Here is a 112825-nt window from a genome sequence, read left to right on the forward strand (position 1 = left end):
GGAATAGCTCAGTTGGTAGAGCACGACCTTGCCAAGGTCGGGGTCGCGAGTTCGAGTCTCGTTTCCCGCTCCAATCTCTCTTCGAAGTTCTCATCATCCCTTTGAATTGCCCATCATATCGCGCCGCGATGATTTGCCGTGTCCGGCGTTCAGCCAGATCAGGCCCATGTCTTCTGTAGCCGCTTCGTGCGCAGGTGCTGGGGAGGGCTGTGGTTATAGGCAAGCTTATGATTGTCGTGGGGAGGGTTGCTGTTGCTGCGGGCAGGCTTGTGAGCGTGGCGGGGAAGGGGAAACGGTGGGCAAAAAAATAGGAGGGCCGATGGCTCCTCCTACAGGCTCACTGGCGTGGCTTAGAGCAGGGTAACGTTCTCAGCCTGAGGGCCTTTTTTGCCCTGGGTCACAGTGAACTGGACTTTTTGACCTTCAGCCAGGGTCTTGAAACCGGCGCTCTGGATGGAGGAGAAGTGAACGAAAACGTCCGGTCCCTGGGATTGCTCGATGAAGCCAAAACCCTTGGTCTCATTGAACCATTTTACTTGGCCGGTGCGAATGTCAGACATGTGGTAAGTCCTATCTATAACAAAATGAAACTAAGCCTTGTTGGGCAGCATTTGCCTAGAAATCAGGGGTTGAAGCATGACTGACCACGTCAATTTGTCCCAGTAGCATGTAGAACAATCCCTGTCTAAAGCACAAACGATTGTACGTGAGCGCGATCCCTTGTCAATTTGGCACTTTTCATTTTTTGAGCAAGCTAAAAATATTGTGAACTCAGCGGCTTATTTCATGGATTCAGGTCAAAAAAACGGGAGGCACCAGGCCTCCCGTTGTTTCATTCCTTGAGGGCGAATCCTTCGCCCTGTCGGTCGTAGCGGTAGATGGCCTGACCGTAGGAGCGGATCTCGACCCGCTGGATGCGGCGGGTATCATCGATCAGGATGAACACGGCCCGGCCCGATTGCAGGCGGGTCAGCGGCCGATCAGGCCCTTCGATGGCGATCAGGCGGCTGAGCTCGGCGCCCGGCAGCTCGAACTTGCGGAAGATGGAGTAGAGAGTCTCGCCGGCTTGCACGTCGTGCTGCAGCCAGGTGCCATCCACCTTCTCTTCCACCGGTTTGGCAGCAGCCGGCGCACTGCCTGCGGCGCCATTGCCGACGGTGAGGGCCTGCGCCGGTACGGCGATGGGGACCGCCAGCGAACCGGACGGCGCGGCTTTGGGCGCGGGGGCGGCCGGCTCCCAGGCCAGCACCAGCAACCAGAGCGGGATCAGGATCAGCAGCCCTATGGTGTGCTTGCGCGGCAGCGGGCTGGCCAGCTTGAACTTGCCTGTTTTGGCTTCCTGGCCGCGTTGGCCAAGTCCGCTCATGCCCTGGCCGATGCGTTGACGCAGGGGCAGGGTGGCGGCATTGATACGATGGAGCAGGGATCCTTGTGATTCGTCTTGGCGACGCTGCTGGGCTCGTCTGTTGTGGCCACGGGGGCGACGGTCCGGGGTGGGCACGGCATTTACCTCTCACTACATTGCCTGCCATCAGGCAAATTCGTGCCTATGGTAAACGGACTCGCCCCCGAGGGGGAGAGTCCTGAGGTGGAAAATTATCAGCTGAGACGAAATTGTCCCAGTAATTGCTGTAAACGCTCGGCCGCCTGGCGCAACGCCTGGCTGGCTTTGGCCGTTTCGGTCGCATCCAGTGCGATGTCGTTGGCCAGTGCGTTGGTTTTTGACAGGTTGCCGGAGACGGTCTCGGAAACCGAGCTCTGCTCTTCGGCAGCGGAGGCGATCTGGTAGGTCATGTCGTTGATGGTGGAGATGGCCTGATAGATGCTGCCGAGCGCCTCTTCCGCCAGATCCGCCTCGCCCACCGCCTGATGGGTCAGCTGCTGGCTCTGGTTGATGGCGTTGACCGCGTTGGCCGAGCTGTGGCGGATCTTCTCGATCAGCTCCTGGGTATTCTGCACCGCCTGCTGGGTGTTGCCCGCCAGCTTGCGTACCTCGTCGGCCACCACCGCAAAGCCGCGGCCCTGCTCGCCGGCCCGGGCCGCCTCGATGGCGGCGTTCAGCGCCAGCAGGTTGGTCTGATCGGCGATCCCCTGAATGACAGTGAGGATGCTGGTGATCTGCTCGCTGTCGTGGGCCAGCCCCTCGACTACCTCGGCCCCCTTGCCGGCCTCGGCGGCCACCTTGTGCATCGACTGGATCACCTGCTGGAAGCGTACCTTGCCCTGATCCGCCGCCCCCTGGGCCTGCTTGGCCGAGTCGGCGGTGTTGTTGGCGTGGGTCGCTACCTCCTGGCTGACGTAGGACATCTCCTGCACCGCGGTCAGCATCTGCTCCATCTCTGCCTGGTGGTGCTGCAGGTTGGTGTCGGTCTGGCCGGCGATGCGATCCGTGTCGCCGGCGTGACGGTTGACCTCGCTGGCGGTCTTGAGCACATCCCCCAGCAGCACCTGCAGCTTGTCGATAAAGCGGTTGATGCCCTTGGCCAGATCCCCCAATTCATCGCGGGACTGGGTACTGAGCCGCTTGGTGAGATCCCCTTCGCCATCGGCGATGTCATCCACCAGGCTGACCATCTGGCGGATGGGGCCGGTGATGCTGCGGGCAATCACCAGCATGGTGGCCAGCGCCAGCACCAGCACGACGACGGCGCCCACCAGTTGCTGGGTCATGGCGGCCCGGTTCATGTCGCTCAGCTGGGCTTCCAGCTGGTCGGCCCCGGCCAGCACCACCTTGTAGGGCAGGGTGACGATGATGGCCCAGTTGCGGCTCATGCCAGGCACCGCGATGGGCACCGAGATACGAAACGCATCGTCGAGCTCCTGGCGCTGTACCTCGGGTTTGAGGTACTGCTGCCAGCCGTTGCCAAGCAGTTTGTCGGCGCGGCTGCCGAGCAGGCTGGCATCACCGCTGGTGCCGGTGATGACGCCGGCAGCGCTGACGATCAGGGTCTCGCCCTTGCCGTCATAGATGTTGCTGTTGAGGGACTGGGCCTGACGGCTGATGGAGTCCACCGCCAGATCGAGCGCGGCGATCCCCTTGAACTGGCCGCCCACCATGATGGGGGTGGTGATGGTGCTCACCAGCACCTGCTGGCCGTTGATGTCCACCTTGAAGGGGTCGATGAGGCAGGAGCGTCCCTCCCGTTTCGGGCAGGCGTAGTAGTCGTTGGCCGGATTGCCGAACTCGTCCGGATCGCTCTTCTCGATGGAGAGCAGCAGGTCGGTGCCGATGCTCTCCTTGTCGCGATAGAAGTAGGGCACGAAGCGTCCCTTGCTGTCACTGCCCAGCGCCGTCTGGCCGGCGAAGCTGGCATCCTGGCCGTCGAAGCCGTTGGGTTCGAAGCCGGCGAAGGCGCCGTAGAGCTGGGGTTCGAGGGCGAGCTGGGCCTTGAGTAGGTCGGTGGCCTGCTGGCGATCCAGCGGCAGTTTGCCCTCCTGCTGCAGGGCGAGGGTGCTGGCCATCTGCTGGGTATAGGAGAGCCCCTTTTGCAGCAACTGGGTGATGGTGGCGGCCTCGGCACGGGCGTTGGCGCTGACCTTCTGCCATGCCTCCTGCTGCAGGGCGGCGCGGCTGGAGCTGATGGTCAGCTTCTGGGTCTGTTGACCCGAGTACTGGTTGAGCAGGATCAGGATGACCAGGGCGGCGGTCATGGCGATCCCGGCCATCACCAGAATGCGATTCTGGATAGAACGGAACTGCATCGTCTCTTCCTTGTTGGTGAGCGTTATTTGGATATCGGCCGGAGGAGGCAGCTCTCCAACACTTGTCATAGCAAAACGGAAACCGGGATTTTGTTTTGCGATCCCCTTCAAATATCAGGTGGCAAGCGGCCGGGACGCCTGTGTAACCCCCTACTTTTGCCCGCTGCGGCTGCATGGTTTTCCCATCCGTCATTGTCGGTGCTAAAATGCGACGGTTTTTTTAACGAATTGGCCCAAGGCCCTCTACACAAGGCTTAAAGATGAAAGTCAAAACCCGTTTTGCTCCCAGCCCGACCGGCTTTTTGCATGTCGGCGGTGCCCGTACCGCACTCTATTCCTGGTTGTTTGCAAAGAACCAGGGCGGTGAGTTCGTGCTGCGTATCGAGGATACCGACCTGGAACGTTCCACTCAGGAGGCGATCGACGCCATCATTGAGGGCATGGAATGGCTGGAGCTGAACTGGGATGAGGGCCCCTACTACCAGACCAAGCGCTTCGATCGCTACAACGGCCTGATCGACGAGATGCTGGCTGACGGCCGTGCCTACAAGTGCTACTGCTCCAAGGAGCGGCTGGAAGCGCTGCGCGAAGGCCAGATGGCCAACGGCGAGAAGCCCCGCTATGACGGCAAGTGCCGCGATCACGCCCACGATCACCCGGCCGATGCGCCGCACGTTATTCGCTTCCGCAACCCGACCGAAGGCTCCGTGGTGTTCGATGACCACGTCCGTGGCCGCATCGAGTTCGCCAACACCGAGCTGGACGATCTGATCATCCGCCGTACCGACGGCGCGCCGACCTACAACTTCTGTGTGGTGGTCGATGACTGGGACATGGAGATCACCCACGTGGTGCGTGGCGAAGACCACATCAACAACACCCCGCGCCAGATCAACATCTACAAGGCGCTGAACGCGCCGGTACCGGAGTTTGCCCACGTCTCCATGATCCTGGGTGACGACGGCGCCAAGCTCTCCAAGCGCCACGGTGCGGTCTCCGTGATGCAGTACCGCGACGACGGTTACCTGCCGGAAGCGCTGCTGAACTATCTGGTGCGTCTGGGCTGGTCCCACGGCGATCAGGAGATCTTCAGCCTGGACGAGATGATCAAGCTGTTCAGCCTGGATGCCATCTCCAAGTCTGCCTCCGCCTTCAACACCGACAAGCTGCTGTGGCTGAACAACCACTACATGCGCAGCCTGGATCCGGTCTATGTGGCCAAGCATCTGGCCTGGCACATGGCCGACCAGAAGATCGATACCAGCAAGGGCCCGTCACTGCCAGAGGTGGTGACTCTGCTGGCCGAGCGCTGCAACACCCTGGTCGAGATGGCCGCCCAGAGCCGCTACCTGTTCGAAGATTTTGAGGCCATCGACGAAGCGGCTGCCAAGAAGCATCTGCGCGGCGTGGCTGCCGAGCCGCTGACCCTGGCCAAGGCCAAGCTGGCTGCCCTGGATAGCTGGACTACCGAAGCGCTGCACGAGCTGATTGAAGCGACCGCCGCCGAGCTGGGTCAGGGCATGGGCAAGGTCGGCATGCCGCTGCGTGTGGCGGTCACCGGTCTCGGTCAGTCCCCTGCCATCGACGCCGTGATGGCGCTGGTGGGTAAGGAGCGGGTTCTTGCCCGCATCGACCGCGCTTTGGCGTATATCGAAGCGCGCATGGCCGCCGAATAAGCGCCAGCCAGTGCTTGAGAAAGGGCTCCCGTACGGGGGCCCTTTGTTTTTGGCCAAAGGCCGGTTTTGTGACATAAAACAGCGAGATAGCTGTGTCATTGCCGGTTAAATCGGCTAACTGCTTGAATTTTGACTAAACGCGCGAATCGGCGTTATTTTTGGGTTGACAGCAAAGCGGTCGGTGCCTATCATGCGCCTCCGTTGCCGGAGATAACTTTGGTAGCGCCGAGGTGAGTTGGGGTTATAGCTCAGCTGGGAGAGCGCTTGCATGGCATGCAAGAGGTCCGCGGTTCGATCCCGCGTAGCTCCACCAAATTCTCCTCGAACAATCTGGAATCCAAGGGGTTATAGCTCAGCTGGGAGAGCGCTTGCATGGCATGCAAGAGGTCCGCGGTTCGATCCCGCGTAGCTCCACCATCTTTCGTAACGAAAGTAGAAAAGGCCACCGCACTGCGGTGGCCTTTTTGTTTTGTGCTCGGCACACCGGTTGTGCCGGCCGGCCGATAAAAAGCCCGCATCGCTGCGGGCTTTTGGTTTGATGGCGATGAGTCATCAGCCGTGGCGACGACGCCAGGCCAGCGGCAGCAGTGCCAGCAGCAGGGCGCCCATGGCACCGCCACCGCCGTTGCTCTCCTCTTTCAGCTTGAGGTCGACGATGATGGGGTCGTGGTCGGAGGCGCTGAACGGGTTGTCAGACTTGATCATGTCGCCGGTGAAGTCCCGGCCGTACTCGAACAGGTTGCTCTCGAACGAGTTGATGTGCCAGTCGGCCACGGCGATCACCTTGCCGGCCAGCGCCGGGTTGGCGAGGGCATAGTCCAGAGTGCCGAGCTCGGCCTCGTAGCTGTAGGAGATGGCCTTCTCCTTGTTGAACTTGACGTTCATGTCCACCAGGCCGTAGCTCTTGGCCACTTCGCTGCCGGTCTGCTCAAAGACCTGGTCACCGAGGAAGGTCTGGGAGGCGGAGACTATCTTGCGCTGACCGTCGGTCGGCACATAGTCGGTCAGCACCCGGATCGCATCTTCCCGGGCGTAGGAGTTGAAGTCGCCCACCAGCAGCACCTGACCGGGCAGCTTGTTCACCGCCTCGCCCAGCACCTTGGCGGCGCTGACCCGAAACTCGGTGCACTTGCCCTGCAGATCGGCCGGCTCCTTGCCATCCAGGTTCTCGAGACAGCCTGAACCCTTGGACTTCAGGTGGTTGACCACCAGGGTCAGCGGATCCTTGCTGCCTTCAACGGTGAAGGTCTGCACCAGGGAGTCACGCTGGGAGGCCTGTTTCTCGACCCCTTTGGCATCCAGGTACTTCTGCACCGGCAGGGTGATGACGTTGGCGTCCCCTTGCGGTGCCAGCTTGGCCGGCCGGTAGATCATGGCCACCATGATGGCGTCGCCACCGAAGTAGTGCTCGCCCTGCAGCAGCGCCTTGGGCAGGGTGACGAAGGCGTACTGCTTGCCCGCCTCTTTCTGCTGGGCGTTGAGGGCCTGTACCAGGTCGCTGATGGCGGAGTGGCTGTCAAAGCCGTTGTTCTCCATCTCCATCAGGCCAAGCAGGTCGGCATCCATCTCGGTGATGGCATTGACGATCTTGGCGCGCTGTTTCTGGAAATCTTCCAGGTTCTTGGCGCCGCGGTTGCAGCCCTTGGCGCTGTCCGCATCCGCCTGATCCTTGCACAGCACGTTGAGGGCACCGCCCACGCTGGAGTGGCTGGTGAAGTAGTTGAGCACGTTGAAGCTGCCGACGCGCAGATCGGTACCGTCGGCACGGGCCGGGGCGCTCTGGCGGTCGTTGTCGCTGGTGCGCAGCAGATCGCCGGCAGTGATCACCTGATCCTGCGGCACGATCAGCCGGTACTCGTTGTAGCTGTAACCCACCATGGCGTCCAGATTGACCGGGGCATCGCCGATGCGCAGGTAACCCTGCTCCGGCTCCCAGGCCGGCAGCCAGGGCAGTTTGCCGTCGGCGGCCTTGAAGTCCGATTCGAGGAACACCCGGTTGCCGGCGTTGGCCTTGGCCAGCGCCTTGGCGGCCTTGCTGTCGGCATCGTGCAGCTGGGTCGGTTTCATCAGCGGTGCCTGGTGGGAGAGCACCAGGTTGTTGCGTCGGGCGGCGTAGTCGTAGCTGAAGTTGCGGCTGATTTTGAGCGCGCTGTCGGCGTCGAGCCGTACCCGCATCCCTTCGTGGCGCTCCAGCGCCCGGGCCAGGGTCTCGTTTTCCAGCACCCGCAGCGGGATGGCGGCCGGGACCGAGCCCTGGGCGACGACCTGCAGGCGTGGGGTACCGCTGTCAAACACCGGCTTGAGCTGGGTGTGGTTGTAATACTCCTCGACCTTGGCCTCCAGGCAGACTTCGGCACCCGGCTTGATGTCCGGATGCTTGCTGGCGAAGTTCTTGTCGTTCAGGAAGACGAAGATGCCGTCCGAGGTCTGGGGGTTGCCGTCGCCCTGCACATCCAGCAGGTAGAAACCCTTGTTGAGGCTCTCGCCAAGGCCAGAGACCACTGCCTTGACCGTGACGCTCTGGGGGCTTTCGAACTTGTCGGCGGGAATGAGCGGGCTCTTGTCGCCGCTGCCCTGAATGACCGGGATCGGGGTGAGGGCACTGTCGGCCGGGCAGCTGAAGCCGGCGGCATAGACGGACGGGGAGGCGAGCGCAAGCCCCACGGCCAGCGACAGCAGGGTACGTGTTCCTTTCATAACTGTTCCTTTTTTATTTTTTGCCAGTGTTTCCATAGCCTTGGCGCATTGGCCAAGGGCGCGCATTGTCACATTTCTGGCATGTCATACCAGTGAGCCAACGCACATTACGGGGATACAAATGAGGGCAATGCCGGTTTTTTTGACTTGGCTAACAGTATGAAATTAATGACAAAAGAGTTATTTCGTCACATCAGTGAAAATGTGATCTGGCTGGCATCCACATATTTTTCCTCGAGAATGAAGATTGAGACTCGGCTGGTTGATTCCTATACTCGGCTTGTTCCTCACGGAACCCAGGTAAAGGGCAAACCGGTCGAGATGCCGGGACGCAATGCCTCCGGTCTTCAGATCGTGCGATCCAGATAGCGGGGCTTCCCAGGGTGAGGGTGATGTTTGTGGCAGGTCCATTGCCAGTTGTCTGCGCCCATCACGCAGGTTGCGCTTGTTCTTTGCCTTGGTGACCAATGCCAAGACAAAACAAGGAAGATAACAATATGCAACAGACCCTAAGGCCCAGCAGGCTTGCCATGCTGGTGGCTTTGGCTGCCATGCCCGCCTGGGCACAGGCCGCCTATCCCGCCTATCAGGCCGGTACCGCCTACAAGGCCGGCGACATCGTCAGCAACGTCGGCAATCTCTATGAGTGCAAAGAATTTCCCTACTCCGGCTGGTGCGGGGCCTCGCCCTATCACTACGCCCCCGGGGTGGGTGTGGTCTGGGCCGATGCCTGGAAACTCTATGGCGGGGACGTGCCGCCCCCGGCGCTCGGCGTAGCCGTCAGCTCGCCGGCTGCCGGCGCCAGTTTCAACGAGGGGGCCAGCGTCGCGCTGGCGGTGACTCTGAGCGGCCCGGTGACGGCGCTGGTTCGGGTGGAATACCTCATCGACGGCAAGCTGGTGGCCACGGCGAGCGCCTCGCCCTGGAACGGCAGCTGGAGTGCCGCCGGTGTCGGCGCCCATGCCCTCAAGGTACGGGCACTGGATAAAGATGGCAAGGTGCTGAGCGAGGCGGATTCGAGCTTCAACGTCGCCGCCGTGGTGGCGCCAGAGGCGCCCAAGGTGAGCATCAGCAGTCCGGCCAGCGGCGCCAAGGTGACCCTGGGTCGCAGCGTGGCGGTGAGCGGCAACGTCACCGATGCCAACAACGACGTCGCCAAGGTCGAGCTGTTCGTCGATGGCAAGAAGGTGGGTGAAGACACCAGTGCCCCCTGGCAGGTGAACTGGACGCCCCAGAGCAAGGGGCTGGCCGGCCTCAAGCTGGTGGCGACCGACAAGGAGAACCTGAGCGGCGAATCGAGCCAGGTTGACGTACAGGTGGAAGAGGCAGCCCTGCCGCCTACCGGTGGCAACCTCTCCTGCGACATTCGCCAGATCTACCGCCCGGACGGTTACGAGTGCATGGGGGATGATCACGCCCGTCGGGTCATCGGTTATTTCACCTCCTGGCGTACCGGCAAGAACGGCTTGCCCTCCTATCTGGTGAGCGATATCCCCTGGGACAAGATCACCCACATCAACTACGCCTTCGCGGCGGTGGACGAGCAGAGCCACACCATCAAGGTGGACGACTCGGCGACCAAGATGACCTGGGACGGCGTGCCGGGTGCCGAGATGGATCCGGAGTTTGCCTACAAGGGCCACTTCAACCTGCTGTCGAAGTACAAGAAGCAGTATCCGGACGTGAAGACCCTGATCTCGGTGGGGGGCTGGGCCGATACCCGCGGCTTCTATACCGCTACCACCAAGGGTGACTGCTCGGTCAACAATGACGGCATCAACGCCTTTGCCAACTCGGCGGTGAGCTTCATCCGTCAGTACGGCTTTGACGGGGTCGACGTCGACTACGAATACCCCACCTCCATGAAGGATGCGGGCAACCCCAATGACTTCCCGCTCTCCAACCAGTGCCGCGGCAAGCTGTTTGCCAACTACAAGGTGCTGATGCAGACCCTGCGCAGCAAACTCGACAGCGCCGGCAGCGAGGATGGTCGCAAGTACATGCTGACCATTGCCTCGCCGGCCTCGGCCTACCTGCTGCGCGGCATGGAGAACTTCCAGGTCACCCAGTACCTCGACTACGTCAACCTGATGACCTACGACTTCCACGGCGCCTGGAACAACTTCGTCGGTCACAACGCGGCCCTGTTTGACAACAAGGCTGATGCCGAACTTGCCCACTGGGGCGTCTATACCCAGAGCCAGTTTGGCGGTATCGGCTACCTCAACGCGGCCTGGTCTGCCCACTACTTCCGTGGCGCCCTGGCGGCCGGCAAGATCAACGTGGGTGTGCCTTACTACACCCGCGGCTGGCAAGGGGTCAGCGGTGGCACTCACGGCCTGGCCGGCAAGGCAGCCCTGCCGAGCCAGAGCGATTGTCAGCCGGGCACCGGTGGCAGCACCATTCCGTGCGGCAACGGGGCGGTCGGCATCGACAACATCTGGCATGATCTCGACAAGAACGGCAAGGAGATCGGTGGTGGCGCCGTGCCCATGTGGCATGCCAAGAACCTGGAGAACGCCGCCAGCCTGGGTATCACCACCATGCCGAGCTACGGCCAGGCCTGGGGTCTGGATCCCAACAACCCGGCTCACGTGATACAGGGCAAGTACGTGCGTTACTACGATGACAAGGCGCAGGCACCTTGGCTGTGGAACGAAGAGAAGAAGGTGTTCCTCTCCACCGAAGATGAAGAGTCCATGGGCCACAAGCTCGACTACATCGTCAAGCGGGGCCTGGGCGGGGTCATGTTCTGGGAGATGGCGGGTGACTACGCCTTCGATCCGGCCAAGAACGAGTACGGTATGGGCAGCACGCTGACCACGCTCGCCTACGAGAAGTTCGCCAAGGCAGCCAAGTACAACACCAAGCAGAACGATCTGGCGGCGCCAACCACCCAGCTCGACATCGCGGTGAGCCTCTCCGGCTTCAAGGAGGGGGATTCCAACTACCCGATCAACCCGACCCTGAAGCTCACCAACAACTCGACCCAGACCATTCCTGGCGGTACTCGCATCGAGTTCCTGGTGCCCACCTCCACCTCCGACACCATCACCGACCAGAGCGGGATGGGGCTGAAAGTGGTGGAGAGCGGTGGCAACCAGAACTCCGACGGCATCGCCAACGAGAAGGACTTCCACAAGGCGGCCTTTACGCTGCCGACCTGGAAGGCGTGGGCGCCGGGCAGCGACGTGGAAGTGGCGATGACCTACTATCTGCCGGCCGCCGGTGTGCCGAGCGGTATCCGCATCATCAGCGGCACCCAGACCGCGGGCCTCAAGGCCGAGTTCCCGGCCCTACCGGAGGCCGTATTGGGCAGCAGTGGTGGCGGTGAGAACCCGGGCGGCGCCACCTGCAGCAGCCAGAACGTCAACCCGGCCGCCTACAAGGCCTATCCGACCTGGCCGCAGGGGGATCACGCCAACGGCGGTGATCGGATGACCAACAACAAGGCGGTGTGGCAGGCCAACTGGTGGACCAGCAGCGAGCCCAAGGCGGGTGACGGCAGCTGGAAGCTGGTTTGCAGCTACTGATGACCGCTTGAGGGGCTGGTCGGTACTCAGCCAGTCCTCTCGCAAGGCAATGACCCAATCCGGAGCCCAAGCTCCGGATTTTTTTATGGCGGGATAATAAATGCAGGGACATAAAAAAGACCGCTCCGGGGAGCGGCCAATTGCCACCAAGGCAATCTGCGGGGTGACCCCCTTGTTGTTGACCGGCAGGGCGGGGAGGGTGCCCGTCCTGCCGGGTGTCATTGCGTGTCATGCCGGGAACAGATGCCCCGGGCCGGCACGCCTGGGTTGCTTATTGGGTGACGGCGCCGCCCTGCTGCTCCTTCAAGAAGCTGATCCAGGGCGACGCGCGGCCACTGACGTTGCCGTTCTGGGCAGCCTGCGTGAAGGCGGAGAGCGCCTCCTTCGGTTTTTGCTGCTCAAAATAGGCGACCCCGGTCAGGAACTTCAGATCCGCCCGCTGCTCGCCGCTGGCATTGGCGGCGGGCTTGGCGGCGAAGGCCACCAGATCCTGGTAGCGCTTGCTCTGGATCATCATGCGCGCCATCTTGAGCTGCAGCTCGGCGTTGGGGGCCAGCTTGTAGGACTTGGCCAGGGTATCGATGGCCGGGTCCAGCTCCTTGGCCTGGTGCCAGTAGTTGGCCAGCGCCTTGTAGTTGGCCGCGTTGCTCTCGATGGTCCCCTCCTTCATCGCCTTCTCCATCACGCGGGCGGCGCGGTGGGGAATGCCGGCGAAGGCCAGGTAGTTGGCCAGACGCTGCAATTCGGCCGCCTCGGTCAGCATGCCGAGGTTGTAGGCCCCCTCCAGCGCCGCCAGCGCCTTGCCATCGTTGCCAGCCTGCATGTGCATGGCCGACAGCTGGGTCCAGTACTTCTTCTTCTCCGGATAGCGGTCGACCAGCGCGGTCAGCACCTCGGTGGCCGGCTTGTACTGTTTCAGCTCGTAGTGGGCCGCCATCTTCAGCAGATACCAGGACTCCGGCGCCTTGCCCGCGGAGAGCTTGATCGCGTTGTCCACCGCCGGAATGGCTTCCCGATACTGCTTGAGCTGCACATGGGCGTTGGCCAGCGTGATGTAGGCGTGCGGGGTCGGCTTCTCGTCCTTGCCCAGGCTCGCAAACCACTGGTTCATGGTACTGATGGAGGCCTTGAAGTTGCCCTCCGCCATGTAGAGCTGGGCCAGGTTGTAGCGCACCTGCTGGGCCACCGGCTGGGGCAACCCGCCGGTGGCGATGGCGTCGGCGAAGTACTTGGTCGCCTGACCGTACTTCTCCTGCTGCGCCGCTACGAAGCCCAGGGTCTGCAAAATGACCCCCTTGTCGTAGACCCGCTCGCCGGCGCCGGACAGCGCCTCCTGCAGCTTGGCATTGGCCTCGCCGTATTTTTTCTCGGTGATCAGTGCCTGCGCCTTGTTGACCGCGCGGTAGGCGCGATCAGAGAGAGCAGGCTGCTCGGCGGCCCAGCCGGCGGTGCTGAGCAGCACCGCCATGGCGACCGGGGCGAGGATCAGGGTATGTAACTTTTTCATCGCCACCTTCCTTAGTTGACCGCAAACTCGATTTCTTGCTGCATGCGGGTGGCCTGCGGTTTGCCATCGACCATGGCCGGCTTGAACGTCCATTTGGCGATGGTCTTGCGGGCCTCCTTGCCGAGGTCGTAGCTGCGAGGATCCTCCTTGACGATCCGCACGTTGCTGACGGTGCCGCGCTCGGTGACGGTGAACTCCACCAGTACCTTGCCGGAGGCGAGGCCGGCCAGCGCCGCCTTGCGGGGCATCATGGGCTCGAAGGTCGCCAGCGGAATGGCGCCGTTGTTGCCACCCATGCCGCCACCACCGCCGCCGGTGCTGTAGGCACCGAGGGCGTTGCCACCACCGATGTTGACCGGGATGTCGAGTTTGGGCATGTCCATCGGCGAGCTCTCCATCTGCGGCCGATCCGTGCTGGCCACTTCCATCTCGGGAGGGGGAGGGGGCCGGTTCGGGGGCGGCGGCTTGGGCAGCTCGCGTTGTCTCTCTTGCAGGGTCTCCTGAGGCTTGATGCGGATGAAGTCGGTCATGCTGACGTCCTCCTTCTCCACCAACTCCCGGTGATCCGGTGTGATGAGCTTGTTCATTCCCAGAAACAGGAAGAACACCACCACACAGGAGACCGCCAACGATATCAGGTATCTCATGGTGCTCGCTCCGGCATCAGCTGCTCTTGCTCGCCGCGATGGAGATGTTCTGGACACCGGCCATGCGGATCTGATCCATGACCTGGACCACCAGACCTGAACGGGATTCGGTATCGGCCTGGATCACCACGGCGCTCTCCGGGTTTTCGGCTCGCAGCCGCTCGATGTTGGCGCGCACGGCACCTACTTCGACGATGCGCTTGTCGACCCAGACCTGGCCGTTTTCACGGACCGCGACCATGATGTTCCCCTTCTTCACCGTCTCGGCCGTGCTGGCGCTCGGGCGGTTGATCTCCACGCCGGACTCCTTGACGAACGAGGTGGTGACGATGAAGAAGATCAGCATGATGAACACTATGTCCAGCATGGGGGTCAAATCGATGGCCGCCTCATCAGCACTGCTGTCGCTGTGACGTTTTCTCATGGCAAAAACTCCTTGCTTGTTCTGTGCCCCCGCCAGAGCCGGGCCCGGCGGGGGAGTGCATCCTGCATCAACCGTGTTTCAGGTTGTCTTCCAGCTTCTCGACCGCCAGCTTGGCCTTGTGATCGAGCTGGTTGACAAAAAACAGGCCGGAAAGGGCGGCAATCATGCCTGCCATGGTCGGTACCGTAGCCTTGGAGATCCCCGAGGCCATCGCCCGCGGTGAGCCGGTGCCGGTGATGGCCAGGGTGTCGAACACCTGCACCATGCCGACCACAGTCCCGAGCAGCCCCATCAGCGGGCAGAGGGCGATCAACACCTTGATGACCGGCATCCCCTTGTCCACCGCCATGGCCACCCGGGAGACCAGCTCGCGCCGGATCTGCTTGGCGGACCAGGAGAGGTGATCGGTGCGGGCCAGCCAGGCGGCCTTGGTCTGCTTCACCTGTTTGGGGTAGACCGCCATGAAGTAGAACCAGCGCTCCAGCAGCAGGGCCCACATCATCAGGGTCAGGAAGAACAGGGCGACCAGTACGTCGCCCCCCAATCCCAGAAACCGGCGGACCGACTCGACTTCTTCAATCAACCAGAACCACATGGGTGACTCCTTACGCTGCGGCTTTGGAGGCGTGCAGACGTTCCTGGTAGCGGGCGACGAAACCGGCGCTCTGCTCTTCCAGCACCTGGATCAGACGACGGCTCTGGGTCTGTACGATGGTGTAGAGGAACAGCATGGGCACGGCGACCACCAGACCCTGCATGGTGGTGACCAGGGCTTCGGAGATACCGCCCGCCATCAGCTTGGGATCGCCGGTGCCGAACAGGGTGATGGCCTGGAAGGTGGCGATCATGCCGACCACGGTACCCAGCAGACCCAGCAACGGCGCGACCGAGGCGATCAGCTTGATGATGCTGATGCCCTTCTCGAACTTGGGCACGTTGCGCAGGATGATCTCGTCGAGCTTGGACTCCAGATCCTCGATGTTGTCGCCACGATGGCTCTGGTAGGCCCCCAGCATCTCGCCGATGGGGTTGCCCTTGATGATCTGATCGGATTTGAGCTGCTTGCGCATGGATCCGCCGATGAGGGAGAGGCGAGCGCCGCAGAACAGCGCCAGCAGGGTGCCGAGTACGCCGAGCACCATGATGACGTAGCCCACTTCACCACCCTGGTCGATCCGCTCCTTCAAGGTCGGCGACTGCACCAGCAGGGAGAGGATCACGCCGCGGGACGGGTCGACGAAGATCGGCTTGACGCCGCCGCCACCCTGTTCAAAGTCGGCGATGGGCTCCAGCACCCCTTTGTCGGGTTGGCGGGGCAGCTGTTCGAACTTGCCGGTCTCCGGCACGAAGGTCAGGTACTTGCCTTCGGAGACGGTGTTGAACTCACCGATCTGGGTGACGGTCTTCTCGGCCTGGTTGCCTTCGCCATAGACCACGGTGGCCGGGATCTGGCTCACCTTGCCACCGTCGACCATGCGGCTGAGGGTGGTGGTCCAGAAGGCGGTCAGGTCATCGCTGGAGGGCAGCTCCTTGCTTTCGGCCAGGCGGGTCAGCAGGGCGGTCTGCTCCGGATGCTCGACCCGGCGGGCAGAGGCGTTGAAGATCCCCTTGAACTCGCCGGCGAACTGGCGCAGTACCCCGAACATCTCGCCCATGTTGCCGGCACGCTGGCGCAGGGTCTCGGTCAGCTCGGTCAGCTGCTTGTCGTTGGCATCGAAGGTGGCCTTGAGCCGCTCACCCTTGGCCGTTTCGGCGGCCAGTTCGGCCTTGGCCTTGGCCAGCAGGGCGGTCTGCTCGTTCTTGTCGGCCAGGAAGCGGGCTTCCCGCTCCTTGTTGAGCTGAGATTCGGTGGTGCTGGCGGCCTTGACCTGATTGAGCAGGGCGTTCAGATCCACCGGTTTCTCGGCGGCGGTCACCGGCAGGGTGATCAGGGTAGCGCCCGCGATCAGCGAGGCGATGGCAAGTTTGATTCCTTTCATGATGCTTTCTCCGCAGTTTGAACCGGCAGCTTGATGAGGGCGGGGGGCGCCTGCTTCTTGGCGATGCGAAGGCCCTGTTCCACTGCACTGCGATACTCCTGGGGCAACTCTTCCCACTGACGGGTCTTCTTGTTCCACATGCCGGTCTCATTGCCGTCCGGGGACTGGTAGAGCAGGGCGATGCGGCCGACGCGCAGGAACTCGTAGGTCTTCTCGCCGCCATCCTTGGCCAGACTGGCCTTGTAGGATTCGATGGTGCGGCTGAAGCCCTCCTCGATCTGGTAGGCCTCCAGGATCTTGCGGTACTTCTCGGAGATGGTGACATCGGCCCGGTTCATCAGGTCGGTCAGAGCCGCGACGCGATCCTCCCGCTCGACCTTCTGGAACGGCAGATCCAGCGCCACGAACTGCTCGAGGGAGTCGATCATCTTGAGCATCAGCGGCACCACTTCGGTGCTGGTCTGATCGATCTGGGCGATCTGGCGCTGCATCGAGGCCAGTTCGCTGCTCTGGGAGTCGACCATTTTGCCTACCTGTTCGTTGTAGGTACGCAGGCTGTCGACCTGACGCAGGGCGGCCTTGTACTGGGCGAGGGCGGATTCGGCAGAGTCGGCGTAGTTGTCGATCTTCTGCTGGGATACTTTGGATGCATTGTCGGTGGCGGCTTGAGCGTCCACTGCCTGGCTGGCAGAGGCGGCACTCAGATTGAAGCTGGTCAGCAAGGCAGCAGAAACCAGGCTGCCGAGGAGCGCTTTCTTCATTGTAATTGTCCTTGTTTTCATAGGATTACCCTATCTCCGTAACTTCCTTGGACGTTGGGCAAAGCCGGCCCGACCGGGCCGGCTTGGGTTTATATCTCAACGGGAGTTGATTAAAACTTCTGGGTGTAGTCGAGGTAGTAGATACGACCATCGATGCTGTACACATCTTCGTCGTAGGTGAAACCATCGCTCTCAAGAGATGGACCTACGTTGAACATGTTCTTCACACCGACCTGGATCTTGCCGTCCCAGGGGGCATCCACACCGACGTTCAGGTTCCAGGTGGTCTGGGAGGCGATATGACCCACTTCCTCACCGGTATCGGCAATGTAGTCCTGGCTCTGGGAGTCGATGTAGCTGGCGCTCAGGTAGGTGTCCATGTTCCACCACTGCGGCACATTGACCCCGACACCGGAGTTGAAGCGCAGCTGCGGCTTGCCGTTCTGGCCAATTTTGTCTACAACCGGCCCACCGGCATAAAGACCTTCCTTGTATTCCAGGATGTAGGTACCACCGAAGTCATAACGAATGGTTGCCACGTTCAGGTCGTACTTGTAGTCAGCCTTGAAATCCAGGCCGCTGGTGTTCAGTTCACCCAGGTTGACCATGGGAGCGATAGCGCCCTTGATCTTGCCTTGGCTGTTACGAGTGATGTTGCTGGAGCTGCCGTTGTTCAGTTCGTCATAGATGATGGACTGCAGAGAGTTCAACTGGATGACGTCGGTGATTTTGACCGTGTAGTAGTCCAGTGACAGGTTCAGGTCATCCAGCGGGCTGTAAGCCACGCCGAAGTTCCAGGTGTCTGCGGTCTCTTCCTTCAGGTTTTCGTTTGAAGTCCGCGTGGTATCGTACTGTTTGTTGGGGCAAGCAGCAGCCGAGATACCGTTTGCTTCGCAGTAGACATAGTCCTTGGCCCAGTCGGCCGAGAAAGAGTCTGCAGAGTAAAGGTCACTCAGACTGGGAGCCCGGAACGAACGGGACCAAGAAGTGCGTAGCATCAGGTTGTCCAGTGGCTGGTAGCGCAGACTGGTCTTGGGTGAGAAGGCACTGCCGAAGTCGCTGTATTTGTCGAAGCGACCGGCGACGTTGAGCTCAATCTGATCTGTGATGGGTACCAGGGACTCGATGTAGGCAGCAGTCACGTCACGAACACCACCAGAGGAGTTACCGGCGGAGCCTATGATGTTGCCAGCTTCCGATTGGGCATCGTATTTGTCGGCATAGACCCAGTCGTTGTATTCGGCGCCTGCGTACCAGCTGACCGGCCCTGCCGGCAGCTCTCCCATGTCCCACTGGACACCGGCATACCACTGGTAGAAGTCCATAGTGGAACGACGGCTGGTGTCGGCGGCCATGGAGGCCGTGGTGGAGGAATCAAATTCACCACCGACAAACTTGCCATCCTCGATAGCCTTTTGGGCGGCAGATTTCAGCACATAGCCAGTGCCGTTTTCCTTGTTGTCGGTCTTGGAGTACATGTAGCCGGCGTTCCACTGCATGTCACCAACGCTTTCAGTGGCGATGGTGCCCTCAAAGCCGAGGTTCATACTGCCAGTCGTGTCTGTGACCAAGTTGTCACGGGTACCGACGTTGTTGAAACGGTAGTAGGCATAGGCAGCTTCACCCAGGCCTTGGGTAGCTGCTGCATCCAGACCGTTATCAGTGAAAAACTGCGCATTTTTTGGGTTGGCAGGATCTATGGTAAAGGCGCCTGCAGCAGGAGCAAAGCGGCTAAAGCTCTCGACCCGGGAACCAATGATCTGGGGAACGAAGTCGACGTTGTCATTGATGTGATATCGGCCATTCACATAGAGGGTGTCACGGCTGCGAGAGGCCGTCTTGGCGGCAACCTGGCCGTAATTGAAGTTACAGCCACCATCAGCGTTTACAAAGGGGTCTTTACAGGTGCCATCAGGATTGGTGGAACCTGCCAGCGGGCCATATGTCCAGATAGGATCGCCATTGCCGTCCAGGCCTGTGATGCCTTCCACGTTGCGACCGTAAACGCTGGGTGATTCGTTGCCTTGTTTGGCGAGGTAGTCACGGTCACGGCTGTAGATGATGTCCTTCTTGTCGTGCTCATAGACAGTCATCAGGGAGCCTTTTTCACCGGTAATACCGGCTACGATGGAACCGCTCTTTTCGTCACCGCCGTCTTCGCTTGGGCTACCAATTCGCCCTTGGAAGGTCAGACCTTCGTAACCCTCTTTCAGCACCACGTTGATGACGCCACCGATCGCGTCAGAACCATAGATGGCTGAGCCACCATCCAAGTTCACTTCCACCCGCTCAACAGCCGCCATGGGTATGGTGTTGAGGTTGATGGAGGTACCACCCATGGTAGGAGAACCGGCGACGCGCTTACCGTTGAGCAATACCAGAGTGCGCTCTGAGCCGAGACCGCGCAGACCAACAGTAGACTGGGACTGGAAGGAGCTACCGGAGGAGGGAGATACGCCGCCGAAGGAGTTGTAGGAGGCCTGTTTCAGGTAATCTGCCACGGTCTGCTGACCGGACTGTTCGATCTTGGCTTTGGTGACAGAGACAACCGGGGTGGCACCTTCCACGTCGACGCGCGAGATACGGGAGCCGGTGACCTTGATCTTCTGGAGTTTTTCGACGTTTTGACCCTCTTCGGCCAAAACAGGGGTGGCTACTACTGCCGCGCTCGCCAAGGCAAACGCTACGGCAGCAGAGAGTCTGCTTTTCCTAAGCATCGCTTATATCCTTCCTGGTTGTTTTTTTGTTTGCTTCCATACCGCCCTCGTTGGAGCGATGCGTAAGGCTTATCAAGCTTTGACGGCTGACGTCAATTGAGGCGGTGCGAATGGGGAAGGAGAGCGCAATAAGCTGACTATGTTTTAATACTTCTGGTTTTGCAGCGATTTATTCTGACTTGATGATATTTTACGATGTGAAATCGATGTTAAAATGAGAGCTTTCCATTTTATTGATTAATTTTGAACTTATCGATAAGGGGGATGTCTCGCTAGTTTTTATATTGTTAACCAAGACTTTTTTAGCATTATTTTCTGTTTTGGTAGCGTGTTCGGCTGAGGTTCAGATTGCATAGTCGAAGCGGATTTCAGCTTGTCCATATAGAGAAGGATAGTTTAATTCTTTTTTATCATATCTTGTTGTTTTATATAAAAAAGATGTTTTTGTTTGGCTGTTTTTGTAAATTTGATTGAAAATTTAAACGTTATTTAAATTGTTCATGTCGCAGTTTTTTATCTTGAAGTTGGCTTTTTCATAAAAAACTCACAGTAAATTCCACGGTTTGCCAAAGGGGCATGTCATTCCCTTCGTTCTACTTGATTTTTGTTGCAGAGCTTTTACAGTGACCGAGCGGATAGTCTGTCAATAACCGGCTATCCAGTGAGTAATGCCAGGAAGGACAGGCCCGTCACCGGATGTGACTGGCCATAAAAGAACAACAAGGACGAGGTTCCACCATGCTGTCGTATTTCTTACGTCGGATGCTTTTGATCATCCCGACGTTTCTCGGTATCACCCTGCTCGTCTTCACCATCACCCGCTTCGTGCCGGGCGGCCCGGTCGAACGCATGCTGTTGCAAGCCCAGGTTTCTCAGAACGAATCGGGCCGCTCCAGCGGCAGCAAGGGGGCGCAGGCGCTCTCCGACGAGCAGATCGAGGAGCTCAAGGCCTTTTACGGGCTCGACAAGCCCATGCTGGTCGCCTATTGGGAGTGGCTGCAGAAGCTGGCGGTGCTGGATCTTGGCGAATCGACCCGCTATTACGAGCCGGTGTGGGGCCTCATCAAGGACAGGTTGCCGGTGACCGCCTTCTTCGGGCTGGCGACCTTTCTGCTCAGTTATGCCGTTTCCATTCCGCTCGGGGTGGCCAAGGCGCTCAGGCACAACAGCCGCTTCGATTCGCTCAGCTCCATGCTCATCTACATGGCTTATGCGCTGCCCGCCTACGTGGTGGGCATCTTCCTCATCACTGTGTTCGCGTTCCATCTGGAGTGGCTGCCCATGGGGGGCTTCCCGGGGGACGAGTTCGACGGCATGGAGAGCAGTTGGGATCAGATCCGCACCGTGTTCGCCCATGCCCTGCTGCCGCTCATCGCCTACGCCATCGGTGATTTCGCCATCCTCACCATGACCATGAAGAACAGCCTGATGGAGAACCTGTCGGCGGATTACGTGCGTACCGCCGTGGCCAAGGGGCTGCCGTTTCGCAAGGCGGTGACCGATCATGCCATGCGCAACAGCCTGATCCCCATCGCCAGTCACTTAGGATCGGTGCTCACCGTCTTCTTCGGCGGCTCCTTTCTCATCGAGACCATCTTCAACATCGACGGCATCGGTCTGCTCGGCTACGAGGCCATCGTCGAGCGGGATTACCCCACCGTGATGGGCATTCTGGCCATCACCTCCATGTTGATGCTGGTGGGCAATATCGTCTCCGACATCTGCGTTGCCCTGGTCGATCCCCGCGTGCGGTTTGGAGAGTGAACATGAACCCTGTCACCTTAAAAAAACTCAAGCGTTTCAAGTCGATCAAGCGCGGTTACTACTCCTTCATCATCTTCACCACCCTGGTGCTGCTTTCCTTGTTGGCGGAGCTCTTGGTCAACAGCCGGGCACTGATGGTGAGCTATCAGGGGGAGCTCTATTTTCCCACCTATGGCGACGTGATCCCGGGTCAGCAGTTTGGGCTCGATTATGAGTACGAGACCAACTATCGCCAGCTAAAAGCCAAATTCGCCGCCGATGGCAAGGGGGATTGGGTGGTGTTGCCGCCGGTGCCCTGGAACCCCTATGAGCAGGATTTCAAGCAGGACGCCTACCCACCCTATGCCCCGAGCCTGGCCGAGCGCCACCTGCTCGGCACCGACACCAGCGGTCGCGACGTGCTGGCACGGCTGGTCTACGGCTTTCGCATCGCCATCGGCTTTGCCTTCATCGCGCTGGTGGCCAGTTATGCCATCGGGGTCACCATCGGCTGCATGATGGGCTTCCTCGGCGGGCGGTTTGATCTGGTGCTGCAGCGCTTTATCGAGATCTGGTCCCAGGTGCCGTTTCTCTACGTCATCATGATCCTGGTGTCGCTGGCCAAGCCCAACTTCGGCCTGTTCGTGGCCATCAACGTGCTGTTCGGCTGGATGGGCATCACCTGGTACATGCGCACCCTCACCTACAAGGAGCGGGCGCGAGACTACGTGATGGCGGCGCGGGCCCAGGGGGCCGGCACTGGGCGGATCATCTTCCACCACATTCTGCCCAACACCCTGATGATGATCGTGACCCTGGCGCCGTTTGCCGTGGTGGGCAACATATCCACCCTGACGGCGCTGGACTATCTGGGCTTCGGCCTGGCTCCGCCCACCCCGAGCTGGGGGGAGCTGCTCTCCCAGGGCATCAACAACCTGGATGCCATCTGGATCGTGAGCTCTGTGGTGGCGGCGGTGAGCCTGGTGCTGATCATGGTCTCCTTCATTGGCGAGGCGATCCGCGAGGCGTTCGATCCGCGTAAATTTACCCGTTATCAGTGACCTGGGGCGGGCTTGTGGCCCCGGTTGCTCACCCTTGAATCGACAAGCCCCCAGTGCAGGGGCATGACCTGGAAGTCAAACATGAAAAATAAAATCAAATGGATAGGTGCTCTCTTTGTGCTGGTGAACGGCTCCTGGGTGTGGGCGGCCAGCCTGCCTGCGGATCTCAAGTGGGAGACCAATGACACCGACCCCGTGTTCGCCTCGCCCAAGGCGCTGCCGGGTGGCAGCATCACCATGTTCGTGGACAGTTTTCCACTGACGTTTCGCACCGTGGGGCCCGACTCCAACGGCGCGTTCCGCTCCTTCATCATGGACAACCAGCTGAGGCTCATCAGCTTCCACCCCAATACCGGCAACCCCATTCCGTCGCTCGCGACCCACTGGGCCATCGCGCCGGACAACCAGACCGTCTACTTCAAGCTGGATCCGCGCGCCAAGTGGTCGGACGGCAAGCCGGTGGTTGCCGATGACTACACCTTCGGCTACGAGATGATGCGCTCCAAGGACATCAAGGGGCCCTGGTTCAACAACTACTACACCACCGAAGTGGTGGCGGTGGAGAAGGTTGACGACCACACCATTCTGGTCAAGGCGGGTACCCGCAAGGCCAAGCTGGACCTGCTCAACACCACCGAGCTGTGGCCGCAGCCCAAGCACTACTACAAGCTGACCCCCAACTGGGTGAAGCAGTACAACTGGGCCGTGGTGCCCACCACCGGCCCCTACGTGATGACCGACGTGAAGAAGGGCAAGTCCATCACCTTCAGCAAGCAGAAGGAGTGGTGGGCAAAGGACGATCGCTACAACCAGCACAGGTTCAACCTCGACACCATCAAGGTGCAGGTGATCCGCGATCACAACATCGCCTTTCGTCACTTCCTGAAAGGGGAGCTCGATACCTTCGAGATGATCCTGCCCAACTGGTGGCATGAAAAAGCGGTCACTCCCGAATACAAGCAGGGATACGTGCAGAAGGTGATGGCCATGACCGACACCAAGCAGGGCGGTCAAGGGCTGCATCTCAATATCGCCACTCCCAAGCTGGCTGACCTCAACGTGCGGCTCGGCATCCAGCATGCCCTCAACATCGACAAGATGATTAAAACCGTGCTGCGTGGCGACTACGACAGAGCCACCACCTTCGGCTCGGGTTTTGGCGAGTTCACCGACATGCAGCTGCCGGAGCGGGCCTACGACATCAGCAAGGCGCGCGACTACTTTGCCAAGGCGGGTTACAGCAAACCGGGGCCGGACGGCATCCTGCAGAACGACAAGGGGGAGCGGCTGACCCTCGCGCTCACCTACACCAGCCAGGAGCACTCCAAGCGGTTGACCGTGCTCAAAGAAGAGGCCAAGAAGGCTGGGCTGGATCTGGAGCTCAACCTGGTGGACGGCGCCACCGGCTTCAAGGCGATGCTGGAGAAGAAACACGAGGCGGCCTGGATGGGCTGGGCCGGCGGCGGTCTCTATCCGCAGTATTGGGAGTCGTTCCACTCGGTCAACGCCAACAAGCCGCAGACCAACAATTTGTTCAACGTGGCCGACAAAGAGCTCGATGGGCTGATCGACGCCTACAACGTCGAGTTCGACATGGCCAAGCGGGCCGAGATCTCTCGCCAGATCCAGCAGCGTATCTATGATCTCGCCATCTTCGTGCCCGGGGTGCAGCTCAACTACGTGCGGGCCAGCAGCTGGCGTTACGTGATGCTGCCCGAGGTGCCCGCCACCAAGAACACGCCGGATCTGCTCTACTGGCCCATGGATGGCTACCCTCACAGCAGCGGCGGCCTGCTCTGGCTCGATCCCAAGGTGAAGGAAGAGACCCTGAAGGCCAAGGAGGCAGGGGAGGCGCTGACGCCCATCAACCTGCTCGACAAGACTTATGCACTTCATTGATATGGCGCAGAAGGGAGCAGCAGTCATGTCCAACACACAGGCTCCCCACCCCGGCGCCCGGGATCATGGGGGGGATGACAAGAGCAAGGCCCCCATTCTGGAGGTGCGCGATCTGGCGGTGGAGTTTGCCGTCGACGACGGCAAGATCAAGGTGCTCGACGGGGTCAGCTTCAAGGTAGCCCCCGGCCAGACCCTGGGGGTGGTCGGCGAGTCCGGCTGCGGCAAGAGCGTCACCTCGCTCGCCATCATGGGGCTGTTGCCCAAACCCCATGGTCAGGTGGTGGCGGGCTCCATCCGCTTTCAGGGGGAGGAGCTGCTGTCGCTTGCGCCGGATCAGATGTACAAGGTGCGCGGCAACCGCATCTCGATGATCTTTCAGGAGCCGATGACGGCGCTCAACCCGGTGCAGACGGTCGGCGATCAGCTGATGGAGGTGTTCCACCTTCATCGTCCCGATTACAGCAAGGCCCAGCGCAGGGAGGCGGCCATCGCCATGCTGCAGAAGGTGGGGATCCCCGAGCCTGCCCAGCGCTTTGCCGTCTATCCCCACAACCTCTCCGGCGGCATGCGCCAGCGGGTGATGATCGCCATGGCGCTCGCCTGCGAGCCGGCGCTGCTCATCTGCGACGAGCCGACCACGGCGCTCGATGTGACCATTCAGGCCCAGATCCTGGAGTTGATGAAGGAGCTGCAGGCCCAGACCGGCATGGCCATCATCTTCATCACCCATGATCTCGGGGTGGTGGCGGAGCTGTGCGACGAGGTGGTGGTGATGTATGCCGGCCGGGCGGTGGAGCAGGCCGACGTGTTCGAGCTGTTTGACCACCCGCGCCATCCCTATACTCATGGTCTGATGAGCTCGATCCCGCGGCTCGAAGATGAGCCCAAGAGCCTGCTCAGGACCATCAAGGGGCAGGTGCCCGCCCTGCACGAGATGCCGGCCGGATGCCGTTTCTCCAACCGTTGTCCCCATGCCACCGAGATCTGTGTGAGCGCCATTCCGGCCACCGAGCAGCTCGCCGAGCGGCATGGGGTGGCCTGCCACCACTGGAGGGAGCTAGCCGTATGAAGACGCTTTTATCGGTGCGCGACGTGAAGCAGCACTTCCAGCTGGGCGGCGGCTTGTTGCGCAAGAAATATCATGTCTACGCGGTGGACGGCATCAGCTTCGATCTCAAGCAGGGGGAGACGCTGGGGCTGGTGGGCGAGTCCGGCTGCGGCAAGTCGACCCTGGGGCGCACCCTGCTCAAGCTGTTCGAGCCGACCGCCGGCAGCATCACCTTCGAGGGGCGCGACATCACCCACCTCCGGCCCAAAGAGATGCGATCTTTGCGCCAGGAGATGCAGATCGTGTTTCAGGATCCTGCGGAATCCCTCAACAGCCGCCACACGGTGGGGCAGATCCTGGAGGAGCCCTTCGTCATCCACGGCAAGGGCAACGCCGAACAGCGGCGCGTCTGGGTGCTGGAGCTGCTGGAGAAGGTGGGGCTGCCCGGCAGCGCGGTGGATCGCTATCCCCATGAGTTTTCGGGCGGCCAGCGCCAGCGCATCGGCATTGCCCGGGCCATCGCCCTCAAGCCCAAGCTGTTGGTCTGTGACGAGGCGGTGTCGGCGCTGGATGTGTCGGTGCAGTCCCAAATAGTCAACCTGCTGCTCACCCTGCAGCGGGAGATGAACCTCGCCATCATCTTCATCGCCCACGACCTGTCGGTGGTCAAGCACATCTCGGATCGGATTGCGGTGATGTATCTGGGCCGGATCGTTGAACTGGCCGAGGCCCAGTCGCTCTACCTGGCGCCCCGCCACCCCTATACCCAGGCGCTCATCTCGGCCATTCCGGTGCCGGACCCGCGTCGGCGCAGTCAGCGCATCCTGCTGACGGGGGATGTGCCGTCTCCCATCTCGCCGCCGAGCGGCTGCCACTTTCATCAGCGCTGCCCTTACGCCGGCGAGCTGTGCCGCACCAAGGCGCCGAGCCTGCAGCCGTGCGACGGGGCCGATCATCAGGTGGCCTGCCACACGCCGTTGCCGCTGGCCGAGGCCATCCCCCTGGGAAAGGCGGTATGATGCCGGTGCCCGCATCGCAGCAAGATGGCACGGGAAACAGCGAATAAAAAATGGGGCCTGCGGGCCCCATCTTCATGGTTGGAGTTCAGGTTTGGCCGTGGAACATCTGGCCAGGGCAGGACAGCTCCCCCGCAAGGGGATGGCTGCTGTGTGGATTGCTGTTTTTTGTAATTTTACTACTTAAATGTTCGATCACGCTTTCACGAAATTGCCCGCTGGCGGCATCAGGCGCCATAGCGGAAGTAGTAGTTGCGGGTTGCTGGCGCATAGGTATCTTTCTCTACGACGCCTTTCTTGCTGGTTACACCCTTCAGGTGGAACAGAACTGCCAGATTCTCAAACATATATTCACCTCATTGCTCTGTCGTTGATTTGTTATCTGTGACCTGGGTCACGCTTTGATCCTATGGTCTTCTGTGAGCTGGATCAACTTTTTGTGTTGTAAATTTACATAAATCATAGAAAGGGTTTTCAAATCCAAGGTTGCTTATGGAGACGGTTTCAGCAGGCTCTCAGATTGACACCTGATGGTCTGGCTGACGGGTCTGGATGAGCCACGGATGGGGGCGGCAGAGCCGTCCGGCGGTTTCGAGGGGAAACATGCCAAGGGTGGGAGCAGGCAAAAAAATACCCCGCACCTGGCGGGGTATGTGGTGTGGCCGGTCGGCCTTGGCCTGCGGGTTTATTTGGCCGGGATCTGTTCCAGCACGTGAACCAGCAGTTGCCAGAACCGCTCGACCGCCGGAATGTGCACCTTCTCACCCGGGGCGTGGGCGCCGCGGATGGTCGGGCCGAAGGAGACCATGTCCCACTCCGGGTAGGCGCTCTTGAACAGACCGCACTCGAGGCCGGCGTGGATCACCATGACGTTCGGCATCTCGCCGAACAGGGTCTGGTAGCTGCTCCGTACCAGCGCCATTACCGGGGAGTCCACGTTCGGTGCCCAGCCCGGGTAGGCGCCGGTAAACTCGCAGCTGGCGCCAGCCAGATTGAACAGGGAGCGGGTCATCTGTTCGACGCTCTCGCGACCGGAGTCGATGAGGGAGCGGATCAGGCACTGCACATACACTTCGCCATCCTGGGTCTTGATGACCCCCAGGTTGGTGGAGGTTTCGGTCACGCCCGGGATGGCATCGCTCATGCGGATGACGCCGTTCGGGCAGGCCATCAGGGAGTCCAGCAGGCGGGCCTGCAGGGACTCGCTCATCAGCTGGGCCGGTTTTTCCTGAGTGGTGAGCAGCACGGTCAGGTTGGCTTCGGTGGCGGCGAGCTCGCTCTGGTAGATGCCGGTATAACGGTCAACCAGGGCCTTGAATTCGTTGACGCTGGCGGCGGGCACCAGCAGCTTGGCACGGGCCTCGCGCGGGATGGCGTTGCGCAGGGTGCCGCCATGGATCTCGGCCAGACGCAGGCCCAGCGGCTCGGCGGCCTTGAGCAGACGCACCAGCAGCTTGTTGGCGTTGCCGCGGCCGCGATGAATGTCGACCCCGGAGTGGCCGCCGCGCAGGCCCTTGACCAGCAGCTCGAAACCTTCACCCTCGGTGGCGGCGACCAGCTCCAGCGGGAAGCGGATATTGGCATCCACCCCGCCGGCGCAGCCCATGTAGACCTCGCCATCCTCTTCGGAGTCGGTGTTGAGGAGGATCTCGCCTTCCAGCCAGCCCGCTTCCAGACCGAAGGCGCCGGTCATGCCGGTCTCTTCGTCGGTGGTCAGCAGCACTTCCAGCGGCCCGTGCTTGATGGTCTTGTCGGCCAGCACGGCCAGGCAGCCGGCCATGCCCATGCCGTTGTCGGCGCCCAGGGTGGTACCGCGGGCAGTGACCCATTCACCGTCGATGTAGGCATCGATGGGATCCTTGGTGAAGTCGTGCTGGGTGTCGGCGTTGGCCTGCGGCACCATGTCGATGTGCGCCTGCAGCACCACCGCCTTGCGGTTTTCCATCCCCGGCGTGGCCGGTTTTTTGATGATGATGTTGCCGACGGAATCTTGCTTGACCGCCAGACCTTCCCCTTGTGCCCATTGGACGATCCAGGCGCTCAGCTGGGCTTCGTGCTTGGAAGGGTGGGGGATGGAGCAGATCTGTTCGAAGAAATGCCAAATCAGTTTGGGAGAGAGAGAACTAAGCTGTGCCACGTCGGGACTCCTTACCAGCACGGAAGATGACAGGGCCCCGGTAGCGGGGCGAGCAAGAGGATAACGATAATACAGTCAATCACACAAAAATGTGAGCGATCAGCGCAAATTGCGGGCGGCTTGTGCTGGCAAGCGGGGGAATGGCAGCGTACAGCTCCGGTATGGACGAAACGAACCAGCACAAAAGAAAATTTGTGACTCGCATCACAAAAATATTGAGTTTATGGCGCCGGCTGGTAAATTAATGACCGTGGTTCGCCACCCGTCAGGATGACGATGAATGCCTCCAGGGAACCGAAGCAAAGCAAGTGCGCCTCCATGGAACCGAGTGTCCGTTCAAGGATCTGAACCCGCATTAAGGTACGTAACTTGTTAAGCAATCAGGAGTTTATGATGTCAGGCAGCAATTCAACCTATTGGTTCGCCCAGTCTCTTTATACCCAGGGTTTCAACTATCCGAACCCCTACGCCAGCCGCCGTTAAGGCAGGTTGCCGGCCGGGCTGACAGGCAGATCGAAAACAGCAGGCGAGTGAGGAATCCATCCTCCCCCTGCTATTTTTTTATCTGCTGCTCGGCGAACTCCGCCTGGGAGAGGGAAAAGAGGGAGTCAGCCGGACTTGCTTCGATTTTTTTCCTGCATTTCGCATACGTTTGCCAGTCAATTTATCCGCAAACGATGGTATCATGCCCGCCCAACAGCCTGTCTGCGGTCCTGCTCCCTCTGTGACATGACCGCCAGCTCTGCCCATCCTGCTTCCATTGCATCTGTTTTCGCTGCCGAGGGTCTTCATCCCGAGGCGGCCGCGGTGCAAGCCGAATTTGGGAAAAAGGGCCGTCAGCATTAACGAAGTCACGTGCATCAGCACGGATTTTTAAGTCGTAACTGATTGTTTTTATAACTCGTTGAGATCGATAGCATGCCAAAAAAATTCTACGTATCGTGGGACAACCTGCAACGTGAAGCGCGCCGTCTGGCCCGTCGTCAACTGCCCGTCAGCCAGTGGAAAGGGATCATCGCGGTCAGCCGCGGCGGCCTGGTACCGGCTGCACTGATGGCGCGTGAACTTGGCATCCGCAACGTCGAAACCCTGTGCATCTCCAGCTATGACCACAACAACCAGCGTGATCTGGTGGTGGTGAAGGCCGCCACCACCGCGGGTGACGGCGAAGGCTGGCTGGTGGTGGAAGATCTGGTGGACACAGGCACCACCGCCAAGGCAATCCGCGAGCTCTACCCCAAGGCCAAGTTCATTGCGATCTTCGCCAAGCCGATGGGTGAGCAACTGCTGGATGACTTCGAAGTCGCCATCCCGCAAGACACCTGGATCGAACAGCCGTGGGATATGGCGCTGGAGTTTGCCACGCCGATCTGCGACGAAGAGTAAGCAGCGAATCAGCTTCACAGGGCTCCTATATGGAGCCCTGTTTTTTTGTGGTGCAACTGGCTGCCGGGCGGGAAAAGTGGTTAAGATGGAGCCATTGCATGACAGTATGAGTAATAGCTTTGGACTTGAACGACGACCTTAACCTGACCGAGAAGCTCTTTACCCGGGTAAAAAAGGTGCTGGAGACCTCGGAAGTCTCCAACTCCAGCCCGGTCGCGGAGCAGGATGACAATGTCGACGAGACATTCATCGACGGTTCCATGTCATCGCGCTGGTATCGTCTGCTGCGCCGGCCGACCTGGGCCTGGCAAGGGGCGGACCCGGTCGAGGTGGAGCAGACCCTGGCCTGCATCGCCATGGGAGAGGGCGAGCGTACCCACGAGTGCTTCCTGGATACCATCAAGGGTTATGTGCCCGGCAACTGGGTCTATGAGTGGAGCCAGCTGGCCGGCCGCTACTTCAACCGGGGGCGCGAGCTGGTGGCACAAGGCGAGCGGGCCGCAGCCCTGAAAAGCCTGCTCAAGGCGGTGCGCTACTACTCCATCGCCAGCTATCCCCATCTGAAGAATGACGAGCTGGCGGATCAGGCCCAACTGCTCGGCAACATGGCCTACCGCGAGGCGGGACGCCTGTTCAAGGTGCCGCTCAAGGAGCTGCAGGTGCCGTTTCGCGGCAAGCACATTCAGGGCTACCTGCACCTGCCGACCACCGACAAGCCGGTGCCCCTGGTCATCGTCAGCGGTGGCATCGACTCGCTGCAGGTCGACTTCCTCAATTTCTATCTCAAGTGCCTGGAGCCCAACGGCATCGGCATGCTGTCGCTCGATATGCCGGGCATCGGCTATGCCGAGCATTGGCCGCTGGTGCAGGACACCAGCCGGCTGCATCAGGCGGTATTGAATCATCTGTCCGAAGTGGCCTGGGTCGATCATCAGCGCATCGCCATGGTGGGTTTTCGCCTGGCGGGCAATGTGGCGGCGCGGCTCGCCTTCATCGAGCCGTTCAAGCTCAGGACCGTGGTCTGCATCGGCGCCGGCGTCAACCAGGTGTTTACCAATCAGGAGATGTTTGCCCGCTGCCCGCGCATGATGCGCGACGGGCTGGCCAACCGGCTGGGGGCCGATGCGGCCCAGTGGGAGTCGCTGCGTACCAAGTGCCAGGTATTTTCACTCAAGACGCAAGGATTGCTGGGGACTCGCACTTCCGTGCCGATATTGAGTATTGGACACAAGAAAGATTTTATTTGTCCCGAGCAGGATGTCCGGGCATTGGCGTCCGCCAGCCGTAACGGCAAGGCGGTGGTGTTCGACAAGCAACCCTTGCTGGAGGTATACGACGAGGCGTTGAAAGAGATGGTCGACTGGCTCAAGAAGCACCTATGTACATGATATAGCGCTAAAATATAACGTCATCCCAGGGTGATGTGGCTTGTTCAACAGGGAGGTTAACATGTCAGAAAGAGTGACCTACAAGCGACTGCTGAGGCAGTTTGCCGCGATTGGCCCCTATTTACGTGAGGACCTGTGTGAAGAGGGGCGTTACCGTTTCGACTGCCTTTCCGTTTGTGTCAGCGCCAAGCCGGCGCCGGACAAGCGGGAGTTCTGGGGCTGGTGGCTGGTGCTGGAGCAGCAGGATCACAGCTTCAGCTATCACTATCAGGTCGGCTTCTACAACGCCGAAGGGGAGTGGCTCAACAAGCCGCTGCCCAAGAAGCATCAGGCAGAGGTCGAACGTACCCTCAATCATTTCTACAAGCTCATCAGTGACAAGCTGCATCAGCTTGGTTGCCAGCTCGCTCCCGCCGAGCAGGTCACCAACGAGCTGACCGTCACCGCCGCCTGATGACCCGCCGCCCCGCCAGCCACCCATCGGCTGGCGGGGCGTTTCTTTGCTGCTTGCTCCGCTTTGCCTGCACCCGCCTCTGCCCTGGTGTTAATTGCCTTGCAGGGCAACAGGGCCGTGGGTATAAAGGGATTCCTTATATTTCAGCCTTTTTGCTCCCATGGAAAACAGAACCATAGTCGTCAAACTGGGCACCAGCGTGCTCACCGGGGGATCTTCCCAGCTCAATCGTGCCCACATGGTCGAGCTGGTCAGACAGTGTGCAGCCTTGCACCGTCACGGCCACAGGGTCGTGGTGGTCACCTCGGGGGCCATCGCCGCCGGCCGTGAGCATCTGGGCCACCCCCCATTGGCGCCAACCCTGCCCAACAAGCAGATGCTGGCGGCCGTCGGCCAGACCCAGCTGATCCGGGTATGGCAGGATCTGTTCAACCTCTATGGGTTGCACATCGGTCAAATGTTGCTGACCCGCGCCGATCTGGAGGACAGGGAGCGTTACCTCAATGCCCGCGACACCCTGCGCACCCTGCTCGATCACCGCATCATCCCGGTCATCAACGAGAACGACGCGGTGGCGACTGCCGAGATCAAGGTGGGGGACAACGACAACCTCTCCGCCCGCGCCGCCATCCTGGCCGATGCGGATCTGCTGATCCTGCTCACCGACCAGAAGGGGCTGTTTACCGCCGATCCTCGTACCAACCCGGATGCCCAGCTCATCGAAGAGGTGCAGACCATCGACGACACCCTGCGCAAGCTGGCGGGTGACAGCGTCAGCGGGCTCGGTACCGGCGGCATGGCCACCAAGTTGCAGGCCGCTGACGTGGCGCGTCGCGCCGGCGTCAATGTGGTGATCGCCACCGGCCAGATGCCGGAAGTGGTCGGCCGTCTCGCCAAGGGCGAGCGCATCGGCACCCTGTTCCCGGCGCTGGCGTCGCCGCTGGAAGGGCGCAAGAGCTGGATCCTGGCAGGGCCTCCTCCCCACGGCGAAGTGCAGGTGGATCAGGGCGCCGTGGCCGCCATGCAGGAGAAGGGCTCCAGCCTGCTGCCCAAGGGTATAGTGGCGGTGAAGGGCGATTTCGTGCGTGGCGATGTGGTGCGCATTCTCGACCCCAAGGGGGCCGAGCTGGCGCGCGGTATCTGCCGTTACAATCATCTGGAGCTGGACAAGCTGCGCGGCGTCCATTCGGACAACATCGAACAGGTGCTGGGTTACGGCTACGGTGCCGTAGCCATTCACCGCGACGACATGGTGCTGCTGTGAGTCGCCAGCCGCTGCCACGCAAGGGCAGCGGCACATCAAGATAAGGGGGGACGCCGCCATCGGGCGGCCCCGCAAGAACCAAAGGGAAGAGAGATGAGTCTGGAGAAAATGGGGCAGGCGGCCCGTGAAGCCGCCTATCAGCTGGCCACCGTCAGCACGGCGCAGAAGAACCGGGCGCTGGCCGCCATCGCCGACGAGCTGGAGGCACGCAGCCACCAGATCCTGGCCGCCAACGAGAAAGACATCGCCGCCGGCCGTGCGGCGGGCTTGTCAGAAGCCATGCTGGATCGGCTGCTGCTCAACCCGGCCCGGCTGGCCGGTATCGTGGCGGACGTGCGCAAGGTGATCTCTCTGGACGATCCGGTCGGGGCCGAAATCGACAGCCGGGTGCTGGAGAACGGCCTGCGCCTCTCCCGCCGCCGGGTGCCCATCGGCGTTATCGGTGTCATCTACGAGGCGCGTCCCAACGTCACCATCGATATCGCCAGCCTCTGCCTCAAGACAGGCAACGCCAGCATACTGCGCGGCGGCCGCGAAACCTTCCACTCCAACCTGGAGCTGGTGCGGGTGATCCAGAGTGCGCTGGCGGCCTCAGGCCTGCCGAGCGATGCGGTGCAATACATCGACAACCCGGACAGGGCGCTGGTGGGCGAGCTGCTGCGCCTCGACCGCTATGTGGACATGATCATCCCCCGCGGCGGCGCCGGGCTGCACAAGATGTGCAAGGAGAACAGCTCCATTCCGGTGATCATCGGCGGTTTCGGCATCAGCCACATCTTCGTGGACGAGAGCGCCGATCTGGCGCGCTCCCTGGCGGTCATCGACAACGCCAAGGTGCAGCGCCCCTCCGCCTGCAATGCCCTCGACAGCCTGCTGGTGCACGAGAAGGTCGCCGCGACCCTGCTGCCGCAACTGGTCGGCCTGATGAATGAGCGCAAGGTGGCCCTGGTCGCTACCCCCGAGGCCATGCCGCTGCTGGCGGGTGCCGACAGCCTGCGTGCCGCCGGCCCGGAAGACTTCGATACCGAGTGGCTCTCGCTGACCCTGGGGGTCAAGCTGGTGGCGGATGTGAACGAGGCGCTGGCCCATATGCGCGAGCATAACGCCGGTCACTCCGATGCCATCCTCACCAACGATCTGGCCAATGCCGAGCGTTTCGTCAACGGGGCCGGTTCGGCGGCGGTCTACGTCAATGCCTCCACCCGCTTCACCGACGGCGGCCAGTTCGGGCTGGGTGCCGAGGTGGCGGTCTCGACCCAGATGCTGCACGCCCGCGGCCCCATGGGGCTGACCGAGCTCACCAGCTACAAGTGGGTGGGATTGGCGGACTACCTGAGTCGCGCCTGACGCCTTTGTGGTCCTGTGTGAAGATGCCGACTCAGGTCGGCATTTTTTTGCTTTTTTCTTGCCTGCTATCAGGGGCTTGCATATAACTATCCAGCGAGGCGTGGCGATATTTTGAGCGCTGCGCTAGCCACAAAAAAGGGAGCAGATTCAAGGATGAAGCAAACAGATTGGATGAAGCGCTGGGGGGCGCTCTGGCTGGGGTTGCCGCTGCTGCTGGGGGCGCTCTGCTTTAGCAGCAACAGCCACGCCAGCTGGGATCAGGATCTCTACCGCCAGTTGGGGCTGGCCGGCAAGCTCGACAAACAGGTATTTCGCAAGGCCATCACCAGTTACCAGAGCGTGCGCCACAAGCGCAAATCCATTCTCACCATTATCGACTACAGCAAACCCTCGACCATGCGCCGGCTGTTCGTCATCGACGTGAAGCGCCACAAGCTGCTCTACCACACCTGGGTCAGCCATGGTCGCAACTCGGGCGAGTTGGCTGCCAACCAGTTTTCCAACCAGTTCAACTCCATGAAGAGCTCGCTCGGGGTCTATCGCACCGCCGAGACCTATCAGGGCAAGCACGGCTATTCGCTGCGCCTCGACGGCCTCAGCCCTGGCCAGAACAGCAATGCCCGCAAGCGTGCCATCGTGGTGCACGGCGCCGACTATGCCAGCCCGCGCCATCTGCGCAAATATGACAAACTGGGCCGCAGCTGGGGCTGCCCCGCACTGCCCAAGGAGCAGTCCAGGGCCATCATCGACATTATCAAGGGGGGCAGCGTCATCTATGCCCACGGCTGAGGTCTGCCGCGAGCCTAAATAAAAAAGGCCAGCAGATGCTGGCCTTTTGCTGTGAGTCTGGCGTTGCGGCTACTTGCGCACCACCAGCACGGGGCAGGGGGCATGGCGCACCACGGACTCGGCCACGCTGCCTACCAGCAGATGGCTGATGCCGGAGCGGCCGTGGCTGCCCATCACCACCAGGTCGGCTTTCTCTTCCTTGGCCTGCACGACGATCTCGTCGGCGGCGCGACCGAAGCGCACCTCGAAGGTGGCCGGAATGGGCAGGCTGGCGACCAGCTCCTTCATCTGGCTCTTGGCCTGACGCTCCATCTCGTGGGTGATCTCGATGGCGGTCATGTGCAGAATCTTGTAGCTGTCGAAGCCGTGCAGTTGATCCACCACGTGGACCAGTTTGAGTTCGGCCTGGTGGCTCTGGGCCATGAAGACGGCATAGTCGAGCACGGCTTGTGACATCTGGGAAAAATCGACCGGACAGAGCAGGGTTTTAATGGATGGCATATGAAGGCTCCCCTATGTTGGGTTACTAATGAATCTTATTGTCAATAATACCGATTCAGCGGGCAATAACCCTCGACTCGCTCGCAAAACCGGGAAAAAGAGGTGCGTTGCCGTCAGATCTTCATATCATGGGAAATGGCTTGGGCGCGGCTGCAAATGGCATCGCCTGCGGAGAAACGGTAAGACATGATTCGTTTGTTGCTTTCATTGACGTTGCTGATTTGCTGGCCGGGTCGGGCCGATCCCCTCGATGTCTATTGCGATGACTGGCCGGGCTTCTGCCAGCCGGATGGCAGGGGCGTCTATCTGGACATAGTGCGGGCCATCTATCAGCCCAACGGTTACCAGGTCATCCCGCGCATCGTGCCCTACAAGCGGGCCCTGGCGGTGATCGCCCAGAAAGGGGGCGACATGGCGATGGGGGTCTATCGGGACGAGGTGAGCGGTGTGCTGCAACCCCGTCATCCCGCCTCGGCCGATGATCTGACGGTGCTGATGCTCAATAAGTGGCGGCCTCAGTGGCAAGGGGAGCACAGTCTGAGCGGGCAGGGGGTGGTATGGCTGCGGGGCTGGGCCTTTGACAAGTACATACCGGTCTCCATGCGTTGGCACGAGATCGACAGCCACGACATGGCGCTGCAGCTGCTGGCCAAGGAGCGCTATCGCTACTACCTGACCGCCGGGGTGCTTTACTCGGCGGACGCCATCCCCGCCAACATGCAGCGCATCTTCCTGCGCTGGGTCCCGACCTATCCCATCTTTGCCGATACCGAGAAGGGACGCAGCCTGCAACAGCTCTGGGATCAAGGTATGGCCAACCTGGTGCGACAAGGCACCCTGGCCGAGATCTACCGGCGCTACCAGCTCTACGACTATTACCGCGATTTCATCGAGCAGCAGGTGCAGAGGCTAACCCCTGGCAACTAAAGCGCCCTGCGTCGGGGGGCTGGCTACCTGTGCACAGGCTCTCTTCGATCAGCTTGCCGAGTTGCCGCGCAGCTGCTTGGCCAGCCGGTCATAGAGGATCACGTTGACCGAGGCCGCCAGGTTCATGCAGCCCTTGGGTGTGGTTACGTAGAGCACCTGCTGCTTACTTGGCACGCAGTTGCTTGGCCAGCCGGTCGTAGAGGATCACGTTGACCGAAGCGGCGAGATTCATGCAGCCTTGCGTCGGGACGTAGATAACCTCCTGCACCGCCTTGAAGCGGGCGGGATCCAGAGTACCGTCCTCCGGGCCGAAGATGTAGAAGGCGCGTTCCGGGTGCACATACTCCGGCAGGGAAGTGGCCCCCTCGATCAGATCCACCAGCACCGGCGTGCAGCCGGCCGGCACCATCTCCATCAGATCGTCGACCCCGAGCAGGGGGATCTTCTCCACCATCTGCTTGGTATCGGTGGCGAAGCGGCGCGCCAGCTCGAAGCGGTTGCCGGTGTAGTAGACCTCGTCCGCCCCGTAGCAGCCGGCGGCCCGCATCACGGCCCCCACGTTCTCCGGTGACTTGGGGTTGACCAGCCCGATGCAGCAATAGCCTGCCTCGCCGTGTGGCGTTGACTCATCCCCCTGTGGTGGCAGGCATTCGTGATCTGACTCTCTCATCTCGCTCTCCTCTGTGGCGGCGGCATTATAAGCCGTGCCCGTCGGCAAACGCAGAAAAAGTGACAGGTAGAGGCCGAGATTCGCTTGCTTCCTATCGTCTGATTTTTGTGCGCAAGCCGACAATTCTTGCACGAGACGATGGCGAGCAAACGTTTTTCGGAAATAATAGACAAACGTTTGTAACTGGATGTTTGTCTATGACGGAACGTGAGCAAGAGATCCTCGCCCTGCTGCGCCAGGACCCCATGATTGCCCAGCAGGAGTTGGCAGACAGGCTCGGCATCAGCCGCTCGGCGCTGGCGAGCCATATCTCCAGCCTGATGCGCCAGGGCTATGTGCAGGGGCGCGGTTATGTGCTGCGCGAAGGGCCCTACGCCGTGGTGATCGGCGGTGCCAACATGGATATCTGCGGCTGCAGCCACGACAACCTGCGCATCGGCGACTCCAACCCCGGCAAGGTGCGTACCTCGGCCGGCGGGGTGGGGCGCAACATCGCCGAGAACCTGGCGCGCCTTGGCACCGACACCCGGCTGCTGAGCGCGGTGGGCAACGATCAGTACGGCCATCATCTGCTGGACGTGACTCAGCGCGCTGGCGTCGACGTGCGCCAGGTGCTGATGCTGGATGGCCAGGCGACCTCCTGTTACCTCAGCCTGCACGATGGCAGCGGCGAGATGAGCTGCGCTGTCAACGACATGGCGATCATCGAGCAGCTCAACCCGGCCCGGCTCACCCCCTTGAGCGGTTTTCTTGGCGCGGCCCGGCTCTGGGTGCTCGACACCAACCTCGCCACCCACACCCTCGACTGGCTGTTCGAGCGCCAGGGGGAGCACATCATCTTCGTTGACACCGTCTCGGTGGCCAAGGTGGAGAAGATCCGCCCCTGGCTGCACCGCATCCACACCCTCAAACCCAACCGCAGCGAGGCGGAGCAGCTGTGCGGTTTCACCATCGCCGGGCCCGACACCTGGCCCATGGCAGCGGCCTGGTTCCACCGCGCCGGGGTGCAGCGGCTGTTCCTGAGCCTCGGCGATCAGGGGATTTTCTATAGCGACGGGGAGTGCCAGGGCCATCTGCCCGTGCTCGGCAGCCCGGTCGTCAACGTGACCGGCGGCGGCGATGCCTTCATGGCAGGGCTGGCCCACGCCTGGTTGCAGGAGCAGGGCATCATGGAGACAACCCGGTTCGCCCTCGGTTGCGCCGCCCTCACCGTCAATTGTTCCGATACCGTCTTTTCCGGCCTATCCAAGGCCGCCGTTGAACGCATGCTGGAGGAGTACCCATGTTGAACGCTTACCTCGATATCCAACCGGTCGTCGCTGAAGCCCTTGCTGCCGGCAAGCCGGTGGTGGCCCTGGAGTCCACCATCATCTCCCACGGCATGCCCTATCCGCAGAACGTGGAGACAGCGCGCCAGGTCGAGCAGGTGGTGCGCGACAACGGCGCCGTGCCGGCCACCATCGCCATCATCGATGGCCGCCTCAAGGTGGGTCTGGATGAGGGGGCGCTGGAGGCGCTGGGCCGGGCCGGTCATGCCGCCACCAAGTGCAGCCGCCGCGACATTCCCTTCGTGCTGGCCAACAAGGGGTTGGGGGCGACCACGGTGGCTTCCACCATGATCATCGCCGCCATGGCCGGGATCCGGGTGTTCGCCACCGGCGGCATCGGCGGCGTGCACCGCGGTGCCCAGGAGACCTTCGACATCTCGGCCGACCTGCAGGAATTTGCCCAGACCCCGGTGGCCGTGGTCTGCGCCGGAGCCAAGTCGATCCTCGACATCGGTCTGACCCTGGAATACCTGGAGACTCAGGGCGTGCCGGTGATCGGCTACCAGACCGAGGAGCTGCCCGCCTTCTACACCCGCGAGAGCGGCTTCAAGGTGGATTACCGCCTCGAGAGCCCGGCAGCCATCGCCGTGGCACTGCGTCTGAAGTGGGAGCTGGGGCTGGCCGGGGGCGCCGTGGTGGCCAACCCGATCCCGACCCAGTTTGCCATGCCCAAGGCCGACATCGACGCCGCCATTGCCCAGGCACTGCGAGAGGCGGACGAGCAGGGGGTGAAGGGCAAGGAGTCCACCCCCTTCCTGCTGGCCCGGGTGTGCGAGCTGACCGGTGGCAACTCCCTGGCAGCCAATATCCAGCTGGTGCTGAACAACGCCGCGCTGGGAGCTCGCATCGCAGCCTGCCTGTAACTGCTGGCTCTGGTGCGTGAACTGACCGGCGGCAACTCCCTGGCAGCTAACATTACCCAGCTGGTGCTGAACAACGCCGCGCTGGGTGCGCGCATCGCCGCCAGCCTGTAATGGCTCGTGGAGAATGGAAAAGAGGGCCCGCGGGCCCTCTTTTTTTCATGTCAGCTCTATGAGTCGCCGGAGGCGTTATTGCAGCACCAGCCGACCGTGCAGCGGCTGCACGGGGCGGTTGTTGGGGTGGTGCATCACCGCCTTGAAGGCGTCGATCTGGGCCTGGCTCACCTGCACCGGCTGCTTCATCACCAGCCAGCGCACCCCTTCCGAGCAGGGCGGCGTAGTCAGCGAGCCGCTGAAGCGGTAGTAGTCGTGTTTGATGGGCAGAAGTTGTTCGGCCGAGATCGGCTCATTGAGAGCGTGGATCTCGCCCGCCTTGGCTGGCAGCACCTGCCAGGCCTGGCTCAGGGCTGCATTGGCATGGCCCGGCTCGAACATTACCGCCACCACCGCCAGCTCACCCTTGGCGTTGGCATGCACCAGGTGCCCTTCCAGCGGATAGGAGTGGCCCTTGATGAGGTTTTCGCTGGGGGCGTGGAAGTGGAACTGCTTGAGCTCAAAGCGCATGCCGTCGAGCTCAAGGCTGCTGCCCGGGGCATAGTCGACCTGCACCGTGTGGCCGTTGTTGGTGACGCTGCGGCCCCCCGCCAGGTAGTGAAACTGCAGCGGGGCCAGCTCGGCCTCGACCAGACCGTCGAGGTTGACCGGCGACTGGTTGCTGCCCGCGCACTGGCCAAATTCCGGGGTCAGCCTGGCCCACTGCGCCGGGCCGGCCTCACCGCTGTATTCCCAATGGGGGGGGGCGGCGAAGGCGGCGGGGCAGAGCAACAGGGCGGCGGCCAACAGGGACTTTCTCATCATGCATCCTTATCTTGATTGAAAAGCACGGCGATCCGTTTCCTGCATTGACGAGGAAATAACGGAAGGCATCATCTGAATTGCGGGATACAGAAGGTCAGACGGTATTTTTATTATTGGCTGGGTGATCGCCGACGATATTTATGATGTATTTAATATGAATCTAAATAATGGGCGCCACGCCTGCATATTGAACAATCGCTTTATTCAATGACAGCAATCTAATTAATTGGCTGTTATCGCAGATGAATTTGCTCATAATTCATTCATCAGAATTCAATTTTTTTTTGCCGCGCAAGTCCCCGCCACCAGTCCGTCTGTAATATATTAATTCATTGTTTTTAATGTGGTTTTTGTTGGTCTCATTTGATCTTGAACAAATAATGCACAGGCTTTCCCGGGCAGGCTGAGGCTGCTGTTATGCACAGCCACAAGGGAGAGAGAAAAAATGAATAAATATTGTCTGTTGCTGGCGCTGGGCCTGCCAGGGATGGGGTGGGCGAACGAGCCGATCCAGCCGGTGGAAGCGGCCAAGGTGAGCGCACCGGAAAAAGTCGAGCTGGGCAAGATGCTGTTCTTCGAGCCGCGGCTCTCGAAATCCAACGCCATCTCCTGCAACTCCTGCCACAACCTGGCGACCGGCGGGGTAGACAACCAGGTCAGTTCCCTCGGCCACAAGTGGAAGGAGGGGCCGATCAACTCGCCCACCGTGCTCAACTCCAGCCTCAACTTCGTGCAGTTCTGGGATGGGCGCGCCAAGGATCTGCAGGCGCAGGCAGCGGGCCCCATCGAGAACCCGCTGGAGATGGCCTTCACCCACAAGCTGGCGGTGGAGACCCTGCACACTCTGCCCGAGTACCGGGCCCGATTCAGCGCCGTGTACGGCAAGGTGGACTTCGGCATCGACGAGGTGACCGATGCCATCGCCGCCTTCGAGGAGACCTTGGTCACCCCCGATGCGCCGTTCGATCGCTGGCTGAAGGGGGATGGCAAGGCGCTGACCGCGCAGCAGCTGAAGGGCTATCAGCTGTTCAAGGAGAAGGGCTGCACCGCCTGCCACAACGGGGTAGCCATCGGCGGCAACTCCTACCAGAAGATGGGGCTGGTCAAGCCGTTCAAGACCGACAACCCGGCCCAGGGACGCGGTGGGGTGACCGGCGAGAAGCAGTTCATCGGCTGGTTCAAGGTGCCGACCCTGCGCAACATCGAGCTGACCTACCCCTACTTCCACGACGGCTCTGTGTGGGATCTGAAGGAGGCGGTGCAGATCATGGCGGACATCCAGCTCGGCCAGACCCTGAGCGAGCAGGAGGCGGACGACATGACCGCCTACCTCAAGAGCCTGACCGGCGAGCAGCCGCAGATCGTGTTGCCGATCCTGCCGCCCTCCCAACCCGATACCCCCAGGCCTCAGGTCAAGAGCTGAGCGGGAGTGATGATTGCAGCGGAGCCACCGGCTCCGCTTTTTTGTTCCTATCTATCTGATAAGCCTCTCGAAGTTACTGCACTACACAATGACAAAGGGATGACAATCCCCCAGCTGGCGACGGCGATTTTACCGATTTGCAGCCCTCTTCACATTTCCGACACGCTCACAATTTGTTCGATTGCCTTACTCATCCGACCTGGTGTCAAATCACTCCGCCTAATACAAGGAGTGGCATAATAATGAATAATATCAATAAATTAGTTCTGGCTATCGGATTCACTCTCACCACCTTCCCGAGCCTGGCGGCGGGTTTCCAATGCAAGGATCACGTCAAGCTCGGGGTGCCCAGCCAATCCAGTCAACTGCTGTGCCGGGATGGCTATGCCGCCGGTTACAACTACGACACCAAGGTCTCTGACTGGGTCTCTTACCGGATGACGGCCGCCAGCGCCCAGGGCCAGGTGCCGCGCAAGGACGCCTTTGCCGAGGACAAGGAGGTGCCGGTGCAGTTCCGCGCCACCCTGGCCGACTACAAGGGCTCCGGTTATGACCGTGGCCACCAGGCGCCGGCGGCGGACATGCGCTCCACCGCCACCACCATGAAGCAGAGCTTCCTGCTGACCAACATGACCCCGCAGCTGCCGGCGCTCAACCAGGGGGCCTGGCGCATCCTGGAGGAGAAGACCCGGCAGTGGGCCATCGCCTATCAGGATGTCTATGTGATCACCGGCCCCATCTTCACCAACTCCGACGCCTCCATTGGCAACGGCGTGACCGTGCCCCACGCCTATTATCGGGTGGTGATGGATGTGGCCAACAAGGAGGCGATCGCCTTCATCCTGCCGCAGCAGAACGTGTCGGCCAGCAAGCTGGCAGACTACATAGTGACGGTGGATGCGGTGGAGGAGCAGACCGGACTGGACTTCTTCGCCGAGCTGCCGGATGAGCAGGAAGAGGCCATGGAGTCTCAGCTGATGGCCATGTGGGGCAACTGAGCCTGGTCATGAGCACCATGAAAACAGGGGCAGCGGCCCCTGTTTTCATTTGCTCAGTTCATCCCCGACCTTCTTGACGGTATCCCGGGTGCCGTGGCCGATCTCGCGGGTCACGTCGCGGGTGGTGTGGCCAATCTCGCGGGTCACGTTGCGGGTGGTGTGCCCCACGGTTCTGCCCGCCTCCTTGATGTCGGCGCAGCCGCCGAGCAGGCTGCCCAGGGTCAGGCCGAGGGCCATCAGGGTCATGCAGTCACGCCTCATGCCGTGCTCCTTCTCGTTTCATCATCATCTCCATGCCGATGGCGGCATTATGGCCTCGTGTGCAACGGGCGGGCAACCAGCAGGGTGTGGCCCGGCCCCGGGATCTCGTGCTCGGCTTCCACGTGAAAGTGGGCCTCGCGCAGGCACTGGTACAGCTGTTTGGAGTGGTAGAAGCGGCTGTTGCCGTTGGCCAGACAGGTGAAGTAGAGGGAGGTGGCGTTGAGACTGAAACTGGCGGCTTCAAAGGATTGTCTGTCCCAGAACAGCTCCAGGATACAGACCCGGGCGTCCGCTTTCATGGCCAGTCTGACCCGGTTCAGGATGGCGACGATCTGCGCGTGGCTGAAGCAGTCGAGAAACTGGCTCATCCACCAGATATCTGCCTCGCCGGGCAGGGGGCCCGCCTGCAGTAGATCCACCGGGTGGCCATGCACCCGCGCCGCCAGTCCCGCCTCCTCGATGTTGCGGCTGGCCAGCGCCAGCTGCTCGGGCAAGTCCAGGATGGTGACCTGCAGTGCCGGATCCCGCCTGGCGCAGGCGATGGCCCACTTGCCGGTGTTGCCGCCCAGATCGTAGAGGTGGCGCGGCTCGTAGCCGAACACCTTGTCCTGGGCCTGCTGGAAGGCCCAGTCGGAGTAGAAGTGATCGAAGGCGAACCAGCTGCGGCGGGCCGGTTCGGGCAGCTCGCTCAGGTGTGGATAGAGGGTCTGCCAGGGGCCGAACTCCTGCAGACCGGCCGGGGTGCCGTCACGGATGGCGTCGAGCAGGTGGGCGAGGGGCTGATAGCAGACGTGCTGGGTGAAGTCGAGATTGACCCGGCTCATGGCGTCGTGCAGCAGGTATTTGCCGACCCGACCCAGCACATAGTGCTCCTTGCTCAGATAGCAGAGTCCGCCGCCGAGCCCCATGTCCAGCAGCACGCCGGCACCGTATTCGCTGAGCTGACACGCCTGGGCGATGTCGGCCAGCGCGGCTCCCTGCGAGCCGCGGGTCTCGAGATAGGCCAGTACCCCGGTTTCACGCAGGCACCAACTGGCCTGGAACAACATGGGCCCGAAGGCGATTTTCTGGGCCTCGCTGATGGCTTCCAGCGCGTTGTAGGGGTCCGCCTGATAGTGATTCACGGGGTGGCTCCTGCCGGATCAGCGGCTCTGGGTGCGGGCGAGTTCTGCCTGAATGGCCTGATTCAGACCCAGTACCCAGCGGTTATAACTGCGGTGGATGCTGCCCTTGCCTTTGTCGTCCAGATTGACGCTGCTCACATAATTAATGGAATAATCGCGAGCGCTATAAGGAATATTGATCACCGCCTGATGCTGGCGCACATTGACCTGGCCTCGAATTAGTCCTGGCTGCTCCTGGCGCATTACCCAGCTCTTGCTGATGCCGGCCGTAATAATGGCATTGGCTACCTGTTCTTCGGTCAGATTGAAGGGCACCGGATTGGCTGCCATATTGCGAATTGGCTGGCTGGTGGAGCAGGCGGCAAGCAGGGCACAGGCCAGCAGCAGGGATATTTTATTAATGAGTTTCATAATATTTTCCTTGAGAAGGATATTCATCAATTTGGGCGTGGCAATGAGACAACACAAATAGTTTATTTTCAATCACCAAGGCGGTTGATAATCTGCGCTGGCTATTATTTTTGATGAATAATGGTATTATCCGCCGCTATTAAGCCGATGACGCCATTCAATGTCGTGGAGCAGGCACTGCCCGCCGGGTGAGTGCCTTTTATCGTCTTCGCGTCCACCCATCGATGTAAGGACAGGTTGCCCGAAACATGCTCTCTTTCTCGCTGCTGGATAGTCAGGCCCTGTCACCCGGTCTGGCCGATGAGGCTGCCTGGCAGGCGTGGGCGCAGCAGGGCCGCTGGCCGGTCGACCCGCCGTTTCCCGCCACCCCCTTGCTGCCGATGATGATGGCGCGCCGCCTGAGTCAGGGCGCCCGGCTGGCGGTGCAGGTGGGGCTGAGCCTGCTGGCCCGCCACCAGATAGACAGTGCCGTCTTCGTCAGCCGCCACGGCGAGCTCGCCCGCTCCATGACCCTGCTGCAGGCGCTGGCGGACGGGCAGGCGTTGTCGCCCACCGATTTCTCCATGTCGGTGCACAACACCGCCGCCGGACTCTGCTCCATCCAGGGCAAGGCCGCCATCCCCATGACCTCGCTGGCCGCGGGGGAGAACAGCCTGATGGCGGGCCTGACCGAAGCGGTCTGCGCCCTGCAGGCCGGCGCCCGTCGGGTGTTGCTGGTGGCTTTCGAGGGGCCGGTGCCCGAGTTTCACCGCCCCTGGCTGGCGGAGGAGGCGCCGCCCCACGCGCTGGGGCTGGTGCTGACGGCAGGCGAAGAGTGGCACTGTGCGGGGGCGCGTGGCACAGTCGAGTCGGCTGCCCGCCCGCTGCCCCAGAGTCTGGCCTGCTGGCGTGCCCTGCTGCGAGGCGAGCCGACCCTGCTCCTCGCTGACGACCGTCAGGAGTGGAGATGGCTGCGTTGCTGAACCGGGGCTGGCGACTGATCGGCACGGCTCTGGGCTTCACCCTGTTCGGGGTGGGGGGCTTGCTGCTCTCCCTGTTCTGGTTTCCGCTGCTGGCGCTCTGTCTGCGCGGCGAGCGGCGTCGTACCCTGGCCCAGCTCACCATTCGCCACAGCTTTCGGCTGTTTCTCGGCGTGCTGCGCGGCTGGGGAGTGCTCGACTACAGCGTGAGCGGCATGCCCGCCCACTTGCGCGGAGCCCTGGTGGTGGCCAATCACCCCAGCCTGCTCGATTACGTCATGCTGGCGGCCGAGATGCCGGTGTGCGACTGCATCGTCAAGCAGTCCCTCTGGCGCAACCCCTTCATCGGCGGCGTGGTACGGGCCGCCGACTACCTGCCCAACGTGGCAGGCGAGGATCTGCTGGCCCTGTGCCAGGCGCGGATCCGGGCCGGCGGCCTGCTGCTGGTGTTCCCGGAGGGAACCCGCACCACTCCGGGCGAACCCATCAAGCTGCAGCGCGGCGCCGCCCAGCTGGCGGTGCGCAGCCAGGTGCCGTTGCAACTGGTGCGGATCCACTGCAGCACCCGATTTCTCACCAAGCAGGACAAATGGTTCAAGATCCCGGAAAATAAGCCGATTTTCACCATAGAATTCCTGCAGCAAGTGGCGGCGGACGAGGTGGTCGCCACCGGCCAGAGCAGTGCGCTGGCCGCCCGCCAGTTGACCCGGTTTCTCACCCAGGCCCTGCAACCGGGGCCCCAATGACAGCATGTGGAACAGTTATGCAAGACCTGCATCTAGAGATAAAACAACTCATCATCGACAGCCTCAACCTCGAGGGGCTCACCCCTGACGACATCGACAGTCAGGCGCCGCTGTTCGGTGACGGCCTGGGGCTGGACTCCATCGATGCGCTGGAGCTGGGCCTTGCCATCAAGGGCCGCTACGGCATCGTGCTCTCCGCCGAGGATGAAAACACCCGTCGTCATTTTGCCTCCGTCGCGGCGCTGGTCGCCCTGGTGCAGGCCCAGTCGAAAGGGGAGGCCTGAGCCATGACCCGTGACGACATCTTTGCCCAGATCAAGGCTGCCCTCGTCGAGCTGTTCGAGGTCGACGAAGAGGCCATCACCCCCGAGGCCCGTCTCTATCAGGATCTCGAGCTCGACAGCATCGACGCCATCGATCTGGTGGTGCACCTGCAGAAGCTGACCGGCAAGAAGATCAAGCCGGAAGAGTTCAAGTCGGTGCGCAGCGTCAATGACGTGGTGGATGCGGTCGAGCGTCTGCTGGCCGACGCCTGATGCCGGTGCACGCCCTGCCATGATGCGCTGGCTCTCCTGGCTGGCCGGTGGTGCCCTGCTGCTCTACCCGCTGGCGGTCTACTGGGGGTTGACCCACGCCGGTCAGACCCCGCTGCTGCTCGGCCTGCTGCTCATCTTCTCGCTGCGACTCTTGCCCGGCCTGCTCAAGGGGCGGGTCCGGCTCGGCCCCTTGCCGGAGTGGCTCTGGCTGGGCCGCCTGCTGGCCTGCATCGGGCTGGGGTTGACCCTGCTGTCGGCCCTGTTCAGCGCCCGGCACTGGCTGCTCTACTACCCGCTGGCGGTGAGCCTGGCGCTGCTCTGCCTGTTCGGCTGGAGCCTGACCCGCCCCATGAGCCTGGTGGAGCGGCTGGCCCGCCTGCAGGATCCTGCTTTGCCACCGGCAGCCATCGGCTATACCCGGCGGGTGACCCAGGTCTGGTGCGGCTTCTTCGTCATCAACGGCGCGCTGGCGGCCTTCACCATCTGGCACGGGGATCTGGCGCTCTGGAGCCTCTACAACGGCCTCATCAGCTACGCCCTGATGGGCGGCCTGATGGGCGCTGAGTATCTGGTGCGCCGCCGCCTGCTCAAGAGGCTGGCCCCATGACCCTGCTGCAAACTATCTGGCAGCGGGACGGCGAGCGCGTGGTGGCGTTCGGCCCGGATGGCGAGGTCACCCTGGCCGAGCTGCGCCTTGGCAGCCTGCAGCTGGCGCGGGCCATGGCCCGTCTGGCCGGCCCAAAGCGGCCCGACATGCGCTGGGCGCTCTGTTTCGATGACAGCCTGCTGTTTGCCCAGGCGCTGCTCGCCTGCGCCCTCGGCGGGCACCGGGCCATCCTGCCGGGCCATCAGCGGCTGGCCGGTCTGCAGGCGCTGCAGAGCCAGTTCGACGGCCTGCTCACCGACGGCGAGCTGCCGGGTGCGGCGCTCACGGCGGCGCAGCTCCGGCTGCCGCTGCTGGCGGTGGATGAGGAGCGGGAGGCAGACGGCGCAACCCTGCCGCCCGAGCGCCTCGATCTTACCCTGTTCAGCTCCGGCTCCACCGGCGAGCCCAAGGCGATCCCCAAGGCCTGGCCCCAGCTGGAAGCAGAGTTGCGGGTGCAGATGGCGTTGTGGGGCGAGCGGCTGGCGGGCACCCGGGTGCTGGCCAGCGTCAGTCACCAGCACATCTACGGCCTGCTGTTTCGCATTTTGTTGCCGCTTGGTCTCGGTATCCCCTTTGATCGTCGCAGCATCGACTACCCGGAGCAGCTGGCGCTGCAAACGGCCCCCTGGTGCCTGATCGCTTCTCCTGCGTTTCTGAGCCGGCTCGACCCGGCCATTGCCGCTGCCGGCTGCCGGCTGATCGTCTCCTCCGGCGGTCCCCTGCAACCGGGCGATGCCCAGCGGGCCAACATGCTGTTCGGTCAGCTGCCGGTGGAGATCTTCGGCAGCAGCGAGACCGGCGGCATCGGCTGGCGCCAGCGCCACCTGGTACATACCCCCTGGACGACGCTACCCGGAGTCGAGGTGCGGGTCGGCCCGGATCAGAGCCTGCTGCTGCGCTCCCCCTTCCTGCCGACGGCGGAGTGGCTGGCCTGCGCCGATCGCATCGCCTTGCACGAGGGCGGTTTTGAGCTGCTGGGCCGCCAGGATCGGGTGGTCAAGCTGGAGGAGAAGCGCATCTCCCTCGACGAGGTGGAGGCGCGCCTGCAGGCACTGGCGGAGGTGGAGGCAGCCGCCGTGCTGCCGCTGCAACAGGGCCAGCGCCAGATCCTCGGCGCTGTGCTGGTGCTAAGCGAATTGGGCGCCGCCCGCTGGGCCGAGCTCGGGCCCGGGCGTTTCCTGCTGGCCCTGCGCCAGCAGCTGCGTCCCTGGCTCGAGCCAGTCGCCCTGCCGCGCAGCGTGCGCCGGGTCGCACAGATGCCCGTCAACGCCCAGGGCAAGCGCCCCTGGCCACAACTCAAGGAGCTGTTCGATGCGCCTCTCGGTTGACTCTCTGCCAGCGAACACCTTGCCCACCGTGCTGGCCTGCGAGACGCTGGCCGACGGGGTGCGCCTGCAACTGCGGCTCGATCCCGATTTGCCCTGGTTTGCAGGCCATTTTCCCGGTGCGCCCCTGCTGCCCGGGGTGACCCAGATCCACTGGGTGATGCACTATGCCGCCAGCCTGCTCAAGCTGGCGCAGCCGTTTCACGGGGTGGATCAGCTCAAGTTCCAGCGCCCGCTGCGCCCCGGGGCCGAGTGCAGCCTGAACCTGCAGTGGCAGGCGGACAAGGGCCAGCTTCTCTTTCATTATCTGCTCGGCGATGAGCCGGCGAGCAGCGGACGGGTGCGCCTCATCCCATGACGCCCTGCATTCTCATCCCCTGTTACAACCACGCCGGCCCGCTGGCCGCCGTGCTGGCACGGCTGGCCGAATACGGGCTGCCCTGCCTGCTGATCGACGATGGCAGCGAGCCGGTCGCCGCCGCCGAGCTGGATGCACTGGCCGCGCGTTACCCCTGGGTCACCCTGCTGCGCCACCCCCACAACCAGGGCAAGGGCGGCGCCGTGATGACGGGGCTGCGCCGCGCCCATGCACTCGGCTTCAGCCACGCCCTGCAGGTGGATGCCGACGGCCAGCACGATCTGGCTGACATTCCGGCCCTGCTGGCCGAGGCGGACAAGCACCCGGCGGCGCTTGTCTCCGGCCGCCCGCTCTACGATGATTCCGTGCCCAAGGGGCGCCTCTACGGCCGCTACATCACCCATGTCTGGGTCTGGATCGAGACGCTGTCGTTCGCCATCAAGGACAGCATGTGCGGCTTTCGGGTCTATCCGCTGGCGGCCACCTGCGCGCTGCTCGATCGGGTGGCGCTCGGCCGGCGGATGGATTTTGACACCGAGGTGATGGTGCGCCTCTACTGGGCCGGGGTGGCGGTGCGCTTCGTGCCGACCCGGGTCATCTATCCCGCCGATGGCAGCTCCCACTTCCAGCTCTGGCGCGACAACCGCGACATCTCCTGGATGCACACCCGGCTGGTGTGCCGCCTGCTGTGGGATCAGCTGCTGTGCATCGGCCGCTGGCCCCGCCGTCTCGGCGCTCGGGCGGCGCAGCTGTGGCGTGAGCGGCGCACCCACTGGTCGCGCACCCCGGAGCGGGGCTCCCTGCTCGGCATGCAGATCATGCTGACCAGCTATCGCCTGCTGGGGCGGCGCGGCTTCTCCCTGCTGCTCTATCCGGTCATCGGCTACTTCTGGCTGACCGGCCGGGCCCAGCGCCAGGCATCCCAAGCCTATCTGGCCCGCCTCGAGTCCTTCGCCGATGCGAGCGGTGTGGCGTTGCCCCCTGAGCCAAGATCGAGCTTTCGCCACTTCCTGCGCTTTGGCGAGGCGGCGCTCGACAAGCTGGCCGGATGGCGCGGCGACATTACCGAGCAAGAGGTGGAACTGGTGGGAACGGAGCACTACAAGGCCGCCATCAACAGCGGTCAGGGGGTTCTGCTGCTGGGCTCCCACCTCGGCGATCTGGAGCTGTGCCGCGCCCTTGGCAGCCGCAAGCAGGGGCTGCGCATCAATGCGCTGGTGTTCACCCGCCACGCAGCCCGCTTCAACGCCCTGCTCAAGCAGATCAACCCGGATTCGCACCTTAATCTCATCCAGGTGCAGGAGCTGGGGGCCGATACCGCCATCCTGCTCAAGGAGAAGCTGGAGCGGGGGGAGTGGGTGGTGATCGTCGGCGATCGCACCTCGGTGACCCGGGAGAAGCGGGTGATCTGGGCCGACTTTCTCGGCGCGCCAGCGCCCTTTCCGCTCGGGCCCTTCGTGCTCAGCAGCGTGCTGGGCTGCCCGGTCTACCTGATGTTCGGCCTCAAGGAGCAGGGCCGCTTTCGGGTGCATTTCGAGCCCTTTGCCGACGGCGAACCCCTGCCACGGCAGGGGCGCCAACAGATTCTTGCGTCCCGGGTGCAGGCCTATGCCGATCGCCTGCAGCATCACTGCCTGCAGGCCCCGCTGGACTGGTTCAACTTTTTTGATTTCTGGCAGCTGACCGATGAACAAGAGTGAGATGAGACGGGTCACCTTTGGCGCGAAGCCGCTGACCATCGAAGACGTGGTGGCGCTGGCCGAAGGGCGTGCCACCCCCGCACTGAATCCGGATCCCGCCTTCATGGCCCGCATCCAGCGGGGGGCTGACTTTCTCGACCGGCTGCTGGCCGAAGAGGGGGTCATCTACGGGGTGACCACCGGCTACGGCGACTCGGTGACCCGGCAGGTGCCGACCGAGCTGGTGGCCGAGCTGCCGCTGCACCTGACCCGCTTTCATGGCTGCGGGCTGGGGGCGGATCTCGAGCTCGATGCCGCCCGCGCCGTGCTGGCGACCCGGCTCTGCTCGCTGGCGCAGGGAGTCTCCGGGGTCAGCCCGGCCTTGCTCGAGCGGCTCTGCTGGCTGCTGAAGCAGGATCTGGTGCCGCGCATTCCGGAAGAGGGGTCGGTGGGCGCCAGTGGCGATCTGACGCCGCTCTCCTACGTCGCCGCCGTGCTGGTGGGGGAGCGCGAGCTCCATCATGATGGTGTGCTGCGCCCCGCCGCCGAGGTCTATCGGGAGCTGGGGGTCGCCCCCCTGACCCTGCGGCCGAAAGAGGGGCTGGCGCTGATGAACGGCACCTCGGTGATGACGGCGCTGGCTTGCCTCGCCTATGCCCGCACTGACTACCTGATGCGGCTGGCGACCCGGATCACCGCCCTGGTGAGCGTCGCCATGGGGGGCAACGCCTTCCACTTCGACGAGCGGCTGTTTGCCGCCAAGCCGCACCCCGGCATGCAGAGCATTGCGGCCTGGCTGAGGGAAGATCTGGTGGCCGGCGAGCTACCGCGCCACAGCGACCGGCTGCAGGACAGATACTCGTTGCGCTGCGCGCCCCACGTCATCGGGGTGGTGGCCGACAGCCTGCCCTGGTGGCGCCAGCTCATCGAAAACGAGCTCAACAGTGCCAACGACAACCCGCTGATCGACGGGGAAGGGGAGCACGTGATGCACGGCGGCCACTTCTACGGCGGCCACATCGCCATGGCGATGGACAGCATGAAGGCGGCCGTCGCCAACCTGGCGGACCTGCTGGATCGCCAGCTGGCCCAGCTGGTGGACAGCAAGTTCAACGGCGGCCTGCCGAGCAATCTCTCAGGGGCGCCAGAGGAGCGGCAGATGATCAACCACGGCTTCAAGGCGGTGCAGATCGGTGTCTCGGCCTGGACTGCGGAGGCGCTCAAGCAGACCATGCCCGCCAGCGTCTTCTCCCGCTCCACCGAGTGCCACAACCAGGACAAGGTGAGCATGGGCACCATAGCGGCGCGCGATGCGCTGCGGGTGCTGACCCTGACCGAACAGGTGGCGGCCGCCTGCCTGCTGGCGGCGGTGCAGGGTGTGGAGCTGCGCCTGGCCCGGCCCACCCCCTTCACCCGCCCGCTCGGCACGGCGCTGGCCGTCATGGTCGTGCAGGTGCGAGCCGAGTTTGCTCCGCTGCTGGAAGATCGGGGGCTCGAGCCCGAGCTGAGGGCGCTGATCGCCCGCATTCGCCAGCGTCACTATCCCCTCTATCAGGACTCTTCACTATGAGCCGTATTCAGACTACGCCTGAATCCTGGCAGGTCAGCGCCGAGATCGAAGTGACCATCCCGTTCCACGACGTGGACATGATGGCGGTTGCCTGGCACGGCCACTACTTTCGCTACATCGAGCTGGCCCGCTGCGCCCTGCTCGATCTCATCGACTACAACTACCCGCAGATGGAGGCTTCTGGCTATCTCTGGCCCATCATCGACACCCGGATGAAGTACCTGGCGCCGCTGCGCTTTGGCCAGCGGGTGCGGGTGCGCGCCACCCTGACCGAGTACCAGAACCGCCTGAAGATCGACTACCTGCTGAGCGACGCCGCAAGCGGCACCCGCACCAGCAAGGGTTACAGCATCCAGGTGGCGGTGAGCAAGGCGAGCGGCGAGATGTGCCTGGCCTCGCCCCAGGTGCTGCTGGACAAGCTGGGGGTGAGCCAATGAGCCGGCTGACAAGGCCGCTGCTGGCCGGTTTGCTCCTGTTGCTGACATGGCCGCTGCTGGCGGCGCCCCTGAGCCGGGCCGAGGTGCAGCAGTTGCTCGCCCTGAGCCAGGCCAAGCAGGCCAGCTTCGAGCAGGAGAAGCAGGTGGCGGGGCTGAGCCAGCCGCTCAAAGCCTCCGGCGAGCTGCTGCTGGTGCGCGATCAGGGGCTCTGGTGGCAGCAGCAGAAACCCTTCCCGCTGACCCTGGTCCTGACGCCGACGCGCATGGTGCAGCAGATGGCGGGCCAGCCCGCCACCGTCATCGACAACCCCCAACTGCTGGAGTTCAGCCAGATGCTGCTGGCGCTGTTCGGCTCGGACGAGGCGACCCTGAGCCGCTACTTCAGCATCGACTTTCACAGCACGGAGGCGGGCTGGCAGCTGGTGCTGGTGCCGACCCTGGCACCGCTCGACAAGGTGTTCGCCAGCCTCACCCTGAGCGGACAGGGGCAGCTGGATCAGCTGCTCATCGCCGACAAGCAGGGTGACAGCACCCGCATCCGTTTCACCGCCTGGCGGGATCGCGCCCTGCCGCTGACCCCTGAGGAGCAGGCCCGCTTTGCTGCCCACTAGCACGATGACGCGCCAGCGCGGCGCCCCCGCCGGGACGAGGAGTGCCCCTCTTGCTGCAAGCTGAAACCACCTGGCGCTGGCTCTCCTGGCTCTGGCTGCTGCTCAGCGCGCTGGCGCTGGCGCTGCTCGGCTGGCAACTCTCCCACGGCCGCATCAACACCAGCCTGATGGATCTGCTGCCCCACGAGGAGCGATCCGCGCTGGATCCCGCCCTGCGTGAGGGCTTGCTGCGCCAGGTCGACAGGCAGCTTGTCTGGATGCTGAGCCTGCCGGCGGGGCAGGATGGGCTGGCCGCGGCGCAGGCGTGGGCAAACAACCTGCAGGCCCTGCCCGAGCTCAGCGCGGTACGTGCCGCCCAGCCGGAGCTGGCTTCCGCCTGGCAAGGCTTCATCTATGACTATGGCTGGCAGCGCCTCGACGAGGGCAGCCGGGCGCGGCTGGCCGCAGGGCCAGAGGCCTGGAGCCAGTGGGTGCTCGGCCAGATCTACAGCCCCTTTGGCGGCGTCTCCCGCACCGAGTGGCAGGCCGATCCCCTGCTGCTGACCCGGGCTGCGGTGCAGGGACAGATGGCCAGCCCCCTGCGCCTCGACCACGGCTGGCTGATCAGCCGGGACGAGGCCGGGCGGCAGTGGTACCTGCTGCGCGCCGAGCTGGACCTGTCGGCCTTCGATCTTGCCCGCAACAGCGAGCTGCTGAACCGGCTCAACGAGGCGGAGCAGCGTCTCAAGGCCGAGTTTCCGGGCGTGGAGCTGTTGCGCCGTGGCACCCTCTTCTACAGCCAGCATGCCAGCGAGCTGGCCCAGCAGGACATCTCCACCATAGGGCTCGGCTCCACGGTCGGGGTCTTGCTGCTGATGTGGCTGGCGTTTCGCTCGTTGCGGGCGCTCTGGATCTCCCTGCTGCCCATCGCCGTCGGCCTCGCCTGGGGGGTATTGGCGGTGCTGCTGTGGTTTGGCGAGGTGCACATGTTCACCTTGGTGATCAGCTCCAGCCTGGTCGGCATCATAGATTACGGGATCCACTTCCTGACCGAGCGGCGCCTGCATGGTCGGCAGGAGAGCCCGCACCAGACCCGTGCCCGCCTGCTGCCCAGCCTGTCGATGGCGCTGTTCGCCACCCTGGTCGGCTATGGCCTGCTCTGGCTCGCCCCTTTCCCCGGCCTGCAGCAGATGGCCCTGTGCGCCCTGGTGGGGCTGACGGCGTCGTTCATCACCGTGCTCTGCCTCTACCCGCTCTGGCTCGGGGAGTTGCCCCGGCGGGAGGCGCGTGTGCTGGTGCCAATGGCGCTCTGGCTAAAATGGTGGCGCGAGTGGCGTCTCTTGCGCTGGGGTGTGCCCCTGCTCTGGCTGGCCCTGATCGGGACAGGCTTGAGCCGGCTGGCCGTCGATGACGACATCGCCCGCCTGCAACCGCTGCCCGTCGAGCTGCAGGCCCAGGAGCGGCAGATCCAGCGCCTCACCGGCCAGCAGGGGGGCATGACCGGCTTCCTGGTGACGGCGGCCGACGGTGAAACGGCGTTGCAACGGCTCGAGGCCATGAGCCGCAAACTGGCCGAGGCCAAGGCTGCGGGGCAGCTGACGGGCTTCGTGTCACTGGCCCAGTGGCTGCCCTCGCTGGCGCGGCAGCAGGCGGATCACGCCGCCCTCACGGGCCTGTTGCCGGAGGTGGTGACGCGACTCAACCTGGCCGGGGTGCCGGTCAAGGCCGAGCCTCGCCCCTGGCACCCTCTGACCCCGCAGCAGTGGCTGGCCAGCCCGGTCAGCGAGGGCAGCCGGCTGCTGTGGCATACCATGGCCGATGGCCGGGTGGCGCTCTGGCTGCCGGTCAACGGTGTGACGGATGCGGCCGCCGTGGCGGCCCTGGCCGAGGGGCAGGAGGGGGTGTTCTGGCAGGATCCGCGCAATCAGTGGAGCCAGCTGTTCGCCCACTATCGGGTCAAGCTGACCGAGCTGCTGCTGGTGGCGATCGCCCTGGTGGGGGGGCTGCTGTGGGCCCGCTTCGGCTGGCGCAAGGGGGGACGGATCCTGCTGATCAGCGGGTTCTCGCTGGGGTCCGGGCTGGCCCTGCTGGCCGCCTGCGGCCAGCCGCTCACCCTGTTCGGGGTGCTGGCCATGAGCCTCATCTTCGGCATCGGCATCGACTACAGCCTGTTTTTTGCCTACAGCGGCGGGGATCCCCTGCGCCAGCGTTCGACCATGTTCGCCATCCTGCTGGCCAACCTGACCACCCAGCTCTCGTTCGGTTTGTTGGCGCTGAGCCACACCTCTGCCATCGCGGGCTTTGGTCTGGTGCTGAGCGGCGGTATCTTTACCGCCTTCCTGTTGTCGCCTCTGGTGCTGGATAAACAGGGATTGGACAAGCCGGCATGCACCCCGCCGGTGCGGGGCCACCGGGAGCAGGAGCAACCATGAGACCACTGTTCGCCTTTATCATTCTCTTGCTGGCAGGCTGCAGCAGCCAGCCGACCCCCACCGCCTATCTCGACAAGGGGACCGTCATGACGCTGCCGGCCCCCGTGCTGGCCGCCCCCTTCTATCGCCAGCAGCTGCTGACCGCCAGCGTGGGGGAGAGCACTCACCAGCTGATGACGGTGCTGGAGGCCGACGGCCGCCAGCTGACCCTGGTGGGGCTGACCCCGAGCGGGGTGCGGCTGTTTCTGGTGCGCTATGACCAGCAGGGGATCTCCACCCGCCAGCTCAGCCCGCTGCTCACCACCGGCATGCCGCCGGTGAGCCAAGTGCTGGCGGACGTGATGCTCTGCTACTGGCCGCTCGCCAGCTGGCAGTCGCAGCTGCCGCCGGGCTGGACGCTGCGTGACGAGGGGCCGCTGCGCCGGCTGCGCGCCCCCGACGGTGCCCTGGTCACCGAGATCCGCTACCGCGACGTGGACGGCGTGCGCGAGCCGGTCGGCCTGCAGCAGCACGTATTCCACTACCGTCTGCAACTGGAGACCCTGAGCCAATGAGCTGTTATATCGCCGCCTACGGCCTCGTCTCGGCATTGGGGACGGGGCGTGATGCCAGCGCCGAGGCGCTGCTGGCCTGGCAGCAGTCGGGCGTGAGCCCGCTGGATCACCACCGGGCGCCGCTGCTGGATGGCCGTCTGACCCCGGTGGGGCGAGTGGAGGGCGAGTTGCCGGCCATACCGGCGGCGCTGGCCCCCTACGCCTCGCGCAACAACCAGCTGCTGCTGGCGGCGCTGGCCCAGGTGCAGCCCGCTCTCGACGAGGCGCTGGCGGCCCATGGCCCTGCGCGGGTGGGGCTGGTGCTTGGCACCAGCACCGCCGGGATCGGCGAGGCCGAGCTGGCGGTGGCCGCCGCCCGGCGCGGGGAGGCCGTGTCGCCCGCCTTTGACTATCGCCAGCAGGAGCTGGGCTCGCCGTCCGAATTTCTGGCCCGTCATCTGGGCCTGACCGGGCCGGCCTGGACTATCTCCACCGCCTGCTCCTCCAGCGCGCGCGCCTTCATCAGCGGCCAGCGGCTGCTGGCGGCAGGGCTGGTGGACGTCGTGCTGGTGGGCGGCGCCGACAGTTTGTGCGGGCTCACCCTCAACGGCTTCGACAGCCTGGAGTCCCTCAGCTGTGCGCGCTGCCAGCCGTTTGATGAGGCGCGCCAGGGGATCAACATCGGCGAGGGGGCTGCGCTGTTCCTGCTGAGCCGCACGCCTGCGCCGCTGGCGCTGCTGGGGGCGGGGGAATCGTCCGATGCCTGGCATATCTCGGCGCCCCATCCCGACGGCATCGGCGCCGAGGCGGCCATGCAGATGGCGCTGGCCCAGGCGGGCCTGACGCCGGCACAGGTGGGCTACGTCAACCTGCACGGCACCGCCACCCGCCTCAACGACGCCATGGAGAGCCAGGCGGTGCATCGGCTGTTTGGTGCCGAGGTGCCCTGCAGCTCCACCAAGCCGCTCACCGGTCATGCCCTGGGGGCGGCGGGGGCCATCGAGGCGGCGCTCGCCTGCCTGCTGCTGGAGCGCGCCCTGCCGTTGCCGCCCCAGCGGGTGACGACGACGGATCCGGCGCTGGCGCCCATCCGGCTGGTGAGCGGTGAAGTGCCGCTCGCGGCGCCCCGGGTGCTCTCCAACTCCTTTGCCTTCGGTGGCAACAATGTCAGCCTGCTGCTTGGGAGCGTGCACCATGAATGAGCCAAGTTCACTGCCCGCCATCGAGACCCTGCTGCCCCACCAGGCCCCCATGCTGCTGCTGGACCGGCTCTGCGCGGCGGATGCCCAGCAGGCGCGCTGCGAGACCCGCATCGGTGCTCGCCATGCCCTGCTGCTGGATGGCGAGGGCAACCTGCCCGGCTGGGTCGGCATCGAGCTGATGGCGCAGACCATCGCCGCCTGGGCCGGCATGCAGGGGCGTCTGCGCGGCGAGCCGGTGCGCATCGGCATGCTGCTCGGCAGTCGCAAATATCGCTGCCTGCGCCCCGCCTTTGCGGCCGGCAGCCTGCTCACCATCGAGGCTTGCTGCCTGTTGCAAGACGGCGGCATGGCCAGTTTTGATTGCCGGATCCTGCTGGCGGGGGAGGAGTGCGCCCAGGCGCGACTCTCCACCTACCAGCCGAGCCCCGGCGAATTGTCCGATTTGTTAGCCTGAGGAAGCTTCATGATCTCTAGCGTATTGGTCACGGGCGCCAGCAAGGGGATAGGCCGCGCCATCGCCCTCAAGCTGGCGGCCGACGGTTTTTCCATCGTGGTGCACTACCACAGCGATCGGGCCGGGGCCGAAGCCACTCTGGCCAGCCTGCAGGCGGCCGGCGGGCAGGGGCGCCTGCTCCAGTTCGACATCGCCGATCGGCAGGGCTGCCGCACGCAGCTGGAGGCCGACATGGCCGAGCACGGCGCCTATTATGGCGTGGTCTGCAACGCCGGCATCATCCGTGACGGCGCCTTCCCCGCCCTCACCGACGAGGAGTGGGACGGGGTGCTGCACACCAATCTGGACGGCTTCTACAACCTGCTCAAGCCCTGCATCATGCCGATGATCGGCCTGCGTCGGGGCGGGCGCATCGTGACCATCTCCTCGGTGTCTGGGCTGATGGGCAACCGGGGCCAGGTCAACTACAGCGCCGCCAAGGCGGGCATCATGGGCGCCACCAAGGCGCTGGCGCTGGAGCTTGCCAAGCGCAAGATCACGGTCAACTGCGTGGCCCCCGGCCTCATCGACACCGGCATGGTGGACGAAGAGGTGAAGGCGGAGGCGCTGAAACTGATCCCGCTCAAGCGGATGGGGCAGGCCGACGAGGTGGCCGGGCTGGTCTCCTACCTGATGTCCGACATCGCCGGCTATGTCACGCGCCAGGTCATCTCCATCAACGGAGGCATGGTATGAAGCGGGTCGTGGTGACCGGCATGGCCGGGGTGACCGCCTTCGGGCAGGATTGGCCGAGCGTGCGGGCTCGCCTGCAGGCGGGGCGCAACGCCGTGGTGAACATGCCGGAGTGGGCCATCTACGACGGCCTCAACACCCGGCTGGCGGCCCCCATTCCGGACTTCACGCTGCCGGCCCACTATCCGCGCAAGAAGACCCGCGCCATGGGGCGGGTGTCCCAGCTGGCGACCGTCGCCAGCGAGCTGGCGCTGGCGCAGGCGGGGCTGCTGGACAACCCGGCGCTCACCGACGGGCGCACCGGCATCGCCTACGGCTCCTCCACCGGCAGCACGGATCCCATCCGCGCCTTCGGGGTCATGCTCAACGACAAGAGCACCGCCAGCATCACGGCCACCACCTATGTGCAGATGATGCCGCACACGGCGGCGGTCAACACCGGGCTGTTCTTCGGCCTGCGCGGGCGGGTCATTCCCACCTCCAGCGCTTGCACCTCCGGCAGCCAGGGCATCGGCTACGCCTATGAGGCGATCAAGCACGGCTACCAGACCCTGATGGTGGCCGGCGGGGCGGAGGAGCTCTGCCCGTCGGAGGCCGTGGTGTTCGATACCCTGTTTGCCACCAGCCAGATGAACGACAACCCCGAACTGGCGCCGCGTCCGTTTGACCGGCAGCGGGACGGGCTGGTGATAGGCGAGGGGGCCGGCACCCTGGTGCTGGAGGAGCTGGAGCATGCGCAGACGCGCGGCGCCACCATCCTCGCCGAGCTGGTGGGCTTTGCCACCAACTGCGATGCCGCCCACGTGACCCAGCCCCAGCAGGAGACCATGCAGCTCTGCATGGAGATGGCGCTGGCCCAGGCCGGGCTCACGGCTGCCGACATCGGCTACATCAGCGCCCACGGCACCGCCACCGAGCGCGGCGACATCGCCGAGAGCCACGCCACCGCCGCGATCTTCGGCGACCGCACCCCCATCTCGTCGCTCAAGAGCTACTTCGGCCACACCCTGGGGGCCTGCGGCGCCATCGAGGCCTGGCTGGCGCTGGAGATGATGCAGGAGGGGTGGTTTGCCCCCACCATCAACCTGACCGAGCCGGACCCGGCCTGTGCCCCGCTCGATCACGTGGTGGGCAGCGGCCGCACGCTGGCGGTGGAGTACCTGATGTCCAACAACTTCGCCTTCGGCGGCATCAACACCTCCCTCATCTTCAAACGCTGGTCCTGAGTGTCGGTGCCCTGCCTGGCAGGGCGCCGGTACAGGCTGGGTTTAGCCTTGATGAATTAATATGCCCCCCGTTTTTTTCGGGAGGCATCATGTCTTTGTTATCAGGTTTTTCTTGTGCCGCCGCGCGGCTGCGTGTCCTGCAGGGCGTTCTGTTATCCAGCTTGTTGTGGGCGCTGGCCGCCCCCGCCATGGCCGATGATGAATTTCTGCTGGGCAAGACCATTCTGCTCGGGGTCGGCGATCATCCCGCCATCATTCCCATGCTCGCCTGCCGGCCGACCAAATCCATCATGGTCAAGGCAGGGCGGGAATTGACCCTGGAGCGGGTCAAGGTGTTTTATGGCAATGATCGCAGCAAGACCCTCTATTTTGACAAGGATCTGAAAGAGGATCAGGAGTCGGGGTGGAAATCCCTCGGCAGCCGGCTCTGCATCAAGCGGATCGAGGTGTACGGCAATTCGGAAGGGAGCAAGGCCGGGGTCAAGGTATACGGCCGCAAATAAGCAAAGGGCGGGGCAAATCCCCGCCCAGCTTTTATTTCTTTGGACGGAACGGCTTGATAACGGTCTCGTCGCACTCGAGATAGGGGCCTTCCATCAGGTCGATGCAGTAGGGGATGGCGGGGAAGACTGCATCCAGGCACTCGCGGATCGACTTGGGTTTGCCCGGCAGGTTGACGATGAGCGAGCTGCCGCGCAAACCGGCGGTCTGGCGCGACAGGATGGCGGTCGGCACGAACTTGAGGGATTCGGCCCGCATCAGCTCGCCAAAGCCCGGCATCATCCGATCGCACACCGCCTCGGTGGCCTCCGGGGTGACGTCCCGCTTGGCCGGCCCGGTGCCGCCGGTGGTGACGATGAGACTGCACTGCTCCTGGTCTGCCAGCCGGATCAGGGTCGCTTCGATCTGCTCCTGTTCATCGGGGATCACCTGATAGACGGGCTCCCACGCCGAGGTCAAATATGCGTTCAGCGTGTCGATGATGGCCTTGCCGGACAGGTCTTCGTAGATGCCTGCACTGGCGCGATCGCTGACGGTGACGATACCGATTCTTGCCTTGCTCATGGTCTGCTCTTGGTTGCCGCTATAAGTGGCAAATAAAATAACATAATCAGCAAGATATGTTAAACCAGCCGGATGGTGGCGCGAAGGCGAGCGTCAAATGGCAAACCATATTGGCAGCCTCCTTTCAATAAGACATAACATCGGCATATTGCCGTGCCAAAAATGTATAAACGAACCCGCCATCGATATTCAGGAATAATCGGTTGATCCATAACGAATAACCCGTCTGGGTTCCCGCAGCGCCGTCATCTTTTGGCGCAAGAGGAGGGGAAAGCGGGCTGAGCAGATTGAACCGCGGCGGGGTTCGGCTTATATAACTCCATATGCGATTGGTTAAAATATGAACCGATTGTTGTTGTTTGAGTATCACCATGCAGCGGCTGGCCGCGGGAGGGCATATGGAGTTGCCTGATTTTGATACCTTGAAACGGTTGGCGGTGGCGGAGCCCGAGCGGCTCGACGAGTTGCTGCAGCAGCAGATTGAAGGGCTGATCGACCGGGTCAGCCCGCAGCAGCAAATGCGTCTGCGCGGCCTGCAATTTCGCATCGACTGTCAGCGTCAGCTGGCCAAAAACAATCTGGACAGCTGCATCCGGATTGCCGCCATGATGCACGACTCCTTTTATTCCATGCGCTGTGAAATGGTTCATCTCAATGATCCTGATTATGCTGAACCACTGCCGGAATATAAGGAGAATAATGTCCTCTATTTCAGCGATTATTACCGAAAGAAAAAATAATATTATTTCAGAGTAATTATTGAAATATATCCCCGTTATTCTTCGCCGTTGCCGGGTGAGGCCGGCTGACGAACGTTGAACACTTTGGCGTGATTTGTAATCCATTTGATGTATTTTTGTGTCGCCTTTTATTTTATTTGAGTTTGGTTATTGGCGTGATATGTGTAGATGTATGGCGCCGATTGTTAGGCTAATATGGCGAGACTTTTTTAATTTGCTACGACTCGAAGGGATTATGAGAAGTATCACACCAAGACGGGTGCTGTCGCGGGAGCAGCAGACGGAAATCACCCGCATTATCGTCAAGGTGGGCCAGATGCTGGCCCAGTTCGGCGCCGAGAGTCGCATCATCGAGCAGACCACGGTCCGGCTCGGCATGGCGCTCGGGCTGGAGAGCGTCGAGATGGCCATCTCCTCCAGCGCCATCGTGCTCACCAGCCTCTATCAGGGCAGTTGCGTCACCACCACCCGGCGGGTGCGCGAGCATGGCATCAACATGCAGGTGGTGTGCGAGATCCAGCGTATCTGCATCATGGCGGAGAAGGAGCTGATCGGCGCGCGGGAAGTGCGTCAGCGGCTCGATGCCATAGTGCCGTTTCACTACCATCCCTGGCTGGTGGTGCCCATGGTGGGGCTCTCCTGCGGCGCTTTCAGCCTGCTGTTTGGCGGCGATTGGCCCATCTTCCTGGTGACCTGCTTCTCGGCCTCGGTCGCCATGCGGGTACGCCAGCTGATTGCCCGCCATCACCACAGCCCCCTCATCAACTTTGCCGCCACCGGTTTCATCGCCACTCTGCTCGCCTCCAGCGCCACCTTCTTCAACTGGGGGGCGCAGCCCTATCTCGCCATGGCGGCCAGCGTACTGCTGCTGGTGCCGGGCTTTCCGCTCATCAACGCGGTCTCCGACATGGTGAAGGGTTACTTCAACATGGGGCTGGCACGCTGGGGCACGGCGACCCTGCTGACCATCAGCGCGGCGATAGGGATTATTCTCGCCATGTCGGTGACCGGCATCTGGGGGTGGAAGGTATGAAGAGCTTTGACGTGGTATCGATTCTGTTGATCGGGGCAAACCGGCTATCCATCAGCGTGCGGATCCATATCGGTATCATCCTCGCCATGTCGGTGACCGGTATCTGGGGGTGGAAGGTATGATGGATTTCATCTGGCTGCTGGCCAAGGATGCCTTCTGGTCGGCCATTCCGGCAGTGGGGTTTGCCATGCTGTTCAACGTGCCGCCACGGATGTTGAAGTACTGTGCCATGGGCGGCGCGCTGGCTCACAGCCTGCGCACCCTGCTGATCCATCAGGGCATGCCCATCGAGTGGGCCACCCTGGCGGCGGCGACCACGGTCGGCTTTGTCTGCGTCTACTGGTCGCGCCGGCTGCTGGCGCCGCGCCCGGTGTTCAGCGTTGCCTCCATCATCCCGATGATCCCGGGTAGCTACGCGTTCAAGGCGATGATCGCGGTGGTGGAGCTCAATATCTCCGGAGTGACCATGGAGCTTATCCAGAGCGCGGTGGAAAACGGGCTCAAGGCGTTGTTTATCGTGGGGGCCCTGAGTTTCGGTTTGGCGATCCCCTCTCTGGTCGTGTACCGTAACCGCCCCATTATCTGACCGACGGTTCGAGAGGTTGACCCCATGATGATTTCCATGATTGCCGCCATGGCCCACGATCGGGTGATAGGGCTGGACAACCAGATGCCCTGGCACTTGCCGGCGGATCTGGCCCACTTCAAGCGGGTGACCCTGGGCAAGCCGGTGCTGATGGGGCGCAAGACCTTTGAATCCATCGGGCGGCCGCTGCCTGGTCGCCGCAATCTGGTGATCAGCCGCAACCCCGACTACCGGGCCGACGGCGTGGAGGTCATCGACTCGGTGGAGGCGGCGCTGGCGCTGCTGGCCGGCAGCGACGTGGCCGAGCTGATGGTGATCGGGGGCGGTCATCTCTACGGTCAGCTGTTGCCACGGGCCGACAGGCTCTATCTGACCCGCATCGATCTGGCGGTGGAGGGGGATACCCGCTTCCCGGCCTTCGACGAGGGCGACTGGTCGTGCATCGAGCGCGAGTCACATCAGCCCGACGAGAATAACCCCCACTCCTACTGTTTCGAGACCTGGCAGCGGCGCTGACGGGCGACGTTACCGCTCTGGCAGATAAAAGGCCCCTTGTGTTGCACAAGGGGCCTTTTTGCTGCCCGTAGCTGTCTCGTTAGGGATGAATGGCGGCGTTGGTCAGGGCATCGATTGACCTGCGCCCTCTCTGTTTTTCTCCCTCAAGTGGACTTAAAAATAATTAGCTGTCTAATCATTTTATTGCCGTTGGCAGATAAGCGCGATCCCTTCCTTGTCTGGCGCATTATCTTGACCTTTTTCCGGCTTTCTTCCTCAATCAATCCGGCATTTAGATTGAATTCATTTGCATTTCATGGCCTGATACAGGGTCTTGTACCATCTTTTGATGAATTTTTATGGTGTTAAATAACCCTTAAAAATCAATATATTATGATTTTACCTTTTCGTTTGGACTCTTTTGGTTCTTTTGTTTTGGCTGAGAAATGCTTAGTGTTGAAAGTAATTGGCTCACGTTCGACGGTTTGCCAGGCAAGTCGTCGGCCAAGAAAAAAGGACAATATGACAGTCAAACTCGAGGTTAAATCACTCTACAAAATCTTCGGCGATCAGCCGGAAAAAGCGTTCAAATTGCTGGCGAAAGGGCATGACCGCGCCAGCATCCTGCAAAAAACCGGGCAGACCCTGGGGGTCCAGGATGTCAATCTGGCCATCGACGAAGGGGAGATCTTCGTGGTGATGGGCCTCTCCGGCTCGGGCAAATCCACCCTGGTGCGTCTCTTCAACCGGCTGATCGAGCCGACCCGCGGCCAGGTGCTGATCGATGGCGAGGATATCGCCGCCATCTCCGACAGCGAGCTGCGTCAGGTACGCCGCAAGAAGATCAGCATGGTATTCCAGTCCTTCGCCCTGATGCCGCACCTGAGCGTGCTGGAAAACACCGCCTTCGGGCTGGAGCTGGCCGGTGTGCCGCTGGCGGAGCGTCAGCAGAGCGCCCGCCAGGCGCTCCATCAGGTGGGCTTGGGTCAGTGGACCGATGCCTTCCCCGATGCCCTCTCCGGCGGCATGAAACAGCGGGTCGGCCTGGCCCGGGCACTGGCCAACGACCCCGACATCCTGCTGATGGACGAGGCTTTTTCGGCGCTGGATCCGCTGATCCGCACCGAGATGCAGGATGAGCTGCTCAAGCTGCAGGCCAGCCAGCAGCGCACCATCGTCTTCATCTCTCACGATCTGGACGAGGCGATGCGCATCGGCGATCGCATCGCAATCATGCAGGACGGCCAGCTGGTGCAGGTCGGCACCCCGGACGAGATCCTCAACCAGCCCGCCAACGACTATGTGCGCGCCTTCTTTCGCGGGGTGGATCTGGCCAACGTGTTCAGCGCCCGCGATGTGGCCAGCCGCAAGCAGATGCCGCTCATCAAGAAGCACACCACCGACGGGCCGGGCAACGCCTTGCGCCAGCTCAAGGAGCAGGAGCGGGAGTTCGGTTACGTGGTGGATCGCCGGCGTCGCTTCATCGGGGTCGTCTCGGTGGAGTCGCTCGGTCAGGCGGTCAGGGCCAAAGGCAGCCTGGAGCAGGCGCTGCTGGCGGACATCCAGCCCATTCTGGCGGACACCGCCCTCAACGAACTGATCAGCCAGGTGGCGGCCGCCCCCTGTCAGGTGCCCGTGGTCGAGGAGGATGGTACTTACCTGGGCCTCATCTCCAAGGCCAACCTGCTGAACACCCTGGACAGGAGTACCCCGGCATGAAGCGGATGAATCCCCATTTTTTACTGAGCGGGCTGCTGGCCCTGGTGCTGCTGGCGAGTCCCTCCCTGCGTGCCGATGAGGATGCTGTCGACCCCTGGGGGGCCAGTGCGGCCGCCACCGAGGTTGCCGATCCCTGGGGCAGTACCGACGCTGAGGCGACCGACTGGCAGAACCAGATCGAGGCGGTCGACACTACCGCCGCCGTCGACTGGCTGGATCCCTTCCAGCAGGCGCTGGTGCCGCTGGATAGCTGGGTCGAGGGCGGCATCGGCTGGCTGGTCGACAACCTGCGTCCCGTGTTTCAGCTGATCCGCGCGCCGGTGGAGCTGGCGCTGGGCGGCATGACCCATCTGCTGCAGACGGTGCCCTCCACCCTGATGATCGGCCTGCTGACCCTGATCGCCTGGCAACTGGTGAACGGTCGCATGGCGCTGGGAACCCTGTTCTCACTGGTGGTGGTGGGGCTGATCGGCGCCTGGTCCGATGCCATGGTGACCCTGTCGCTGGTGCTGACCTCGCTGTTCTTCTGCGTGCTGATCGGGCTGCCGGTTGGCATCCTGCTGGCGAGGAGCGAGCGACTGTCGCGCTGGACCCGGCCGCTGCTGGATGCGATGCAGACCACGCCGGCCTTCGTCTACCTCATCCCCATCGTCATGCTGTTCGGCATCGGCAACGTGCCCGGGGTGGTGGTGACCGTCATCTTCGCGCTGCCGCCGATGATCCGGCTGACCATGCTGGGCATTCGCCAGGTGCCCACCGATCTGGTGGAGGCGGCCCACTCGTTCGGTGCCAGCCCCTCCCAGCTGCTGTTCAAGGTACAGCTGCCGCTCGCCATGCCCACCATCATGGCCGGGGTCAACCAGACCCTGATGCTGGCGCTCTCCATGGTGGTGATCGCCTCCATGATCGCGGTGGGGGGTCTCGGCCAGATGGTGCTGCGTGGTATCGGCCGGCTCGACATGGGTCTCGCCTCCATCGGTGGCCTCGGCATCGTGCTGCTGGCCATCGTGCTCGACCGCCTGACCCAGGCGATGGGGCAGCCGGATCGCAGCCGTACCGGCCGCTGGTATCAACGCGGCCCCGCCGCCCTGCTGCTGCGCCTGCTCGGCCGCGACAAGTCTATCGATTACAAAGGAGTAAATGCATGAGACTCATCACCAAGACGCTGACCCTGGGGTCCCTGCTGTTGAGCTCCCAACTGCTCGGCCCGCTCGCCATGGCCAGCACCGAGCTGCCGGGGGAGGGCGTGCGCGTCCAGCCCTTGCAGAGCTCGCTGCCGGAGGAGAGCTTTCAGACCCTGCTGGTCAGCAAGCTGATGGCGCGCCTGGGTTATGACGTCCAGCCAGCCCAGGAGGTGGATTACAACGTGGCCTACGCCTCGGTGGCGCAGGGGGATGGCACCTTCCTCGCCTTCAACTGGATACCGCTGCAAAACAACAAGTACGAACAGGCTGGCGGTGACAAGGTGTTCTTCCGTGAGGGCACCTATGTGGCCGGGGCCGCCCAGGGCTATCTCATCGACAAGCAGACCGCGACCCGCTACGGCATCACCAACCTGGGTCAGCTCAAGGATCCCAAGCTGGCGGCGCTGTTTGACGGCGATGGCGATGGCAAGGCCGATCTGGTGGGCTGCAACCCGGGCTGGGGCTGCGAAGAGGCGATCAACCGTCATCTGGCCGGCTTTGGCCTGACCCCGACCGTCACCCACAAGCAGGGCAACTACGCGGCGCTGATCGCCGATACCCGTGCCCGTTACCAGGCCGGCAAGCCGGTGCTCTACTACACCTGGACTCCCTACTGGCTCAGCAGCGAGCTGGTGCCGGGCAAGGATGTGGTGTGGCTGGAGGTGCCCGCCGACGGCCCTGATGCGGCCAAGACCCGGCTGCCGAACGGCAAGAACTACGGCTTCCCGGTCAACACCATGCACATCGTTGCCAACAAGCAGTTTGCCGAGGCCAACCCGGCAGCCGCCAGGCTGTTCTCCATCGTCAAGCTGCCGCTCAATGACATCAACGTCCAGAACGGCCTGATGAACAAGGGGCAGAACAAGCCGGCGGACGTGGAGCGTCATGCCGACGCCTGGCTCAAGGGCCACGAGGCGCTGGTGAACGACTGGCTGACCCAGGCGCGCGCCGCCGCCAAGTAATGAGGGGCGGTAGCTCGCTCTTTGCGCAAATTAAAACGCCCGGCAGTTGCCGGGCGTTTTTTATGGGCGCCGTGCGGGCGGGCCCTCTGGCTCAGATGCCGGAGCCGTCGTTCTCGCCGTTCTCCTCGTGCAGGCCGCACTCGCGCTTGAGGCCGAAGAAGCGGGTCTGCTCCTCGCTCATGCCAGGCTCCCACTTGGTGGTGGTGTGCACGTCGCCCACCGACAGGTAACCCTGCTCCCACAGCGGGTGGTAGGGCAGGTCGAACTCCTTGAAGTAGTAGAAGACGTCCTTGTTGCTCCAGTCGATCACCGGCAGGAACTTGAAGCGGCCGCGCTGGATGGCCAGCACCGGCAGCTTGCCCCGGCTGCCGGACTGCTCCCGGCGCAGGCCCGAGAACCAGGTGCGGGCACCCAGCTCGTTCAGGGCGCGGTCCATCGGCTCCACCTTGTTGAGCTGGTTGTAGCGGGTGATCCCCTCCACCCCCTGCTCCCACAGGAGGCCGAAGCGGGCCTCCTGCCAGGCCGGAGTGAGCTCGGCCCGGTAGATTTTGAGGTTGAGCGCGAGCCGCTCGGTCAGCTCGTCGATAAAGCGGTAGGTCTCGGGGAAGAGATAACCGGTATCGGTCAGCACCACAGGCACATCGGCCCGCTCGCGGCTCACCAGGTGCAGCATCAGCGCCGCCTGGATGCCGAAGCTCGATGACAGCACATGCTCCCCCGGCAGGTTGGCCAGGGCCCAGCGCACCCGCTCGGGGGCGCTGATGGCATCCAGCTGCCGGTTGAGGGGGGCCAGCGCCTCGACCTGCTCCTCGCGACTCAAGGCCAGCAGGGCGTCGAGGTCGAGCCGGCCGTCGGCGGTACGCGCCAGCCGGGCTGTATCGGTCTGATCAGGCTGCATAGAAGTCCCTCGCGGAGTCGATGACCGGGGCTATGATGCCGGCGCGGATGACGAAGTCGCCGAAGCACTCGCCCGCGTTGCGATCCTTGGCCCAGCGACCGATCAGGGCATCCAGCTCGGCCAGGATCTGCGGCTCGGTGATGTTCTCCAGGTGCAGGCGCGGGATGCGGGTCCCCTCGAGGTTGCCACCCAGATGCAGGTTGTAGCGCCCCGGCGCCTTGCCCACCAGACCCACCTCCGCCAGCATGGCGCGGCCGCAGCCGTTGGGGCAGCCGGTGACCCGGAAGATGATGGCGTCATCGGCCAGAGCGTGTTTGGCCAGCAGCCCCTCGATGTCAGTGACAAACGCCGGCAGCATGCGCTCGGCCTCGGCCATTGCCAGTGGGCAGGTGGGCAGGGCCACACAGGCCATGGACTGCTTGCGCTGCTCGCTCACGCCGTCATCCTGCAGGCCGTACTGACGCGCCAGCGCTTCGATGCGGGCCTTCTCGCCGGCAGGCACGCCCGCGATGATGAGGTTCTGGTTGGCAGTGAGGCGAAAATCCCCCTGATGGACCTTGGCGATCTCCAGCATGCCGGTCTTGAGGGGCTTGCCCGGGAAGTCCAGCAGGCGGCCGTTCTCGATGAACAGGGTCAGGTGGTGCTTGCCGTCGATCCCCTCTACCCAACCGAAGCGATCGCCACGGCTGGTAAACTCATAGGGGCGTACCGGTCCGAACTGGATGCTGGCGCGGCTCTCCACCTCGGCCTTGAAGGCCTCGACGCCGACGCGCTCAAGGGTGTACTTGGTCTTGGCGTTCTTGCGGTTGACCCGGTTGCCCCAGTCGCGCTGGGTGCTGACCACGGCGGCCGCCACTTCCAGCACATGGGAGAGCGGCACGAAGCCGAAATCGCTCGCCTTGCGCGGGTAGGTGCTGGTGTCGCCGTGGGTCATGGCCAGACCCCCGCCCACCAGCACGTTGAAGCCCACCAGCTTGCCGTGATCACTGATGGCCACGAAGTTGAGATCGTTGGCGTGGATGTCCACGTCGTTGTGGGGCGGGATCACCACAGTGGTCTTGAACTTGCGCGGCAGGTAGTTGGAACCCAGGATCGGCTCTTCGTCACCCCCCAGCTTCTCGCCGTCCAGCCAGATCTCCACGTAGGCGCGGGTCTTGGGCAGCAGGTGCTCGGAGATCTTCTTGGCCCACTCGTAGGCCTCCTGGTGCAGCTCGGACTCCACCGGGTTGCTGGTGCAGAGCACGTTGCGGTTCACGTCGCCAGCGGTGGCTATGCTGTCGATGCCGGTGCTGTTGAGGGTCTGGTGCATCATCTTGATGTCGCGCTTGAGCACCCCGTGGAACTGGAAGGTCTGGCGGGTAGTCAGGCGGATGCTGCCGTACAGGCTGTGCTCTTCGGCGAACTTGTCGATCACCTGCCACTGGGCCGGGGTGATGATGCCGCCGGGCAGGCGGGCGCGCAGCATGACGTTGTGCAGCGGCTCCAGCTTCTGGGCGGTGCGCTCCGGGCGGATGTCGCGGTCATCCTGCTGGTACATGCCGTGAAAGCGGATCAGCTGGAAGTTGTCGCCGTTGAAGCCGCCGGTGAGCGGGTCTGTGAGATCCTGCGCTATGGTGCCGCGCAGATGATCGCTCTCGCGTTTCAGGCGTTCGTTGTCGGCCAGCGGTCCTTCCACCGGCCCTGGAATCAGTTGCTTGCTCATCAATAGACATCCCTTTGATAACGTTTGGCACGACGCAATTCGCTCAAATACTCTTCTGCTTCCTCACGGCTCTTGTGGCCATGTTCCGCAATCACATCCAGCAGGGCTTCCTGCACATCTTTCGCCATCTGGTTGGCATCGCCGCACACATAGAAGTGAGCGCCTGCTTCCAGCCACTGGTAGAGCTCCTGGCCCGCCTCCCGCAGGCGATGCTGTACGTAGACCTTCTCGGCCTGATCCCGGCTGAAGGCCAGCGAGATCTTGTTGAGCAACCCGCTCTTCACATAACGCTGCCACTCCACCTGATAGAGGAAATCCTGGGTGAAGTGCGGGTTGCCGAAGAACAGCCAGTTGTTGCCTTCGGCCCCCTGGGCCTCGCGCTCCTGCAGGAAGGCGCGAAACGGGGCAATGCCGGTACCCGGCCCCACCATGATGACGGGGGTGTCGGGGTTTGGCGGCAGGCGGAAGTTGTCGTTGTGCTCGACGAATACCCGCACCTCGCCATCTTCGGCCAGCCGATCCGCCAGGTAAGAGGAGGCGGCGCCGCTGCGCACCGTGCCGTCTTCCTGCGGGTAGCGCACCACCCCAACGGTCAGGTGCACCTCATCTTCCACCTCGCTCTGGCTGGAGGCGATGGAGTAGAGGCGCGGGGTGAGCGGGCGCAGCAGACCCAGCAGCTGTTCGGCAGTGAGCTCGGTCGGGAAGCGTTTCAATACATCCACCACCTGGGCAGAGGCCACCAGGGCGTTGACCTGGGCCTTGTCGCCGGCCAGATCTTTCAGCGCCGCATTGCCAGAGATCTCGGCAAGACCGGTGATGAAGCCGCCGTGCAAGCGGGTCAGCTCCAGCTCGCGGCTGAGCACTTCGCGCAGGCTGCCGCGGGCGGTGGCCTCGTCGCCGGAGAGACCGGCCAGCGCCAGCACCTCGTTCACCAGTGCGGGGTCGTTGTCAAACCAGATGCCGAGGGCATCGCCCGGCTGGTAGCGGATGCCGGACTCTTCCAGGCTGATCTCGATGTGGCGGATATCCTTGGTCGAGTCGCGGCCAGTGATCTTCTGGTTGACCAAGAGCCTGGCCGGGAAGGGGTTCTCCTTGCTGTACTGGCTGTGGCCGACCGCCTGCTGTACCGCGCTGGCCACGCTGCTGTTGGCAGGGCCGGTGGAGAGGGTGGCGGCAATGGCATTGAGCGCCTGTTCACCCCACGCCTTGGCGGCATCCTGATAATCCACGTCCAGGCTGGCGAGCTCATGCACCCGATCGGCGCCAGCCTTGGTCAGCAGGCTGTCAAAGTCCTTGCCGGTCTGGCAGAAAAATTCATAGGAGCTGTCACCCAGCCCCAGCACGGCGAACTTGAGCCCTTCCAGCTTGCCGACCTTGCCCTTCTTGAGCTGCTCGAACAGATCGACTGCGCTCTCCGGCGGTTCACCCTCCCCGTAAGTGCTCACTACCACCAGCAGATGGGTCTCTTTCTTGAGCTGCTTGGGTTTGTAGTCCGCCATGGAGGTGAGGGTCACCGGCAGGCCACGGGCCTCGGCCTGCGCCTTGATGGCGCTGGCCACGCCCTTGGCGTTGCCGGTCTGGGAGCCGTAGAGAATGGTCAGATTGCCGCTGGGGGCAGTGGCGGCTGCGCCGGTCACGGCCGGCTGGCTGCCCGCCTGGGAGAGACCGTAGAGATAACCGCTGACCCAGGCCAGTTGCTGGGTGTTGAGGGTCGATAGCGCCTGGCTCAGCTGTCGCTGCTGCTCGTCGGAGAGGGGAGTCAGGTTGGTCAGGGAGTCCTTCAATTGCATCACACACGTCTTCCATGGTCTGATTTTTGGTCAGGTTAAGGGGTGTGATGGATAACAACAAAGAATAAAAATGTCTTTTTTATTCCATTACTGCATTAAAACGGTGATGGAGAGGGGCGCAACGCGACTCAGGTCGACAGGGCTCTCATGGTATAAAGGGCGATGAATGAACCCGTATTACCCACACAGGAAGCGTGAATGTCGACCATCAGCCTGTTTCATGTCAATGCCTTCAGCCAGCAGCCCTTTGGCGGCAACCCGGCGGTAGTGGCGCTGGGGCCGAGCCAGCCGGATGCTACCCTGCTGGCCATGGCGGCCGAGTTCAACCTGTCGGAGACCGCCTTTCTGGTGCCCCTTGGCCATGCCCGCTACCAGTTGCGCTGGTTCACCCCCGAGCTGGAAGTGGATCTCTGTGGTCACGGCACCCTGGCAGCGGCCCACGTGTTGTGGCAGACGGGGGCGGTGGCCGGGGATGAGGTCATCCACTTCGAGACCCGCAGCGGCGAGCTGCTGGCCCGGCGCGAAGGGGCGTGGCTCTGGCTCGATTTTCCGCGCATTGCCACGGCGCCGCTCGTTCTGGATCCGGCCTATGCGGCCGCGGTCGGTTGCCAGCCGCTGCAAACCCTGGCGGCTGGCGCCAAGTTCTTGCTGGCGCTGGCCAGCGAGGAGGAGGTTCGTGCGCTTACCCCAGATTTTCAGGCCCTGCGCGCGCTGCCAGGCCGAGGCCTGATGGTGACGGCGCCCTCGAGCGACCCGGACCATGACTTCGTCTCCCGCTACTTCGCCCCCTGGGTCGGGGTGGATGAAGATCCGGTGACCGGCTCCAACCACTGCGCCCTGGTGCCCTTCTGGGGCGAGCGGCTCGGCAAACGGCAGCTGCGGGCCCGCCAGATCTCGGCAAGGGGCGGGGAGCTGCGGCTAGAACTGCAGGATAATAGGGTGCTGATGGCCGGTCAGGCCGTCACCTTGTGGCAGGGGGAGTGGCTGCTGCCACCGGCCTCATAAGCGACAAGCTGGCGGCGTATTGAAGGTTCGTCAGCGGTTTGTGCCTGCCATAAAAAAACGCCCCGCGGTTGCGGGGCGTTTTGATTGCGATGGACGGCAGCTGTGCTGCTGCGGCCCTGTTTCTTCGGCTCTTACTTTTGTGGACGCAGAGCCGGGAACAGGATGACGTCGCGGATGGTGTGGCTGTTGGTGAACAGCATCACCAGACGGTCGATACCGATACCCTGACCGGCAGTCGGCGGCAGACCGTGTTCCAGCGCGGTCACGAAGTCGGCGTCGTAGAACATGGCTTCGTCATCGCCTGCGGCTTTCTGGTCAACCTGAGCCTGGAAGCGCTCGGCCTGATCTTCCGCATCGTTCAGCTCGGAGAAGCCGTTGGCCAGCTCGCGGCCGCCGATGAAGAATTCGAAGCGGTCGGTAACGTCCGGGTTCTGGTCGTTGCGACGGGCCAGCGGAGAGACGGCGGCCGGGTACTCGGTGATGAAGGTCGGCTGCAGCAGCATGTGCTCCACGGTCTCTTCGAAGATCGCGGTGATCACGTGGCCCAGTTCCCAGCTCTTCATCAGCTCGATGTGCAGGCGCTTGGCGACGGCGGTGGCCTTCTCCAGGGTCGCCAGATCGTCACGGGTCACATCCGGGTTGTACTTCAGGATGGAGTCAACCATGGAGAGACGCTGGAACGGCTGACCGAAATCGATGGTCAGACCCTCTTCGCCCTCTTTGGCGTAACGGATCTTGGTGTCGCCCAGGATGTCTTGAGCCAGGGTGCGCAGCATCTCTTCGGTGAGATCCATCAGATCGATGTAGTCGGCGTAGGCCATATAGAACTCGAGCATGGTGAACTCGGGGTTATGGCGAACGGAGATACCTTCGTTACGGAAGTTGCGGTTGATCTCGTAGACACGCTCGAAACCACCGACCACCAGGCGCTTCAGATAGAGTTCCGGAGCGATACGCAGGTACATGTCGATGTCCAGCGCATTGTGGTGGGTGATGAACGGACGGGCAGAGGCGCCACCCGGGATGACCTGCATCATGGGGGTTTCCACTTCCATGAAGCGCTTGTCGTTCAGGAACTTGCGGATACCGGCCACGACCTTGGTACGGGTCACGAAGGTCTTGCGGGACTCTTCGTTGGCGATCAGATCCAGGTAACGCTGACGGCAGCGGGCTTCCTGGTCGGTCAGACCTTTGTGCTTCTCGGGCAGCGGGCGCAGGGCCTTGGTCAGCAGGCGAATGTCGGAGACATGAACGGAGAGTTCGCCTGTGTTGGTGCGGAACAGGGTACCTTCGACACCCACGATGTCGCCCAGATCCCACTTCTTGAACTGCTCGTTGTAGAAGCCTTCCGGCAGGTCGTCACGGGTGACGTAGACCTGGATCTTGCCAGCCATGTCCTGCAGGGTGGCGAAAGATGCCTTGCCCATGATCCGGCGGGTCATGATGCGACCGGCAATCTTCACCCGTTTACCCAGTGCGGCCAGTTCGTCGGCGCTCTTGTCACCAAACTCGGCGTGCAGATCGCCGGAGAGGTTGTCACGACGGAAGTCGTTGGGGAAGGGGTTGCCCTGGGCGCGCAAGGCGGCCAGCTTGGAACGACGCTCCTGCATCTCGTTGTTCAGATCGAGAGTTTGGTCGACTTCCGGAGTAGTGGTTTGTTCAGACATGGTGATTCCTGCTGTTCTGTTTTTTTACAGGCCTGATTTCAGGCTAGCTTCGATAAACTTGTCCAAGTCGCCGTCGAGTACCGCCTGGGTGTTGCGGGTTTCGACGCCGGTACGTAGATCCTTGATGCGCGCATCATCCAGCACATAGGAACGGATCTGGCTGCCCCAGCCGATATCGGACTTGGTCTCTTCGAGGGCTTGCTTCTCGGCATTCTGCTTCTGAATTTCCAGCTCGTAGAGCTTGGCCTTCAGCTGCTTCATACACTGATCTTTGTTTTTGTGCTGGGAACGATCGTTCTGGCACTGTACCACGACCCCAGTAGGAATGTGGGTAATACGTACCGCGGATTCGGTCCGGTTGACGTGCTGACCACCGGCGCCGGAGGCACGGTAGACGTCGATACGCAGGTCGGCCGGGTTGATCTCGATGTCGATGTCATCGTCGATCTCGGGGTAGACGAACACCGAGCAGAACGAGGTGTGGCGACGGCCACCGGAATCGAACGGGGATTTGCGCACCAGACGGTGGACGCCGGTCTCGGTACGCAGCCAGCCGAAGGCATACTCACCGGTGAACTTGATGGTGGCGGACTTGATGCCGGCCACGTCGCCTTCAGAGCATTCAATCAGCTCGGGCTTGTAGCCGTGGGCATCGCCCCAGCGCAGGTACATGCGCAGGACCATGTTGGCCCAATCCTGCGCTTCGGTACCACCGGAGCCGGACTGGATGTCGATGTAGCAGTCGGAGGGATCGTGCTGACCGGAGAACATGCGGCGGAACTCGAGATCCACCAGCTTGGTTTCCAGCACGTCGGCTTCGGCCACGGCTTCGTTGAAGGTGTCTTCGTCTTCACCTTCCACGGCCAGCTCGACCAGCATGGCCACGTCGTCGGCGCCCTGGGTCAGGGTGTCGATGGTGCCGACCACGTTTTCCAGCGCCACGCGCTCCTTGCCCAGCGCCTGTGCGCGCTCGGGTTCATTCCAGACGTCCGGCTGTTCCAGCTCGGCGTTGACCTCTTCTAGACGCTCTTTCTTGGCGTCATAGTCAAAGGTACCCCCTAAGCAGCTCGGTCCTCTCAGACAGCTCCTTAAGCTTGTTTAATACAGGATTGACTTCAAACATCGTGAAAACTCTCGGGGTCGATGTGATTTAAAAACGGGATATTCTAGCCAATTGTGGAAGGAATAAACAGGGTCGGCTGTCCTTGTGCGTGCCTCGTAGTCAATTTCTGGTGCAGTTTTCCCCAACTCGGTGGAAAATATCGCCCGCCGGCCCATTTTCCGGTTTAGTTTTGCGCCGACGGGTCGTTAATAACTACGCAGTGCTGTGCACTTTTTGGGAAATCCTGTTCCTGACCTCATAAGAAGAACGCATGATGAAAAACCTATCACTCAAGCAGAAGATACTGTTGTCGGTGGTGATCGCCCTGTCGCTGGTGATCCTGCTGCTCTCCTGGCAGAGCTATACCAGCCAGAAGTCCCTGTTGCTGCAAGGCAGTCAGGAACAGGTACAACGCCTCGGCAGCCAGCAGGCGGCCAGTGTCAGTGATTGGCTCGCGGCTCGTCGCGACGTCATTCAGGCGCTCGGCAACAAGGCCGGTGCCGAACCCCTCAACGCCCTGCAACAGGCGCAAGTCTCCGGTCGCTTCCAGCTCACCTATTTTGGCGAGAGCGGCGGCAAGATGAACGACTCCGATCCCTCCATCAACCGTGACGGTTACGATCCCCGCTCCCGTGGCTGGTATCAGGAAGCGATGAGCAAGGGCGGCCTGATCGTGACCAAACCCTATCTGGATGTGGCCTACAACATCATGGTGGTGACCCTGGCCCAGCCGGCTCAGGGCGGCGTGGTCGGCGGCGACCTCTCCATCGCCTCGCTGGTGGAAGACGTCACCAAGATGAAGCTGCCGGCCGACGGTTTCGCCATCATGATGCACAAAGACGGCACCGTCATCGCCTACAAGGACGCCGCCAAGGCGATGAAACCGGCCACCGAGATCGACAACGATCTGACCAATGCCCTGATCGAGCAGAGCAAGACCAGCAACAGCCTGGTGCCGGCCTACTTCGACAACGAAGGGCGTGACAAGCTGCTGTGGGCGGTGGACATCCCCAATACCGACTGGGAGCTGGTACTGGTGCTGGACAAAGAGACCCTGGAGGCGCCGCTCTCTTCCCTGCTGATGACCCAGCTCGGCCTGGCCCTGCTGGTGCTGGTGGGCAGCATCCTCGCCATCTCCTGGCTGGTCAGCATGCTGCTCGGCCCGCTCAGCAAGGTCTCTCAGGCCCTGGCGCGCATCGCCGACGGTAACGGCGATCTGACCCAGCGCATCAAGATCGACACCAACGACGAAGTGGGTCAGCTGGCCAACAGCTTCAACCGCTTCGTCGGCAGCCAGCACCAGCTGATCGGCAATATCCGCAAGCTGGCCAACGAGCTGAACGCCGATGCCGAGCGCAGTCTGGTGACCAACCAGGCTGCCGTGGACGAGCTGCAGCGCCAGCAGCAGGAGGTGACCATGGTCGCTACCGCCGTCACCGAGATGGCGAGCGCCACCATGGAGATCGCCGGCAACGCCGAGAACACCGCCGCTGCGGCCCAGCAATCCGCCCAGAGCAGCGAGCAGGGCAAGATGCTGGTGAACCAGACCCGTCAGTCCATCAACGGTCTGGCCGAGGAAGTGGGGCAGGCGACCGAGGTGATCGGCGAGCTGAGCCGCCACGCCCAGGCTATCTCCGGCATCCTCTCCACCATTCAGGGCATCGCCGAGCAGACCAACCTGCTGGCGCTGAACGCCGCCATCGAAGCGGCCCGCGCCGGTGAACAGGGTCGCGGTTTCGCGGTGGTGGCGGACGAGGTGCGGGTGCTGTCACGCCGTACCCAGGACTCCACCCAGGAGATCCAGTCCACCATCGAGACCCTGCAGCAGACCACGGCCCGTGCGGTGAGCCTGATGCAGACCAGCCAGGGGTTGGCGGACAACAGCGTGAAAGACGCCGATGCCGCCGCCGCTGCGCTCGAAGAGATCACCCAGGCGGTGTCGCTCATCTCCGACATGGCGGGTCAGATCGCCACCGCCGCCGAGGAGCAGACCCAGGTGACTGGCGAGATCACCCAGAACACCACCGCCATCAAGGACGTGAGTGACGAGATCACCGCCGCCGCCATGCGCGATCTGGATCAGGCCGAGAGCCTCAAGGGCCGGGCCACCGATCTGAACCAGCAGGTCTCGACCTTTATCCTGTAAGTGTTTGAACGCGGCGAGCACGGCCGCAGTGACAAAGCCCCGCCCTCTGCCGAGTGCGGGGCTTTTTGTTTATGTGACTCGCAGCGGGCAGCCATGAAGGGTGGGGGGGCGCCGCTCGCGAGCAGCAATGGCAGAGCCCACCAAGGGGTGGGCTCTGTTCATAGACGTCTGACGGGAAAGGAATTACAGGAAGGGCAGTGCCAGGAACAGCTTGATCACCATGGCGTTGATGATGTCGATGAAGAAGGCGCCCACCATGGGCACCACCAGAAACGCCAGGTGAGAGGGGCCGAAGCGCTGGGTGATGGCCTGCATGTTGGCAATGGCGGTGGGGGTGGCCCCCAGGCCAAAGCCACAGTGGCCTGCCGCCAGCACGGCCGCATCGTAGTTGCTGCCCATCACCCGGAAGGTGACGAAGATGGCGTAGAGCGCCATGGCCACGGTCTGGGCCGCCAGCAGGACGAAGATGGGCAGCGCCAGGTTGGCCAGATCCCACAGTCGCAGGCTCATCAACGCCATCGCCAGGAACAGCGACAGGCTGACGTTGCCGAGCAGGGAGACTTCGCGGTCGCTCACCTCGTGCCAGTTCAGCAGGGTCAGCACGTTGCGCAGCAGCACGCCGACGAACAGCACGCAGACGAACACCGGCAGCTCGAAGGCGCCGCCCTTGAGGTAGGCGGAGAGCATCTCGCCCCCTTTCAGGCTGATGGCGATCAGCGCCAGGGTCTCGATCAGGCTGAAGGTGGTGAGCGGGCGCTCCATGTCCGGCATCTCGAAGCCTTGCGGCGCGTCATCCCGGTTGTGCTCCTCGCCGGGTACCTTCACCTTTTTCACCAGATAGCGGGCGACCGGGCCGCCGATGAGGCCGCCCAGCACCAGGCCGAAGGTGGCACAGGCGATGGCCAGTTCGGCGGCGGATTGCACCCCGTACTTCTCGGTGAAGGTGGCGCCCCAGGCCGCCCCGGTGCCGTGGCCGCCGGAGAGGGTGATGGAGCCGGCCAGCAGCCCCATGTGGGGATCCAGACCGAGCAGGGTCGCCAGACCCACGCCCAGGCTGTTTTGCACCAGCAGCAGACCGGTGACCACCAGCAGGAAGGTGAGCACCGCCTTGCCGCCGCGCTTGAGGCTGGCGAGATCGGCGGAGAGACCGATGGAGGCGAAGAACGCCAGCATCAGCGGGGTTTGCAGGCTGGTATCGAACTGCAGCTCCATCTGCAGGGTGGAGCGCAGCAGCAGCAGCACCAGAGCGACCACCAGGCCGCCGGCAACCGGCTTGGGGATGTTGAAGGTTCGCAGCAGCCCGACTCGGGTCACCAGCAAACGACCGAGCAGCAACACCAGGGTGGCTGCGACCAGGGTGGCGTAGGAATCAAGTTGTAGCATTCAGTACTCCCATGTTGATTGGCTGTGTCTTTCGTTGATGCAGACTCACAGATTCAGCCGGGATAAAAACAGTGTGGCTCAGGTGCCAACAAAGAAGGGGCAACATGCCCCCGCCCCACGTAAAAATGGGACCGGTGCGGGCCTGAACGGATCAGGCTTCCAGATGAGATTTATGAAAAATCGAGCGGATAGTAGCAAAAAGCACCACTTATATCCACATTTGTCAGATAAATGGTCACTCTTGATGTATCTTGTGACATTTAACACTATTGGGTTAGTCGCCGTTTAATACCGGCCGCAGGCCATTTCCCGGCTGTCATTTGGGGCGCCAATCCCTATAATCCGGCGGTTTTTGGCCCGCCGGACGGCACTGGTGGGATGTGAGCCGGCGGTCCGGCGCGCTATCATGGGCGGGCTTTCGGCCCATGGCGAACGCGGCGGGCAGTCGATGCCGCCGTTTCGCTCCGTGTGAGCCACGATTCGCGGGTGTTGTGCCCATCAAAGAGGAGAGGGTGTGAAGAAGTCCATCTACATCGCCTACACAGGCGGCACCATAGGGATGCAGCGTTCCGACCACGGTTATGTGCCGATGGCGGGCTTCATGGAAGACTGTCTGGCGCGGATGCCCGAGTTCCATCGTCCCGAGATGCCGGATTACCATATTCACGAATATGCGCCCCTCATCGACTCTTCCGACATGACGCCGGCGGACTGGCAGCGCATCGCCGAGGACATTAAAGGCAACTACGACAAGTACGACGGTTTCGTCATTCTGCACGGCACCGACACCATGTCGTTCACCGCCTCGGCGCTCTCCTTCATGCTCGAGGATCTGCACAAGCCGGTCATCATCACCGGCTCCCAGATCCCGCTCGCCGAGCTGCGCTCCGATGGGCAGCAGAACCTGCTCAACGCCCTCTACATCGCGGCCAACTACCCGATCCACGAGGTGACGCTGTTCTTCAACAACCAGCTCTATCGCGGCAACCGCAGCAAGAAGGTGCACGCCGATGGCTTCCACGCCTTCGATTCGCCCAACTACCCGCCGCTGCTCAACGCCGGCATCGCCATCTCGCTGGAAGCGGGCGAGCTGGGCGTGCCGTCCGAGCGGCCGCTGGTGCTGCACGACATCACCCCCCAGCCCATCGGCGTGGTGACCCTCTATCCGGGTATCTCGGCCGAGGTGATCGCCAACATCCTGCAGCAGCCGGTGCGGGCGCTGATCCTGCTCTCGTTCGGGGTGGGCAATGCGCCGCAGAATCCGGCCATGCTGGCGCTGCTCTCCGAGGCGTCGGCCCGCGGCGTCATCATCGTCAACCTGAGCCAGTGCCTGCACGGCAAGGTCAACATGGGGGGCTATGCCACCGGCAATGCGCTGTCGCGGGCTGGGGTCATCTCGGGCTTCGACATGACCGCCGAGGCGGCGCTGACCAAGCTGCACTTCCTGCTGAGCCAGGATCTGCCGGCGCCGCGCATCCGCGAGCTGATGCAGCAATCCCTGCGTGGTGAGCTGACCCCCTGACTGGTTTCCCCCTCACCCTAACCCTCTCCCAGCGGGAGAGGGGATAGATCGAGGTGGCGAGGTTTGCCATGAAGATCGCCGGCAGGTGGCCCGCTTACTGTTCGCAGCTGCGAGTCTGCTCCCCTGGCGGGAGAAGGGCCGGGGATGAGGGGGATATGTCAGGAAAAAAGAGAGGGGAGCCATATTGGCTCCCCTCTCTCGTTGTGGCGAGTGGGTCAGACTCAGTGGTTGAGGTCGACCCGCACTATCTCTTCCTCGTCGCGATACTGACGCTTGAGCTCGCTCTTGCTCTTCATCACGATCTCGCCGTCACGGCCGATGTTCATGTGCTCGGGGTTGTCGAGGTGCATCGCCTGCCAGGCCATCACAGCCTGTAGCGACGTGGCCTTCTGCTCGTCGGTGAGCGGCTTGCCGTCCGGCCACTTGCCGAGCTCGACTGCGGTCTTGAGGCGCTCGTACACCTCTGCGGGCATCTGCCTGATTGCTTGCAAAAACTCACCTTGTTGAAACGACATCCGGCCTTCTCCTTGCACATTGAGCCATGACGAATCGGGATCAGATCGGCAGATCCTGGCGAACCGCGCCAGCCATCTGCTCCATCACCCGCACTACCTGACAACTGTACCCGAACTCGTTGTCATACCATACGTAGAGCACGCAGTGATCCCCCTCGGCGATGGTAGCCTGGGAGTCGACGATGCCCGCAAAACGCGAGCCCACCATGTCGGAGGAGACCAGCTCGGTGCTGGCACTGAAGTCGATCTGGCGATGCAGGGCCGAGCTCAGCGCCATCTGCTGCAGATAGGCGTTGAGGCTCTCCCGATCGGTGGTCTGTTCCAGCGACAGATTGATGATGGCCAGCGACACGTTGGGGGTGGGCACCCGGATGGCGTTGCCGGTCAGCTTGCCCTTGAGCTCGGGCAGCGCCTTGGCCACCGCCTTGGCGGCGCCGGTGCTGGTCATCACCATGTTGAGGGCCGCGCTGCGACCGCGGCGCTCGCCCTTGTGATAGTTGTCGATCAGGTTCTGGTCGTTGGTGTAGGAGTGCACCGTCTCCACGTGGCCGTGGCGGATACCGTACTTGTCCTGCATCACCTTGAGCACCGGAGTGATGGCGTTGGTGGTGCAGGAGGCGGCGGAGATGATCTTGTCATCGGGCCCTATCACCTCGTGGTTGACCCCGAACACCACGTTCTTCATCTCCCCCTTGCCAGGAGCGGTCAGCAGCACCCGGGCGGCGCCGCGCGCCTTGAGGTGTTCAGACAGCCCCGCCTCGTCGCGCCAGACGCCGGTGTTGTCGACGATCAGCGCATCGTGAATGCCGTAGGCGGTGTAGTCGATGTCGGCCGGACTGTTTGCGTAGATCACCTGAATGAAGGTGCCATTGGCGATGATGGCGCTGCGTTCCACATCCACTTCGATGGAGCCGTTGAAGGGGCCGTGCACCGAGTCGCGGCGCAGCAGGCTGGCGCGCTTCTCCAGATCTCCGTCACGACCGCCGCGTACCACGATGGCGCGCAGCCGCAGGGAGTTGGCGGCGCCGGTGCGCTCGATCAGCAGTCGGGCCAGCAGGCGACCGATGCGGCCAAAGCCGTACAGCACCACGTCAGTGGGGGCCGGCACACCGCGGCCCAGGGCCGGTGCCAGCTTGGCACGCAGGTAGTCGTCGATGCCGGCTTCATCCTGGTGATCCTGCCAGTAACCCACGGCCAGCTTGCCCAGATCGATCTCGGCGGCGGTCGGGTTCAGGGCCAGGATGGCTTGCAGCAGCGGAAAGCTCTGTTGGATTGGGAGGGGGGCTCCCTGGTGGCGGCGAACGACCCGGTGGGCCTTGAGGATATCGATGGTGGAGGCGTTTTGCAGCGGGCGGCCGTAGAGGGTGATCTCGACCCCTTGTTGTCGGTAGAGGCGACCAATCAAGGGCTGCATGGCTTCGGCGAGCTCCTGGCTCTCCTGCCACGCTTGCAAGTAGTGCTCGTGGGTCATTAACCAGATCCTTTATTTCACGTTGTTGGGGCAAATAGAAATTCGTCGAATGCAGATCAGTGTAGGGGTGTATATTTCGTTATATTATTCTGCAGTCGCGGCCTTATACGGCGCGCGCATTGTAATGGATATGTAATCTGTTTGCTAGCCAAGGGTGGCCATGGCAGGCTGCGATTGTTACCAACAAGATATGAACCATGACCCCTTTTCCAGCTTGTCCCCTGTTGTTCGGCCTCTGTTTCGGCCTGCTGCTCACCGCCTGTGACGATGACAGGATCCACAACATCTGTGCCAATTACCCGGCCCTCTGTCAGGATCTGGTGGACGACGGCTGGTGTCGTTACGAACGCAGCGATATCATCCGGGCCCGCTACTACCTGCAGGCGGAGGGGACACAGCGGCGCCAGTATGAGTTGATGCGCAGCCTGGAGCGTTATCTCAAATGCGCCGAACGCTCCACCAACATCGAGTACAAGCGGGCCCGCGAGCAGAAGAGCCCGCGGGTGGAGGGGATGCTGGCGGCCGGCGAACAGCTGGCCCAGCTCGATGCCGCCACCCGCAACGCTACAGATCCCTACCTGCTGCTCTGGCACTGGACCAACAACACCAACGAGCTGGCTCGCCAGCAGTTTCTGGCGCTGGAGGGGCAACCCGTGCTGGAGGAGCCCGAGCTGCAACTGGCGCTCGGCGGCATCTATGCCAAGAGCGAGCCGCACAAGGCCATCGCGCTGATGCAGCACGCCCTCTCTCTCTACCGGGAAGGGGAGCAGGTCAACGGCCGGATCCTCACCTCCCTCAGCACCCTCTACATGGGCCAGAAGCAGTATGGGCAGGCCTATCTGTGGGGCAAGGTGAGCGAGTCGTTCCAGAATGCCGCCGAGGTGTCGGCCACCCGTTTCAGCCTCTATCACTCCCTGAGCAAGCAAGAGCAGGAGAGCCTGGACAGCCAGGCCGCCACCCTGGTCGAACAACTGAAAAGCGGGACCTATCGTCCCTGAACCCTGATGAACCACATTGAATCTCTGGCCAGCGACTGGCCGCATCCCTTCGACATCCGGCTCACCCACGGCCGGGTCAACACAGATGGCCGCCAGCTGGAGCGGGTCACCGTCAGGGCCGTCGTGCTGCGTGGCGACCAACTGCTGCTGGTGCACTCCCGGGTCAACGGCGATCTGATGTTTCCCGGTGGCGGCATCGAGCAAGGGGAGTGCCACCGCACGGCCCTGGCGCGCGAGCTGCGCGAGGAGTGCGGCGCCGAGCTGGTGGCAGTCGGTGCCCTGCTCGGCGAGACGCGGGAGTACCGGCCGGCCCGCGAGGCTGACTACGACGCCTACTGCATCCGCTCCTTCTACTACCTCTGTCAGGTGGGGGAGGCGTGGTGCGAACCCCAGCCCCAGCCCTACGAGATAAGGCTCGGTTTCACCCCTGGCTGGTTCGAGCTGGCCGAGGCGCTGCAGACCAACAAGACCCAGCTGGCGGGCCCTTGCCCCCAGTGGACGGTGCGGGAGACCCGGGTGCTGGCCGAACTGCACCACTGGCACGAATCCGGCCTGCTGGCGTGACTCGGGCCCCTTGAGGCAGATGTAAAAAAACCGCCCTAGGGCGGTTTTTTGCGTTTGCTGCCGATCAGGGCGTACAGACCGGGCAGAGGGCGTAAGTGCCCTGCGGATCGTTGAAGCGGGTCAGCGGGTCCAGGCTGCGGTTCACCTCCACCAGCGCCTTGCCAAGCCCGGCCGGCAACCAGCTCTGCAGGTGGGAAGCCAGAACTTGGGCGCTGCTGTCGAACAGCTGGCGCAGGAACTTGTCTTTGGCCGACTCCTCCTGCTCGATGGGGGTGACCTGCCACTCCTTGAGGTTGGCCAGCTCGGCTGCCGCCTTGATGGCCGCCTCCTGATCGCCAAACTCGTCCACCAGTCCCAGCGCCTTGGCATCCTGACCGGTCCAGACCCGGCCCTCGGCCGCTTTCTCGGTCTCTTCCGGGCTCAGGCCACGGCCCTTGCTGACCAGACCGACGAAACGCTGGTAGGTATCTTCCACGTTCAGCTGGATCGCCTGTCCGACGTGTTCCGGCAGAGCACGGGTCAGGCCGACGCCGACATAGTCGGTGGTGCCGACGCCGTCGGTGTGCACTCCGTACTGAGAGAGCGCCTTGTCGATGGTGGCGAACATGCCGAACACTCCGATGGAGCCGGTGAGGGTGGTGGGGGAGGCGAAGATCTTGTCCGCATCGGCGGAGATCCAGTAACCGCCGGAGGCGGCGTAGCTGCCCATGGAGATCACCACCGGCTTGCCAGCCTGCTTGAGGGCCAGCAGCTCGGCGCGGATCTGCTCGGCGGCGAAGGCGCTGCCGCCCGGGCTGTCGACCCGCAGCACCAGGGCTTTCACCTTGTCATCGCGGCGGGCATCTGCCAGCAGGTCGGCGAGGCTGTCGCCGCCGATGGTGCCGGCAGGCTGGACGCCATCCATGATGGCGCCGCTGGCGACGATGAGGCCCACCTCATCCTTGCCACTCTGGGGATACTGGCTCGGGATGGCGGCCAGGTACTCCTTGAGGCCTACGCCCTTCCAGCCGTGGTCATCGCTCTCGCCCACTTCCTTGATCACCGCCTGGGTCATCTCGTCGCGGGTGGCCAGCTGGTCCACCAGACCGTTGTCGAGGGCGTAGTTGGCGGCGTTGCCGCCGGCCTTGCGCAGCAGCTCGAGGAAGCGATCCTTGCCCGGCGCCACGGCGTCCGGTTCGATTTCGCGCTGCTCGGCCACATCAGCCACATAGGATTGCCACAGCTGATCCAGCCAGCGCTGGTTCGCCTCCTTGCTCTCGGGGGACATCTCGTCGCGGGTATAGGGTTCGACGAAGGATTTGTAGGTGCCGACCTTGAACACGTGCGGGGTGATGTTGAGCTTCTCCAGCGCCGACTTGTAGTAGGTCTGGTAGACGCCGAGCCCCTCGATCACCACGGCGCCGCTCTGGTTGAGCAGCACGTGATCGGCGTGGGCGGCCAGCAGATATTGGCCCTGGGTGTAGAAGTCGGCCATGGCGATGACCGGCTTGCCGCTCTCCTTGAATGCATCGATGGCGCTCGCCACCTCCTGCAGTTTGGAGAAGCTGGTGCCCTGCAGCCCCTGGGGCTTGATCACCAGCGCCTTGATGCGATCGTCATCCTTGGCGCTTTTGATGGCCCACAGCAGATCGGAGAGGACGATCTCGCTGGGCAGCTCGTCGCTGTTGTCCACCTGGCGCAGCAGCTGCACGGTGGGATCGGTCTGCGAGCGCTGTTCCACCAGCACGCCGGAGAGATTGAGGGTGAGGGCCCCTTCGATGGGGGCGCTGGGCGCCTCTTTCTGGCTGACGCTGAAGACGATGATCAAGACCACGACGAGAAACAGCAGATTGACCAGCATCAGCCGGGTGAAATTGAGCAGGCGCCACAGGCTGCGAAACAGCCAACCCAGACCTTTGAAAATAGACATAGTCGCGTTATCGCCCTGTTAATGGGGAGGGAAGCGCCATTATTAACCAGTTGGCCGGTGAAATGCCATTTCCGCTTGGACAGGATCGGAGCCCGGTTGTTCGGAACACGTCTGTTCGCCGAAAAATTGTCCAAACATTTGTTTGAAAAAGCATTTTCGATTCTTTACTCTAGCCTCGGTTTGATAACAAAAAATTAACTGGAGGCCCTGTGAGCCGCCCACCCATCCAGCCGTCGTGCCCCGGGCTTGAGTCCGGACGGCGGAGGATGGGCGTGGTGCCATCCAGTCCGGCCCCGACAAGGAGTTCATGATGAGCCGTTACCCGACCCTGCTGACCCCCCTCGATCTCGGCTTTACCCAGCTGCGCAACCGCGTGTTGATGGGATCCATGCACACCGGCCTCGAAGAGGAGAAGGGGGGCTTTGACAAGCTGGCCGCCTTCTATGGCGAGCGGGCCCGGGGCGGGGTCGGCCTCATCGTGACCGGCGGCATCGCACCCAACCTGCGTGGCCGGCTGGTGCCCCACGGCTCCCAGCTGAGCTTTCCCTGGCAGGTGGCCAAGCACAAGAAGGTGACCAGTGCGGTGCATCAGGAGGGGGGCAAGATAGCGCTGCAGATCCTCCATGCCGGCCGCTACGCCTATCATCCATTCAGCCTGGCGCCGAGCGCCCTCAAGGCCCCCATCTCTCCATTCAAGCCGCGCGCCATGAGCGAGCGGCAGATCCGCGGCACCATCCGCGACTTCGCCGCCACCGCGCAACTGGCCAGGAGCGCGGGCTACGACGGAGTCGAGGTGATGGGGTCGGAAGGCTATCTCATCAACCAGTTCATCTGCGAGCGCACCAACAAGCGCACCGATGGCTGGGGTGGCAGCAGTGAAAACCGCATGCGCTTCCCGGTGGAGATTGTCCGCGCCATCCGCGAACGGGTCGGGCCGGACTTCATCATTATCTTCCGCCTCTCCATGCTGGATCTGGTGGAGCAGGGCTCCTCCCTTGAGGAAGTGATCGCCCTTGGCAAGGCGCTGGAGCAGGTGGGGGTCACCCTCATCAATACCGGCATCGGCTGGCACGAGGCACGCATTCCCACCATCGCCACCAGCGTGCCGCGCGGCGCCTTCAGCTGGGTGACGGCGGAGCTCAAGAAACATCTGAGCGTGCCGCTTATCACCACCAACCGGATCAACACCCCCGAGGTGGCCGAGCGTATTTTGGCGGGCGGCGAGGCGGATATGGTCTCCATGGCACGTCCCTTCCTGGCGGATCCCGAATTTGTCATCAAGGCCGCCGAGAACCGGGCGGACGAGATCAACACCTGCATCGCCTGCAACCAGGCCTGTCTCGACCACGTCTTCAAACAGAAGCGGGCCTCCTGCCTGGTCAATCCGCGCGCCTGCTTCGAGACCGAACTCACCTTCGGCCGGGTGCCCCAGCCCAAGAAGCTGGCGGTGGTGGGCGCCGGTCCCGCCGGGCTGGCGTTTGCCTGCTACGCCGCCGAGCGCGGCCATCAGGTGAGCCTGTTCGATCAGGCCAGCGAGATCGGCGGCCAGTTCAACTTCGCCAAGCAGATCCCGGGCAAGGAGGAGTTTCACGAAACCCTGCGCTACTTTGCCAGGCGGCTGGAGAAGTGCGGCGTCGAGCTCTATCTGGGTCAGCGCCAGAGTGCCGAGAGCCTCTTGGGCGGCGGCTTTGACGAGGTGATCCTCGCCACCGGCATCCGCCCGCGCACCCCCAACATTCCGGGCATCGAGCATGCCAAGGTGATGAGCTACCTTGATGTCTTGCGGGATCACAAACCGGTGGGCGAGAAGGTGGCGGTGATCGGCGCCGGCGGCATCGGCTTTGACGTGGCCGAATACCTGGTAGAGGGCAAGGGGGATCGCAGTCGCGATCACTGGCTCAAGGAGTGGGGCATCGACAAGCAGCTCGGCGAGCGCGGCGGCCTGATGGCCCCGGTGATCGACGCCCCCGAGCGCCAGGTGTGGCTGCTGCAGCGCAAGGAGAGCAAGGTGGGCGACGGCCTTGGCAAGACCACCGGCTGGATCCACCGCACCGTACTCAAGAACCGCAAGGTGGAGATGCTCTCCGGCGTGCAGTACCTGCGCATCGACGATGAGGGGCTTCACATTCAGGTGGGCGAACAGCAGCAGTGTCTGCCGGTGGATCAGGTGATCATCTGCGCCGGCCAGGAGCCGCTCAAGGAGCTGCAGGCCGGTCTGCAGGCGGCGGGCAAGCCGGTACACATCATCGGCGGGGCCGACGTGGCCGCCGAGCTGGACGCCAAGCGCGCCATCCGCCAGGGGGCCGAACTGGCGGCGGTCATCTAGGCGACGGGCCGCCATGTATTGCGACAAACCCCTGATGCTCAGGGGTTTTCTTCATCTGGTGCTGTGCTAAGGTAGCGCCATCATAGCCCTGACAAGGAACTGCCCATGGATGCCCTCCACCTGTTACTGAATCGTCACTCCTGTGGTCGTCTGGCCGAGCCCGCCCCGAGCGGCGAGGTACTCGACAATATCCTCAAGGCCGGGCTGCGGGCGCCGGATCACGGCACCCTGACCCCCTGGCAGTTCATCCTGTTCGAAGGGGAGGGGCGCGAACGGCTCGGTACCCTGCTGGCACAGGCCGCGCGCAGTCGCGGCGAGGATGAGGAGAGCATCAAGAAGTGTCAGGAGGCCCCGCTGCGCGCACCGCTGCTGATCGCGGTGGCCACCCGCTATCAGGAGCATCCCAAGGTGCCGCGGCTGGAGCAGGAGCTCTCCGCCGGCTGCGCCCTGATGGCGATGCAGATGGCGGCCCAGGCCCAGGGCTTCAACGGCATCTGGCGCTCCGGCTGGTTCATTTTCGACGAGCAGGTCAATGAAGGGTTGGGACTGACACCGGAGGATCAGCTGGTGGGCTTCCTCTACCTTGGCACCCCCATGCTGGAGGCTCGCAAGCTGCGCGAGCTGCCGGTGAGCGAGTTCGTGCGCCGCTTCTAGTCTGCCTTATTACCGGCAAGGCCCTGACTCGTCAGGGCTTTTTTGTTTCTGGTGGCGGGCTGTACTGATATTTGGAAGATTGCCAAGAGGGAGGCCGTGGCTGGCAGGGAATTTTTTAAATAGTGAGATGCCGTTCTCAATCCTGGTTTATTACGCTATGTAAAACGTTTGCGCCTCGTTAATATCCCTGTGCCAGTTTAGAAGGTGACCCCTTCTAATTTTCTGCGATGAGAGTCGCAATTCCGTAGCACCTTTTTACAGCCCAACGTCTTGATGACATTGGGCTTCATTTTTATGGGCGTTTTTCAGGTGTTGGTACTCTCAACTTCCTCAGACCGGAAAGGTCACCTTTTTACAGGCCATCATGGTCTTGATGGCATTGGATTTCATTTTTATGGGTACTTTGCAGGTGCGGGTTCCCTTAACTCCCTGATACCGGCAAACCTACCTTTTACGGATAGTTCCCGATACGTGCTGCTAGCTCTCCGGCATCTTGCCTTTGGCGGGCAGCACGCGGGCCGGGTTGCCAACCACCCGGGCGCCGGCCGGCACGTCTTTGGTGACCACTGCCCCGGCGCCCACGATGGCCTCCCGCCCTATGGTGACACCGGGCAGCAGGATGGCGCCGCCGCCAATCCAGACTCTGTCCTCGATGGTGACCGGCAGCGCCGTCTCGACCCCCAGGATCCGTTCATCCGCGTCCAGCGCGTGAGCGGCGGTGTAGATCTGCACGTTCGGCCCAATCATCACCTCGGCGCCGATGCGAATGGGGGCGTTGTCCAGCAGGGTCGCCCCCATGTTGATGTAGCTGCGCTCGCCAAGGTGGATGTGGCGGCCATAGGTGCAGTAGAGGGGCGGGCAGATGAAGGCCCCTTGGGCCAGCTCGCCGACGATCTGCTGCAGCAGCGCCAGCTGTTCATTCTCCTCGTCGCTGCGATTGAAGCGGCGGTACAGACGGGCCGTCTCCCGGCGCAACAGATCCAGTTCCGGCGCCATGCAGTTGTAGGGCTTGCTGGCGATCATCTTGTCGTAGTCGGTCATGGCTGCTCCTGTGGCTTGCCTTGGTGGCGCATGGGGTTCACATGTTAGCGGTCCGGCCGCCGGATAACCGTGATCAGCGGCCCGCTACGGGCAGCACCAGATTGGTCGGCCTGCCCTCGGCAAAGGCAATCAGGTTGTCAAAGGCGGCCTGAAAGTAGAGCTGGTAGCTGTTGCGCTCTACATAGCCGAGATGAGGGGTGGCCAGCACATTGGGCAGGCGCAGCAAAGGCTCGCTTTGCGCCGTGGCAGGCTCTGCATCGAATACGTCGAGCGCTGCGCGCCGGGTGGGGTTGGCGGCGAGTTCAGCATAAAGGGCGCCTGGCTCGACAAGCTCAGCCCGACTGACGTTGACCAGCAGGGAGTCGGCCTTCATCCGCGCGAGATCGGTGCGGGTCACACAGCCACGGGTTGCCTCGTGCAGGCGCAGATGCAAAGAGAGGATGTCGGCGTCACGAAAGAAGGACTCCTTGTCGGGGGCGCTGGCATGGCCATCCTGCTCGGCCTGCAGGCGGGAACCCTCGCTGCCCCAGATCAGCACCGACATGCCAAAGGCCCGGCCGTAACCGGCCACCAGTCTGCCAATCTTGCCGTAGCCCCAGATGCCGAGCGTCAGCCCCTGCAAGGTACGGCCCAGCCCCAGTGTGCCGGATTGCTGCCACTGCCCCTGGGCGAGGGCATGACAATAGGCCGGGAGGTGGCGGGAGGCGGCCATGATGAGCGCCCAGCAGAGCTCGGCGGGTGCCACCGGGCTGCCGATGCCTTCGGCGACGGCTACCCCGTGGCGTTGACACAGGAGGGGGTCGATATGCTGGCTGATCTTGCCGGTCTGACTGATGAGCCGAAGGGAGGGGAGCCTGCGCAGTAACGCCTCGTCGATGCGGGTGCGCTCGCGGATCAGCACCAGCGCCTCCACCCCTGCCAGCTTGGCGGCAAGGCGCTCGGGGTCAGGTTCGCTTTGGGTGAGGATGGTGACGTCGTGGCCCGCCAGGCGGGTAAAGCAGGGCAGATGACGCACCTGATCCTGATAGTCATCCAGTATGGCAATCCGCATAAGCACTCCGTGTCGCAAGGGGGACTGGCGGCCTATCCTACCGGAAACGGGGTGAGCTGTGTGGTCAAATGAGCACTGATTGCAGTGCAGGTATGGATGCGCTGGGCAACAGCACCAGAGAGGTGGCGGTCGGCAGGTTGAAAACAGACGGGGCTCCCATGTGGGAGCCCCGTTGATAGTTTGGCAAGTGCCGCTTAGCCGAGTTTGCGGCCGATGGGTTGGCCGCTGCCGTGGCTTGTTGTTTATCAGCCGAGTTTGCGGCCGGAGAGGCGGCACCACTCTTCCTTGACGGCGGTCGGGTCCATCTCGAACCACTGGCCGTAGATGGTCTCCAGCTCCGGCGCCTGGCTTTCCAGCACACCGGAGAGGGCCATCAGGCTGCCCGCTTTGCCGTGGCCGGCGATAAGCGGCGCTAGTTCGCGCAGCGGGCCGGCCAGGATGTTGGCGACCACCACGTCCGCTTCGACATCTTGCGGCTGATCCGCCGGCAGGTAGAGCTCGATCTGATCGGCGACGCCATTGCGCTCGGCGTTGTCACGGCTGGCCTGGATGGCCTGTGGATCGATGTCGATGCCGATGACCCGGGCGGCGCCCAGTTTCAGGGCGGCGATGCCGAGGATGCCGGAGCCGCAACCAAAGTCGACCACGGTTTTACCGGCCAGATCCAGCCCGTCCAGCCACTGCAGGCAGAGCGCCGTGGTGGGGTGGGTCCCGGTACCGAAGGCCAGACCCGGGTCCAGCATGACGTTGACCGCATCGGGGTCCGGCACGTCGCGCCAGCTCGGGCAGATCCAGAGCCGCTTGCCGAACTGCATGGGGTGGAAGTGATCCATCCACTCGCGCACCCAGTCCTTGTCCTCCAGCTGCTCCACCTTGTAGCCCACGTCTTCACCGAAGATCTGCTGGAAGAAGGCGATGGTGGGTGCCGGATCGGTTTCGGCGTCGAACAGCCCCATCACTTCGGTCTCGCCCCACAGCGGGGTTTCGCCCGGCATGGGTTCATAGACGGGCACATCCTTGGCATCCATAAAGGTCACCGCCTGGGCACCACGCCCCAGCAGCATGTTGCTCACCTTGTCTGCGGTCTTGGCAGTGGCGTTGATTCGAATTTGTATCCAGGGCATGGCGTCGACTCTTCATAAATGTGAAACCGCGGGATTCTATCATCATGGGCGTGTGCTGTCGTGGTTTGCCCATGCAGTGTGGTGGAGGATGGGGACTTTGCCGAGTTGGCACGGTTCATGTATTCCTCATTGGGTGACGGGAAGCAACCTGTTCCCGCTGAATGCTTTGCTCTAGGAAAGTTCCGTCATCTTTTTCAGCCACCTTCGGGTGGCTTTTTTTTTTGCCTGCTGTTAGACCGGGGGCTGTAGGCCCCGCTGGCAGGGCACAATGTGGCAAGAAAATGGGGATGGGGGCGGGATTGGCACACTAGCTGCAAAGATACAGAGGTCCTGCATAAGGATATGTGTGTGATTGTTACCCCAACGTTCAGGTATTTAGGGCCATCCCGGCGGGACGGCCCCTTTTTTTGGCTCTTTTTATGGTGATGCTGCGTGGTGACTGTCTGTTGCCTGATGTGAGCTGTGCTGTGATGGGGCTTGTCACTGGTGAGTTCACCCCATGATGGTGCAGTTTTTACCCATAAGGGATTAGTTGCCGAACAGGCTCATGTCGATCACCAGCTTGCCCACCATGCGGCCGGCTTCCACCTCGGCATGGGCCTGAGCCAGGGTAGTCGGGGTCAGCTCGGCTACCACCTTGCTGAGGGTGGTCTTGACCACGCCCTGGTCCACCAGAGCGGCGACCAGTCCCAACAGGTTGTGCTGCTCGATCATGTCCGGAGTCTGGAACAGGGAGCGGGTAAACATGAACTCCTGGCTGAAGGTGACACTCTTGCTCTTGAGCAGGGAGAGGTCCCAGGGCACGCTCGATTCGGCGATGGTGCAGATATGGCCGAACGGGCTGATGAGGCTGGCCATGGCATCCCAGTGCTGCTCGGTGGCATTGGTGCAGAAGATGGCATCCACCTGAGTGATGCCGAGGGCGGTGAGCTCCTCCTGCAACTGGTGATGGCTCACCACCTGGTGGGCCCCCATCTGCAGGCACCAGGTCCGGGTCTCGGGGCGCGAGGCGGTTGCGATCACCTCCATGCCGGTGAGCTGGCGGGCCAGCTGGATGGCGATGGAGCCGACCCCGCCGGCGCCGCCGATGATCAGCAGCTTGCCGCTGCTCTCGCGGGTGAGGTGCATGCGCTCGAACAGGGTCTCCCAGGCGGTGATGGCGGTGAGCGGCAGGGCGGCCGCTTCCAGGTCGCTCAGGCTGGCGGGGGCGAGGGCGGCGATGCGCTCATCCACCAGTTGCAGGGCGCTGTTGCTGCCGGGGCGGCTGATGTCGCCAGCATACCAGACCCGGTCGCCCGCCTTGAACAGGGTTACCTCGCGGCCGACGGCGATCACTTCACCCACGGCGTCCCAGCCCAGCACTCGCGGGCTGCTCTCGACCTTGGCCTTGGGGGCACGCACCTTGGTGTCGACCGGGTTGATGGAGGTGGCCTTGACCCGCACCAGCAGGTCGCGCGGGCCCGGCGTCGGGTTGGCCAGATTGGCTTCGATGAAGCAGTGGGGGTGATCGCTCGGCAGATAGTGGGTCAGGGCGATGGCTTTCATGGCAGTTCCTTTCAAATCGGTTGGATGGGGATTGCCAGCCACTCTAGTCTGGTTGATTATTCAGATTAAGATGGGTAATTGGTAAAGACTGTTTGAATATATGAACAATGTCGAACTGGAGCTGATGGGGCTGTTCGCCACCGTGGTGGAGCAGGGCAGTTTTACCGGCGCGGCCGAGTTGCTCGGCATGCCCAAATCCTCGGTCAGCCAGAAGATCTCGCGGCTCGAGTCCCAGCTCGGGGTGCGCCTGTTGCAGCGCACCACCCGCCGGCTGAGCCTGACCCCGCAGGGGGAGGTCTATGTGGAACAGTGCCGGGCGCTGCTGGCGCTGGCCCGCAGCGCCAATTTGGCGATGGCGCGGCTGCGCGCGGCCCCGGCCGGCCGGGTGCGGATCACCGCACCGGAGGCGACCGGCACTCTGCTGCTCGGCCGGATCCTGGCCGAGTTTCGGGCTCTCTACCCCGAGGTGGTGCTGGAGCTGACCCTCTGCGATGAGCAGCTCGATCTGGTGGGGGAGGGTTACGATCTGGCGCTGCGGGCGGCACCGCTGAAAGATTCCAGCCTGATCTGCCGGCGCATCGGTCAGGTACCTCGGCATCTGGTGGCGGCGCCCGCCTATCTGGCGGCCCACGGCACGCCGCAACAGCTGAGCGAGCTGGGGCGATACGCCTGCCTGGTGCACACGTCGCTGCCGGTGTGGCCGTTGCAGGAGGGAGGCTGGCGGCCGCAGGGGGCTTGTCTGAGCAATAGCTTACTGGCGCTGCGGGAGCTGGCGATCAACGAGGGGGGGATCGCCCTGCTGCCCCATCACGTCTGCGAGGGGGATCTTGCGGCGGGACGCTTGCAGAAGGTGCTGCCGAGTCACCCCATTCCGGCCAACCCCTTCTACCTCATCTATCCGAGCCGGGAGCACCTGGCGCCCGCCCTGCGCAGCCTGATGGACTTTGTGGCCGAGCGGTTGCCGTTTGCCTGAGGCTACCAGCCGCTCTGGCTGGCGGACTCCTGATTGGGTTTGAGGCCGAGCGGGACCGACTGGCGTTCCGCCAGCATGCGGATCTGCCCCTCGATCAGGCTGGCGTTGGGGCCCAACACCAACACCAGCTGATGGTCGTTGAGCTGGATCCAGGAGAGGCAGCCCAGCCCCAGCAGGCGGGATTGATCCACCAGCGAGATGTCGCGCACTCGCAGGCTGAGGCGGGTGAGACAGACGCTCATCGCCTGCAGGTTGTCCATGCCGCCCAGCACCTTGAGGTACTGGATCGCCAGCATCTGGGGATCGGAGGGGGCGACGCTGGCCAGGCGCGGGTGCTCCGGCGCGATGGGCTTGCTCGGCAGGCTGAGGGGCGTGCGCTCCAGCAGCTGATAGAACAGCAAGGTGTAGGCGACGAAGAACAGGATGCCGACCGGAATGAGCCAGAAGCTGTGCTCGCCGGCGTGGTAGCTCAGCACCAGATCCAGCAGGCCGGCGGAGAAGTAGCTGCCTACCTTGATGCCGAGCGCGCTGCAGGTGGCGAGTGACAGGCCGGTCAGCAGGGCGTGGGCCAGAAACAGCCAGGGGGCGGTGAAGGCGAACAGGAACTCGATGGGTTCGGTGATGCCCACCAGCGCCGAGGTGAGCGCCAGGGTGAGCAGCAACCCCCCCTGCGGCAGTCGCTGCATGCGCTGGCGGTGCAGCCAGATGGCGAAGCAGGCGCCCGGCAGGCCGAACATGATGATGGGGTAGAGCCCGGCCACATAGCCTTCGTGCAGCGGCTGGGCGCTGGCCAGTGCCTGCAGGTTGCTCTCCCCCAGCCCGATGAGGCTGCCCAGTACCTGATGCAGGCCGAGCGGGATCAGCAGCCGGTTCAGCACGCCGTAGCAGAAGGCACCGAACGGGGTGGTGAGCAGTTCGGAGGCGAGCAGGGTGATGCCCTGTTCCAGCAGCGGCCAGAGCAGCGCCAGGGGGAAGGCCAGCAGCAGGCAGGTGAGCGCCGAGGCGAGCAGGCTGGTGAAATCACCGTTGATCAGCCGCAGCCAGTGGGGCATGGGGTGGCGCTTGAGCCAGGGGTAGACGATGGCGGTGGTCAATCCCGCCAGCAGGCCGCAGATCATGTCGCTGTGCAGGCCGGGAGCCAGGGTGCCGAGCGCCGAGCTCAGCAGCAGAAAGTTGACCGCGCCGGCCAGCGCCTGGGTGCCTTCACCCTGGCGGCTCAGCCCGAAGGCAATGGCCACCGCATAGATGAGCGGCATCTGGCTGAACAGGGCGCGGCCGGTGAGGGAGAGCACCGCCAGATCCAGCACGTCCGGCTGGCCGAGCCGATAGAGCAGCGCGGCCAGCGGCAGGATGGAGACCGGCAGCAACAGGGCGTAACCGAGTCGCTGCAGGGCTTGGGTCAGGATCTGTCTGGCGTTCTGTACGGGCATAAGGGCGCGGCATTTTGTGATATGGCGCACAGTTTACCCGTAAAACACCCATTTGGGGATAGTTTCGGAACCCTTTATTAATCCATCGATGATTGCGGCTCAAACAAGCGCCGCACATGCTGGCTCGGGGCCGGGGTCAGCAGGCTGACCAGCACGAAGGCAATCAGCCCCAGCGCCAGGCTCGGCACGATGGCGTGCAGACCGGCCGGCTTGATCTCCCACTGGCTCAGGATGGCGTAGCAGAGGATGCCGCACACCATGCTGGCCAGGGCCCCCGGGCCATTGGCCCGCGACCAGTAGAGGCCGAGCACCAGTGGCCACAGGAACACCGCCTGCAAGCCGCCGAAGGCGAGCAGATTGAGCCAGATGATCATCTCGGGGGGCTGCAGCGCCGCCAGCAGCACCAGGGTGCCCAGAATCAGGGTGCAGAGCAGGGAGAGGCGCGGCACCCGCACTTCCAGCTTCTCCTGGCCGGCCTTCTCCGGACTCAGGTAGTTGAGATAGAGATCCTTCACCAGGGTGGCGGAGGCCTGGATCAGCTGGGAGTCGATGGTGGACATGATGGCCGCCATGGGCGCCGCCAGGAAGACCCCCGCCAGCCAGGGGGGCAGTACCTCCATCATCAGGGAGGGCATGATCTTGTCCGGGCTGTCCATGCCGGGCAGGATGGCGCGGCCCAGGGCGCCAGCCAGGTGCATGCCGAACATCAGCAAGGCGCTGACGATGGTACCGATGAGGATGCCGCGGTGCAGCGCCTTGCTGTCGCGATAGCCGAAGCAGCGCAGCGCCGAGTGGGGCAGCCCCACCACCCCGATGCAGACCAGCACCCAGAAGCTCAGCATGAAGGGCTGGGTCAACAGGTCGCCGGCCCCCTGCGGGCTCACCAGCTTGGGATCGATCACCTTGAGCTGGTGGATGAGGTTGGGCAGGCCGTCACCGGCCACCAGAATGCCCGCCAGCAGCGCACCGGTGCCGATCAGCATGATGATCCCCTGCAGCGCATCGGTCATCACCACGGCGCGAAAGCCGCCGATCACCGTGTAGAGCAGCACGCAGCTGGCAAACAGCAGGAGCCCCTGCTGATAGCTGAGGCCGGTGGCGGTCTCCAGCAGACGGGCGCCGCCGATGAACTGCACCACCATGGTGGCGATGAAGGCGAGGATGATGGTGACCGAGCCCAGCACCACCACCGCCTTGCTCTGGTAGCGGGCCCACAGCATGTCGTTGATGGTCACCGCATTGACCCGGCGGGCGATGATGGCGAATTTCTTGCCAAGCACCCCCAGGGTGAGCCAGACGGTGGGCAGCTGGATCATCGCCAGCAGCACCCAGCCCAGCCCGATCTTGTAGGCCGCTCCCGGCCCTCCGATGAAGGAGGAGGCAGAGGTGTAAGTGGCCACCAGGGTCATGGCCAGCACCAGCCCGCCCATGCTGCGGTTGCCGATGAAGTACTCCTGCACGAAGTCGCCGCCCACCCGGTGGCGGCTGGCCCAGAAGCCGACTCCCAGCACCAGCACCAGATAGATGATGAGCGGCAGCATCAGCTCAAGATTCATGGGAAGGCTCCTTGGCATCGAGGGGAGGGGAGTCGAGGGGGATGTCCACGAACAGACGATCCACCATCAGGCCGCACAGTACGATGAACAGCAGCGGCATCAGGATGCAGCTGAGCAGGAACCAGAGCGGCATGTCCCAGCATTCGATCTCTGCGGGGATGAAATAGGCCGTGCCATACCAGGCAAGGAAGTAGAGCAGGGTCAGCAGCAGGCAGAGGGCTGCTTCCCGGCGAGCGAGCGCGAAACGATTCACCTTGGCCTCCGACAATTTTGAGGGGCGCAAGGATAACAAAAAAGGGCCATGTCGCCATGGCCCTTTTTCAACAGAGGCTCCTTGCGGAGCCGACGTCCACCGACATGGCGGTCTTCGTCAAGGATCCTTACAGACCGAGCTTCTTGTGCAGGTAGTGGATGTTGGTCCCACCGTGCTGGAAGTTTTCGTCCTTCATGATCTCTTTTTGCAGGGAGACGTTGGTCTTGATCCCTTCCACCACCAGCTCGTCCAGCGCCTGACGCATGCGGGCGATGGCGACGTCGCGGTTTTCACCGTAACAGATCAGCTTGCCGATCATGGAGTCGTAGTAGGGCGGTACCTTGTAGCCGGCGTAGATGTGGGAATCCCAGCGTACGCCCAGACCGCCCGGCGCGTGGAAGCGCTGGATCAGGCCCGGAGACGGCATGAAGGTGGCCGGGTCTTCGGCGTTGATCCGGCATTCGATGGCATGGCCACGGATGCGGATGTCCTGCTGGGTGATCGACAGGGGCTGACCGGCGGCGATGCGCAGCTGCTCCTTGATCAGATCCACGCTGGTGACCAGCTCGGTGACCGGGTGCTCAACCTGGATACGGGTGTTCATCTCGATGAAATAGAACTCGCCGTTTTCGTAGAGGAACTCGAAGGTACCCGCACCGCGGTAGCCGATCTCGATACAGGCGCGCACGCAGCGCTCACCGATGAACTTGCGCATCTCTTCGGTGATGCCGGGTGCCGGCGCCTCTTCGACCACCTTCTGGTGACGACGCTGCATGGAGCAGTCGCGCTCGCCCAGATAGAGGGCGTTGCCCTGGCCGTCTGCCAACACCTGAATCTCGATGTGGCGCGGGTTCTCCAGGTACTTCTCCATGTAGACCATGTCGTTCTTGAAAAACTGGCCTGCTTCGGATTTGGTCAGCGCGATGGCGGCAGACAGCTCGGCTTCACTGCGGACCACGCGCATGCCGCGACCACCACCGCCGCCGGCGGCCTTGATGATCACCGGATAGCCAATGCGCTTGGCGATGGCGGCGTTGTGCTTGGCATCGCTGTCGACTGGGCCGTCGGAGCCCGGTACGCAGGGCACGCCTGCCTTCTTCATCGCCTCGATGGCGGAAACCTTGTCACCCATCAGGCGAATGGTCTCGGCGCGCGGGCCGATGAAGATGAAGCCGGATTTCTCGACCACTTCGGCGAAGTCGGCGTTCTCGGAGAGGAAACCGTAACCCGGGTGGATGGCGACGGCACCGGTCACCTCGGCGGCGGCGATGATGGCCGGCACATTGAGGTAGGAGTCGGTACTGGCCGGCTTGCCGATACAGATGGTTTCGTCGGCCAGCAGCACATGCTTGAGCTCCCGGTCGGCGGTGGAGTGAACGGCCACTGTCTTGATCCCGAGCTCTTTGCAGGCGCGCAGGATCCGCAGGGCAATTTCACCGCGGTTGGCGATGACTACTTTGTCCAACATGGGTGGCGACTTCCCTTATTCGATGATGAACAGCGGCTCGTCGAATTCGACGGCCTGACCATTTTCAACCAGGATCGCTTTGATCACACCGGCCTTGTCAGACTCGATTTGGTTCATCATTTTCATGGCTTCGACGATGCACAGGGTATCGCCGACATTGACGTGCTGACCGACTTCCACGAACGGCTTGGCTTCCGGGCTGGAGGAGCGGTAGAAGGAGCCAACCATCGGGGAGCGCATCAGGTGACCGCTCGGGATGGCGTCGGCAGCCGGGGCAGCAGCAGCCGGTGCGGCGGCAGGAGCGGCAACCGGGGCGGCAGCTTGTTGCATGATCATCTGCGGAGCAGCGGTCACTTGACCGGAGAAGTTGCGGCTGATGCGAACGGACTCTTCACCTTCGGAGATCTCCAGTTCGGCGATGCCGGACTCTTCAACCAGTTCAATCAGCTTCTTGATTTTGCGGATATCCATTAGCATTCTCTTTCTTCTTTATCTGATCAGTGATTATCAAGCCGCGCGCAACTGGTGCACGGCCGCGGTTAAAGCGAATTGGTAGCCATCGGCCCCCAGCCCACAAATGACCCCCTTGGCGACATCAGACAGATAGGAGTGATGGCGGAAGGGTTCCCTGGCATGGACGTTGGACAGGTGAACCTCGATAAAGGGGATAGCCACACCCAGCAGCGCATCGCGGATGGCGACGCTGGTGTGAGTGAAGGCGGCCGGGTTGATGATGATGAAATCCACCTGACCCATGGCCTGGTGGATGCGGCCGACCAACTCATGTTCGGCATTGGATTGCAGGTGTTCCAGTGTAACCCCGAGTTCGCCGGCGTTGTGCGTCAGATCGGCGACGATCTCATCGAGCGTCTTGCTGCCGTAGATGCCCGGTTCCCGTTTGCCCAGCAGGTTCAGGTTCGGCCCGTTGAGCAGGAGAATTCGGTGTTTTTGCGACATATTGAGTACATCCTCGATGATAATGCTGCTATCTGTCAGCCATCTTGTGGACTATCAGAAATCTAGTCATTTTCTGCGCAAATCGGTGTGCACTGGCACACAGATTTCGCAATTATATTGATTTCGTGAAAATTAGCAGCATTTTACTGGTCTAATCTCTACATCTGTCTATTTTTTTGCGCTAACCGGTGCGTTGTTGAAACGCTCAGTAGCAAAGACGACAAAGCCGGCTTGAGGCCGGCTTTGGAGGCAGGAACGCAGTCAGGATCAGGCTGCTTCCGACTTCTCGCGGATCAGCTTGTCCACCACGCCCGGATCCGCCAGGGTGGAGATATCCCCCAGGCTGTCGGTCTCGCCGGTGGCGATCTTGCGCAGAATTCGCCGCATGATCTTGCCGGAGCGGGTCTTGGGCAGCCCCTCGGCCCAGTGGATCACGTCCGGGGTGGCGATGGCGCCGATCTCCTTGCGAACCCACTCCTTCACCTCTTTATGCAGCTCCCGGCTCGGCTCCTCGCCGGCGATCAGGGTGACATAGGCGTAGATGCCTTGACCCTTGATCTCGTGCGGCACACCCACCACCGCCGCTTCGGCGATCTTGGGATGGGAAACCAGCGCGGATTCAATTTCGGCGGTGCCCATGCGGTGACCGGAGACGTTCAGTACATCATCCACCCGTCCGGTGATCCAGTAGTAACCATCCTCGTCGCGACGGGCACCGTCGCCGGTGAAGTAGCGGCCGGGGAAGGTAGAGAAGTAGGTCTGCTCGAACCGTTCGTGATCGCCGAACACGGTGCGCATCTGGCCCGGCCAGGAGTCAGTGATCACCAGGTTGCCCTCGGTGGCCCCCTCCAGCGGCTCGCCCATGTTGTCCACCAGCGCCGGCTGCACGCCGAAGAAGGGACGGGTAGCCGAGCCTGGCTTGAGATCGGTGACGCCGGGCAGCGGGCTGATGAGGATGCCGCCGGTCTCGGTCTGCCACCAGGTATCGACGATGGGACAGCGCTCCTCGCCGATGGTGCGGTAGTACCACTCCCAGGCTTCCGGGTTGATGGGCTCGCCCACCGAGCCCATGATGCGCAGGCTCGAACGGGAGGTGTCGGCTACCGCCTCGTTGCCCTTGGCCATCAGCGCGCGGATGGCGGTGGGGGCGGTATACAGAATGCTGACCTGGTGCTTGTCCACCACCTGGCTCATGCGGTTGGTGGCCGGGTAGTTGGGCACCCCTTCGAACATGATGGTAGTGGCGCCGTTGGCAAGCGGCCCGTAGACCAGATAGGAGTGGCCGGTGACCCAACCCACGTCGGCGGTACACCAGTAGATGTCCTCTTCGTGGTAGTCGAAGATGTACTTGAAGGTGAGCGTGGCGTAGACCAGATAGCCGCCGGTGGTGTGCTGCACCCCCTTGGGTTTGCCGGTGGAGCCGGAGGTGTAGAGGATGAAGAGCGGATCTTCGGCCCCCATCGCCTCGGGCGGGCAGTCGGCGCTGACGGTGGCGACGGCGTCGTGCCACCAGATGTCCCTGTGGTTGTGCCAGGCGATGTTGCCGCCGGTGCGTTTGAGCACGATCACCTTGTTGACCTTGGTCTCCGGGTTGGTGAGTGCTTCATCCACGTTCTTCTTGAGCGGCACCGGACGGCCGCCGCGCAGCCCTTCATCGGCGGTGATGACGATGGAAGAGCCGGAGTCGATGATGCGACCGGCCAGGGCTTCCGGCGAGAAACCGCCGAAGACGATGCTGTGCACCGCGCCGATGCGGGTACAGGCCAGCATGGCGATGGCGGCTTCCGGCACCATGGGCATGTAGAGGCAGACCACGTCGCCGCGATGCACTCCCTGCGCCTTCAAGACGTTGGCAAACTTGCACACCTCGGTGTGCAGCTCGCGGTAGGTGAGCTTGCGATCTTCGGCCGGGTTGTCCCCTTCCCAGATGATGGCGACCTTGTCGCCGCGCTGGGCCAGATGGCGGTCCAGACAGTTGGCAGAGACGTTGAGCAGGCCGTCTTCATACCATTTGATGGAGACGTGGCCCGGATCATAGGAGGTGTTCTTGACCCTGGTGTAGGGCTTCATCCAGTCGAGGATCTTGCCCTGCTCGCCCCAGAAGGCATCCGGATCCTGCACCGAGGCCCGGTACATGGCTTCATAGCCTGCCTTGTCCAGCAGGGCGCCGTTGCTGATGTGGGCTTTGACCGGGTAGACCTTGCTCTCGCTCATGTGTCACTCCTTTGAATACATTCTTGTAATGATTAGGTAACAACTTATACCTTTGGCGAGGGAGGGCAATTAGACTTTTGGATAGATGGCAACATCCGCTTACAGTCGAGTCGATGACAATTCATCGCTGATTGGGTAAAACGTCGTTTTATCGACGGAGATAGTCCCATGTTGACCCTGCTATTGTGCGCCTCCCTCTGGCAGTTCGAGGCCCCGCAGGCCACCGATGAGGGCGCATTGGCCGCCCCCCATGCCAACGGCCTTGCGTTGACACCGGCACAGCCCGCTTCGCCATCCCTGCGGGACCACATCAGCGGTCAGTTGAGCGAGGACTGGCTGGCGCGCAAGCCGTCGGTGTCCGTCACCCTCGAAGAGAAAAAATCCTCCTATCCGCAGGACTCCTTGCTGGAAGAATCACGCCGGCAGCAGGACGAAGGGTGGGATGCCAGGCTGACCTTCAACTGATGAGCGTCACCTGCGCCGCTGGTGCGGCGCGGATCCCGGTGCACCGCTAGCACCAGGCGCCCTTGCGCGAGCCCAGCTGCTCGGCCAGATGGGGCTCGGCCAGCGGATGGCTGAACAGATAGCCCTGCCCCTCCTGGCAGTGCAGTGATTGCAGAAACTGGCGTTGGGCCTGGGTCTCGATCCCTTCCGCGGTAACCACCATACCCAGGCTGTCGGCCAGGTTGATGATGGTGCGGCACAGCTCCCGGCTGTGCTTGTCATCGGGCAGTGCCTGCACGAAGGTGCGGTCAATCTTGATGCGATCGATGGGCAGGCTCTTGAGCAGACTCAGGGATGAGAAGCCGGTGCCGAAGTCGTCGATGGCGATCTGTACCCCCAGCGCCTTCAGGCGTCTGAACAGCTGCAGGCTCTGAACGACCCGCTGGATGATGCTCTCGGTGACCTCTATCTCCAGCTTCTCTGGCGGAAAGCCGGTCTCGGCCAGGATGGCGGCGACCCGCTCCACGTAACCTGCCGAGCGCATCTCCCGCACCGACACATTGATCGACAGCCTGGGTACCGCCAGTCCGGCGGCCAGCCACGCCTGTCCCTGCTGGCAGGCGGTGCGCATCACCCATTCGCCGATCTGTTCGATGAGCCCGCACTCCTCGGCCACCGGGATGAAGCGGGTGGGCCCTATCATCCCCTCGCTGGGGTGCTGCCAGCGCAGCAGGGCCTCCAGCCCGCTCATGCGGTTGCTGGCGAGCTCCGTCATGGGTTGATAGAGGACGCAGAGCTGATGCTGCTCGATGGCCTTGAACAGCCCCTGCTCCATGCTCATTCGCTCCCGGGTCTGCTCGGTCATGTCCGGGGTATAGAACAGATAGCCGTTGCGGCCCCGGTTCTTGGCCTCGTACATGGCGCTGTCGGCGGCGCTGACCAGGGTATCCGGGTTGGTGGCGTGTTCCGGATAGAGGGCGATGCCGATGCTGGCGGAGACGGCCACCCGCTCGTGGCCGAGTTCGACCGGCTCGCGCAGGCCGGCCAGCAGTTGCTCGGCGAGTCGCTCCAGCTCCTGTGGCCGTTCAAAGAAGGGGATCAGCACCAGGAACTCATCGCCACCGAGCCGGGCGGCCACGTCGTTGTGACGCAGGACGCGGCGGATCCGCTCGGCCAGCAGCTTGAGCAGTTCATCGCCGGCGCGATGGCCCAGGGTGTCGTTGATCAGCTTGAAACCGTCCAGATCGATGAACAGCAGGGCCAGTTGCTGGTGGTTGAGCTGGGCGGTCTTGAGTTCCAGCTCCAGCCGCTCCTGCAGCAGGTTGCGGTTGCCGAGCTCGGTCAGGGGATCGTGATAGGCGAGGTGGTTGAGCTGTGCTTCGGCCTTGCGAATGGCGCTGATGTCGGAGAAGGCGATGACATAGTTGGTGGTGTTGTGGCGGCTGTCGTGTACGGCGCTGACATGTTGCCAGGAGGTGAAGTAGCCGCCATCCTTGCGCAGACACATCATCTCGCCATGCCAGGCGTGACTGCCGGGCAGCAGGGTATGCCATGGGTAATCAATGTCGGTGTGGCGGCGCGGGTGCATGATAGCCTCCGGCGACTTGCCCACGATCTCCGCTTCTTCATATTGAGTCATGCTGGAAAAGGCCGGGTTGACCGAGATGATCTGGCGCTGACCATCCATGATGATGATGCCTTCGGCGGCGGTCTCGAATACCACGTTGGCCTGGCGCAGCTTGTCCTCCTGGTTGCAGCGACTGGTGGCATCGTGGATCACCCCGGTGATGCGCCGCCCCTGATGGTCGGTGGCCGCCACGTGATCGGCGTGAATGTCGACCCAGCCCCGCAACTGATCCGGCCCGAGATAGCCGAGGGTGAGGTGAATGGGGGCCGTGCCGTTGACCGCCGCCCTGAACTGCTCGCCAGAGAGCGGGTCGAAGCGCTTGATGAACTGCTCCATCCCCCCCTGAAACTGGCTGGCCGGGGTGCCGAGCAGGCGCTCGACCTGGCCGTCAAACTGCAGCCTGTCCTCCGTCACATGCCACTCCCACACCCCGATCTGGCCGGCACTCATGGCCAGTTGCAGCCGCTGCTGCGCTTCGACCTGCTCGGTGACGTCCCGCACTATGGTGAGGATGCGGTCGGGCACCCCCTGTTCGTCCAGCATGGGGCTGTAAATGGCCTGCCAGTGGCGCTGCCGACCCTGATGGGCCGCAGTATGGCCGCTCAGGTTCAGCTCGACCCGGGGGACGCCGCTGCTGATGATCTGCTGGAACAGGGGTTCCAGCACCGGAGCCAGCGTGGGGACGATTTCGCGCAGGTATCTGCCGTAGTGCTCTTCTCGGGAGAGGCCGTTGAGATCGGCCAGGGTCTGGTTGACGCTGCGACAGCGAAAGTGGCGGTCAAACACGCCTATGCCAAACGGGGCCAGTTCGAACAGCTGCTGCAGCTCGTTCATGTTCAATTGCCCCGTCAGCGGTGGATCCGGCATGGCATTGAAAGTCTCTTCGCCCATCGCGCGCTCCTGAATTGACTTCTTTGTCATTTAAGCTGCTGTCAGTATGGCATGAAGCATTCTGGAGGGAAGAGAGGGGGCGTCATTCGCCCCCTTTTTGCGGTGTTACCAGCTGAAGTGATAACTCAGGGTCAGGTTGATCATCGGTTGCCAGTCGTGCTCCTTGATGAGCCACTGCTTGGCGCCGAACTCGGTGCCAAGGCGCCACTGCTGCCAGCGCCAGCTGCGTTCCAGCGTGACTCCCCAGTCCCGCAGGCCCTCGTCAGCTCCGTAGGCGGCCATGTGGGCCTGACTGCCCCGGGTCAGCCAGAGGTTGAGGGAGATCTCGGCCGGCAGCGGCAGGCTGTGCTCCATGTACCAGAGCTGGCCATAACGGCCGCTGACGTCATAGAGCTGGCCCAAGGTGAGCTGGTGATCGTCGTCCAGTTGCCAGCCGAGGCGCCAGAAGGCGCTGAAGCGGTTGCGATCGACCACCTGCATGGGCGCGACGCCGACCGCGAAGAAGCTCTTTTTATAGAGCGGCAAGGCCAGCCCGGCGCTCTGGCCATCGGCGAAGAGCAGGCCGACCTGGGTTTCCCGCTCATAGGCGAGCCAGAACTGCATGCTGGCATCGGCGCTGACCCCCGCCTGATTGCTGCCAAGCTGCCACTGACCGCCCAGCTGCCACTGGTTGTCCGGCTCTTTGGCCGACAGGGGCAGGGTCAGGAGCAGCAGTGGCAGCCAGCACTTATTTGCCATAGAGCCGCGCCCAGTCCCGGTCCTGATGCATGCCCATCAGGTGGCAGATGATGCCGGAGCGCTGGAAGGCATGGATGAGCAGCATGCTGGTGGCACTGAGCGCCATGATGAGGCCGAAGTTGTTGGGCAAGATGGTGCCCTGACGGGCGGTCCACCACAGCAAGAGCGGGCCCCACAGGTGCACGAAGATGCTCTTGTGGAAGATGAAGACGGTCAGCGAGTACATGCCGATCCAGTTGAGCGGGCGCCAGCACAGCCGGATGTTGCGCTGATGCAGCCAGAGCACGGCCCCGATCACCAGAAACTCCATGCCCCAGATGCCGGCGCGGCCGACCATGTCCATCGCCAGTTCGTGTTCGTTGGCGTAGATGTCGCTGAGCTCGACCGTGCTGGTCTCGCCGAGCATGAGATAGACGGCCAGCGCCACCAGCGAGAGTGTCAGCACCAGGCCGTTGAGGCGGTCCCGCCATTGGGGCCGCTGATGCCAGCACCAGCCATAGAGGAAGCCGAAGCAGCCGCTGGCCATGAAGAGGTCGAGGCGGGCATCCAGCTCGTAGTCGGGGTGCACGTGCAGCTTCATCCAGCCGTCGATGTGACCGAGCAGATCCTGCACGCCGAGCTGATCCAGCAGCAGGCTGAGCAGGGTCAGCAGCAGCATGCCGCGGATGCCGAACCAGGCGTAGACCAGCGAGAAGAGCGCCAGCAGACACATCCACAGCATCACCGGGTAGAACGAGATGGCCTCGCCGAAGTTGGGAGCGATCACCAGCCCTTCCACATAGAGCACCAGAATGATGCTGGCGAACAGCACCAGCTTGCCGCCCAGTTGCGGTCTGAAACTGGCCTGATCGCGGCGGCTGAGGTTGAAGGCGGCCAGCGCCAGGTAGATCTGGCTGACCCAGGGAATGAGCCAGGCCGAGACCTGGGCCGTGGTGTGATCCATGGGCAGCAGCTGGCCGGCCATCGCCTTGTGCGACAGATAGAAGCTGTCCCACAGGGCATGTTCCCGGTTGAAGAAGTCGATGTACCAGTAGTTGAGGTAGCCGGTGTAGTGCTCGAAGACGGCCATGAAGATGACGAGCCCTCGCAACAGGTCGAGACCCGTGATGCGTGCATCCTGTGGAGGCATGCTGATGCTCCTGCATTGGTTGGAAAAGGAGCGGCACTATAACGGTTGCGGCGAAACTGAACGGGAGCTGAATGTAAGCGAATGTTACCAGCAATTGAGGGCTCGCCCTTGTGACAAGGGCGGATGGGCGGATCGGGCTGTCATGATTTGTAATAGTTTTGGCGGTTTATCAGCCTTTCTGGCGGCCGAAGGCCTGGATGCCGCGCACCAGCACCAGCAGGCCGAGCCCGTGAAACGGTAGCGCCAGGGCGAGCAGCAGCAGCCAGTGGGCCTCGCTGCCGCTGCTGTTGATGAAGTCGACCCAGGCGGCCAGCAGGGCCAGCATACCCGCTATCTGGAAGCGGCGGCGCAGCACCACCTCCACCCCGAGATTGGCGAGGTAGAGGGTCAGCAGGATACCGGCGAAACCGGTGAGCTGGGCGGTGCCGTAGAGGACGCGGTCCGGGTTGAACAGCAGGGTCACAAGAGGGGTAAGGCCCTGATCCAGCGGGATCAGGGCCAGCAACCAGCAGGCGATCAGCAGCAGGGCCGTCTTCATGTCGAACTCAGTCGGCGGCTGGCGCCGGTTTGACCAGGCTGAGGTAGTTGGCATCCATGGTGAGGAAGACCCCCAGCAGGCGGGCGCTGGCACCGTAGAAGCCAAACGGATCGGCGGCGCGGCAGGCGCGCTCGAAATGCGGGAACCAGGCCAGCAGATGGCCGTGCAGCAAGGCCTCCTGCTCGCCGAGCCACTGTTCGCGCAGGTCGGCGCTGGCGGCTTCGGCGGCGCGGATGATGAGATTGCCCATCAGATCCAGTTCGACCCCCAGATGATCGACCGGTTGTTGGTATTTGGCGCTGACATCGATATTGAGTCGGCTCAGCCGCGCCTGCATGCGCTCGAGCGCAGCGGCGTCCTGGTGGGCGGATTCATGGGGAGAGACGGCGTCGTTGGCCAGGAACAGCTCATGGAAGTCGCTGGCCAGCGCGTTGGCCCGCTCGGGGCGTACCAGCAGGCGGGCGATGGCGTCATTGAGCTCGGCCACGGCCGGGCGCATGGGATCGAGCGTGGAGAGGCTCTTCAGGAAGCTTCGCACATCATAGCTGTCGTATTCGGCGATCTGTTCGTCGCTGAGCTGGGCGGTAAACAGGGTGGCAAACCACCAGTAAAGTTCGGCCCGACGTTCGCTAGTGGCCAGAAATTCCTGCATTTTTCCTCCGTGGATGGCAAGCGGGAAGCAGACTGAGCCCGATTCTAACGGCTTTGGCAGAAAAGTTAACCCATAGGTGACAATCCGCCGAACAAGTCGGGAAAAACGCCGCCAGAGGCGGCCTTTTCAGGGCATGTCGGTGACGGTGTCAGGCGGTGGGGTGAGTCTCGAACTGCGGCAGCTCATCGGTGATCTCGTGCCAGGGAGCCTTGGAGCCGACGAAAATGTGAAAGCCGGGTCGCTGGCTCGGCGCCGTGTCGAGAATACCGAGGCGCAGGTTCAACTTGCCGCTGCTGCGCTTCTCGCTGAACAGGCTGGAGCCACAGTGGCGGCAGAAGGCGAGGGTGGTCTCGGGGGATTTCTGGAAGCGGCTGATGGCCTCCTCTCCTCGAGTGATGGTGACGAGCGCACCATCCAGGCCGCCCACCGGGGCGTAATCGGCGCCGGAAAATTTGCGGCACTCGGAACAGTGGCAGTTGCCCAGATAGTCGAAGCGGTCGGGCAGGCTCAGGGCGACGGCGCCGCACAGGCAGCTGGCGGTCAATGATGTCATCTTGCGGATCCTTGGCTGATGGGTCAGAGCTCCTCGCGATAGAGCGTCTTCTTGCAGCGGGTGCAGATATGCTGGCGCCGGAAATCGGTCTGGTGCACCAGGCCCACATCCAGTTGCTGATGGTGGCCGCAGTGAATACAGAAGATGATGTCGCCATCGATGGCTTCCGGGTGCGCTGCCAGATACTGCTCGCGGGTGGGCAGTTGATCCCACTGCGTGACAAAGGGACTCTTGCGAGTGCCGGTATAGTAGATCCAATAGAACAGCGCGAATACCGAAATAATCAGAAACAGCATCAGGTTATCCAGCATGGCTTACTCCCGTGAGGTCTGCGGTGCAAAGAGGCAAGGGGGTGACGTGAGCAGCAGTTGACCGGATGCGATGAGAGGGCCCTTCTGTTGCCGGTCGCGTCGTTGCTGCGCATGCCGGGCAACCGCTGTGCCAGCTAAAGATGTTATCTGTTAGTAAATGCTATATCCATGATCTGGCTCTGGTTTTGGCAGTTCGGCCAGTCCGGGCCCGGTCATGATGCCCGAGCGGTGACAGGGGATGGCACGGCTGGCGTGGGTGTCGGGTGATGACTCTCACGCCGATTGGGGAGCATGGTCATTGTGAATTTCGCGACACATTTTACATTTTTTAAACAAATTTTTGGGTGGTTGGACTGTCTCTTTGATCCAGCTCACGTTACAATGCGCCTGCCCACTTCACCTATCGCGCAAACGATTTTCAGGAGAGAAACGGATGTTGAAACGTGACATGACCATTGCCGGCTATGATCCAGAGCTGTGGCAGGCCATCACAGACGAGACCCGTCGTCAGGAAGAGCATATCGAGCTGATTGCGTCCGAGAACTACACCAGCCCCCGTGTCATGGAAGCCCAGGGCTCCCAGCTGACCAACAAGTACGCCGAGGGTTACCCCTCCAAGCGTTACTACGGTGGTTGCGAGTATGTGGATGTGGTTGAAACCCTGGCTATCGAGCGCGCCAAAGAGCTGTTCGGTGCCACCTACGCCAACGTGCAGCCGCACTCCGGCTCCCAGGCCAACAGCGCCGTCTACATGGCCCTGCTGCAGCCGGGCGACACCGTGCTGGGCATGAACCTGGCCCACGGTGGTCACTTGACCCACGGCTCCCCGGTCAACTTCTCCGGCAAGCTGTACAACATCATCCCCTACGGCATCGACGAGTCCGGCAAGATCGACTATGACGACATGGAACGTCAGGCGGTCGAGCACAAGCCGAAGATGATGATCGGTGGCTTCTCCGCCTACTCCGGCATCGTTGACTGGGCTCGCATGCGCGAAATCGCCGACAAGGTCGGTGCCTGGCTGTTCGTCGACATGGCTCACGTGGCCGGCCTCATCGCCGCTGGTGTCTACCCGAACCCGGTGCCCCACGCTCACGTGGTCACCTCCACCACCCACAAGACCCTGGCCGGTCCGCGCGGTGGTCTGATCCTCTCCGCCGCCGACGACGAGGAGCTCTACAAGAAGCTCAACTCCGCCGTCTTCCCGGGTGGTCAGGGTGGCCCGCTGATGCACGTCATCGCCGGTAAAGCGGTGGCCTTCAAAGAGGCATTGGAACCCGAGTTCAAGACCTACCAGGCTCAGGTCGTCAAGAACGCCAAGGCGATGGCAGCCACCTTCATCGAGCGCGGCTACAAGATCGTCTCCGGTGGTACCGACAACCATCTGATGCTGGTTGACCTGATCGGCCGCGAGCTGACCGGCAAAGAGGCCGACGCTGCGCTGGGTAAAGCCAACATCACAGTCAACAAGAACTCCGTGCCCAACGACCCGCGCTCCCCGTTCGTCACCTCCGGCGTGCGGATCGGTACCCCGGCCATCACCCGCCGCGGTTTCAAGGAAGCCGAGTCCATCCAGCTGACCAACTGGATCTGCGACGTGCTGGACAACCACGACAACGATGCCGTGCTGGCCACCGTACGCGAACAGGTACTGGACATCTGCCGTCGTTTCCCGGTGTATGCCTGATAACGGCTCTCACCCGGTTTGAGACCAATGCCACCCACGGGTGGCATTGTTTTTTGTGGCGTTTGGCAACACAGGAGGGCCTGATGACGCTGAACGGCGAAGAGCATAGCGGGCAAGGCAAGCTGACCATGTCCAGTGAACAGCAAGAGCTGGCGCTGGAGGCGGCGCTCAGGCAGGCGATCCGCGCCCAGTACCACTTTCGCGCCAGCGAACAGGGGCTGCTGGCCTGGGACGTGCGCCGGCTGGTGCGACTGAGCCGCGATCTGCCGGTGCAGGCGGTGGCGCTCGGCGAGATTGCCGAGCTCGATCAGGTGCACTGGTACGGCCATGACGCCGCCCGCCCCACGGTGCGTAGCGTGGTGGAGCACTGCCAGCTGATGATGGCGGCCGATCTCGCCTATCCCATCCTGCTGGACAGCGCCGGCCGGGTGATGGATGGCATGCACCGGGTAGGCAAGGCGTTGCTGCTGGGCCACAGCCATATCGAGGCGCGTCGCTTTGCCGTCGATCCCGCCCCCGATTATCAGGGCTGCGACCCCGATACCCTGCCTTATGACGACTGAGCCAGGGGCCGCCTGGGTGTATGCCATTCCTTGTTTCCACGGGCTTTTACCGGTTCCGGATGGCCGTGCTACACTGGCCGGCCTAGAGCCAGCCCCCGGGGCCGGCGCCCTTTTCCATCAACGCCGGAGGTCCGATGCATTGCCCTTTCTGTAGTGCGGTAGATACCAAGGTGATCGATTCCCGTCTGGTGGCCGAAGGCCATCAGGTGCGCCGCCGTCGCGAATGCCTGCTCTGCCACGAGCGCTTCACCACCTTCGAGATGGCCGAGCTGGTGATGCCCCGCGTCATCAAGTCCAACGGCTCACGCGAGCCATTCAACGAAGACAAGCTGCGGGCCGGCATCTTGCGGGCGCTGGAGAAGCGGCCGGTGAGCATGGAGGCCATCGAAAAGGCGGTCAACCACATCAAGTCCCGCCTGCGCGCCACCGGCGAGCGCGAAGTCGCCTCCCAGCTGGTGGGCAACCTGGTGATGGACGAGCTCAAGAGCCTGGACAAGGTGGCCTATATCCGCTTTGCCTCCGTCTATCGCAGTTTTGAAGATATTCGCGAGTTCGGTGAAGAGATCGCCAAGCTGGAGAAGTAAGTCTTTCTTCCAAACCAGGTTGCCGCGTTCGATTACGCT

Annotated in this window: 102 protein-coding genes, 2 tRNA genes, 1 pseudogene and 1 riboswitch; of the genes and pseudogenes, 58 read left to right on the top strand and 47 right to left on the bottom strand. The window is 62.8% G+C overall.

All coding sequences use genetic code 11. The features are described 5' to 3' along the window. Nucleotides 1-350 precede the first annotated feature (350 nt). The 3 genes from OKB87_RS08815 to OKB87_RS08825 all read right to left on the bottom strand — a co-directional run bounded on the left by OKB87_RS08815 (nucleotide 351) and on the right by OKB87_RS08825 (nucleotide 3702). Nucleotides 351-560 carry a cold-shock protein gene (locus tag OKB87_RS08815; RefSeq protein WP_011707209.1) on the bottom strand — a complete coding sequence of 70 codons (210 nt, stop codon included), beginning with the start codon at nucleotides 558-560 and terminating at the stop codon, nucleotides 351-353. 272 nt (nucleotides 561-832) lie between these two features. Then, complete coding sequence (locus OKB87_RS08820; protein ID WP_043120832.1) at nucleotides 833-1501, bottom strand: LysM-like peptidoglycan-binding domain-containing protein; 669 nt, start codon at nucleotides 1499-1501, stop codon at nucleotides 833-835. Between the two features lie 98 nt (nucleotides 1502-1599). Beyond that, nucleotides 1600-3702: a methyl-accepting chemotaxis protein gene (locus OKB87_RS08825; protein WP_270827172.1), complete on the bottom strand. Its 2103-nt coding sequence runs from the start codon at nucleotides 3700-3702 to the stop codon at nucleotides 1600-1602. Between the two features lie 260 nt (nucleotides 3703-3962). Here OKB87_RS08825 and gltX point away from each other — a divergent pair, with 260 nt between their 5' ends. From gltX to OKB87_RS08840, 3 genes are all read left to right on the top strand, one after another. Then, nucleotides 3963-5378, top strand: coding sequence for a glutamate--tRNA ligase (gltX, locus tag OKB87_RS08830; RefSeq protein ID WP_270827173.1), 1416 nt, complete (start codon nucleotides 3963-3965; stop codon nucleotides 5376-5378). A gap of 237 nt (nucleotides 5379-5615) precedes the next feature. Further along, a tRNA-Ala gene (locus OKB87_RS08835) sits at nucleotides 5616-5691 on the top strand. A 28-nt stretch (nucleotides 5692-5719) separates the two neighbouring features. After that, nucleotides 5720-5795 (top strand) — tRNA-Ala (locus tag OKB87_RS08840). A gap of 135 nt (nucleotides 5796-5930) precedes the next feature. Here the strand turns inward: OKB87_RS08840 and OKB87_RS08845 are convergent. Then, a complete protein-coding gene (locus tag OKB87_RS08845) occupies nucleotides 5931-8075 on the bottom strand; it encodes an ExeM/NucH family extracellular endonuclease (RefSeq protein ID WP_270827174.1) in 2145 nt (714 codons plus the stop codon). A 296-nt stretch (nucleotides 8076-8371) separates the two neighbouring features. Further along, nucleotides 8372-8457, top strand: a riboswitch (cyclic di-GMP riboswitch). Between the two features lie 115 nt (nucleotides 8458-8572). Between OKB87_RS08845 and OKB87_RS08850 the strand changes: the two genes are divergently transcribed. Next, nucleotides 8573-11608 (top strand): glycosyl hydrolase family 18 protein, encoded by a 3036-nt coding sequence (locus OKB87_RS08850; RefSeq protein ID WP_429169301.1) that lies wholly within the window; start codon nucleotides 8573-8575, stop codon nucleotides 11606-11608. Between the two features lie 271 nt (nucleotides 11609-11879). Here the strand turns inward: OKB87_RS08850 and OKB87_RS08855 are convergent, their stop codons facing one another. From OKB87_RS08855 to OKB87_RS08885, 7 genes are all read right to left on the bottom strand, one after another. Next, nucleotides 11880-13115: a tetratricopeptide repeat protein gene (locus OKB87_RS08855; RefSeq protein ID WP_024943513.1), complete on the bottom strand. Its 1236-nt coding sequence runs from the start codon at nucleotides 13113-13115 to the stop codon at nucleotides 11880-11882. An 11-nt stretch (nucleotides 13116-13126) separates the two neighbouring features. Beyond that, nucleotides 13127-13762, bottom strand: coding sequence for an energy transducer TonB (locus tag OKB87_RS08860; protein ID WP_024943514.1), 636 nt, complete (start codon nucleotides 13760-13762; stop codon nucleotides 13127-13129). Nucleotides 13763-13778: 16 nt separating this feature from the next. Beyond that, nucleotides 13779-14186, bottom strand: a complete 408-nt coding sequence (locus OKB87_RS08865) for an ExbD/TolR family protein (protein WP_010633018.1) — start codon at nucleotides 14184-14186, stop codon at nucleotides 13779-13781. Nucleotides 14187-14253: 67 nt separating this feature from the next. Next, nucleotides 14254-14781 (bottom strand): MotA/TolQ/ExbB proton channel family protein, encoded by a 528-nt coding sequence (locus tag OKB87_RS08870; protein ID WP_029304345.1) that lies wholly within the window; start codon nucleotides 14779-14781, stop codon nucleotides 14254-14256. Between the two features lie 10 nt (nucleotides 14782-14791). Then, complete coding sequence (locus tag OKB87_RS08875) at nucleotides 14792-16165, bottom strand: MotA/TolQ/ExbB proton channel family protein (protein WP_045789104.1); 1374 nt, start codon at nucleotides 16163-16165, stop codon at nucleotides 14792-14794. Continuing rightward, on the bottom strand, nucleotides 16162-16926 hold the full coding sequence (locus OKB87_RS08880; protein ID WP_016351821.1) for a DUF3450 domain-containing protein: 765 nt from the start codon (nucleotides 16924-16926) through the stop codon (nucleotides 16162-16164). The genes OKB87_RS08875 and OKB87_RS08880 overlap by 4 nt, the downstream gene beginning before the upstream one ends. Before the next feature lie 110 nt (nucleotides 16927-17036). Then, nucleotides 17037-19643 (bottom strand): TonB-dependent receptor plug domain-containing protein, encoded by a 2607-nt coding sequence (locus OKB87_RS08885; protein WP_270827175.1) that lies wholly within the window; start codon nucleotides 19641-19643, stop codon nucleotides 17037-17039. Between the two features lie 738 nt (nucleotides 19644-20381). Here OKB87_RS08885 and OKB87_RS08890 point away from each other — a divergent pair. From OKB87_RS08890 to OKB87_RS08910, 5 genes are all read left to right on the top strand, one after another. Beyond that, on the top strand, nucleotides 20382-21407 hold the full coding sequence (locus OKB87_RS08890; RefSeq protein WP_011707197.1) for an ABC transporter permease subunit: 1026 nt from the start codon (nucleotides 20382-20384) through the stop codon (nucleotides 21405-21407). Next, a complete protein-coding gene (locus tag OKB87_RS08895; protein ID WP_161785144.1) occupies nucleotides 21404-22447 on the top strand; it encodes an ABC transporter permease in 1044 nt (347 codons plus the stop codon). Before OKB87_RS08890 ends, OKB87_RS08895 begins: the two co-directional genes overlap by 4 nt. An 81-nt stretch (nucleotides 22448-22528) precedes the next feature. Then, nucleotides 22529-24346 (top strand): extracellular solute-binding protein, encoded by a 1818-nt coding sequence (locus tag OKB87_RS08900; protein WP_270827176.1) that lies wholly within the window; start codon nucleotides 22529-22531, stop codon nucleotides 24344-24346. 25 nt (nucleotides 24347-24371) lie between these two features. Beyond that, nucleotides 24372-25415 carry an ABC transporter ATP-binding protein gene (locus OKB87_RS08905; RefSeq protein WP_270827177.1) on the top strand — a complete coding sequence of 348 codons (1044 nt, stop codon included), beginning with the start codon at nucleotides 24372-24374 and terminating at the stop codon, nucleotides 25413-25415. Beyond that, nucleotides 25412-26413: an ABC transporter ATP-binding protein gene (locus OKB87_RS08910; protein WP_270827178.1), complete on the top strand. Its 1002-nt coding sequence runs from the start codon at nucleotides 25412-25414 to the stop codon at nucleotides 26411-26413. The genes OKB87_RS08905 and OKB87_RS08910 overlap by 4 nt, the downstream gene beginning before the upstream one ends. A gap of 682 nt (nucleotides 26414-27095) precedes the next feature. On the opposite strand, the gene OKB87_RS08915 is transcribed toward OKB87_RS08910, so the two are convergent. Further along, a complete protein-coding gene (locus tag OKB87_RS08915) occupies nucleotides 27096-28547 on the bottom strand; it encodes an aminoacyl-histidine dipeptidase (protein WP_270827179.1) in 1452 nt (483 codons plus the stop codon). A 918-nt stretch (nucleotides 28548-29465) separates the two neighbouring features. Here OKB87_RS08915 and gpt point away from each other — a divergent pair. The 6 genes and pseudogenes from gpt to OKB87_RS08945 all read left to right on the top strand — a co-directional run bounded on the left by gpt (nucleotide 29466) and on the right by OKB87_RS08945 (nucleotide 35175). Continuing rightward, a complete protein-coding gene (gpt, locus tag OKB87_RS08920; RefSeq protein WP_011707189.1) occupies nucleotides 29466-29933 on the top strand; it encodes a xanthine phosphoribosyltransferase in 468 nt (155 codons plus the stop codon). A 119-nt stretch (nucleotides 29934-30052) separates the two neighbouring features. Then, on the top strand, nucleotides 30053-31321 hold the full coding sequence (gene frsA / locus OKB87_RS08925) for an esterase FrsA (protein ID WP_270827181.1): 1269 nt from the start codon (nucleotides 30053-30055) through the stop codon (nucleotides 31319-31321). 61 nt (nucleotides 31322-31382) lie between these two features. Beyond that, entirely contained in the window at nucleotides 31383-31775 is a 393-nt protein-coding gene (crl, locus tag OKB87_RS08930; RefSeq protein ID WP_011707187.1) for a sigma factor-binding protein Crl, read from the top strand. A 160-nt stretch (nucleotides 31776-31935) separates the two neighbouring features. Further along, a complete protein-coding gene (proB, locus tag OKB87_RS08935) occupies nucleotides 31936-33039 on the top strand; it encodes a glutamate 5-kinase (protein ID WP_011707186.1) in 1104 nt (367 codons plus the stop codon). 81 nt (nucleotides 33040-33120) lie between these two features. Beyond that, nucleotides 33121-34386 (top strand): annotated as a pseudogene (locus OKB87_RS08940) (glutamate-5-semialdehyde dehydrogenase); the annotation flags it as partial. 153 nt (nucleotides 34387-34539) lie between these two features. Then, nucleotides 34540-35175 carry a murein L,D-transpeptidase catalytic domain family protein gene (locus OKB87_RS08945; protein ID WP_187267882.1) on the top strand — a complete coding sequence of 212 codons (636 nt, stop codon included), beginning with the start codon at nucleotides 34540-34542 and terminating at the stop codon, nucleotides 35173-35175. 69 nt (nucleotides 35176-35244) lie between these two features. Here OKB87_RS08945 and OKB87_RS08950 read toward each other — a convergent pair whose 3' ends face one another. Beyond that, nucleotides 35245-35676: a universal stress protein gene (locus tag OKB87_RS08950; RefSeq protein WP_060389869.1), complete on the bottom strand. Its 432-nt coding sequence runs from the start codon at nucleotides 35674-35676 to the stop codon at nucleotides 35245-35247. 186 nt (nucleotides 35677-35862) lie between these two features. Here OKB87_RS08950 and OKB87_RS08955 point away from each other — a divergent pair, with 186 nt between their 5' ends. Continuing rightward, on the top strand, nucleotides 35863-36603 hold the full coding sequence (locus tag OKB87_RS08955; RefSeq protein ID WP_270827183.1) for a hypothetical protein: 741 nt from the start codon (nucleotides 35863-35865) through the stop codon (nucleotides 36601-36603). Nucleotides 36604-36651: 48 nt separating this feature from the next. Here OKB87_RS08955 and OKB87_RS08960 read toward each other — a convergent pair whose 3' ends face one another. Continuing rightward, nucleotides 36652-36759 carry an RNA methyltransferase gene (locus tag OKB87_RS08960; RefSeq protein ID WP_269383531.1) on the bottom strand — a complete coding sequence of 36 codons (108 nt, stop codon included), beginning with the start codon at nucleotides 36757-36759 and terminating at the stop codon, nucleotides 36652-36654. A gap of 7 nt (nucleotides 36760-36766) precedes the next feature. Beyond that, nucleotides 36767-37273 carry an RNA methyltransferase gene (locus OKB87_RS08965; protein ID WP_263678211.1) on the bottom strand — a complete coding sequence of 169 codons (507 nt, stop codon included), beginning with the start codon at nucleotides 37271-37273 and terminating at the stop codon, nucleotides 36767-36769. Nucleotides 37274-37470: 197 nt separating this feature from the next. Here OKB87_RS08965 and OKB87_RS08970 point away from each other — a divergent pair, with 197 nt between their 5' ends. After that, the gene (locus OKB87_RS08970) at nucleotides 37471-38562 is read left to right on the top strand and encodes a PfkB family carbohydrate kinase (protein WP_270827184.1); all 1092 of its coding nucleotides are present in this window, start codon (nucleotides 37471-37473) and stop codon (nucleotides 38560-38562) included. Further along, a complete protein-coding gene (locus OKB87_RS08975) occupies nucleotides 38556-39464 on the top strand; it encodes a pseudouridine-5'-phosphate glycosidase (RefSeq protein WP_076360486.1) in 909 nt (302 codons plus the stop codon). The genes OKB87_RS08970 and OKB87_RS08975 overlap by 7 nt, the downstream gene beginning before the upstream one ends. 186 nt (nucleotides 39465-39650) lie before the next feature. Here OKB87_RS08975 and OKB87_RS08980 read toward each other — a convergent pair whose 3' ends face one another. Next, nucleotides 39651-40376: a carbonic anhydrase gene (locus OKB87_RS08980; protein WP_168966548.1), complete on the bottom strand. Its 726-nt coding sequence runs from the start codon at nucleotides 40374-40376 to the stop codon at nucleotides 39651-39653. Nucleotides 40377-40824: 448 nt separating this feature from the next. On the opposite strand from OKB87_RS08980, the gene OKB87_RS08985 reads away from it, so the two are divergent. Next, nucleotides 40825-41802 carry a cytochrome-c peroxidase gene (locus OKB87_RS08985; RefSeq protein ID WP_270827185.1) on the top strand — a complete coding sequence of 326 codons (978 nt, stop codon included), beginning with the start codon at nucleotides 40825-40827 and terminating at the stop codon, nucleotides 41800-41802. A gap of 242 nt (nucleotides 41803-42044) precedes the next feature. Continuing rightward, nucleotides 42045-42800, top strand: a complete 756-nt coding sequence (locus OKB87_RS08990; RefSeq protein WP_011707167.1) for a DNA/RNA non-specific endonuclease — start codon at nucleotides 42045-42047, stop codon at nucleotides 42798-42800. Between the two features lie 45 nt (nucleotides 42801-42845). On the opposite strand, the gene OKB87_RS08995 is transcribed toward OKB87_RS08990, so the two are convergent. The 3 genes from OKB87_RS08995 to OKB87_RS09005 are packed head-to-tail and all read right to left on the bottom strand — an operon-like array spanning nucleotide 42846 to nucleotide 44668. After that, nucleotides 42846-43061 carry a hypothetical protein gene (locus OKB87_RS08995; protein WP_017409353.1) on the bottom strand — a complete coding sequence of 72 codons (216 nt, stop codon included), beginning with the start codon at nucleotides 43059-43061 and terminating at the stop codon, nucleotides 42846-42848. A gap of 47 nt (nucleotides 43062-43108) precedes the next feature. Beyond that, the gene (locus OKB87_RS09000) at nucleotides 43109-44185 is read right to left on the bottom strand and encodes a methyltransferase (RefSeq protein ID WP_270827186.1); all 1077 of its coding nucleotides are present in this window, start codon (nucleotides 44183-44185) and stop codon (nucleotides 43109-43111) included. A gap of 18 nt (nucleotides 44186-44203) precedes the next feature. Then, a complete protein-coding gene (locus OKB87_RS09005) occupies nucleotides 44204-44668 on the bottom strand; it encodes a hypothetical protein (protein WP_202001683.1) in 465 nt (154 codons plus the stop codon). Nucleotides 44669-44844: 176 nt separating this feature from the next. Between OKB87_RS09005 and OKB87_RS09010 the strand changes: the two genes are divergently transcribed. The 18 genes from OKB87_RS09010 (at nucleotide 44845) to OKB87_RS09095 (ending at nucleotide 60524) form a co-directional block, all read left to right on the top strand. Next, nucleotides 44845-45558 (top strand): beta-ketoacyl synthase chain length factor, encoded by a 714-nt coding sequence (locus OKB87_RS09010; protein ID WP_270827188.1) that lies wholly within the window; start codon nucleotides 44845-44847, stop codon nucleotides 45556-45558. Next, complete coding sequence (locus OKB87_RS09015) at nucleotides 45543-46301, top strand: lysophospholipid acyltransferase family protein (protein ID WP_270827189.1); 759 nt, start codon at nucleotides 45543-45545, stop codon at nucleotides 46299-46301. Before OKB87_RS09010 ends, OKB87_RS09015 begins: the two co-directional genes overlap by 16 nt. A gap of 17 nt (nucleotides 46302-46318) precedes the next feature. Further along, nucleotides 46319-46585 (top strand): phosphopantetheine-binding protein, encoded by a 267-nt coding sequence (locus OKB87_RS09020; protein WP_005297932.1) that lies wholly within the window; start codon nucleotides 46319-46321, stop codon nucleotides 46583-46585. A 3-nt stretch (nucleotides 46586-46588) separates the two neighbouring features. Continuing rightward, nucleotides 46589-46837: an acyl carrier protein gene (locus tag OKB87_RS09025; protein WP_011707160.1), complete on the top strand. Its 249-nt coding sequence runs from the start codon at nucleotides 46589-46591 to the stop codon at nucleotides 46835-46837. Next, nucleotides 46806-47444 carry a hypothetical protein gene (locus OKB87_RS09030; RefSeq protein WP_029299234.1) on the top strand — a complete coding sequence of 213 codons (639 nt, stop codon included), beginning with the start codon at nucleotides 46806-46808 and terminating at the stop codon, nucleotides 47442-47444. The genes OKB87_RS09025 and OKB87_RS09030 overlap by 32 nt, the downstream gene beginning before the upstream one ends. Continuing rightward, complete coding sequence (locus tag OKB87_RS09035; RefSeq protein WP_270827190.1) at nucleotides 47441-48811, top strand: AMP-binding protein; 1371 nt, start codon at nucleotides 47441-47443, stop codon at nucleotides 48809-48811. Before OKB87_RS09030 ends, OKB87_RS09035 begins: the two co-directional genes overlap by 4 nt. Beyond that, nucleotides 48795-49166 (top strand): ApeI family dehydratase, encoded by a 372-nt coding sequence (locus tag OKB87_RS09040; protein WP_043120909.1) that lies wholly within the window; start codon nucleotides 48795-48797, stop codon nucleotides 49164-49166. The genes OKB87_RS09035 and OKB87_RS09040 overlap by 17 nt, the downstream gene beginning before the upstream one ends. Further along, complete coding sequence (locus OKB87_RS09045) at nucleotides 49163-50866, top strand: glycosyltransferase family 2 protein (RefSeq protein ID WP_270827191.1); 1704 nt, start codon at nucleotides 49163-49165, stop codon at nucleotides 50864-50866. Before OKB87_RS09040 ends, OKB87_RS09045 begins: the two co-directional genes overlap by 4 nt. Beyond that, nucleotides 50853-52415 (top strand): HAL/PAL/TAL family ammonia-lyase, encoded by a 1563-nt coding sequence (locus OKB87_RS09050; RefSeq protein ID WP_270827192.1) that lies wholly within the window; start codon nucleotides 50853-50855, stop codon nucleotides 52413-52415. Before OKB87_RS09045 ends, OKB87_RS09050 begins: the two co-directional genes overlap by 14 nt. After that, nucleotides 52412-52852 carry an acyl-CoA thioesterase gene (locus tag OKB87_RS09055; protein WP_194759064.1) on the top strand — a complete coding sequence of 147 codons (441 nt, stop codon included), beginning with the start codon at nucleotides 52412-52414 and terminating at the stop codon, nucleotides 52850-52852. The genes OKB87_RS09050 and OKB87_RS09055 overlap by 4 nt, the downstream gene beginning before the upstream one ends. Beyond that, nucleotides 52849-53463 (top strand): outer membrane lipoprotein carrier protein LolA, encoded by a 615-nt coding sequence (locus tag OKB87_RS09060; RefSeq protein WP_270827194.1) that lies wholly within the window; start codon nucleotides 52849-52851, stop codon nucleotides 53461-53463. Before OKB87_RS09055 ends, OKB87_RS09060 begins: the two co-directional genes overlap by 4 nt. A 50-nt stretch (nucleotides 53464-53513) precedes the next feature. Beyond that, the gene (locus tag OKB87_RS09065) at nucleotides 53514-55874 is read left to right on the top strand and encodes an MMPL family transporter (RefSeq protein ID WP_270827195.1); all 2361 of its coding nucleotides are present in this window, start codon (nucleotides 53514-53516) and stop codon (nucleotides 55872-55874) included. Beyond that, complete coding sequence (locus OKB87_RS09070) at nucleotides 55871-56428, top strand: DUF3261 domain-containing protein (RefSeq protein WP_041216269.1); 558 nt, start codon at nucleotides 55871-55873, stop codon at nucleotides 56426-56428. The genes OKB87_RS09065 and OKB87_RS09070 overlap by 4 nt, the downstream gene beginning before the upstream one ends. Further along, nucleotides 56425-57609 carry a beta-ketoacyl-[acyl-carrier-protein] synthase family protein gene (locus OKB87_RS09075; RefSeq protein ID WP_270827197.1) on the top strand — a complete coding sequence of 395 codons (1185 nt, stop codon included), beginning with the start codon at nucleotides 56425-56427 and terminating at the stop codon, nucleotides 57607-57609. Before OKB87_RS09070 ends, OKB87_RS09075 begins: the two co-directional genes overlap by 4 nt. Continuing rightward, complete coding sequence (locus OKB87_RS09080) at nucleotides 57602-58063, top strand: ApeP family dehydratase (RefSeq protein WP_029304317.1); 462 nt, start codon at nucleotides 57602-57604, stop codon at nucleotides 58061-58063. The genes OKB87_RS09075 and OKB87_RS09080 overlap by 8 nt, the downstream gene beginning before the upstream one ends. A gap of 9 nt (nucleotides 58064-58072) precedes the next feature. Then, nucleotides 58073-58798, top strand: a complete 726-nt coding sequence (locus tag OKB87_RS09085; RefSeq protein ID WP_270827198.1) for a 3-ketoacyl-ACP reductase FabG2 — start codon at nucleotides 58073-58075, stop codon at nucleotides 58796-58798. After that, nucleotides 58795-60021, top strand: coding sequence for a beta-ketoacyl-ACP synthase (locus OKB87_RS09090; protein ID WP_257685549.1), 1227 nt, complete (start codon nucleotides 58795-58797; stop codon nucleotides 60019-60021). The genes OKB87_RS09085 and OKB87_RS09090 overlap by 4 nt, the downstream gene beginning before the upstream one ends. Before the next feature lie 89 nt (nucleotides 60022-60110). Beyond that, nucleotides 60111-60524 (top strand): DUF2541 family protein, encoded by a 414-nt coding sequence (locus OKB87_RS09095; RefSeq protein WP_270827199.1) that lies wholly within the window; start codon nucleotides 60111-60113, stop codon nucleotides 60522-60524. A gap of 31 nt (nucleotides 60525-60555) precedes the next feature. Here the strand turns inward: OKB87_RS09095 and mog are convergent, their stop codons facing one another. Then, on the bottom strand, nucleotides 60556-61086 hold the full coding sequence (mog, locus tag OKB87_RS09100) for a molybdopterin adenylyltransferase (protein ID WP_016351777.1): 531 nt from the start codon (nucleotides 61084-61086) through the stop codon (nucleotides 60556-60558). A 398-nt stretch (nucleotides 61087-61484) separates the two neighbouring features. Between mog and OKB87_RS09105 the strand changes: the two genes are divergently transcribed. The 8 genes from OKB87_RS09105 to proX all read left to right on the top strand — a co-directional run bounded on the left by OKB87_RS09105 (nucleotide 61485) and on the right by proX (nucleotide 67805). Further along, nucleotides 61485-61826 carry a DUF3135 domain-containing protein gene (locus tag OKB87_RS09105; RefSeq protein ID WP_017409336.1) on the top strand — a complete coding sequence of 114 codons (342 nt, stop codon included), beginning with the start codon at nucleotides 61485-61487 and terminating at the stop codon, nucleotides 61824-61826. Between the two features lie 235 nt (nucleotides 61827-62061). Continuing rightward, on the top strand, nucleotides 62062-62859 hold the full coding sequence (locus OKB87_RS09110; RefSeq protein ID WP_011707144.1) for a threonine/serine exporter family protein: 798 nt from the start codon (nucleotides 62062-62064) through the stop codon (nucleotides 62857-62859). Then, a complete protein-coding gene (locus tag OKB87_RS09115) occupies nucleotides 62856-62981 on the top strand; it encodes a hypothetical protein (protein WP_258040490.1) in 126 nt (41 codons plus the stop codon). The genes OKB87_RS09110 and OKB87_RS09115 overlap by 4 nt, the downstream gene beginning before the upstream one ends. Next, nucleotides 62978-63445, top strand: a complete 468-nt coding sequence (locus OKB87_RS09120) for a threonine/serine exporter family protein (RefSeq protein ID WP_011707143.1) — start codon at nucleotides 62978-62980, stop codon at nucleotides 63443-63445. The genes OKB87_RS09115 and OKB87_RS09120 overlap by 4 nt, the downstream gene beginning before the upstream one ends. Nucleotides 63446-63469: 24 nt before the next feature. Beyond that, a complete protein-coding gene (folA, locus tag OKB87_RS09125) occupies nucleotides 63470-63961 on the top strand; it encodes a type 3 dihydrofolate reductase (protein WP_270827201.1) in 492 nt (163 codons plus the stop codon). A gap of 501 nt (nucleotides 63962-64462) precedes the next feature. Then, nucleotides 64463-65659: a glycine betaine/L-proline ABC transporter ATP-binding protein ProV gene (gene proV, locus OKB87_RS09130; protein ID WP_017409333.1), complete on the top strand. Its 1197-nt coding sequence runs from the start codon at nucleotides 64463-64465 to the stop codon at nucleotides 65657-65659. Beyond that, nucleotides 65656-66807, top strand: coding sequence for a glycine betaine/L-proline ABC transporter permease ProW (gene proW / locus OKB87_RS09135; protein ID WP_270827202.1), 1152 nt, complete (start codon nucleotides 65656-65658; stop codon nucleotides 66805-66807). Before proV ends, proW begins: the two co-directional genes overlap by 4 nt. Further along, complete coding sequence (gene proX / locus OKB87_RS09140; protein WP_011707139.1) at nucleotides 66804-67805, top strand: glycine betaine/L-proline ABC transporter substrate-binding protein ProX; 1002 nt, start codon at nucleotides 66804-66806, stop codon at nucleotides 67803-67805. The genes proW and proX overlap by 4 nt, the downstream gene beginning before the upstream one ends. A gap of 91 nt (nucleotides 67806-67896) precedes the next feature. On the opposite strand, the gene OKB87_RS09145 is transcribed toward proX, so the two are convergent. The 3 genes from OKB87_RS09145 to OKB87_RS09155 are packed head-to-tail and all read right to left on the bottom strand — an operon-like array spanning nucleotide 67897 to nucleotide 72195. Continuing rightward, nucleotides 67897-68703 (bottom strand): phosphoadenylyl-sulfate reductase, encoded by an 807-nt coding sequence (locus tag OKB87_RS09145; protein WP_118880605.1) that lies wholly within the window; start codon nucleotides 68701-68703, stop codon nucleotides 67897-67899. Next, the gene (gene cysI, locus OKB87_RS09150) at nucleotides 68693-70405 is read right to left on the bottom strand and encodes an assimilatory sulfite reductase (NADPH) hemoprotein subunit (protein WP_270827204.1); all 1713 of its coding nucleotides are present in this window, start codon (nucleotides 70403-70405) and stop codon (nucleotides 68693-68695) included. Before cysI ends, OKB87_RS09145 begins: the two co-directional genes overlap by 11 nt. Then, complete coding sequence (locus tag OKB87_RS09155) at nucleotides 70405-72195, bottom strand: assimilatory sulfite reductase (NADPH) flavoprotein subunit (RefSeq protein ID WP_270827343.1); 1791 nt, start codon at nucleotides 72193-72195, stop codon at nucleotides 70405-70407. The genes cysI and OKB87_RS09155 overlap by 1 nt, the downstream gene beginning before the upstream one ends. 198 nt (nucleotides 72196-72393) lie before the next feature. On the opposite strand from OKB87_RS09155, the gene OKB87_RS09160 reads away from it, so the two are divergent. After that, nucleotides 72394-73200, top strand: coding sequence for a PhzF family phenazine biosynthesis protein (locus OKB87_RS09160; RefSeq protein WP_270827205.1), 807 nt, complete (start codon nucleotides 72394-72396; stop codon nucleotides 73198-73200). 131 nt (nucleotides 73201-73331) lie between these two features. Here OKB87_RS09160 and lysS read toward each other — a convergent pair whose 3' ends face one another. After that, on the bottom strand, nucleotides 73332-74867 hold the full coding sequence (gene lysS / locus OKB87_RS09165; RefSeq protein ID WP_270827206.1) for a lysine--tRNA ligase: 1536 nt from the start codon (nucleotides 74865-74867) through the stop codon (nucleotides 73332-73334). A gap of 24 nt (nucleotides 74868-74891) precedes the next feature. Further along, nucleotides 74892-75990, bottom strand: a protein-coding gene (gene prfB, locus OKB87_RS09170) for a peptide chain release factor 2 (RefSeq protein ID WP_011707133.1) whose coding sequence is annotated in 2 segments (ribosomal slippage) — nucleotides 74892-75914 and nucleotides 75916-75990 — 1098 coding nt in all. Because the reading frame shifts where the segments join, the coding sequence is not laid out codon by codon here. A 253-nt stretch (nucleotides 75991-76243) separates the two neighbouring features. Between prfB and OKB87_RS09175 the strand changes: the two genes are divergently transcribed. Further along, nucleotides 76244-78115 (top strand): methyl-accepting chemotaxis protein, encoded by a 1872-nt coding sequence (locus tag OKB87_RS09175; RefSeq protein WP_017409325.1) that lies wholly within the window; start codon nucleotides 76244-76246, stop codon nucleotides 78113-78115. 183 nt (nucleotides 78116-78298) lie between these two features. On the opposite strand, the gene gltS is transcribed toward OKB87_RS09175, so the two are convergent. After that, complete coding sequence (gltS, locus tag OKB87_RS09180; RefSeq protein ID WP_016351764.1) at nucleotides 78299-79498, bottom strand: sodium/glutamate symporter; 1200 nt, start codon at nucleotides 79496-79498, stop codon at nucleotides 78299-78301. 514 nt (nucleotides 79499-80012) lie between these two features. Here gltS and ansA point away from each other — a divergent pair. Continuing rightward, complete coding sequence (gene ansA / locus OKB87_RS09185; RefSeq protein WP_011707130.1) at nucleotides 80013-81020, top strand: asparaginase; 1008 nt, start codon at nucleotides 80013-80015, stop codon at nucleotides 81018-81020. 221 nt (nucleotides 81021-81241) lie between these two features. Here ansA and OKB87_RS09190 read toward each other — a convergent pair whose 3' ends face one another. Both OKB87_RS09190 and OKB87_RS09195 read right to left on the bottom strand, forming a co-directional pair. After that, nucleotides 81242-81535, bottom strand: a complete 294-nt coding sequence (locus OKB87_RS09190; protein WP_011707127.1) for a YeaC family protein — start codon at nucleotides 81533-81535, stop codon at nucleotides 81242-81244. A gap of 40 nt (nucleotides 81536-81575) precedes the next feature. Beyond that, nucleotides 81576-83006, bottom strand: coding sequence for a glyceraldehyde-3-phosphate dehydrogenase (locus tag OKB87_RS09195; RefSeq protein ID WP_270827208.1), 1431 nt, complete (start codon nucleotides 83004-83006; stop codon nucleotides 81576-81578). 197 nt (nucleotides 83007-83203) lie between these two features. On the opposite strand from OKB87_RS09195, the gene OKB87_RS09200 reads away from it, so the two are divergent. Together OKB87_RS09200 and OKB87_RS09205 are read left to right on the top strand one after the other, a co-directional pair. After that, nucleotides 83204-84004, top strand: a complete 801-nt coding sequence (locus OKB87_RS09200; RefSeq protein WP_270827209.1) for a DUF2989 domain-containing protein — start codon at nucleotides 83204-83206, stop codon at nucleotides 84002-84004. Between the two features lie 6 nt (nucleotides 84005-84010). Further along, the gene (locus tag OKB87_RS09205) at nucleotides 84011-84568 is read left to right on the top strand and encodes an NUDIX domain-containing protein (RefSeq protein WP_270827210.1); all 558 of its coding nucleotides are present in this window, start codon (nucleotides 84011-84013) and stop codon (nucleotides 84566-84568) included. Nucleotides 84569-84632: 64 nt separating this feature from the next. Here OKB87_RS09205 and sppA read toward each other — a convergent pair whose 3' ends face one another. Continuing rightward, nucleotides 84633-86477 carry a signal peptide peptidase SppA gene (sppA, locus tag OKB87_RS09210; protein WP_049048228.1) on the bottom strand — a complete coding sequence of 615 codons (1845 nt, stop codon included), beginning with the start codon at nucleotides 86475-86477 and terminating at the stop codon, nucleotides 84633-84635. Nucleotides 86478-86787: 310 nt separating this feature from the next. Between sppA and OKB87_RS09215 the strand changes: the two genes are divergently transcribed. Continuing rightward, nucleotides 86788-88803 carry an NADPH-dependent 2,4-dienoyl-CoA reductase gene (locus tag OKB87_RS09215; RefSeq protein ID WP_041216256.1) on the top strand — a complete coding sequence of 672 codons (2016 nt, stop codon included), beginning with the start codon at nucleotides 86788-86790 and terminating at the stop codon, nucleotides 88801-88803. A gap of 105 nt (nucleotides 88804-88908) precedes the next feature. Then, nucleotides 88909-89457: an NAD(P)H nitroreductase gene (locus OKB87_RS09220; protein ID WP_139388815.1), complete on the top strand. Its 549-nt coding sequence runs from the start codon at nucleotides 88909-88911 to the stop codon at nucleotides 89455-89457. Between the two features lie 477 nt (nucleotides 89458-89934). On the opposite strand, the gene OKB87_RS09225 is transcribed toward OKB87_RS09220, so the two are convergent. From OKB87_RS09225 to OKB87_RS09240, 4 genes are all read right to left on the bottom strand, one after another. Next, the gene (locus OKB87_RS09225; RefSeq protein ID WP_270827211.1) at nucleotides 89935-90498 is read right to left on the bottom strand and encodes a sugar O-acetyltransferase; all 564 of its coding nucleotides are present in this window, start codon (nucleotides 90496-90498) and stop codon (nucleotides 89935-89937) included. Nucleotides 90499-90571: 73 nt separating this feature from the next. After that, nucleotides 90572-91549 carry a D-2-hydroxyacid dehydrogenase family protein gene (locus OKB87_RS09230; protein ID WP_270827212.1) on the bottom strand — a complete coding sequence of 326 codons (978 nt, stop codon included), beginning with the start codon at nucleotides 91547-91549 and terminating at the stop codon, nucleotides 90572-90574. Between the two features lie 245 nt (nucleotides 91550-91794). Then, a complete protein-coding gene (gene prmA, locus OKB87_RS09235) occupies nucleotides 91795-92673 on the bottom strand; it encodes a 50S ribosomal protein L11 methyltransferase (RefSeq protein WP_270827213.1) in 879 nt (292 codons plus the stop codon). 528 nt (nucleotides 92674-93201) lie between these two features. Beyond that, complete coding sequence (locus OKB87_RS09240; protein WP_270827214.1) at nucleotides 93202-94218, bottom strand: zinc-binding alcohol dehydrogenase family protein; 1017 nt, start codon at nucleotides 94216-94218, stop codon at nucleotides 93202-93204. Nucleotides 94219-94318: 100 nt separating this feature from the next. Between OKB87_RS09240 and OKB87_RS09245 the strand changes: the two genes are divergently transcribed. Further along, nucleotides 94319-95191, top strand: a complete 873-nt coding sequence (locus OKB87_RS09245) for a LysR family transcriptional regulator (protein WP_016351752.1) — start codon at nucleotides 94319-94321, stop codon at nucleotides 95189-95191. A 2-nt stretch (nucleotides 95192-95193) separates the two neighbouring features. On the opposite strand, the gene OKB87_RS09250 is transcribed toward OKB87_RS09245, so the two are convergent. The 7 genes from OKB87_RS09250 to acs form a co-directional block, all read right to left on the bottom strand. After that, nucleotides 95194-96621: a PTS transporter subunit EIIC gene (locus tag OKB87_RS09250; protein ID WP_252450251.1), complete on the bottom strand. Its 1428-nt coding sequence runs from the start codon at nucleotides 96619-96621 to the stop codon at nucleotides 95194-95196. A 77-nt stretch (nucleotides 96622-96698) separates the two neighbouring features. Beyond that, nucleotides 96699-98177 carry a sodium/pantothenate symporter gene (gene panF, locus OKB87_RS09255; protein WP_039214756.1) on the bottom strand — a complete coding sequence of 493 codons (1479 nt, stop codon included), beginning with the start codon at nucleotides 98175-98177 and terminating at the stop codon, nucleotides 96699-96701. Next, on the bottom strand, nucleotides 98167-98445 hold the full coding sequence (locus tag OKB87_RS09260) for a YhdT family protein (RefSeq protein ID WP_016351749.1): 279 nt from the start codon (nucleotides 98443-98445) through the stop codon (nucleotides 98167-98169). The genes panF and OKB87_RS09260 overlap by 11 nt, the downstream gene beginning before the upstream one ends. A gap of 112 nt (nucleotides 98446-98557) precedes the next feature. After that, entirely contained in the window at nucleotides 98558-99898 is a 1341-nt protein-coding gene (gene accC, locus OKB87_RS09265) for an acetyl-CoA carboxylase biotin carboxylase subunit (RefSeq protein ID WP_011707113.1), read from the bottom strand. A 15-nt stretch (nucleotides 99899-99913) separates the two neighbouring features. Then, the gene (accB, locus tag OKB87_RS09270; protein ID WP_011707112.1) at nucleotides 99914-100369 is read right to left on the bottom strand and encodes an acetyl-CoA carboxylase biotin carboxyl carrier protein; all 456 of its coding nucleotides are present in this window, start codon (nucleotides 100367-100369) and stop codon (nucleotides 99914-99916) included. 36 nt (nucleotides 100370-100405) lie between these two features. Further along, on the bottom strand, nucleotides 100406-100855 hold the full coding sequence (gene aroQ / locus OKB87_RS09275) for a type II 3-dehydroquinate dehydratase (RefSeq protein WP_016351748.1): 450 nt from the start codon (nucleotides 100853-100855) through the stop codon (nucleotides 100406-100408). 267 nt (nucleotides 100856-101122) lie between these two features. Further along, nucleotides 101123-103069 carry an acetate--CoA ligase gene (gene acs, locus OKB87_RS09280; protein WP_270827217.1) on the bottom strand — a complete coding sequence of 649 codons (1947 nt, stop codon included), beginning with the start codon at nucleotides 103067-103069 and terminating at the stop codon, nucleotides 101123-101125. Between the two features lie 168 nt (nucleotides 103070-103237). On the opposite strand from acs, the gene OKB87_RS09285 reads away from it, so the two are divergent. Then, nucleotides 103238-103534, top strand: coding sequence for a hypothetical protein (locus OKB87_RS09285; protein WP_270827219.1), 297 nt, complete (start codon nucleotides 103238-103240; stop codon nucleotides 103532-103534). A gap of 46 nt (nucleotides 103535-103580) precedes the next feature. Here the strand turns inward: OKB87_RS09285 and OKB87_RS09290 are convergent, their stop codons facing one another. From OKB87_RS09290 to OKB87_RS09320, 7 genes are all read right to left on the bottom strand, one after another. Continuing rightward, nucleotides 103581-106031 carry a sensor domain-containing protein gene (locus OKB87_RS09290; protein WP_270827220.1) on the bottom strand — a complete coding sequence of 817 codons (2451 nt, stop codon included), beginning with the start codon at nucleotides 106029-106031 and terminating at the stop codon, nucleotides 103581-103583. A gap of 105 nt (nucleotides 106032-106136) precedes the next feature. Continuing rightward, complete coding sequence (locus tag OKB87_RS09295) at nucleotides 106137-106769, bottom strand: hypothetical protein (protein WP_016351744.1); 633 nt, start codon at nucleotides 106767-106769, stop codon at nucleotides 106137-106139. After that, nucleotides 106759-107898: a hypothetical protein gene (locus tag OKB87_RS09300; protein ID WP_270827221.1), complete on the bottom strand. Its 1140-nt coding sequence runs from the start codon at nucleotides 107896-107898 to the stop codon at nucleotides 106759-106761. Before OKB87_RS09300 ends, OKB87_RS09295 begins: the two co-directional genes overlap by 11 nt. Before the next feature lie 169 nt (nucleotides 107899-108067). Next, nucleotides 108068-108436, bottom strand: coding sequence for a hypothetical protein (locus tag OKB87_RS09305; RefSeq protein ID WP_016351742.1), 369 nt, complete (start codon nucleotides 108434-108436; stop codon nucleotides 108068-108070). 7 nt (nucleotides 108437-108443) lie between these two features. Beyond that, nucleotides 108444-109088, bottom strand: coding sequence for a molecular chaperone TorD (gene torD, locus OKB87_RS09310; RefSeq protein ID WP_016351741.1), 645 nt, complete (start codon nucleotides 109086-109088; stop codon nucleotides 108444-108446). Between the two features lie 148 nt (nucleotides 109089-109236). Further along, entirely contained in the window at nucleotides 109237-109641 is a 405-nt protein-coding gene (locus tag OKB87_RS09315; RefSeq protein WP_026080264.1) for a GFA family protein, read from the bottom strand. A 23-nt stretch (nucleotides 109642-109664) separates the two neighbouring features. After that, on the bottom strand, nucleotides 109665-109952 hold the full coding sequence (locus tag OKB87_RS09320; RefSeq protein WP_017409302.1) for a hypothetical protein: 288 nt from the start codon (nucleotides 109950-109952) through the stop codon (nucleotides 109665-109667). Nucleotides 109953-110385: 433 nt separating this feature from the next. Between OKB87_RS09320 and glyA the strand changes: the two genes are divergently transcribed. From glyA to nrdR, 3 genes are all read left to right on the top strand, one after another. Then, complete coding sequence (glyA, locus tag OKB87_RS09325) at nucleotides 110386-111639, top strand: serine hydroxymethyltransferase (protein WP_011707102.1); 1254 nt, start codon at nucleotides 110386-110388, stop codon at nucleotides 111637-111639. 128 nt (nucleotides 111640-111767) lie between these two features. After that, nucleotides 111768-112202, top strand: coding sequence for a hypothetical protein (locus OKB87_RS09330; protein WP_270827346.1), 435 nt, complete (start codon nucleotides 111768-111770; stop codon nucleotides 112200-112202). A 134-nt stretch (nucleotides 112203-112336) separates the two neighbouring features. Further along, nucleotides 112337-112786, top strand: a complete 450-nt coding sequence (gene nrdR, locus OKB87_RS09335) for a transcriptional regulator NrdR (RefSeq protein WP_010675395.1) — start codon at nucleotides 112337-112339, stop codon at nucleotides 112784-112786. The last annotated feature ends 39 nt before the right edge of the window (nucleotides 112787-112825 follow it).

The organism is Aeromonas sp. Y318-1, from assembly GCF_027706125.1.
GTDB lineage: Bacteria > Pseudomonadota > Gammaproteobacteria > Enterobacterales > Aeromonadaceae > Aeromonas > Aeromonas hydrophila.

What these genes read in the sequence shown, in the direction of transcription:
- OKB87_RS08815 (WP_011707209.1), bottom strand. Translation starts at nt 560, where the DNA reads ATGTCTGACATTCGCACCGGCCAAGTAAAATGGTTCAATGAGACCAAG.
- OKB87_RS08825 (WP_270827172.1), bottom strand. Translation starts at nt 3,702, where the DNA reads ATGCAGTTCCGTTCTATCCAGAATCGCATTCTGGTGATGGCCGGGATC.
- gltX (WP_270827173.1), top strand. Translation starts at nt 3,963, where the DNA reads ATGAAAGTCAAAACCCGTTTTGCTCCCAGCCCGACCGGCTTTTTGCAT.
- OKB87_RS08845 (WP_270827174.1), bottom strand. Translation starts at nt 8,075, where the DNA reads ATGAAAGGAACACGTACCCTGCTGTCGCTGGCCGTGGGGCTTGCGCTC.
- OKB87_RS08850 (WP_429169301.1), top strand. Translation starts at nt 8,573, where the DNA reads ATGCAACAGACCCTAAGGCCCAGCAGGCTTGCCATGCTGGTGGCTTTG.
- OKB87_RS08855 (WP_024943513.1), bottom strand. Translation starts at nt 13,115, where the DNA reads ATGAAAAAGTTACATACCCTGATCCTCGCCCCGGTCGCCATGGCGGTG.
- OKB87_RS08860 (WP_024943514.1), bottom strand. Translation starts at nt 13,762, where the DNA reads ATGAGATACCTGATATCGTTGGCGGTCTCCTGTGTGGTGGTGTTCTTC.
- OKB87_RS08865 (WP_010633018.1), bottom strand. Translation starts at nt 14,186, where the DNA reads ATGAGAAAACGTCACAGCGACAGCAGTGCTGATGAGGCGGCCATCGAT.
- OKB87_RS08870 (WP_029304345.1), bottom strand. Translation starts at nt 14,781, where the DNA reads ATGTGGTTCTGGTTGATTGAAGAAGTCGAGTCGGTCCGCCGGTTTCTG.
- OKB87_RS08875 (WP_045789104.1), bottom strand. Translation starts at nt 16,165, where the DNA reads ATGAAAGGAATCAAACTTGCCATCGCCTCGCTGATCGCGGGCGCTACC.
- OKB87_RS08880 (WP_016351821.1), bottom strand. Translation starts at nt 16,926, where the DNA reads ATGAAGAAAGCGCTCCTCGGCAGCCTGGTTTCTGCTGCCTTGCTGACC.
- OKB87_RS08885 (WP_270827175.1), bottom strand. Translation starts at nt 19,643, where the DNA reads ATGCTTAGGAAAAGCAGACTCTCTGCTGCCGTAGCGTTTGCCTTGGCG.
- OKB87_RS08890 (WP_011707197.1), top strand. Translation starts at nt 20,382, where the DNA reads ATGCTGTCGTATTTCTTACGTCGGATGCTTTTGATCATCCCGACGTTT.
- OKB87_RS08900 (WP_270827176.1), top strand. Translation starts at nt 22,529, where the DNA reads ATGAAAAATAAAATCAAATGGATAGGTGCTCTCTTTGTGCTGGTGAAC.
- OKB87_RS08905 (WP_270827177.1), top strand. Translation starts at nt 24,372, where the DNA reads ATGTCCAACACACAGGCTCCCCACCCCGGCGCCCGGGATCATGGGGGG.
- OKB87_RS08910 (WP_270827178.1), top strand. Translation starts at nt 25,412, where the DNA reads ATGAAGACGCTTTTATCGGTGCGCGACGTGAAGCAGCACTTCCAGCTG.
- gpt (WP_011707189.1), top strand. Translation starts at nt 29,466, where the DNA reads ATGCCAAAAAAATTCTACGTATCGTGGGACAACCTGCAACGTGAAGCG.
- crl (WP_011707187.1), top strand. Translation starts at nt 31,383, where the DNA reads ATGTCAGAAAGAGTGACCTACAAGCGACTGCTGAGGCAGTTTGCCGCG.
- proB (WP_011707186.1), top strand. Translation starts at nt 31,936, where the DNA reads ATGGAAAACAGAACCATAGTCGTCAAACTGGGCACCAGCGTGCTCACC.
- OKB87_RS08945 (WP_187267882.1), top strand. Translation starts at nt 34,540, where the DNA reads ATGAAGCAAACAGATTGGATGAAGCGCTGGGGGGCGCTCTGGCTGGGG.
- OKB87_RS08950 (WP_060389869.1), bottom strand. Translation starts at nt 35,676, where the DNA reads ATGCCATCCATTAAAACCCTGCTCTGTCCGGTCGATTTTTCCCAGATG.
- OKB87_RS08955 (WP_270827183.1), top strand. Translation starts at nt 35,863, where the DNA reads ATGATTCGTTTGTTGCTTTCATTGACGTTGCTGATTTGCTGGCCGGGT.
- OKB87_RS08965 (WP_263678211.1), bottom strand. Translation starts at nt 37,273, where the DNA reads ATGAGAGAGTCAGATCACGAATGCCTGCCACCACAGGGGGATGAGTCA.
- OKB87_RS08970 (WP_270827184.1), top strand. Translation starts at nt 37,471, where the DNA reads ATGACGGAACGTGAGCAAGAGATCCTCGCCCTGCTGCGCCAGGACCCC.
- OKB87_RS08975 (WP_076360486.1), top strand. Translation starts at nt 38,556, where the DNA reads ATGTTGAACGCTTACCTCGATATCCAACCGGTCGTCGCTGAAGCCCTT.
- OKB87_RS08980 (WP_168966548.1), bottom strand. Translation starts at nt 40,376, where the DNA reads ATGAGAAAGTCCCTGTTGGCCGCCGCCCTGTTGCTCTGCCCCGCCGCC.
- OKB87_RS08985 (WP_270827185.1), top strand. Translation starts at nt 40,825, where the DNA reads ATGAATAAATATTGTCTGTTGCTGGCGCTGGGCCTGCCAGGGATGGGG.
- OKB87_RS08990 (WP_011707167.1), top strand. Translation starts at nt 42,045, where the DNA reads ATGAATAATATCAATAAATTAGTTCTGGCTATCGGATTCACTCTCACC.
- OKB87_RS08995 (WP_017409353.1), bottom strand. Translation starts at nt 43,061, where the DNA reads ATGAGGCGTGACTGCATGACCCTGATGGCCCTCGGCCTGACCCTGGGC.
- OKB87_RS09010 (WP_270827188.1), top strand. Translation starts at nt 44,845, where the DNA reads ATGCTCTCTTTCTCGCTGCTGGATAGTCAGGCCCTGTCACCCGGTCTG.
- OKB87_RS09015 (WP_270827189.1), top strand. Translation starts at nt 45,543, where the DNA reads ATGGCTGCGTTGCTGAACCGGGGCTGGCGACTGATCGGCACGGCTCTG.
- OKB87_RS09020 (WP_005297932.1), top strand. Translation starts at nt 46,319, where the DNA reads ATGCAAGACCTGCATCTAGAGATAAAACAACTCATCATCGACAGCCTC.
- OKB87_RS09025 (WP_011707160.1), top strand. Translation starts at nt 46,589, where the DNA reads ATGACCCGTGACGACATCTTTGCCCAGATCAAGGCTGCCCTCGTCGAG.
- OKB87_RS09030 (WP_029299234.1), top strand. Translation starts at nt 46,806, where the DNA reads ATGCGGTCGAGCGTCTGCTGGCCGACGCCTGATGCCGGTGCACGCCCT.
- OKB87_RS09035 (WP_270827190.1), top strand. Translation starts at nt 47,441, where the DNA reads ATGACCCTGCTGCAAACTATCTGGCAGCGGGACGGCGAGCGCGTGGTG.
- OKB87_RS09040 (WP_043120909.1), top strand. Translation starts at nt 48,795, where the DNA reads ATGCGCCTCTCGGTTGACTCTCTGCCAGCGAACACCTTGCCCACCGTG.
- OKB87_RS09045 (WP_270827191.1), top strand. Translation starts at nt 49,163, where the DNA reads ATGACGCCCTGCATTCTCATCCCCTGTTACAACCACGCCGGCCCGCTG.
- OKB87_RS09050 (WP_270827192.1), top strand. Translation starts at nt 50,853, where the DNA reads ATGAACAAGAGTGAGATGAGACGGGTCACCTTTGGCGCGAAGCCGCTG.
- OKB87_RS09055 (WP_194759064.1), top strand. Translation starts at nt 52,412, where the DNA reads ATGAGCCGTATTCAGACTACGCCTGAATCCTGGCAGGTCAGCGCCGAG.
- OKB87_RS09060 (WP_270827194.1), top strand. Translation starts at nt 52,849, where the DNA reads ATGAGCCGGCTGACAAGGCCGCTGCTGGCCGGTTTGCTCCTGTTGCTG.
- OKB87_RS09070 (WP_041216269.1), top strand. Translation starts at nt 55,871, where the DNA reads ATGAGACCACTGTTCGCCTTTATCATTCTCTTGCTGGCAGGCTGCAGC.
- OKB87_RS09075 (WP_270827197.1), top strand. Translation starts at nt 56,425, where the DNA reads ATGAGCTGTTATATCGCCGCCTACGGCCTCGTCTCGGCATTGGGGACG.
- OKB87_RS09080 (WP_029304317.1), top strand. Translation starts at nt 57,602, where the DNA reads ATGAATGAGCCAAGTTCACTGCCCGCCATCGAGACCCTGCTGCCCCAC.
- OKB87_RS09085 (WP_270827198.1), top strand. Translation starts at nt 58,073, where the DNA reads ATGATCTCTAGCGTATTGGTCACGGGCGCCAGCAAGGGGATAGGCCGC.
- OKB87_RS09090 (WP_257685549.1), top strand. Translation starts at nt 58,795, where the DNA reads ATGAAGCGGGTCGTGGTGACCGGCATGGCCGGGGTGACCGCCTTCGGG.
- OKB87_RS09095 (WP_270827199.1), top strand. Translation starts at nt 60,111, where the DNA reads ATGTCTTTGTTATCAGGTTTTTCTTGTGCCGCCGCGCGGCTGCGTGTC.
- mog (WP_016351777.1), bottom strand. Translation starts at nt 61,086, where the DNA reads ATGAGCAAGGCAAGAATCGGTATCGTCACCGTCAGCGATCGCGCCAGT.
- OKB87_RS09105 (WP_017409336.1), top strand. Translation starts at nt 61,485, where the DNA reads ATGGAGTTGCCTGATTTTGATACCTTGAAACGGTTGGCGGTGGCGGAG.
- OKB87_RS09110 (WP_011707144.1), top strand. Translation starts at nt 62,062, where the DNA reads ATGAGAAGTATCACACCAAGACGGGTGCTGTCGCGGGAGCAGCAGACG.
- OKB87_RS09115 (WP_258040490.1), top strand. Translation starts at nt 62,856, where the DNA reads ATGAAGAGCTTTGACGTGGTATCGATTCTGTTGATCGGGGCAAACCGG.
- OKB87_RS09120 (WP_011707143.1), top strand. Translation starts at nt 62,978, where the DNA reads ATGATGGATTTCATCTGGCTGCTGGCCAAGGATGCCTTCTGGTCGGCC.
- folA (WP_270827201.1), top strand. Translation starts at nt 63,470, where the DNA reads ATGATGATTTCCATGATTGCCGCCATGGCCCACGATCGGGTGATAGGG.
- proV (WP_017409333.1), top strand. Translation starts at nt 64,463, where the DNA reads ATGACAGTCAAACTCGAGGTTAAATCACTCTACAAAATCTTCGGCGAT.
- proW (WP_270827202.1), top strand. Translation starts at nt 65,656, where the DNA reads ATGAAGCGGATGAATCCCCATTTTTTACTGAGCGGGCTGCTGGCCCTG.
- proX (WP_011707139.1), top strand. Translation starts at nt 66,804, where the DNA reads ATGAGACTCATCACCAAGACGCTGACCCTGGGGTCCCTGCTGTTGAGC.
- OKB87_RS09145 (WP_118880605.1), bottom strand. Translation starts at nt 68,703, where the DNA reads ATGCAGCCTGATCAGACCGATACAGCCCGGCTGGCGCGTACCGCCGAC.
- cysI (WP_270827204.1), bottom strand. Translation starts at nt 70,405, where the DNA reads ATGAGCAAGCAACTGATTCCAGGGCCGGTGGAAGGACCGCTGGCCGAC.
- OKB87_RS09155 (WP_270827343.1), bottom strand. Translation starts at nt 72,195, where the DNA reads ATGCAATTGAAGGACTCCCTGACCAACCTGACTCCCCTCTCCGACGAG.
- OKB87_RS09160 (WP_270827205.1), top strand. Translation starts at nt 72,394, where the DNA reads ATGTCGACCATCAGCCTGTTTCATGTCAATGCCTTCAGCCAGCAGCCC.
- lysS (WP_270827206.1), bottom strand. Translation starts at nt 74,867, where the DNA reads ATGTCTGAACAAACCACTACTCCGGAAGTCGACCAAACTCTCGATCTG.
- OKB87_RS09175 (WP_017409325.1), top strand. Translation starts at nt 76,244, where the DNA reads ATGAAAAACCTATCACTCAAGCAGAAGATACTGTTGTCGGTGGTGATC.
- gltS (WP_016351764.1), bottom strand. Translation starts at nt 79,498, where the DNA reads ATGCTACAACTTGATTCCTACGCCACCCTGGTCGCAGCCACCCTGGTG.
- OKB87_RS09190 (WP_011707127.1), bottom strand. Translation starts at nt 81,535, where the DNA reads ATGTCGTTTCAACAAGGTGAGTTTTTGCAAGCAATCAGGCAGATGCCC.
- OKB87_RS09195 (WP_270827208.1), bottom strand. Translation starts at nt 83,006, where the DNA reads ATGACCCACGAGCACTACTTGCAAGCGTGGCAGGAGAGCCAGGAGCTC.
- OKB87_RS09200 (WP_270827209.1), top strand. Translation starts at nt 83,204, where the DNA reads ATGACCCCTTTTCCAGCTTGTCCCCTGTTGTTCGGCCTCTGTTTCGGC.
- OKB87_RS09205 (WP_270827210.1), top strand. Translation starts at nt 84,011, where the DNA reads ATGAACCACATTGAATCTCTGGCCAGCGACTGGCCGCATCCCTTCGAC.
- sppA (WP_049048228.1), bottom strand. Translation starts at nt 86,477, where the DNA reads ATGTCTATTTTCAAAGGTCTGGGTTGGCTGTTTCGCAGCCTGTGGCGC.
- OKB87_RS09215 (WP_041216256.1), top strand. Translation starts at nt 86,788, where the DNA reads ATGAGCCGTTACCCGACCCTGCTGACCCCCCTCGATCTCGGCTTTACC.
- OKB87_RS09220 (WP_139388815.1), top strand. Translation starts at nt 88,909, where the DNA reads ATGGATGCCCTCCACCTGTTACTGAATCGTCACTCCTGTGGTCGTCTG.
- OKB87_RS09225 (WP_270827211.1), bottom strand. Translation starts at nt 90,498, where the DNA reads ATGACCGACTACGACAAGATGATCGCCAGCAAGCCCTACAACTGCATG.
- OKB87_RS09230 (WP_270827212.1), bottom strand. Translation starts at nt 91,549, where the DNA reads ATGCGGATTGCCATACTGGATGACTATCAGGATCAGGTGCGTCATCTG.
- prmA (WP_270827213.1), bottom strand. Translation starts at nt 92,673, where the DNA reads ATGCCCTGGATACAAATTCGAATCAACGCCACTGCCAAGACCGCAGAC.
- OKB87_RS09240 (WP_270827214.1), bottom strand. Translation starts at nt 94,218, where the DNA reads ATGAAAGCCATCGCCCTGACCCACTATCTGCCGAGCGATCACCCCCAC.
- OKB87_RS09245 (WP_016351752.1), top strand. Translation starts at nt 94,319, where the DNA reads ATGAACAATGTCGAACTGGAGCTGATGGGGCTGTTCGCCACCGTGGTG.
- OKB87_RS09250 (WP_252450251.1), bottom strand. Translation starts at nt 96,621, where the DNA reads ATGCCCGTACAGAACGCCAGACAGATCCTGACCCAAGCCCTGCAGCGA.
- panF (WP_039214756.1), bottom strand. Translation starts at nt 98,177, where the DNA reads ATGAATCTTGAGCTGATGCTGCCGCTCATCATCTATCTGGTGCTGGTG.
- accC (WP_011707113.1), bottom strand. Translation starts at nt 99,898, where the DNA reads ATGTTGGACAAAGTAGTCATCGCCAACCGCGGTGAAATTGCCCTGCGG.
- accB (WP_011707112.1), bottom strand. Translation starts at nt 100,369, where the DNA reads ATGGATATCCGCAAAATCAAGAAGCTGATTGAACTGGTTGAAGAGTCC.
- aroQ (WP_016351748.1), bottom strand. Translation starts at nt 100,855, where the DNA reads ATGTCGCAAAAACACCGAATTCTCCTGCTCAACGGGCCGAACCTGAAC.
- acs (WP_270827217.1), bottom strand. Translation starts at nt 103,069, where the DNA reads ATGAGCGAGAGCAAGGTCTACCCGGTCAAAGCCCACATCAGCAACGGC.
- OKB87_RS09285 (WP_270827219.1), top strand. Translation starts at nt 103,238, where the DNA reads ATGTTGACCCTGCTATTGTGCGCCTCCCTCTGGCAGTTCGAGGCCCCG.
- OKB87_RS09290 (WP_270827220.1), bottom strand. Translation starts at nt 106,031, where the DNA reads ATGGGCGAAGAGACTTTCAATGCCATGCCGGATCCACCGCTGACGGGG.
- OKB87_RS09295 (WP_016351744.1), bottom strand. Translation starts at nt 106,769, where the DNA reads ATGGCAAATAAGTGCTGGCTGCCACTGCTGCTCCTGACCCTGCCCCTG.
- OKB87_RS09300 (WP_270827221.1), bottom strand. Translation starts at nt 107,898, where the DNA reads ATGCCTCCACAGGATGCACGCATCACGGGTCTCGACCTGTTGCGAGGG.
- OKB87_RS09305 (WP_016351742.1), bottom strand. Translation starts at nt 108,436, where the DNA reads ATGAAGACGGCCCTGCTGCTGATCGCCTGCTGGTTGCTGGCCCTGATC.
- torD (WP_016351741.1), bottom strand. Translation starts at nt 109,088, where the DNA reads ATGCAGGAATTTCTGGCCACTAGCGAACGTCGGGCCGAACTTTACTGG.
- OKB87_RS09315 (WP_026080264.1), bottom strand. Translation starts at nt 109,641, where the DNA reads ATGACATCATTGACCGCCAGCTGCCTGTGCGGCGCCGTCGCCCTGAGC.
- OKB87_RS09320 (WP_017409302.1), bottom strand. Translation starts at nt 109,952, where the DNA reads ATGCTGGATAACCTGATGCTGTTTCTGATTATTTCGGTATTCGCGCTG.
- glyA (WP_011707102.1), top strand. Translation starts at nt 110,386, where the DNA reads ATGTTGAAACGTGACATGACCATTGCCGGCTATGATCCAGAGCTGTGG.
- OKB87_RS09330 (WP_270827346.1), top strand. Translation starts at nt 111,768, where the DNA reads ATGTCCAGTGAACAGCAAGAGCTGGCGCTGGAGGCGGCGCTCAGGCAG.
- nrdR (WP_010675395.1), top strand. Translation starts at nt 112,337, where the DNA reads ATGCATTGCCCTTTCTGTAGTGCGGTAGATACCAAGGTGATCGATTCC.